General features: G+C 72.3%; 107 protein-coding genes and 1 riboswitch (2 of these 108 only partly in view). Of the genes, 59 read left to right on the top strand and 48 right to left on the bottom strand.

The features are described from left to right. The 6 genes from ABH937_RS03180 to ABH937_RS03155 all read left to right on the top strand — a co-directional run. A protein-coding gene (locus ABH937_RS03180) for an extracellular solute-binding protein (RefSeq protein ID WP_280693917.1) crosses the window boundary here: on the top strand, positions 1-1,091 show its 3' portion. 292 nt of this gene lie to the left of the window's left edge; the window shows 1,091 of its 1,383 coding nt (coding positions 293-1,383); its start codon lies off the left edge, out of view; it ends in the stop codon at positions 1,089-1,091. Between the two features lie 15 nt (positions 1,092-1,106). Further along, entirely contained in the window at positions 1,107-2,057 is a 951-nt protein-coding gene (locus ABH937_RS03175) for a carbohydrate ABC transporter permease (RefSeq protein WP_370217099.1), read from the top strand. Between the two features lie 5 nt (positions 2,058-2,062). Next, positions 2,063-2,956, top strand: a complete 894-nt coding sequence (locus tag ABH937_RS03170) for a carbohydrate ABC transporter permease (RefSeq protein ID WP_280693915.1) — start codon at positions 2,063-2,065, stop codon at positions 2,954-2,956. Positions 2,957-2,977: 21 nt separating this feature from the next. Next, the gene (locus ABH937_RS03165; RefSeq protein WP_370217098.1) at positions 2,978-4,630 is read left to right on the top strand and encodes a glycoside hydrolase family 13 protein; all 1,653 of its coding nucleotides are present in this window, start codon (positions 2,978-2,980) and stop codon (positions 4,628-4,630) included. A 29-nt stretch (positions 4,631-4,659) separates the two neighbouring features. Further along, positions 4,660-7,314 carry a discoidin domain-containing protein gene (locus tag ABH937_RS03160; protein ID WP_370217096.1) on the top strand — a complete coding sequence of 885 codons (2,655 nt, stop codon included), beginning with the start codon at positions 4,660-4,662 and terminating at the stop codon, positions 7,312-7,314. Positions 7,315-7,511: 197 nt separating this feature from the next. Then, the gene (locus ABH937_RS03155; protein WP_370217095.1) at positions 7,512-9,128 is read left to right on the top strand and encodes a glycoside hydrolase family 13 protein; all 1,617 of its coding nucleotides are present in this window, start codon (positions 7,512-7,514) and stop codon (positions 9,126-9,128) included. 79 nt (positions 9,129-9,207) lie between these two features. On the opposite strand, the gene ABH937_RS03150 is transcribed toward ABH937_RS03155, so the two are convergent. Further along, positions 9,208-9,621: an organic hydroperoxide resistance protein gene (locus tag ABH937_RS03150; protein WP_280693911.1), complete on the bottom strand. Its 414-nt coding sequence runs from the start codon at positions 9,619-9,621 to the stop codon at positions 9,208-9,210. A 126-nt stretch (positions 9,622-9,747) separates the two neighbouring features. Here ABH937_RS03150 and ABH937_RS03145 point away from each other — a divergent pair, with 126 nt between their 5' ends. Next, a complete protein-coding gene (locus ABH937_RS03145) occupies positions 9,748-10,251 on the top strand; it encodes a MarR family transcriptional regulator (RefSeq protein WP_280693910.1) in 504 nt (167 codons plus the stop codon). 29 nt (positions 10,252-10,280) lie between these two features. Here ABH937_RS03145 and ABH937_RS03140 read toward each other — a convergent pair whose 3' ends face one another. The 3 genes from ABH937_RS03140 to ABH937_RS03130 form a co-directional block, all read right to left on the bottom strand. Beyond that, the gene (locus ABH937_RS03140) at positions 10,281-10,556 is read right to left on the bottom strand and encodes an SHOCT domain-containing protein (protein ID WP_280693909.1); all 276 of its coding nucleotides are present in this window, start codon (positions 10,554-10,556) and stop codon (positions 10,281-10,283) included. Positions 10,557-10,633: 77 nt separating this feature from the next. Next, the gene (locus ABH937_RS03135; protein ID WP_370217094.1) at positions 10,634-11,077 is read right to left on the bottom strand and encodes a DUF6325 family protein; all 444 of its coding nucleotides are present in this window, start codon (positions 11,075-11,077) and stop codon (positions 10,634-10,636) included. 106 nt (positions 11,078-11,183) lie between these two features. Beyond that, positions 11,184-12,434 carry an aromatic acid exporter family protein gene (locus ABH937_RS03130; protein WP_370217093.1) on the bottom strand — a complete coding sequence of 417 codons (1,251 nt, stop codon included), beginning with the start codon at positions 12,432-12,434 and terminating at the stop codon, positions 11,184-11,186. A gap of 181 nt (positions 12,435-12,615) precedes the next feature. Between ABH937_RS03130 and ABH937_RS03125 the strand changes: the two genes are divergently transcribed. The 6 genes from ABH937_RS03125 to ABH937_RS03100 all read left to right on the top strand — a co-directional run bounded on the left by ABH937_RS03125 (position 12,616) and on the right by ABH937_RS03100 (position 17,992). Continuing rightward, positions 12,616-12,915, top strand: a complete 300-nt coding sequence (locus ABH937_RS03125) for a DUF4193 domain-containing protein (RefSeq protein ID WP_280693906.1) — start codon at positions 12,616-12,618, stop codon at positions 12,913-12,915. Between the two features lie 65 nt (positions 12,916-12,980). Then, entirely contained in the window at positions 12,981-13,853 is an 873-nt protein-coding gene (locus ABH937_RS03120; RefSeq protein ID WP_370217092.1) for a hypothetical protein, read from the top strand. Then, positions 13,832-15,241, top strand: a complete 1,410-nt coding sequence (locus tag ABH937_RS03115) for an FAD-dependent oxidoreductase (RefSeq protein WP_370217091.1) — start codon at positions 13,832-13,834, stop codon at positions 15,239-15,241. Before ABH937_RS03120 ends, ABH937_RS03115 begins: the two co-directional genes overlap by 22 nt. Positions 15,242-15,296: 55 nt before the next feature. Then, positions 15,297-15,797: a helix-turn-helix domain-containing protein gene (locus ABH937_RS03110; protein WP_280693903.1), complete on the top strand. Its 501-nt coding sequence runs from the start codon at positions 15,297-15,299 to the stop codon at positions 15,795-15,797. Positions 15,798-15,808: 11 nt separating this feature from the next. Next, the gene (locus ABH937_RS03105; protein WP_370217090.1) at positions 15,809-17,068 is read left to right on the top strand and encodes an MFS transporter; all 1,260 of its coding nucleotides are present in this window, start codon (positions 15,809-15,811) and stop codon (positions 17,066-17,068) included. A gap of 69 nt (positions 17,069-17,137) precedes the next feature. Further along, on the top strand, positions 17,138-17,992 hold the full coding sequence (locus ABH937_RS03100) for a methionyl-tRNA formyltransferase (RefSeq protein ID WP_370217089.1): 855 nt from the start codon (positions 17,138-17,140) through the stop codon (positions 17,990-17,992). Here ABH937_RS03100 and ABH937_RS03095 read toward each other — a convergent pair. From ABH937_RS03095 to ABH937_RS03085, 3 genes are all read right to left on the bottom strand, one after another. Next, a complete protein-coding gene (locus tag ABH937_RS03095; protein WP_370217088.1) occupies positions 17,989-20,262 on the bottom strand; it encodes a tetratricopeptide repeat protein in 2,274 nt (757 codons plus the stop codon). The two genes, ABH937_RS03100 and ABH937_RS03095, sit on opposite strands and share 4 nt — an antisense overlap. Positions 20,263-20,408: 146 nt before the next feature. Beyond that, on the bottom strand, positions 20,409-21,023 hold the full coding sequence (locus ABH937_RS03090) for a DUF6879 family protein (RefSeq protein ID WP_280693899.1): 615 nt from the start codon (positions 21,021-21,023) through the stop codon (positions 20,409-20,411). Continuing rightward, on the bottom strand, positions 21,016-21,285 hold the full coding sequence (locus ABH937_RS03085) for a hypothetical protein (RefSeq protein ID WP_280693898.1): 270 nt from the start codon (positions 21,283-21,285) through the stop codon (positions 21,016-21,018). Before ABH937_RS03085 ends, ABH937_RS03090 begins: the two co-directional genes overlap by 8 nt. A gap of 263 nt (positions 21,286-21,548) precedes the next feature. Here ABH937_RS03085 and ABH937_RS03080 point away from each other — a divergent pair, with 263 nt between their 5' ends. The 3 genes from ABH937_RS03080 (at position 21,549) to ABH937_RS03070 (ending at position 24,461) form a co-directional block, all read left to right on the top strand. Further along, a complete protein-coding gene (locus ABH937_RS03080; protein ID WP_280693897.1) occupies positions 21,549-21,827 on the top strand; it encodes a hypothetical protein in 279 nt (92 codons plus the stop codon). Continuing rightward, positions 21,824-22,294 carry a hypothetical protein gene (locus ABH937_RS03075; protein WP_370217087.1) on the top strand — a complete coding sequence of 157 codons (471 nt, stop codon included), beginning with the start codon at positions 21,824-21,826 and terminating at the stop codon, positions 22,292-22,294. The genes ABH937_RS03080 and ABH937_RS03075 overlap by 4 nt, the downstream gene beginning before the upstream one ends. A 523-nt stretch (positions 22,295-22,817) precedes the next feature. Continuing rightward, a complete protein-coding gene (locus ABH937_RS03070; RefSeq protein WP_280693895.1) occupies positions 22,818-24,461 on the top strand; it encodes an APC family permease in 1,644 nt (547 codons plus the stop codon). Between the two features lie 79 nt (positions 24,462-24,540). Here the strand turns inward: ABH937_RS03070 and ABH937_RS03065 are convergent, their stop codons facing one another. Further along, positions 24,541-25,701, bottom strand: a complete 1,161-nt coding sequence (locus ABH937_RS03065; protein WP_370217086.1) for a TIGR03364 family FAD-dependent oxidoreductase — start codon at positions 25,699-25,701, stop codon at positions 24,541-24,543. Positions 25,702-25,967: 266 nt separating this feature from the next. Between ABH937_RS03065 and ABH937_RS03060 the strand changes: the two genes are divergently transcribed. After that, a complete protein-coding gene (locus ABH937_RS03060) occupies positions 25,968-26,726 on the top strand; it encodes an AIM24 family protein (protein ID WP_280693893.1) in 759 nt (252 codons plus the stop codon). 104 nt (positions 26,727-26,830) lie between these two features. On the opposite strand, the gene ABH937_RS03055 is transcribed toward ABH937_RS03060, so the two are convergent. The 8 genes from ABH937_RS03055 to ABH937_RS03020 all read right to left on the bottom strand — a co-directional run bounded on the left by ABH937_RS03055 (position 26,831) and on the right by ABH937_RS03020 (position 34,284). Then, complete coding sequence (locus ABH937_RS03055) at positions 26,831-27,061, bottom strand: hypothetical protein (RefSeq protein WP_280693892.1); 231 nt, start codon at positions 27,059-27,061, stop codon at positions 26,831-26,833. A gap of 180 nt (positions 27,062-27,241) precedes the next feature. Next, complete coding sequence (locus tag ABH937_RS03050) at positions 27,242-28,513, bottom strand: MBL fold metallo-hydrolase (RefSeq protein WP_370217084.1); 1,272 nt, start codon at positions 28,511-28,513, stop codon at positions 27,242-27,244. A gap of 9 nt (positions 28,514-28,522) precedes the next feature. Then, entirely contained in the window at positions 28,523-29,242 is a 720-nt protein-coding gene (locus ABH937_RS03045) for an HAD family hydrolase (protein WP_370217083.1), read from the bottom strand. Then, positions 29,235-30,077 (bottom strand): carbohydrate ABC transporter permease, encoded by an 843-nt coding sequence (locus ABH937_RS03040; protein WP_370217081.1) that lies wholly within the window; start codon positions 30,075-30,077, stop codon positions 29,235-29,237. The genes ABH937_RS03045 and ABH937_RS03040 overlap by 8 nt, the downstream gene beginning before the upstream one ends. After that, entirely contained in the window at positions 30,074-31,387 is a 1,314-nt protein-coding gene (locus ABH937_RS03035) for an extracellular solute-binding protein (RefSeq protein WP_370217080.1), read from the bottom strand. The genes ABH937_RS03040 and ABH937_RS03035 overlap by 4 nt, the downstream gene beginning before the upstream one ends. A gap of 102 nt (positions 31,388-31,489) precedes the next feature. Further along, positions 31,490-32,422: a carbohydrate ABC transporter permease gene (locus ABH937_RS03030; RefSeq protein ID WP_370217078.1), complete on the bottom strand. Its 933-nt coding sequence runs from the start codon at positions 32,420-32,422 to the stop codon at positions 31,490-31,492. 144 nt (positions 32,423-32,566) lie between these two features. After that, a complete protein-coding gene (locus ABH937_RS03025) occupies positions 32,567-33,898 on the bottom strand; it encodes an ABC transporter substrate-binding protein (protein WP_370217076.1) in 1,332 nt (443 codons plus the stop codon). Between the two features lie 20 nt (positions 33,899-33,918). After that, positions 33,919-34,284 carry a hypothetical protein gene (locus ABH937_RS03020; protein WP_280693885.1) on the bottom strand — a complete coding sequence of 122 codons (366 nt, stop codon included), beginning with the start codon at positions 34,282-34,284 and terminating at the stop codon, positions 33,919-33,921. Here ABH937_RS03020 and ABH937_RS03015 point away from each other — a divergent pair. The 6 genes from ABH937_RS03015 (at position 34,271) to ABH937_RS02990 (ending at position 40,886) form a co-directional block, all read left to right on the top strand. Continuing rightward, positions 34,271-34,531, top strand: coding sequence for a hypothetical protein (locus tag ABH937_RS03015; protein WP_370217074.1), 261 nt, complete (start codon positions 34,271-34,273; stop codon positions 34,529-34,531). The genes ABH937_RS03020 and ABH937_RS03015 overlap by 14 nt on opposite strands. Positions 34,532-34,749: 218 nt before the next feature. After that, on the top strand, positions 34,750-35,277 hold the full coding sequence (locus ABH937_RS03010) for a hypothetical protein (RefSeq protein WP_370217073.1): 528 nt from the start codon (positions 34,750-34,752) through the stop codon (positions 35,275-35,277). Then, on the top strand, positions 35,277-37,142 hold the full coding sequence (locus ABH937_RS03005; RefSeq protein WP_348533710.1) for an ABC transporter permease: 1,866 nt from the start codon (positions 35,277-35,279) through the stop codon (positions 37,140-37,142). The genes ABH937_RS03010 and ABH937_RS03005 overlap by 1 nt, the downstream gene beginning before the upstream one ends. Continuing rightward, entirely contained in the window at positions 37,139-37,906 is a 768-nt protein-coding gene (locus ABH937_RS03000; protein WP_370217072.1) for an ABC transporter ATP-binding protein, read from the top strand. Before ABH937_RS03005 ends, ABH937_RS03000 begins: the two co-directional genes overlap by 4 nt. Further along, entirely contained in the window at positions 37,903-38,568 is a 666-nt protein-coding gene (locus ABH937_RS02995; protein WP_370217070.1) for an ATP-binding cassette domain-containing protein, read from the top strand. The genes ABH937_RS03000 and ABH937_RS02995 overlap by 4 nt, the downstream gene beginning before the upstream one ends. 92 nt (positions 38,569-38,660) lie before the next feature. Then, positions 38,661-40,886, top strand: a complete 2,226-nt coding sequence (locus ABH937_RS02990) for a HEAT repeat domain-containing protein (protein ID WP_370217068.1) — start codon at positions 38,661-38,663, stop codon at positions 40,884-40,886. Positions 40,887-41,025: 139 nt separating this feature from the next. Here the strand turns inward: ABH937_RS02990 and ABH937_RS02985 are convergent, their stop codons facing one another. Further along, a complete protein-coding gene (locus ABH937_RS02985; RefSeq protein ID WP_280693880.1) occupies positions 41,026-41,301 on the bottom strand; it encodes a helix-turn-helix transcriptional regulator in 276 nt (91 codons plus the stop codon). Between the two features lie 87 nt (positions 41,302-41,388). Here ABH937_RS02985 and map point away from each other — a divergent pair, with 87 nt between their 5' ends. Next, positions 41,389-42,159 (top strand): type I methionyl aminopeptidase, encoded by a 771-nt coding sequence (gene map / locus ABH937_RS02980; protein ID WP_280693879.1) that lies wholly within the window; start codon positions 41,389-41,391, stop codon positions 42,157-42,159. On the opposite strand, the gene ABH937_RS02975 is transcribed toward map, so the two are convergent. Then, complete coding sequence (locus tag ABH937_RS02975) at positions 42,143-42,682, bottom strand: DUF1990 domain-containing protein (RefSeq protein WP_280693878.1); 540 nt, start codon at positions 42,680-42,682, stop codon at positions 42,143-42,145. The two genes, map and ABH937_RS02975, sit on opposite strands and share 17 nt — an antisense overlap. A gap of 122 nt (positions 42,683-42,804) precedes the next feature. Between ABH937_RS02975 and ABH937_RS02970 the strand changes: the two genes are divergently transcribed. Next, positions 42,805-43,593 carry a methyltransferase domain-containing protein gene (locus ABH937_RS02970; RefSeq protein WP_280693877.1) on the top strand — a complete coding sequence of 263 codons (789 nt, stop codon included), beginning with the start codon at positions 42,805-42,807 and terminating at the stop codon, positions 43,591-43,593. A 14-nt stretch (positions 43,594-43,607) separates the two neighbouring features. Here ABH937_RS02970 and ddaH read toward each other — a convergent pair whose 3' ends face one another. The 6 genes from ddaH to ABH937_RS02940 all read right to left on the bottom strand — a co-directional run bounded on the left by ddaH (position 43,608) and on the right by ABH937_RS02940 (position 51,402). Then, positions 43,608-44,426, bottom strand: coding sequence for a dimethylargininase (gene ddaH, locus ABH937_RS02965; RefSeq protein WP_280693876.1), 819 nt, complete (start codon positions 44,424-44,426; stop codon positions 43,608-43,610). Between the two features lie 83 nt (positions 44,427-44,509). Further along, entirely contained in the window at positions 44,510-45,622 is a 1,113-nt protein-coding gene (locus ABH937_RS02960; RefSeq protein WP_370217067.1) for a ParB/RepB/Spo0J family partition protein, read from the bottom strand. A 219-nt stretch (positions 45,623-45,841) separates the two neighbouring features. After that, positions 45,842-47,164 (bottom strand): MFS transporter, encoded by a 1,323-nt coding sequence (locus tag ABH937_RS02955; RefSeq protein ID WP_370217066.1) that lies wholly within the window; start codon positions 47,162-47,164, stop codon positions 45,842-45,844. 47 nt (positions 47,165-47,211) lie between these two features. Beyond that, positions 47,212-48,465: an acetyl-CoA carboxylase biotin carboxylase subunit family protein gene (locus ABH937_RS02950; RefSeq protein WP_370217065.1), complete on the bottom strand. Its 1,254-nt coding sequence runs from the start codon at positions 48,463-48,465 to the stop codon at positions 47,212-47,214. Between the two features lie 426 nt (positions 48,466-48,891). After that, positions 48,892-50,142: an MFS transporter gene (locus ABH937_RS02945; protein ID WP_370217063.1), complete on the bottom strand. Its 1,251-nt coding sequence runs from the start codon at positions 50,140-50,142 to the stop codon at positions 48,892-48,894. A 213-nt stretch (positions 50,143-50,355) separates the two neighbouring features. Continuing rightward, the gene (locus tag ABH937_RS02940) at positions 50,356-51,402 is read right to left on the bottom strand and encodes an NAD(P)-dependent alcohol dehydrogenase (protein WP_370217062.1); all 1,047 of its coding nucleotides are present in this window, start codon (positions 51,400-51,402) and stop codon (positions 50,356-50,358) included. Positions 51,403-51,522: 120 nt separating this feature from the next. Here ABH937_RS02940 and ABH937_RS02935 point away from each other — a divergent pair, with 120 nt between their 5' ends. After that, a complete protein-coding gene (locus ABH937_RS02935) occupies positions 51,523-52,389 on the top strand; it encodes a helix-turn-helix domain-containing protein (protein WP_370217060.1) in 867 nt (288 codons plus the stop codon). 20 nt (positions 52,390-52,409) lie between these two features. Here the strand turns inward: ABH937_RS02935 and ABH937_RS02930 are convergent, their stop codons facing one another. After that, positions 52,410-52,673 carry a dsRBD fold-containing protein gene (locus tag ABH937_RS02930; protein WP_280693869.1) on the bottom strand — a complete coding sequence of 88 codons (264 nt, stop codon included), beginning with the start codon at positions 52,671-52,673 and terminating at the stop codon, positions 52,410-52,412. Positions 52,674-52,849: 176 nt separating this feature from the next. On the opposite strand from ABH937_RS02930, the gene ABH937_RS02925 reads away from it, so the two are divergent. Next, positions 52,850-53,065, top strand: coding sequence for a hypothetical protein (locus ABH937_RS02925; protein WP_370217058.1), 216 nt, complete (start codon positions 52,850-52,852; stop codon positions 53,063-53,065). Between the two features lie 24 nt (positions 53,066-53,089). On the opposite strand, the gene ABH937_RS02920 is transcribed toward ABH937_RS02925, so the two are convergent. From ABH937_RS02920 to ABH937_RS02905, 4 genes are all read right to left on the bottom strand, one after another. After that, the gene (locus ABH937_RS02920) at positions 53,090-53,641 is read right to left on the bottom strand and encodes a DinB family protein (protein WP_370217056.1); all 552 of its coding nucleotides are present in this window, start codon (positions 53,639-53,641) and stop codon (positions 53,090-53,092) included. Between the two features lie 21 nt (positions 53,642-53,662). Beyond that, complete coding sequence (locus tag ABH937_RS02915) at positions 53,663-54,961, bottom strand: MAB_1171c family putative transporter (RefSeq protein ID WP_370217055.1); 1,299 nt, start codon at positions 54,959-54,961, stop codon at positions 53,663-53,665. Continuing rightward, on the bottom strand, positions 54,961-55,419 hold the full coding sequence (locus ABH937_RS02910) for a ParH-like protein (RefSeq protein WP_370217054.1): 459 nt from the start codon (positions 55,417-55,419) through the stop codon (positions 54,961-54,963). The genes ABH937_RS02915 and ABH937_RS02910 overlap by 1 nt, the downstream gene beginning before the upstream one ends. A gap of 100 nt (positions 55,420-55,519) precedes the next feature. Further along, entirely contained in the window at positions 55,520-56,071 is a 552-nt protein-coding gene (locus tag ABH937_RS02905; protein WP_370217053.1) for an XRE family transcriptional regulator, read from the bottom strand. A 264-nt stretch (positions 56,072-56,335) separates the two neighbouring features. Here ABH937_RS02905 and ABH937_RS02900 point away from each other — a divergent pair, with 264 nt between their 5' ends. Further along, the gene (locus ABH937_RS02900; protein ID WP_280693863.1) at positions 56,336-56,590 is read left to right on the top strand and encodes a hypothetical protein; all 255 of its coding nucleotides are present in this window, start codon (positions 56,336-56,338) and stop codon (positions 56,588-56,590) included. A gap of 44 nt (positions 56,591-56,634) precedes the next feature. On the opposite strand, the gene ABH937_RS02895 is transcribed toward ABH937_RS02900, so the two are convergent. After that, positions 56,635-57,720 (bottom strand): hypothetical protein, encoded by a 1,086-nt coding sequence (locus ABH937_RS02895; RefSeq protein ID WP_370217051.1) that lies wholly within the window; start codon positions 57,718-57,720, stop codon positions 56,635-56,637. A 143-nt stretch (positions 57,721-57,863) separates the two neighbouring features. On the opposite strand from ABH937_RS02895, the gene ABH937_RS02890 reads away from it, so the two are divergent. The 12 genes from ABH937_RS02890 to ABH937_RS02835 all read left to right on the top strand — a co-directional run bounded on the left by ABH937_RS02890 (position 57,864) and on the right by ABH937_RS02835 (position 76,174). Further along, complete coding sequence (locus ABH937_RS02890; protein WP_280693861.1) at positions 57,864-60,935, top strand: SpoIIE family protein phosphatase; 3,072 nt, start codon at positions 57,864-57,866, stop codon at positions 60,933-60,935. A 324-nt stretch (positions 60,936-61,259) separates the two neighbouring features. After that, positions 61,260-64,766, top strand: coding sequence for a S8 family serine peptidase (locus tag ABH937_RS02885; protein WP_370217049.1), 3,507 nt, complete (start codon positions 61,260-61,262; stop codon positions 64,764-64,766). A 99-nt stretch (positions 64,767-64,865) separates the two neighbouring features. Then, positions 64,866-65,777, top strand: a complete 912-nt coding sequence (locus ABH937_RS02880; protein WP_370217048.1) for a deoxyribonuclease IV — start codon at positions 64,866-64,868, stop codon at positions 65,775-65,777. A 107-nt stretch (positions 65,778-65,884) separates the two neighbouring features. After that, positions 65,885-66,607: a WXG100 family type VII secretion target gene (locus ABH937_RS02875; RefSeq protein WP_280693858.1), complete on the top strand. Its 723-nt coding sequence runs from the start codon at positions 65,885-65,887 to the stop codon at positions 66,605-66,607. Further along, the gene (locus tag ABH937_RS02870; protein ID WP_370217046.1) at positions 66,604-67,512 is read left to right on the top strand and encodes a nucleic acid/nucleotide deaminase domain-containing protein; all 909 of its coding nucleotides are present in this window, start codon (positions 66,604-66,606) and stop codon (positions 67,510-67,512) included. The genes ABH937_RS02875 and ABH937_RS02870 overlap by 4 nt, the downstream gene beginning before the upstream one ends. A 93-nt stretch (positions 67,513-67,605) precedes the next feature. Then, entirely contained in the window at positions 67,606-68,187 is a 582-nt protein-coding gene (locus ABH937_RS02865) for an SUKH-4 family immunity protein (RefSeq protein WP_370217045.1), read from the top strand. Between the two features lie 56 nt (positions 68,188-68,243). After that, positions 68,244-69,116, top strand: a complete 873-nt coding sequence (locus ABH937_RS02860) for a nucleic acid/nucleotide deaminase domain-containing protein (RefSeq protein ID WP_280693854.1) — start codon at positions 68,244-68,246, stop codon at positions 69,114-69,116. A 3-nt stretch (positions 69,117-69,119) separates the two neighbouring features. Then, complete coding sequence (locus ABH937_RS02855; protein WP_370217043.1) at positions 69,120-70,883, top strand: hypothetical protein; 1,764 nt, start codon at positions 69,120-69,122, stop codon at positions 70,881-70,883. A gap of 141 nt (positions 70,884-71,024) precedes the next feature. After that, positions 71,025-72,344, top strand: coding sequence for an ATP-binding protein (locus ABH937_RS02850; protein WP_280693852.1), 1,320 nt, complete (start codon positions 71,025-71,027; stop codon positions 72,342-72,344). Positions 72,345-72,347: 3 nt separating this feature from the next. Continuing rightward, the gene (locus ABH937_RS02845; protein WP_280693851.1) at positions 72,348-72,971 is read left to right on the top strand and encodes an RloB family protein; all 624 of its coding nucleotides are present in this window, start codon (positions 72,348-72,350) and stop codon (positions 72,969-72,971) included. A 218-nt stretch (positions 72,972-73,189) separates the two neighbouring features. Next, positions 73,190-73,669: a VOC family protein gene (locus ABH937_RS02840; protein WP_370217041.1), complete on the top strand. Its 480-nt coding sequence runs from the start codon at positions 73,190-73,192 to the stop codon at positions 73,667-73,669. A gap of 225 nt (positions 73,670-73,894) precedes the next feature. Beyond that, a complete protein-coding gene (locus tag ABH937_RS02835) occupies positions 73,895-76,174 on the top strand; it encodes an AAA family ATPase (protein WP_280693849.1) in 2,280 nt (759 codons plus the stop codon). Positions 76,175-76,254: 80 nt separating this feature from the next. On the opposite strand, the gene ABH937_RS02830 is transcribed toward ABH937_RS02835, so the two are convergent. Together ABH937_RS02830 and trpS are read right to left on the bottom strand one after the other, a co-directional pair. Beyond that, positions 76,255-77,562 carry a nucleobase:cation symporter-2 family protein gene (locus tag ABH937_RS02830; protein ID WP_280693921.1) on the bottom strand — a complete coding sequence of 436 codons (1,308 nt, stop codon included), beginning with the start codon at positions 77,560-77,562 and terminating at the stop codon, positions 76,255-76,257. Positions 77,563-78,011: 449 nt separating this feature from the next. After that, positions 78,012-79,010 carry a tryptophan--tRNA ligase gene (gene trpS, locus ABH937_RS02825; RefSeq protein WP_280693848.1) on the bottom strand — a complete coding sequence of 333 codons (999 nt, stop codon included), beginning with the start codon at positions 79,008-79,010 and terminating at the stop codon, positions 78,012-78,014. 295 nt (positions 79,011-79,305) lie between these two features. On the opposite strand from trpS, the gene ABH937_RS02820 reads away from it, so the two are divergent. From ABH937_RS02820 to ABH937_RS02800, 5 genes are all read left to right on the top strand, one after another. After that, a complete protein-coding gene (locus ABH937_RS02820) occupies positions 79,306-80,952 on the top strand; it encodes a metallophosphoesterase family protein (protein ID WP_280693847.1) in 1,647 nt (548 codons plus the stop codon). A gap of 127 nt (positions 80,953-81,079) precedes the next feature. Beyond that, positions 81,080-82,078, top strand: coding sequence for a phosphotransferase family protein (locus ABH937_RS02815; RefSeq protein WP_370217040.1), 999 nt, complete (start codon positions 81,080-81,082; stop codon positions 82,076-82,078). 5 nt (positions 82,079-82,083) lie between these two features. Next, on the top strand, positions 82,084-83,262 hold the full coding sequence (locus ABH937_RS02810) for an acyl-CoA dehydrogenase family protein (protein ID WP_280693845.1): 1,179 nt from the start codon (positions 82,084-82,086) through the stop codon (positions 83,260-83,262). After that, a complete protein-coding gene (locus ABH937_RS02805) occupies positions 83,259-84,437 on the top strand; it encodes an acyl-CoA dehydrogenase family protein (RefSeq protein WP_370217038.1) in 1,179 nt (392 codons plus the stop codon). Before ABH937_RS02810 ends, ABH937_RS02805 begins: the two co-directional genes overlap by 4 nt. Continuing rightward, on the top strand, positions 84,434-85,426 hold the full coding sequence (locus ABH937_RS02800) for an acyl-CoA dehydrogenase family protein (RefSeq protein WP_370217037.1): 993 nt from the start codon (positions 84,434-84,436) through the stop codon (positions 85,424-85,426). The genes ABH937_RS02805 and ABH937_RS02800 overlap by 4 nt, the downstream gene beginning before the upstream one ends. A 240-nt stretch (positions 85,427-85,666) precedes the next feature. Here ABH937_RS02800 and ABH937_RS02795 read toward each other — a convergent pair whose 3' ends face one another. The 3 genes from ABH937_RS02795 to ABH937_RS02785 all read right to left on the bottom strand — a co-directional run bounded on the left by ABH937_RS02795 (position 85,667) and on the right by ABH937_RS02785 (position 87,830). Further along, positions 85,667-86,152: an SRPBCC family protein gene (locus tag ABH937_RS02795; protein WP_280687271.1), complete on the bottom strand. Its 486-nt coding sequence runs from the start codon at positions 86,150-86,152 to the stop codon at positions 85,667-85,669. After that, positions 86,149-86,547: a metalloregulator ArsR/SmtB family transcription factor gene (locus ABH937_RS02790; protein ID WP_280687270.1), complete on the bottom strand. Its 399-nt coding sequence runs from the start codon at positions 86,545-86,547 to the stop codon at positions 86,149-86,151. Before ABH937_RS02790 ends, ABH937_RS02795 begins: the two co-directional genes overlap by 4 nt. 125 nt (positions 86,548-86,672) lie before the next feature. Further along, positions 86,673-87,830 (bottom strand): cobalt-precorrin-5B (C(1))-methyltransferase, encoded by a 1,158-nt coding sequence (locus ABH937_RS02785; RefSeq protein ID WP_280687269.1) that lies wholly within the window; start codon positions 87,828-87,830, stop codon positions 86,673-86,675. A gap of 23 nt (positions 87,831-87,853) precedes the next feature. Between ABH937_RS02785 and ABH937_RS02780 the strand changes: the two genes are divergently transcribed. Together ABH937_RS02780 and ABH937_RS02775 are read left to right on the top strand one after the other, a co-directional pair. Next, complete coding sequence (locus ABH937_RS02780) at positions 87,854-88,627, top strand: cobalt-precorrin-6A reductase (RefSeq protein ID WP_280687268.1); 774 nt, start codon at positions 87,854-87,856, stop codon at positions 88,625-88,627. 54 nt (positions 88,628-88,681) lie between these two features. Beyond that, positions 88,682-89,677, top strand: a complete 996-nt coding sequence (locus ABH937_RS02775; protein WP_370217034.1) for an SDR family oxidoreductase — start codon at positions 88,682-88,684, stop codon at positions 89,675-89,677. A gap of 56 nt (positions 89,678-89,733) precedes the next feature. Here ABH937_RS02775 and ABH937_RS02770 read toward each other — a convergent pair whose 3' ends face one another. From ABH937_RS02770 to ABH937_RS02760, 3 genes are read right to left on the bottom strand one after another with little or no spacing between them, the layout of a single operon-like run. Then, positions 89,734-91,221 carry a precorrin-2 C(20)-methyltransferase gene (locus ABH937_RS02770; RefSeq protein ID WP_280687266.1) on the bottom strand — a complete coding sequence of 496 codons (1,488 nt, stop codon included), beginning with the start codon at positions 91,219-91,221 and terminating at the stop codon, positions 89,734-89,736. Further along, on the bottom strand, positions 91,218-91,844 hold the full coding sequence (locus tag ABH937_RS02765) for a precorrin-8X methylmutase (protein WP_280687265.1): 627 nt from the start codon (positions 91,842-91,844) through the stop codon (positions 91,218-91,220). Before ABH937_RS02765 ends, ABH937_RS02770 begins: the two co-directional genes overlap by 4 nt. Continuing rightward, a complete protein-coding gene (locus tag ABH937_RS02760) occupies positions 91,841-93,085 on the bottom strand; it encodes a cobalamin biosynthesis protein CobG (protein ID WP_280687264.1) in 1,245 nt (414 codons plus the stop codon). The genes ABH937_RS02765 and ABH937_RS02760 overlap by 4 nt, the downstream gene beginning before the upstream one ends. A 147-nt stretch (positions 93,086-93,232) precedes the next feature. Here ABH937_RS02760 and ABH937_RS02755 point away from each other — a divergent pair, with 147 nt between their 5' ends. The 4 genes from ABH937_RS02755 to cobN all read left to right on the top strand — a co-directional run bounded on the left by ABH937_RS02755 (position 93,233) and on the right by cobN (position 99,006). Further along, a complete protein-coding gene (locus ABH937_RS02755) occupies positions 93,233-93,673 on the top strand; it encodes an AraC family transcriptional regulator (protein ID WP_280687263.1) in 441 nt (146 codons plus the stop codon). Between the two features lie 77 nt (positions 93,674-93,750). Then, the gene (locus tag ABH937_RS02750) at positions 93,751-94,170 is read left to right on the top strand and encodes a VOC family protein (protein ID WP_280687262.1); all 420 of its coding nucleotides are present in this window, start codon (positions 93,751-93,753) and stop codon (positions 94,168-94,170) included. Positions 94,171-94,403: 233 nt separating this feature from the next. Next, entirely contained in the window at positions 94,404-95,102 is a 699-nt protein-coding gene (locus ABH937_RS02745) for a hypothetical protein (protein ID WP_370217032.1), read from the top strand. Between the two features lie 160 nt (positions 95,103-95,262). Then, a riboswitch (cobalamin riboswitch) is annotated at positions 95,263-95,337 on the top strand. A gap of 51 nt (positions 95,338-95,388) precedes the next feature. Continuing rightward, the gene (gene cobN, locus ABH937_RS02740) at positions 95,389-99,006 is read left to right on the top strand and encodes a cobaltochelatase subunit CobN (protein WP_370217030.1); all 3,618 of its coding nucleotides are present in this window, start codon (positions 95,389-95,391) and stop codon (positions 99,004-99,006) included. Positions 99,007-99,038: 32 nt separating this feature from the next. On the opposite strand, the gene ABH937_RS02735 is transcribed toward cobN, so the two are convergent. From ABH937_RS02735 to ABH937_RS02725, 3 genes are all read right to left on the bottom strand, one after another. Further along, positions 99,039-99,824 (bottom strand): anti-sigma factor, encoded by a 786-nt coding sequence (locus ABH937_RS02735; RefSeq protein ID WP_370217029.1) that lies wholly within the window; start codon positions 99,822-99,824, stop codon positions 99,039-99,041. Further along, on the bottom strand, positions 99,821-100,399 hold the full coding sequence (locus tag ABH937_RS02730; RefSeq protein ID WP_370217028.1) for a sigma-70 family RNA polymerase sigma factor: 579 nt from the start codon (positions 100,397-100,399) through the stop codon (positions 99,821-99,823). Before ABH937_RS02730 ends, ABH937_RS02735 begins: the two co-directional genes overlap by 4 nt. A gap of 63 nt (positions 100,400-100,462) precedes the next feature. Then, positions 100,463-100,960 (bottom strand): MarR family transcriptional regulator, encoded by a 498-nt coding sequence (locus ABH937_RS02725; RefSeq protein WP_280687257.1) that lies wholly within the window; start codon positions 100,958-100,960, stop codon positions 100,463-100,465. Positions 100,961-101,005: 45 nt separating this feature from the next. Here ABH937_RS02725 and ABH937_RS02720 point away from each other — a divergent pair, with 45 nt between their 5' ends. Then, positions 101,006-101,965, top strand: a complete 960-nt coding sequence (locus ABH937_RS02720) for an EamA family transporter (RefSeq protein WP_280687256.1) — start codon at positions 101,006-101,008, stop codon at positions 101,963-101,965. Positions 101,966-102,031: 66 nt separating this feature from the next. On the opposite strand, the gene ABH937_RS02715 is transcribed toward ABH937_RS02720, so the two are convergent. The 5 genes from ABH937_RS02715 to ABH937_RS02695 form a co-directional block, all read right to left on the bottom strand. Continuing rightward, entirely contained in the window at positions 102,032-102,754 is a 723-nt protein-coding gene (locus tag ABH937_RS02715) for a DUF4232 domain-containing protein (protein ID WP_280687255.1), read from the bottom strand. Between the two features lie 151 nt (positions 102,755-102,905). Beyond that, a complete protein-coding gene (locus ABH937_RS02710; protein ID WP_280687254.1) occupies positions 102,906-103,523 on the bottom strand; it encodes a vitamin K epoxide reductase family protein in 618 nt (205 codons plus the stop codon). Further along, a complete protein-coding gene (locus tag ABH937_RS02705) occupies positions 103,520-104,344 on the bottom strand; it encodes a thioredoxin domain-containing protein (RefSeq protein WP_280687253.1) in 825 nt (274 codons plus the stop codon). The genes ABH937_RS02710 and ABH937_RS02705 overlap by 4 nt, the downstream gene beginning before the upstream one ends. A 126-nt stretch (positions 104,345-104,470) precedes the next feature. Next, entirely contained in the window at positions 104,471-105,118 is a 648-nt protein-coding gene (locus ABH937_RS02700; RefSeq protein WP_280687252.1) for a hypothetical protein, read from the bottom strand. A 222-nt stretch (positions 105,119-105,340) separates the two neighbouring features. After that, a complete protein-coding gene (locus ABH937_RS02695; RefSeq protein WP_280687251.1) occupies positions 105,341-106,249 on the bottom strand; it encodes a LysR family transcriptional regulator in 909 nt (302 codons plus the stop codon). A gap of 95 nt (positions 106,250-106,344) precedes the next feature. Between ABH937_RS02695 and ABH937_RS02690 the strand changes: the two genes are divergently transcribed. Continuing rightward, a complete protein-coding gene (locus ABH937_RS02690) occupies positions 106,345-107,229 on the top strand; it encodes a PhzF family phenazine biosynthesis isomerase (protein WP_370217027.1) in 885 nt (294 codons plus the stop codon). 11 nt (positions 107,230-107,240) lie between these two features. Here ABH937_RS02690 and ABH937_RS02685 read toward each other — a convergent pair whose 3' ends face one another. Beyond that, complete coding sequence (locus ABH937_RS02685; RefSeq protein ID WP_370217026.1) at positions 107,241-108,068, bottom strand: MerR family transcriptional regulator; 828 nt, start codon at positions 108,066-108,068, stop codon at positions 107,241-107,243. A 137-nt stretch (positions 108,069-108,205) separates the two neighbouring features. Here ABH937_RS02685 and ABH937_RS02680 point away from each other — a divergent pair, with 137 nt between their 5' ends. Together ABH937_RS02680 and ABH937_RS02675 are read left to right on the top strand one after the other, a co-directional pair. Further along, complete coding sequence (locus tag ABH937_RS02680; RefSeq protein ID WP_280687248.1) at positions 108,206-108,619, top strand: VOC family protein; 414 nt, start codon at positions 108,206-108,208, stop codon at positions 108,617-108,619. Positions 108,620-108,678: 59 nt separating this feature from the next. Beyond that, positions 108,679-109,794 (top strand): DNA alkylation repair protein, encoded by a 1,116-nt coding sequence (locus ABH937_RS02675; protein ID WP_370217024.1) that lies wholly within the window; start codon positions 108,679-108,681, stop codon positions 109,792-109,794. Positions 109,795-109,846: 52 nt separating this feature from the next. Here the strand turns inward: ABH937_RS02675 and ABH937_RS02670 are convergent, their stop codons facing one another. After that, entirely contained in the window at positions 109,847-110,665 is an 819-nt protein-coding gene (locus tag ABH937_RS02670; RefSeq protein WP_370217023.1) for a MerR family transcriptional regulator, read from the bottom strand. Between the two features lie 128 nt (positions 110,666-110,793). Between ABH937_RS02670 and ABH937_RS02665 the strand changes: the two genes are divergently transcribed. The 4 genes from ABH937_RS02665 to trxA all read left to right on the top strand — a co-directional run. Continuing rightward, positions 110,794-111,168, top strand: coding sequence for a nuclear transport factor 2 family protein (locus ABH937_RS02665; RefSeq protein WP_280687245.1), 375 nt, complete (start codon positions 110,794-110,796; stop codon positions 111,166-111,168). 97 nt (positions 111,169-111,265) lie between these two features. Then, positions 111,266-112,246 carry a YbhN family protein gene (locus tag ABH937_RS02660; protein ID WP_370217021.1) on the top strand — a complete coding sequence of 327 codons (981 nt, stop codon included), beginning with the start codon at positions 111,266-111,268 and terminating at the stop codon, positions 112,244-112,246. Positions 112,247-112,349: 103 nt separating this feature from the next. Beyond that, complete coding sequence (locus ABH937_RS02655; protein WP_370217137.1) at positions 112,350-113,801, top strand: NAD(P)/FAD-dependent oxidoreductase; 1,452 nt, start codon at positions 112,350-112,352, stop codon at positions 113,799-113,801. A 28-nt stretch (positions 113,802-113,829) separates the two neighbouring features. Then, positions 113,830-114,129, top strand: partial view of a thioredoxin gene (trxA, locus tag ABH937_RS02650; RefSeq protein ID WP_280687242.1) — the 5' portion only. Its footprint extends 72 nt past the window's final position; the window shows 300 of its 372 coding nt (coding positions 1-300); the start codon lies at positions 113,830-113,832; the stop codon falls past the right edge of the window.

Below are 114,129 nucleotides of genomic sequence, written 5' to 3'. Positions count from 1 at the left end.
TGGCCAGCGGCAAGACCGACAACGTCTTCTACACCTACTTCACCGACGGTGCCAACGTGGTGAGTTCGGGGCAGGCCGCCGACATCCAGAAGTACGCCGGCCAGATCGCCGGACTGTCCGACATCCAGTCCTCGCTCCTGAACATCTACCGCAAGGACGGCTCCGGCGACCTCTACGGCATCCCCAAGGGCAACTACAGCCTCGGTCTGGTCTACAACAAGACGCTCTTCCAGCAGGCCGGGCTCGACCCCAACTCACCACCCACCAGCTGGGACCAGGTCGAGGCCGACGCCGTCGCGATCGCCAAGCTGGGCGGCGGCACCGTCGGCTACGCCGACTACAGCGCCGCCAACACCGGCGGCTGGCACTTCGCCGCCGAGCTCTACTCGCGCGGCGGCACCATGGTCACCCCCGACGGCAAGTCCGCCGCCTTCGACGACGCGAACGGCCTGGCCGTGCTGCAGTTCCTGCACAAGCTGCGCTTCACCGACAACGCGATGGGCACCAAGCAGGGCCTGCAGTACAACGACCTGCTGCAGATGATGGCCGGCGGCAAGCTGGGCATGTACGTCGGCGACCCGGTCACCCTGACCACCATGCACGACCAGTACGGCACCGCCTACGACGGCCTGGGGGTGGGCCCGATGCCCGGCAGGACGGCGACCCTGGTCGGCGGCGACGGCTACATGTTCAACAAGAAGGACACGCCCGCCCAGATCCAGGCCGGCATCAAGTTCCTCAACTACGAGTTCCTGACCTCGGGAACCGGCCAGTTCGACTACGCGCGCAAGGCCGGCGAGAAGGAGCCGGTCGGCCTGCCCGAGCCGGACCTGTGGAGCGGCGCCACGGCCACCGCCGACGCGGCCAACGTGGCCAAGTACGCCAACCTGCCCACCCAGAACTTCGCCACCTACGTGGCCGCGCTGCCCTCGATGAAGCTGCTGGTCGAGCCGCCGCAGGCGCAGGCCATCTACGCGCAGGGCGACAAGGCGATGAACACCGCGCTGACCGACCCGAACGCCAACCTCCAGCAGCTGCTGGACACCTTCAAGGCACAGACCAACTCGATCCTGAGCAACGCCCAGCAGTAGGGACCGGACTCCACCATGGCGACGCTCAACCTGACCCGCGCCCTGGCCGCGGACGCCGCGCGGGCCGCCCGAACGGGGCGGCCGCGCGGCTCCCTGGGTCGCGAACTGCGCCGCAACACCACGGCCTACCTGTTCCTGGCCGGAGCGATCATCTGCTTCGCGCTCTTCTCCTGGTACCCGATGATCCGCGAAGTGATCATGAGCTTCCAGAAGAGCAACTTCGCGGGCGAGACCTCCTGGGTGGGGCTGCGCAACTACCGGCACATCCTGGCCGACCCCGACTTCTGGAGCGCCTGGCGGACCACCGGGCTGTTCACGCTCTTCGCCCTCGTCCTCGGCTATGCGGTGCCCTTCTTCACCGCGATCGTCATCAACGAACTGCGGCACGCGCGCTCCTACTTCCGGCTGCTGGTCTACCTGCCGGTGATGATGCCGCCGGTCGCGGCGGCCTTCCTCTGGCGCTGGTTCTACACCCCGGACAGCAGCGGCCTGTTCAACGCGCTGCTGCACGTGCTGCACCTGCCCGGTGTGCAGTGGCTGCAGTCCTCGCACGCCCTGGCGGTGCTCTGCCTGGTGATGTTCTCCACCTGGATCAACATGGGCGGCACGGTGCTGATCTACCTCGCCGCACTGCAGGGCATCCCCGGCGAGCTGTACGAGGCGGCCGAGATCGACGGCGCCGGCCTGCTGCGCCGGATCTGGCACGTGACGGTGCCGCAGACCCGCCTGGTCCTGTCGCTGATGCTGCTGCTGCAGATCATCGGCACCGCGCAGGTCTTCATGGAGCCCTACGTGATCACCGGCGCCGCGAACAACACCACCTCGGTGGTCTACCTGATCTACCAGTACGCCTTCGCCTACAACAACTACGGCAGCGCCAGCGCGCTGGGCGTGCTGCTCCTGCTGGTCCTGTCCGGATTCGCCGGCGGCTACCTCTGGCTCAGCCGCCGCACGGGTGAGGAGTGAGAGCCGTGGCACGAACGCCGGACACCGTGACCCGCACCCTGGTCTCGCCCGCACAACTGGCCCGCCCGCTCGGGCGCACCGCGTACTGGAGCGTCTTCTGGATCCTGGCCGTGCTCTTCGCGCTGGTCTTCCTCTTCCCGCTCTACTGGATGATCAGCGGCGGGCTGAAGTCCCCGCAGGAGATCATCCGCACCCCACCGACACTGGTGCCGGCGGCGCCCGCCGCGCACAACTACCTGACCGCCTGGCAGGACGGCGACCTGGGCCGGCTGATCGGCAACACGGCCCTCTACGCGCTCGGCGCCCTCGGGTTCCAGCTGGTGTTCGACGTCGCCGCGGCGTACGCCTTCTCCAAGCTGCGCCCGGTCTTCGGCAACCTGGTGCTCTTCGCGATGCTGGCGACGCTGATGATCCCCACCACCGTGATCGCGCTGCCCGAGTACCTGACCGCGAACAACCTCCCCTTCCTGCACATCAGTCTGCTCAACACCCCGTGGGCGATCTGGCTGCCGTCGGTCACCAACGCCTTCAACATCTTCCTGTTGAAGCGGTTCTTCGACTCGATCCCCACCGACCTGCTGGCCGCCGCCGCCATCGACGGCGCGGGGCCGCTGCGCACGCTCTGGTCGGTGGTGCTGCCGATCTCCCGGCCGATCCTCGGGGTGGTCTCGATCTTCGCCGTGGTCGGGGTCTGGAAGGACTTCCTGTGGCCGCTGCTGGTGCTCACCGACACCTCCGCGCAGACGGTCAACATCGGCCTGCGCCAGCTCAGTTCGGGGCTTCCGCAGAACGTGCTGATCGCCGCCCTGGCGATCGCCTCGGTCCCGACGATCGTCTTCTTCCTGATCTTCCAGCGCAACATCATGTCCGGACTGACCGCCGGCGCCACCAAGGGCTGAGCAGATTCGAGGAGACCCACGATGCACCGCACCGACTCGGCCGGCCTGCCGGCGGCCGCGCCCGCAGCGCCCGCATGGTGGCGCGGTGCCGCGATCTACCAGGTGTACGTCCGCAGCTTCGCCGACGGCAACGGCGACGGCATCGGCGACCTGGCGGGGGTCCGCGCCCACCTGCCCTATCTCGCCGAACTGGGCGTGGACGCGCTGTGGTTCAACCCCTGGTACGCCTCGCCGATGGCCGACGGAGGCTACGACGTGGCCGACTACCGGCGGATCGACCCCGCCTTCGGCACCCTGGCGGAGGCCGAGAAGCTCATCGCCGAGGCGCTGGACCTGGGCATCCGCACCATCGTCGACATCGTGCCCAACCACGTCTCGCAGGCCCACGCCTGGTTCGTCCAGGCGCTGGCCGCCGGCCCGGGCTCGGCGGCGCGAGCCCGGTTCTGGTTCCGCGACGGCCGCGGCGAGCACGGTGAACTGCCGCCCAACGCCTGGCCGTCCCAGTTCGGCGGCGCCGCCTGGACCCGGGTGACCGAGCCGGACGGCACGCCCGGCCAGTGGTACCTGCACCGCTTCGCCCCCGAGCAGCCCGACCTGAACTGGGAGAACCCCCAGGTGCGGCAGGAGCACGAGGAGGTGCTGCGGTTCTGGTTCGACCGCGGCGCGGCCGGCGTGCGGATCGACTCGGCGGCCGAAGTGGTCAAGGACCCGGCGCTGCCCGACTTCACCCCGGACCGCGACCCGCACCCCTACCTGGACCGGGACGGGGTGCACGACATCTACCGCTCCTGGCGCCGGCTCGCCGACTCCTACCCGCAGCCGCGCGCGCTGATCGGCGAGGTCTGGCTGCCCGACCCGGCCCGCTTCGCCCGCTACCTGCGCCCGGACGAACTGCACACCGCGTTCAACTTCGGCTTCCTGGCCTGCCCGTGGGACGCCGAGCGGCTGCGGGAGGCGATCGGCACCACGCTGGCGGCGCACGCCCCGGTCGGCGCGCCGGCCACCTGGGTGCTGGCCAACCACGACATCACCCGCACCGTCACCCGCTACGGCCGCGCCGACACCGCCTTCGACTTCGCGACCAAGCGCTTCGGGATCGCCACCGACCTGGCGCTCGGCACCCGCCGCGCCCGCGCCGCCGCGCTGCTGACCCTCGCCCTGCCCGGATCCGTCTACCTCTACCAGGGCGAGGAGTTGGGGCTTCCCGAGGTCGAGGACATCCCGGCCGACCGGATCGAGGATCCGATGCACCACCGCACCGGCGGCCGCGACCCCGGGCGCGACGGGTGCCGGGTGCCGCTGCCCTGGTCCGGCAGCACCGCCCCGTACGGCTTCAGCCCCACCGAGATCGAACCCTGGCTGCCCCAACCCACCGACTGGGCACGGTACTCCGTCGCCGCCCAGGACCAGGCCTCCGACTCGATGCTCACCCTCTACCGCACCGCCCTGCACCTGCGCCGCACCGAACCAGCCCTCGGCGACGGCCCGATGAACTGGCTGAAGAGCGACCCTCAGGTGCTGGCCTTCACCCGCGGCACCGAATTCAGCTGCCTCGTGAACCTCTCGGACACGCCCGCACCACTGCCCGCCGACAGCGTCGTGCTGCTCACCAGCGCACCCCTCGACGAGGACCTGCTGCCGCCGGACACAGCGGTCTGGCTCCGGACCGTCTGACCCCTCGAACCTCCCCAAGGAGCCGCCTCGTGCCTCTCCCCGCCTCTCCACGCGGGCGCCGCAGACGGGTTCGCGCGGTCGCCGCCGTGGCGGCGTTCCTGCTGCCCGCCGCGCTCGCCCTGGCCCTCCCGTCCGGCGCGTCCGCCGCCTCGGCCTCGCCCGCGCCCTCGGCCGCCCTCGCCGCCGAGGGCCTGGCCGGCGCGCCCGTGCCGTTCACCGAGCAGAATGCGGCGACCAGCCCGTCCGCGCACACCAACGGCACGGTGCTCGGCCCCGACTACCACTACGGCAGCCTCGCCGCCGAGGCCACCGGGCGGCAGGCCGTCCAACTCGCCGGCCAGGGACAGTACGTCTCCTTCCGGCTGACCCGGGCCGCCAACGCCGTCGACTTCCACTACGCGCTGCCCGACTCGCTGCACGGCGGCGGCATCGCCGCCCCGCTCAGCCTCTACGTCGACGACCGGCCCACCGCCGCCCTCTCGCTGACCTCGCAGTTCAGCTGGCTCTACGGCCAGTACCCGTTCCGCAACACCCCGATGGTCGGCCAGCCCAACGGCGAGGTGCCGCACGACTTCTACAACGACGTCAGATACCGGTTCGCGAGCACGCTGCCGGCCGGCACCGTGGTCAAACTCCAGGTCGACGCGGGCGACGACGCGCCCTGGTACGTCATCAACACCGCCGACTTCGAGCAGGTGGCCGCCCCGAAGGCCGCGCCGGCCGGCTACGCCGACGTCACCCAGGCGCCGTACCACGTCGACAACACCGGGGCGAGCGACGTCACCGCCGCCCTGCAGAGCGCCGTCGACACCGCCTCGGCGGCCGGACAGGGGCTCTACCTGCCACCCGGCACCTACACCGTCAGCAGCCCGCTGAACGTCGACCACATCGCCATCGCCGGCGCCGGCCAGTGGTACACCGTGCTGACCGGCAAGAACGTCGAGTTCAACGGCAAGCAGAACCCGGCCAGCAGTCATGTCGAGATCTCCGATCTCGCGCTGTACGGCAACGTCGACGTCCGCGACGACAGCAACAGCGAGGACACCGGCTTCAACGGCGGGTTCAGCGACTCCACCATCGCCGACGTGTGGATCCAGAACGAGAAGGTCGGCGCCTGGATCGTCGGCCCCAGCAGCAATCTGACGATCCGTCAGCTACGGATCCAGGACACCACCGCCGACGGCATCAACCTGGACGCCGCCGACGGTCCGGTCACCGGCGCCCGGATCACCGGCAACTTCCTGCGCAACACCCAGGACGACGGCCTGGCCCTCTGGTCGCAGAACTACGGCGACACCGGCGACACCCTGACCCACAACACCGTCGACTCGCCCGGGCTCGCCAACAACATCGGCGTCTACGGCGCCGGGGCGGGCGACGTGATCAGCGGCAACCTGCTGCAGGACACCGTCACCCGGGGCGGCGGCATCGGCATCGGGCAGCGGTTCGGCTCGGTCCCGATGTCCGGCCCGCTCGACATCACCGGCAACCTGCTGGTGCGCACCGGCCAGTGGGACCCGGGCTGGGACTACGGCGTCGGCGCGATCTGGTTCGACCCGCAGCAGGGCGACATGACCGCACCGGTGCGGATCACCGGCAACGCGATCCTGGACAGCCCCTACGAGGCGTTCATGTTCCAGAACTCGAACGCCTACGTCGGCTCGGCCGTGACCACCCCGCCCACTGCCGGCTACCGGGTGACGAACGTGGCGATCCGGGACAACCTGGTGGCCCGCGTGGGCAGTTACGTCTTCCAGGACCAGGCACCGGGCGCCGTCAGCGTCGCCGGGACCATCGCCACCGGCGTCGGCGGGGTCGGTGTGTTCAGCTGCGGCCCCGGCTTCACCATCAACCGCGGCCCCGGCGACTTCGGTTGGGACAGCACCGGCTGTGGCATGCCGGCCGGCAGCCCGCTCTGGGCCTACCCGTCCACCACCACCTTCGAGGCCGCCGCCGTCGGCCAGGCCACCCCGGTGCAGCGGGTCGCGATCATGAACACCGGCACCGCCCCGACCACCCTCGGCCCGATCACCGCCGGCGGCGGCTTCACCGTCTCCCCCGACCCGACCCACCCCTGCCCCGGCAGCCTGACCGCCACCTCGCCGACCGACAACGCCAACTGGTGCCTGGTCGACGTCTCCTACACCGCGGCGGCCACCGGCATCGCCCAGGGCACCCTGACCATCCCCGGCGGTCAGGGCCACGCCCCCACCACCGTGCGGCTGGTCGGGGACACCGACGGCATCGGCGGCAGCGGCGGGGTCGCGCCCACCAACCTGGCGCTGGGCGCGACCATGACGGCAAGCAGCGCGCTGCCCGGCTTCCCGGCCGCCAACGCCAACGACGACAACAGCGGCTCCTACTGGGAGAGTCAGGACGGCCAGGGCTTCCCGCAGACCCTCACCGCCGACCTCGGCACGGCGCAGCCGGAGAGCAGCGTCGTGCTGACCCTGCCGTCGAACTGGGGCTCCCGGGTGCAGACCCTCTCGGTGCTCGGCTCCCCGGACGGGACGGCCTTCACCACCCTGGTCCCGCCGGCCGCCTACACCTTCGACCCGGCGACCCAGAACACCGTGACGATCCCGCTCCCGGCCGGGACCAGCGAGCGAGCGCTGCGGCTGGTCGTCACCGGCAACACCGGCTGGCCGGCCGCGCAGCTCTCCGAGTTCGAGATCTTCGGGTAGGGGGTGTCTCATGATTCCCGCCGGGCGCGCGACGCCGGGCATCCCGCCTGGACGCACCGGCGAAACGTCCAAGTACGACCCAGTACGAGGACGCTTCGCCGGCACGCCCAGCCGGGCGCCCAACGCCGCGCGCTGATCCGACGCGAATCATGAGACACCCCCAGCCCGCCCCAGCCCAGCAGAAAGGAGTCCTCCGCATGGCCGCTCCGTGGTGGCGCGACGCCGTCATCTACCAGGTGTACGTACGGTCGTTCGCCGACGCGAACGGGGACGGGATCGGCGACCTGGCCGGCGTCCGCGCCAAGCTGCCGTACCTGGCCGAACTCGGCGTCGACGCGCTGTGGTTCACCCCCTGGTACGCCTCCCCGCTGGCCGACGGCGGGTACGACGTGGCGGACTACCGCCGGATCGACCCCGCCTTCGGCACCCTCGCGGAGGCCGAGGCGCTGATCGCCGAGGCACATCGGACGGGCCTGCGGATCATCGTCGACATCGTCCCCAACCACGTCTCCGACCAGCACGTCTGGTTCCAGGAGGCGCTCGCCGCCGCGCCCGGTTCGGAGGCCCGCAACCTCTTCTGGTTCCGCCCCGGGCGCGGCAGTGGCGGCGAACTGCCGCCCAACGACTGGACATCCGAGTTCGGCGGCCCCGCCTGGACCCGGGTTCCCGACCCCGACGGCAAGCCCGGCGAGTGGTACCTGCACCTCTTCGCCGCCGAGCAGCCCGACCTGAACTGGGACAACCCCAAGGTCGCCGAGGAGCACGAGTCGGTGCTCCGCTTCTGGTTCGACCGGGGCGTGGACGGCGTGCGGATCGACTCCGCCACCATGCCGGCCAAGGACCCCCGGCTGCCCGACTTCGACCGCCGCCACCCGCCGACGCCGCACCCGTACGTGGACCGCGACGCCGTCCACGCCATCTACCGCGGCTGGCGGGCGGTGGCCGACGGCTACCCCGAGCCGCGCGCCCTGATCGGCGAGGTCTGGCTGGACCGGCCCGACCGGCTGGCCGCCTACCTGCGGCCCGACGAGATGCACACCGCGTTCAACTTCGACTACCTGAACTGCCCGTGGGACGCGGCGCGGCTGCGCGCCGTCATCGACGGGACCCTCGACAGCCACCGCCCGGTCGGCGCGGCCGCCACCTGGGTGCTGTCCAACCACGACGTCACCCGGCACGCCACCCGCTACGGCCGGGCCGACACCGCCATGGGCCGCAGTCCCGCCCAGCACGGCGCACCGGTCGACCTGGCGCTCGGCACCCGCCGGGCCCGGGCCGCGATCCTGCTCAGCCTGGCGCTGCCCGGCTCGACCTACCTCTACCAGGGCGAGGAGCTCGGCCTGCCGGAGGTCCGGGACATCCCCGACGCGTTCCGCCAGGACCCCTACTTCTTCCGGACCCACGGCGCCGACATCGGGCGCGACGGGTGCCGGGTGCCGCTGCCCTGGTCCGGCAGCACCGCCCCGTACGGCTTCAGCCCCACCGAGATCGAACCCTGGCTACCCCAACCCGCCGACTGGGCACAGTACTCCGTCGCCGCCCAGGACCAGGCCCCCGACTCGATGCTCACCCTCTACCGCACCGCCCTGCACCTGCGCCGCACCCAACCGGCCCTCGGCGACGGGCCGATGAACTGGCTGAAGAGCGACCCCCACGTACTGGCCTTCACCCGCGGCACCGAGTTCAGCTGCCTCGTGAACCTCTCGGACACGCCCGCACCACTGCCCGCCGACAGCGCCGTGCTGCTCACCAGCGCGCCCCTCGACGAGGACCTGCTGCCGCCGGACACAGCGGTCTGGCTGCACGGCACCTGACGTCGGGCACGTCGAACGCCCCGCTCCGCCGCCCGAGGGGGACGGCGGAACGGGGCGTCGCCCGTTGCCATGAGCGGTGTTACTCGATGACGAGCTCGACCGGGATGTTGCCGCGGGTGGCCTTGGAGTACGGGCAGACCTGGTGGGCCTGCTCGACCAGCTTGCGGCCGGTCTCGGCGTCCAGGCCGTCCGGCAGCTCGATCCGCAGCACCACGGAGAGGCCGAAGCTGGTCTCGTCCTTGCCGATGCTCACCTCGCCGGTGACGGCCACCTCGCTGGTGTCGACCTTGGCGGCGCGGCCAACCAGGCCCAGCGCGCTGGCGAAGCAGGCCGCGTAGCCGGCCGCGAAGAGCTGCTCGGGGTTGGTGCCCTGGCCGTTGCCGCCCATGACCTGCGGCATGGCCAGCTGGAGGTCGAGCTGGCCGTCGGTGCTGATGGCCCGGCCCTCGCGGCCGTGGGTGGCAGTGGCGACGGCGGTGTACAGCGCGTCCATGGGAGTAGCCCCTCTGTGTCGATCCGATGCGGGTCAGGCGACCGAGCGGCACCGTACCGAGCCGCTCCGACAGGACAATGGAATCACACAATTAGATTGCGCACAACTAGATGTTACGCTGGCTACATGAGCGCCCGCCTTCCCGAGGACGAGTTCCTTCGCCTGGACAACCAGATCTGCTTCGCGCTGAACGCGACTTCGCGCGCTTTCAACGGCCTCTACCGGGAGGTCCTCAAGGACCTGGGGCTGACCTACCCGCAGTACCTGGTCATGCTCGTGCTCTGGGAGTTCGGCGAGCTGCCGGTCAAGCGGATCGGCGAGCGGCTGCGGCTCGACTCCGGCACCCTCTCCCCCCTGCTGAAGCGGCTCGAAGCCCAGGGCCTGGTGCAGCGCGAGCGCAGCGCCGAGGACGAGCGCTCGGTCACCGTCCGCCCCACCGCGGCCGGGGAGGCGCTGCGCGTCCAGGCCCGACTGGTCCCCCGACGGATCGCCGCCGCCACCGGCCTGGCGACCGAGGAGGTCATCGACCTGCGCCGGCGCCTGCACGAACTCACCCTCACCATCGACGCCGCCCTCCTCGACGGCGGCCTCGACGATGGCCTGGACAGCGGATCGCCCAACTGCGCCTGACGCTCGGTCAGGCGCAGCTGGGCACCCGTTCACGAGTTGAGGATCTGGCTCTTCTGTGCCTCGAACTCGGCATCGGTGAGCAGGCCCTGTGCCTTCAGGTCACCGAGCTGCTTGATCTGGGCGATCTTGTCGTCCATCGTGTCCGCGAGCGGAGCGGTCGCGGCCGGCGGCGCTGCCGCGGGCTGCGCCGTGGCGTCCTGCTCCGCCCAGCGGCCCGCCTGTCGCCGTGACACGCGGTTGGAGACGGTGGTCGCCGTCCCGGCGATGACAGCGGTGCGGGCGACCCCGCGAAGAAGGCCTGGCATCTGCTTCTCCTTTCAGCCCCCCAGCCCCCGACTGCTGCTCCCTTCGACCCCCGACCCCCGACGTCGGGCCCCCTACGTCACCCGCGCAACTCGGCCGCGTCCAGCGCCGCGACGACATCGGTGTACGGGATCCGCCCGCTGGCCACCAGCCGGGCGCCGCCCCGGCGCAGCGCCGCGGCGAGGGGTGCGGCCCAGAGGTTCTCGTAGACCACGATGCCCGCGGAGTTCCCCGGTTCCAGCGCCTTGCTCGCCTCGTTGATGTCGCCCTCGTCGAGCAGGCCCGAGGAGGAGCCCTCGAAGACTGCGAGATCGAGCGCGCCGTCCCCGTCGAAATCAGCGATCTCCAGACCGATGACGGTGCCGTCCAGGTCCTTCCTCACGAACGTGAGGTCCAGGATGCGGATCACCCCCCGGTCCACCAGGTCGATGAGCAGCGGCATGCCCTCACCGGTCATCCGGTTGCCGGGAAACTCGACGATGAGGTAGTCGATGGGGCCCAACTCGTCGTATTCCTCGCTCACGGCCACTCCTCTCCTCCTCTCCGGTTTACCACCGTTGCCATGCCGGTGCCCGAGTTGGCCGGCACGCCCGAGGAGGTGCCGGCAGGCCGCACCAGCTGACAGCTCATCAGGCCGATGCTCCCCGGCGGCGCCGGCGGCGGCCCGCGCTCTCGCCGCGGACGAAGCGGCGGAACCGGCCGAAGCGGGAGAAGCGGTCGCGGTCGGCGGCGGAGGCGCGGTCCAGCTCCTCCATCAGGCGGCGGGAGCGGTGGTCCAGGTCCAGCTCGTCCAGGATCCGGTCGATCTCGGCCAGCAGGGAGCCGTGCAGCTGCCACGCCTTGGGGTGCTCCTGGACGCGGCGCAGCAACAGGTGGGCGACCTTGTCCCGGCTGGCCCAGGCCGCGCCGAGCTCCGAGGCCAGCCGGCTCTCGGCCTCCGCGGCGTTGCTGCTGACCTGGGTGCTCACCAGGACGGCGAAGCTCACCAGCGCGCCCCCGACGTGCCCCAGCAGCTCCTCCAGCTCCAGCGCCACGTCCGGCGGGAAGAGCGGTTCGTCCGTCTCCCGCCGCTTGGCCAGGTCGGTCAGCGAACGGGCCAGCACCCGCACCACGACCACGCAGATCTCCAGGGTGTCCAGCCCGGTCCGCAGCACCAGCCGGGAGAGCAGCCCCTCGCTGATCCGCGGGTTCAGCCGCAGGCTGTCCTCGGCCTGGCGGAGCGCGGCGTCCACGTCCGCGATCGCCTGGTCGAGGCGGCGGGCCTCGTGCAGCCGCTCGGCGGCGCGTTCCACCCGGGTCGGCACGCCCAGCTCCTCCCCGATCCGCAGCAGCAGGTGGCGAGCCCGCCGGGCCAGGTCCTCGATCGACTCGCCGGCCGTGTCCAGCCAGACCGGCGGGGCGAACACCAGGTTGAAGAGCAGCCCGACCACCGCCCCGACCAGCGTCTCCAGCACCCGGTCCCAGGCCTGCGAGGCCAGCCGGGTCACCCCGAGCACCAGCATCGCGCTGATCGCGACCTCGTTGACGAACTCGTCGACCCGCACGAAGCGCCCGATCGTCAGCGCGGCCAGGATGATCAGTCCCAGGCTCCACCAGCTCAGCCCCATCACCGAGCTGAAGCCGATCGCGATCACCACCCCGACGACGACCGAGTTCACCCGGCGGATGCCGGTGGTGAGCGTGGAGTACAGGGTGACCTGGACGACGAGCAGCGCGGTGAGCGGTGCGGTCAGCGGCGCCGGCTGGTTGCTCACCTGCAGCGCCACGACGTAGGCGAGGGTCGCCGCGACGGTCGCGCGCACCGTCTGCACGACGGCCGGATCGCGCAGCCCGCGCCGCACGACGTCCATCACTGGCTCGGTCACCCGCACATCTGGCATCCCCTCCTTCTTCCCGCGCTGCCGCAGTGGCGACACCAGGGACGTCGAATCAGCCACACTTGCACCTGAACGCCATCCTGGTGGCTGATCCACGACGCCGGGAACCCGTGTTCCGGGGGCAGACATGGCGGCGACCGGGCAAGCTGACTGCGATCCGCCATCCGACGAGAAGGTAACTGCCTTGGCAACCGACTACGACGCACCGCGCAACACCAACGACGAATCGAGCGACGACAGTATCGAGGAACTGAAGGGCCGCCGCGACGACAAGGCCGGGTCGACGATCGACGTCGACACCGAGGCCGTCGAAGGCATCGAACTCCCCGGCGCCGACCTGTCGGGCGAGGAACTCACCGTCCGGGTGGTGCCGATCCAGCAGGACGAGTTCACCTGCATGACCTGCTTCCTGGTGCACCACCGCACCCAGCTCGCCGGTGAGGACAAGAACGGCCAGCCGATCTGCGTCGACTGCGCCTCCTGACCTCACCCGCTGCCGCCTGCCGGACACCCGCGTGTCCGGCAGGCGGCAGCGGGTAGGGGCACTCCATGGCACTCATTCGTGGACGTCGCGGTGGCACCGGCCGCCGAGCCGCCGACCGGGACGCCGTGGAGACCGCCGACGATCTCAGCTCACTCGCCGCCGGCATGGAGCACTGGGACCTGGGCCCGCCCGCTGAGGAAGCCGCCCGCGAGGTCCGCGGCCGCCGCCGGATGACGGCGCTGGTCACCGACCTGGCGCGCGGCACCGGCCACCGATCCACCGAACTCGGCGCGGCGGGGCGCCGCACGGCCCGCCGCGCCGGAGTCGGCGTCCGAGGGCTCACCGATCGACTGCTGGCCCTCGCGCCGCGCATCCCGGTCCGCGACCTCGCGACGCTGCGCGCCCAGCATCCGCACGCCACCGGCCGCGAGGAGCTGGCCGACCGGCTGGTGACCGGCGCCGCCCGGGCCTCCAGCGCGGTCGGCGCGGGCGTGGGCGCGGCGGCCATGGCACCCACACCGCCAGCCATGACCGTGGAACTCGCCGCCGAGACGCTCGCCGTCGCCGCCGTGGAGATCAAGCTGATCGCCGAACTCCACGAGGTCTACGGGCAGCGCCCGCCGGGCAGCGGCGCGCAGCGCGCCACCGCCTACCTGGCCTCCTGGGCCAACCGGCGCGGCATCGACCGGGTCAGCCTGACCACGCCGGGCGGCCTGCTCGCGCTCAGCGCCGGCCCCCGGGTCCGCCGCCAGGTCACCAAACGGCTCGCCCGCAGCTCGCTGCGCAAGCTGCCGACGCTGACCCCCTTCCTGCTCGGCGCGGTGGCCGGCGCCCGGCTCAACCGGCACGACACCCGCCGCCTCGCCGCCCGGATCCGTGCCGACCTGCGGCGCACGGTCCCGGCGGAGCCCGACCGGTGGACCCCGCAGCCGCGATGAACCCGCTTCGGGTCGCCGTGGTCGGCGCGGGACCGGCGGGCCTCTACACGGCCGAGGCGGTGCTGAAGCAGACGGCGGCGGCGGGCGCGGACACGGACGTCGAGGTGGACATCCTGGAGCGGCTGCCCACCCCGTACGGCCTGGTGCGTTACGGCGTGGCACCCGACCACCCGTCGATCAGGTCGATCGCCGACTACCTGCGCCGGGTGCTGGAACACCCGCGGGTCCGCTTCCTCGGCGGCCTCTGCTTCGGCACCGACGTGAGCCGCGAACTGCTGCTCCAGTGCTACGACGCCGTGGTCTACGCGACCGGCGCGACCCGGGACCGGCTGCTGCGGGTGCCCGGCGAGGAGTTGCCGGGCAGCGCGGCCGCCGCCGAGTTCGTCCGCTGGTACTGCGGGCACCCGGACGTGGACCCCGCTCGCTTCGACCTCCAGGCCGACTCGGTGGCGGTGATCGGCGCCGGCAACGTCGCGGTCGACGTGACCCGCATCCTCGCCAGACCGGCCACCGACTTCCCCGCCACCGACGTGCCGGAACCGGTACTCGCCGCCCTGGCCGCCAGCCGGGTCAGGCAGATCCACCTGATCAGCCGCCGCGGCCCCGCGCAGGCGAAGTTCACCACCCGGGAGCTGCGCGCCCTCGGCGAGCTGCCGGGCAGCGACATCGCGGTGGACCCGGCCGAGCTCGAGCTCGGCGCCGCCGTCGCCCCCGACGTACTCGACAGCGAGCCACCCCGGTCCGATCGTCGGATCCGCGACAACCTGGCGGTCCTGACGGAGTGGGCGCACCGTCCGCCGCAGGACCGTCCCAGGCGGGTCTCGCTCAGGTTCTGGCTGCGACCGGTGGAACTCACCGGCCCCGGCCGGGTCACCGCCCTGCGGGTGGAGCGGACCGCACTCGACGGGTCGGGCCGGCTCACCGGCACCGGCCGGTACGCGACCCTCCCGGTGCAACTGGTGCTCCGTTCGGTCGGCTACCGCTCGGTCCCGCTGCCCGGCGTGCCGTTCGACGAGCAGCACGCCGTCGTCCCCAACGCCGAGGGCCGGGTCCTGGCGGCCGACGGCACCCCGCGCCCGGGCGAGTACGTCGCCGGCTGGCTGAAGCGCGGCCCCACCGGCGTGATCGGCACCAACAAGTCCGACGCGGCCCAGACCGTCCGAGCCCTGCTCGCCGACCACGCGGCCGCCACCGCCCCGACCCACCGCCCCCGGCTGACCGACCTGCTGGCCGCCCGCGGCGTGCGCCCGGTGAGCTACGCCGCCTGGCTCGGCATCGACCGCCGCGAGCGCGAACTCGCCGCCGAACTGGGCCGCGCCACCCGGGTGAAGCTCTCCGGCTGGGACGAGCTGAACCGAGCCACGGGGCCGCGCCCGACCGAGGGTTGACGCGAGGTCAGGATATTTCCAACAGCCCTTATATAAGTGCTGTTACGATGTGCCCATGGCCGAGAACAGTGCACCCGATCCGACCGAACAGAGCCGCTGGCGTCCACTACGACTGCTCCAGGCGGCCATGGACGCCGACATCGCGCGGATCTACGCAGAAGCGGAGATCGACGGAGTTCGGCCGAGCTTCGTCATGGAGCTGATCCGGCTGCACGCCCGAGGGCCGATGACCATCACCGAACTGGCCGAGTCCGTGCAGCGCACGCACTCGGCGCTCAGCCAGAAGGTCGCCGCGATGCGCGCGGCCGGCCTGGTGCGGACAGTGCCCGGCGCTGACGCCCGCAGCAAGAAGGTCGCCCTGACGCCCAAGGCCCGCCGCATCGTGATCCGGCTGACCGCGGAGTGGCGGGCCACCGAGGCCGCGATCGCCGAGATCGAGGCGGAGATCCCCTACCCCCTCAGCCAAGTGGTCGGCGACATCGAGCAGGCCCTGCAGCGCAAGAGCTTTCACGACCGGATCGCCGAGAAGCTCGCGGAGGACCCGGAGTGGACCTGAGACATGTGCTGATGGACACCTCGCCCCTGCGGACGTCGCCGGCGTTCCGGCGGCTGTGGATCGGCCGGACCTGCTCGGGCCTCGGCAGCCAGCTGACCGTCGTCGCCGTGATGTTCCAGGTCTGGCAGACCACCGGTAGCACCGTCTGGACCGGCGCGGTCGGCCTGGCCCAGGCCCTGCCACTGATCGGGTTCGGACTCTTCGCCGGGTCGCTCGTCGACCGGGCGGACCGGCGCAGGCTCTACCTGGTCACCACCACCGGCCAGGCCGCCTGCGCGGTCCTGCTGGCGTTACAGGGCCTGCTCGGCCACCTGCCGGTGGCCGGGGTGCTGCTGCTGGTCGCGGCGCAGTCCTGCTTCACCGCCTGCGGCGGGCCCGCGTCCCGCACGTTCATCCCGCAGTTGCTGCCGAGGAACCAACTCGCGGCCGGGCTGGCACTCCAGCGGATCTCGTTCCAGGGGGCGATGCTGCTCGGACCGGCGCTCGGCGGGCTGGTCCTCGGCCGGTTCGGCGTCGGCGGTTGCCACCTGATCGACGCGGTGACCTTCGGGGCGTCGTTCTTCGGCGCGTTCGGGCTGCCCCCGATGCGACCCGAAGGGAAGCCGGCCCGACCGGGCCTGGCCGGCGTGCTGGACGGCCTCGCCTTCATGGCACGCAACCCCGCGGTGCGCGGCGCGCTGCTCACCGATCTGGCCGCCACCGTCCTGTCGATGCCGATCAGCCTCTTCCCGCTGATCAACGCCGAGCGGTTCCACGACGACCCGCGCACCCTCGGGCTCTTCCTGACCGCCATCGCGGCCGGCGGGGTCGCCGCGTCCGTTCTCTCCGGGGCGATCACCCGGCTGTCCCGCCCCGGCCTGCTGATGCTCGGCGGCTCGGCCGCGTGGGGAGCGGCGCTGGCGCTCTTCGGCCTGTCGGACAACCCGTGGGTCGGGCTGGGCTTCCTGGTGCTGGCGGGCGCGGCCGACACGGTCTCCGTCGTGTCCCGGAGCACCATCGTGCAACTGCACACCCCGAACGCCATGCTCGGCCGGGTCAGCGCCGCCGAGCAGGTCGTCGGCCAGGCCGGCCCCGACCTCGGCAACCTGCGCGCCGGCCTGGTGGCGGGCGCGACCTCGGGCGCCGCCGCGGTGGTCGGCGGCGGTCTGCTGTGCCTCGCGGCGGTTGCGGCGATCGGCGCGGCCACGCCCGGCCTGCGCTCGTTCGCCGCAGCCGGCTCCGAGCAGGAGTCGCAGGCGCCGGCCGAAACGGCACAGCCGATGTCGGGGTAACCGGTCGGCCGGGCCGACTGAATCGATTTGACCGACAGTCAGCCCCACGCCGCTGCTAGGGTCTCACCCGTGGCGAACCCGATGCGCATCGGCATTGCGTCTTTTGGGACGCGTGAGTTTCTGGCCCTGCATTCCGTCTGCCAGCGGGAGGGACACGAACCGGTCGTCCACGTCTACTGCCGTTCGATGAAACCGAACACACCCACGGACACCTACGCCACGGCGACGGTCGGCCAGCTCCTCCAGGAAATCCCCGCCGGAATCGACCTGCTGGTTCCCGGGAGTTCCGAGGGCCTGGCGAAGTCGCTGGCCGGATACGACCTGGACCTCCTCGTGGTCTACGGGTTCTCCTGGCGACTTCCCCCGTCCGTCCTGCGGATTCCCCGGTTCGGCGTGGTCAACGTCCACTGCTCGCTGCTGCCCCAGTACCGCGGCCCGGCCCCGGTCCTGTGGGCGATCCGCAATGGCGACACCCACCTCGGCGTCACGGTCCACCGCATGGACGAGAACTTCGACACCGGTCCGATCCTCGCCCGGCAAGGCGGCATCCCGATCGAGGACGACGTCACCCCTGAGCGACTCTGGTCCGGACTCGGGCCGGTCATCAGCGACCTGCTCGCCGACACTCTGCGCCTGCTGCCGAGCGGATTTCCCGGCGAGCCCCAGGACGGGAGTCGCGCCAGCTATGCGGGCCTGCTGGAACCGGAGTTCTCGATCCTCGACACGTCGAAGACCGCACGCGAAGTACACAACCAGGTGCGGACCTTCCGTTTCATCGGCCCCGGTCTCGGACCCGTCGCCGACATCGGAGGGCGTTTCCTCAAGGTCCTGCGCACCCGCTTGACTCCGGCGGACGGGATCCGCCTGGAATGCGCCGACGGTCCGATCTGGATCACCGAGTCCGCACCCGCGGATTCTCGCTAGAGATCCGCGAGCCGCAGCGCGATCCGGCGGCTCAGCGCGAGCGCCTGCGGATCGGCGAAGTCCGACAGCAGGGCCAGCGCCTCGGCCCAGTGCCCCCGCGCCTCATCGACAGCACCATCGTGCCGGAGGCACCGGGCGAGGTTGTCCAGGGCACCGGCCAACTGCCATCGGTCGCCGAACTCCCGATGCGTTTCGACGGCCTGCCGATGCAGGTCCGCCGCCTCACCGAACCTGCCGAGATCGCGGCACGCCTCCCCGGCGCGGTCCAGCGCCGTGGCCGCACGGCTTCGATCGCCGAGTCGCCGCTGGATGTCCGCAGCCAGCCGACTCGACCGCAGGGCATCCTCGGGCCGCCCCGCCGCGCGCTCGACGTTCGCCAACTCGACCAGCCAGTGCGCCTGCCACACGCTGTTGCCCGCCTCGGCGGCGATCGCCAGCGCGGCGTCGACCGACGCGCGGGCCTCGCCGGTCCGGCCCAACTCGCGCTGGGCTCGGCTGAGGAAGAACAGCGCGTTGCCCTCACCGCTTCGGTCACCGAGTTCGCGGAAGACGGCCAGCGCCTCGCACAGCGTCTCCGCCGCCTCCTGGAAGCGGCCGAGTTCGCACAGCGATTCGGCGAGGTTCCCCTGGAGGAGCGCGGTCCACCGGAGGTCACCGAGTTGGCGGAAGATCGCCGCGCTGGCCTCGAAGTGGGAACGTGCCGCGTCGAGTTCTCGCCGGCGCAGGCCGAGCAGGCCCAGGGCGTTGATCGACACGGCCTCGCCGAACCGGTCGCCGATGTCACGTCGAACGGCGAGCGCCGCGCGGTGACACTCCTCGGACTCCGCCAGCCGCCGCGACTGGAAGTACGCCTTCCCCAGACTCTCCAGGGCCTCGGCCTCACCCGCGCGTTCCCCGGCCTGGGCGGCGGAGCTGATGCCGATCCTGGCGGTCGACTCCCAGTCCTCGAAAGCGTTCTGATGCATGTAGACGGCACGCAACACCACCGCCAGACGCCAGGCGATCCGATGGAAGCCGAACTCCGCGGCAGCCCGGGTGGTGGCGACGAGGTTGTCGGCCTCTGCCGAGTACCACTGGAACGCCGGCTGGTAGCCGTCGAAGACCAGCGGCGCGGCATCCTGAGGCACCTGTTGGTCGAGCTCGTACCGGTCGAACGGTGCGATGGCCGACTGGGCGTTGCCTGCCGTGTACAGGTACCAGGCGAGAATCCGTCGTCTGCTCTCGGCCCGAACCTGCTCGGATTCGACGTCCCGGACCCGATCGGCGGCGTAGGCCCGTAGCAGGTCGTGCAACTGGTACCGGGCCGAGGCGATCTCCTCGACCAGGTGGGCCCCGACCAGCGCATCCAGATTGCGGCGCGCCTCGGCCGCAGTGGTACCCGCCAGCACGGCGGCCGCCGGCAGACCGAACTGGTCGCCCGGGTGCAGGGCGAGCAGCCTGAACTGCCGGGCCGCACCCTCGGGCAGTGCCTGGTACGACCAGGTGAACACACTGCTCATCGCGTCCGCCTCCGCCTCGCCCTCCGCCGTGAGCACGTCCCAACGCGCCGACTCGTCCCGTAGGTCGGCGATCAACTCCGCCAGCAGCATCCGTGGTCGGCCGGCCGCCCGTTCGGCCGCGATCCGCAGCGCCAGCGGCAACCTCGCACACAGGCGGGCCAGTTCCGTCAGCTCGCCGGGGTCGTCCTGCGTCCGGTAGGAGGCCGTCACCGCGCGCAGCAGCGTGACGGCGTCCGCCTCGGGGAAGCGACCCAGGTCCACCCGGTACGCACCCTCCCGGGCGACCAGGCCGGCGAGGCTGTTCCGGCTGGTCACCAGGACCAGGCAGCCGGGTGTGGCCGGTAACAACGGGCGCACCTGCGCGGCCGCCGCGGCGTTGTCCAGCATCACCAGCATCCGGCGGTCGGCCATGATCGACCGGTACAACGACGCCCGGTCCTCGGGATGGACCGGAATCGCCACCGTCGGAACACCCAGATCCCGCAGAAAGCGATCCAGTACCTGCTCTGGTGCGACCGGAGCGGCGGCGTCATGCCCACGGAGGTTGACGTACAGGGCGCCGTCCGGGAATCGCCGGCGGATCCGGTGGGCCCAGTGCACGGCCAACGAGGTCTTGCCGACTCCCGCTGTACCGGTGATGACCGCCACAACGAGGGTCGCCGACTGATCGTCGCTTCCAGGAGCTTCGGTGGCGATGGTGTCCAGGCGGCCCATCTCACCACGACGGTTGACGAAGTGCCGACCCGCCCCCGGGAGCTGACGTGGCGTCACCGAGAAGGATGCGACCGGCTGATGGAAATGCACGCCACCATGCACATCACGTGCCTGTACAACATCGCCGGCCGTCGCCGCCCCGTCGATTCGATTGGCCTGCCAGGAGCCGCCGGCGGGTGCCGCCGACCCGGTCTCGTCCTGGCTCACGGCTGACCGGCCGGCGGTGGCAACACCGCCACGCAGCGCTGGAAGTAGCTCTCCAGGGGCTCGCCCACCGCGTACAGGTCGGCGATGAACTGTCGGCAGCTGCGGATAAGTTCGCGGTCGGTGAACCGCCGGACGGATTCGAGGACGCCATCGTCGTCGTAGACGGCCTGGTACATGACCGTCGAGTCGAGCGTGTAGATCTCGGGGAGCGGACCGCTGGCCTCGAACGCCGCCACCTGGGCAGGGCCGACGATCCGGATGGGGCCGCCGCTCTGGTCGCGCACCCGCAGCGCGTGGAGTTCCCACTGGAGATAGGCGCTGATGGGCTCTTCCACGACCCGGACGCGGCGGGCGGAGAAACCGTGCTCGTGGATTCTCCGGTGGTAGTCCTCCATATCCTTTCGACCGGCCTCCAGAATGCCGAGAGACCGATCCCATTCGCCCTTGGCGAAGGCCGCCCAGCTGTCGTATCCGGGCTCCCGGAAGGTCTGCTGGCGCTCGAGTTTCCAGAAACCGAGGTCGGTGATATTCCAGAAAATGCTCTCGAAATCAGCGTAGTACGCGGCCAATTCCATGCGCTCGCTGGTCGAGCCGGCAAGCAGCTCACTCATTCGGGATGTCCGCCTTCGCAGCGATGATGGTCGCACGCGGGATGACGACCAGCCGCTCACCTGGGTCGACGCTCACGCCCGCCGGCAGCCTGCCCTCGTACGATGAGGTGAGTTCGCGTCCGATGACGGCGACGTCGCCATTGTCCAGCTCCCAGATATCCGGGCAGCTGGTGTTTCCGGACGTCTGTCCGAGCTCGTGCGAGGACTTGCCCAGGCGTCGTGCGAAGGACGCGGATGGGTCGGGCTCCCACTGAGCGGCCATACTTCCCCCTGGATATGATGAAAAATTCGGCCATAAAGCTACCGTAGGAGCAGAAGCGGAGTCAAGGACGCGGCCGATATGGCTCGATTTCAACGGCTACCATCTAATGCACTTAATCGGAATTATGTGGTCCACATCATGGACGAGCAGGCAGTGCCTTCCCGCGAGCGCGAGCCACTGGCCGAGCCGTACGCGCAGTCGCGCTGGACTCACTCCAGGGCGGCGGTACGCCCGCCGGGCATCGCCGGGTGCGAGCGAAGTCCATGGCCCTGATGCCGGCAGAGGTTCGGGACCAGATCAGGGACCATGCCGCAGCCGTCGGGCTCGACGTCTCCACTCTCCTCACCATCGCCGCGCAGGCGCAGATGGATCAGCAGGACCGGGTCGAGATGCTCTTCGAACCGTTCGAACGGGCTCGGGCCGAAGCCGAGGAGCAGGCCGGAAGCGACACCTGGACCGACGACATCACGCTGACCGCAGAGGAACAGGCCGAGATCAATGCGATCCTGGGCCGTCCATCCCGGACTGAGGGCGCAGCGTGACCGTCATCGTCTACGACACCGGGGTGCTGATCGCTCTGGTCAACCAGGACCGTCGGGCAAGGACCCTGCACAAGGGCTTCGTCACCTCCGGCGGACATGCGCCGATCGTCCCGGGTCCGGCCCTCTCCCAGGCGTGGCGCACCAGCACGAAAATCGCCTATTCCTGGAAGAGACTCCTGGACGAGGTGTTCGTCCACCCTGGGGCCCGTACGGTGTACCCCGGTGCGCTTCCGCCCCGCTGTCTCCCGTGCGCGGCGGGCCTGGACACCGGAGACTGGAAAACCATCGGGGACATGATCGGCGCGGCGGTGCTACCCGCGAAGAAGCGGCCGGACCCAGTGGATGCCTTGGCGGTCTTCATTGCCATCACTCACGGAGGCGGCACTGTGCTGACCACCGACCGGGAGGACATCGAAGCGTACGCCGCCACGCTGCCCGGCTGTGGAGTCGATGCCGTCACCGTCTGAGGTGTGGCATGGAACAACTTGCCTCGCGCTGTGCGGTGGTTGCAGTAGACGACAGGCAACTCGCCAGCCCGCACGGCGGCCACGAGCGCGCCAGGCATGTACCGGGTCCCCTTTCGATGTTCCACGCACATGACATCGGAGAACGCCGGATTGGGGAACGCGAAGAGTACGAAGGCCCCGAACAGTCCCGCGTGAGCGCCCCGCCCTGACCCGCGGGCCCCGCCCCAGACCGCGAGCCGGCGCCACCCCCATTCCCACCAACAGCGCAAAGGCCCTACTCGCGCGCCCGTCTCACGCTGCCGCACGCCGGCGCGCCCTGGTGAGCAACACCACGCTCGGCGGCGGCAGGGTAGCGCCAGTGTGGCTATTACCGGATACGGAATGACAACGATCGAACAATCTGAGGTTCACCTGAGGTTTACGTCCGCTTTTGTGGCTTAGTCTCCCCGGGTTGCCCGGCCTGGACGGCGCCCACCTCGTGTCGGCGTTTACGGGCTCGAGACGAAACGGAAGGACTCAGACGTTGAGCGCGCCCGAGCCGACAACGGCGTCCCAAAACAACTACCGCCGGTCGCTCGGCACGATCGCCCTGACGGCCGTCGGCCTCGGCTCGATCATCGGCTCCGGCTGGCTGTTCGGCGCCGAGCGGGCTGCCAAGCTGGCCGGGCCGGCCGCGATCCTGGCCTGGGTGATCGGTGCCGCGGTGGCCCTGGTGATCGCCCTCACCTACAGCGAGCTCGGCTCGATGTTCCCCAAGGCCGGCGGCATGGTCCGGTACGGGCAGTACTCGCACGGCTCGCTGGCCGGGTACCTGGCGGCGTGGGCCAACTGGATCGCCATCGTGTCGGTGATCCCCGGTGAGGCGACCGCCTCCGTGCAGTACATGAGCTCGTGGCACTTCGGCTGGGCGCACCAGCTGTTCGACGGCGAGAAGCTCACCACCAGCGGAGTGGCGCTGGCCAGCGTGCTGCTGGTCGGGTACTTCGCGCTGAACTGGTTCGCCATCACGCTGTTCGCCAAGACGAACACCGCGATCACCGTCTTCAAGGTGGTCGTCCCGGTGCTCACCGCGAGCAGCCTGCTGCTGGCGCACTTCGACAGCCACAACCTGACCGGCCACGGCGGCTTCGCCCCGAACGGTTGGAACTCGGTCTTCACCGCTGTCGCGACCTCTGGCATCGTCTGGGCCTACAACGGCTTCCAGTCGCCGCTGAACCTGGCCGGCGAGGCCCGCAACCCGGGCAAGTCGCTGCCGAAGGCGGTGATCGGCTCGATCGTGATCGCGCTGGTGATCTACATCGCGCTGCAGGTCGCCTTCATCGGCGCGCTGCCGCACTCGGTGGTGGAGCACGGCTGGTCGACCATCGGGTACAAGTCCCCGCTGGCGGACCTGTCGCTCGCCTGGGGCCTGAACTGGCTGGCGCTGCTGCTCTACTCGGACGCCTTCATCTCCCCCAGCGGCACCGGCATGATCTACGCGGCGACCACCTCGCGGATGATCCACGGCGTGCAGGAGAACGGCCAGCTGCCCTCGATCTTCGGCCGGGTCGACCCCAAGACCGGCGTGCCGCGCCCGGCGCTGCTGCTGAACCTCTTCATCGCCTTCCTCTTCCTGGCCGTCTTCCGTGGCTGGGGGTCGCTGGCCTCGATCGTCTCGGTCGCCACGGTGATCTCGTACATCACCGGCCCGGTCGCCGTGATGGCACTGCGCCGGCTGGCTCCCGACCTGGCGCGCCCGGTGCGGCTGCGCGCGATGCCGGTGATCGCCCCGGTCGCGATGGTCTTCGGCTCGCTGGTCCTCTACTGGGCCCGCTGGCCGCTGACCGGCAAGGTGATCGTGCTGATGGCCGCCGGCCTGCCGATCTGGGCCTGGTACGAGCTGCGCAAGCCGTGGGACGTGCTGAAGCCGCACCTGAAGGCGGGCGTCTGGATGATCGCCTACCTGGTCGTGATGGCCGGCGTCTCCTGGGCCGGCAGCACCCAGTACGGCGGGCAGGGTTACATCCCCGAGGGCGTGGACCTGGCGCTGGTCGCCGTGCTCGCGCTGGCCTTCTACTACTGGGGCGTCCGCAGCGCCTGGGCCAACCCTTCGCTGGCGCAGGTCCGCGAGGAGCTGGCGGCGGCCGCCGTCGAGCAGCCCGAGACCGCGGAGGCGGTCAACGCCTGAAGCGGCGCGAAGTACTGACGGGTGGGGCCCGCCGCGAGTGCGGCGGGCCCCACCCGTCGGTACGTCACCCGCAGAGGGGTCACCCGCAGAGGGCCGCCAGTTCGGCCGGCTGCTGCACCGTGCCGCCGAGCAGGCCGTCCAACACGGCCGGTGCCAGGCCGAGCGCGGTGGTCATGCCGATGCCCGAGGTCACCGAGACCGCCCGGACGCCCTCGGCGGGGGCGGCGACCAGGTACGGGCGCACGCCGGAGGCGTAGACGCCGCGCCAGCGCTCACGGACCGTCAGCCGCTGCACGCCGAGCAGTTGGGCGGTCTCGCGCAGCACGGCGGCGTCCAGCTCCTCCGGGTCGAAGGGGGCGGGGCTGACGTCGTAGGTGTGGGTGTCACCGATGGTCAGGGTGCCGTCGGGGCGCTGGGTGAACATCAGGTTGAGGCCGATCCCGATCAACTCGGGGTACTCGCGGGTGAGCCGCTCGCGCACCTCCGGCAGGCTCGGGCAGGCGGCGAAGCCGTCGTAGCGCAGCAGCGAGAAGCCGGTCTGCACGGCGGGCTCGATGGGCCGCGGGTGCGGGTTGTCCACCCGCAGCATCCGCAGTACGCAGCGCCGCACGCCGGACTCGGCCGCCAGCTCGGGGTAGTGCCGGTCGAGGTCGTGCCCGGCGGCCAGCACGATCGCACCGGCGCGCAGCTCACCGCGGCTGGTGCGGACCAGGCCCGGCTCGATCGCGTGGGCGGTGGTGGCCCAGTGGAACCGGACGCCGCGCTCGGCGAGGTGGCGGGCGATCGCCGGCACGCACTCGCGCGGGTCGACCCGCACGTCGTCCGGCAGCCAGGCCCCGCCGACCACGCCCGGACCGACCGGCACCCGCTCGGCCACCTGCGCCGCGCCGAGCAGTCGCACCTCGTCGTCGCCGCGCAGCTGCTGGAACTCGGTCAGCACGGCGAGCTCGTCCTCGGCCCGGGCGACCATCACGGTGCCGCTGCGGCGCAGCCAGAAACCGGCCTGCTCGGCCAGCTTGATCCAGCGCGCGCGGGCCTCAAGACCGTAGCCCAGCGCGACACCGTCCTGCGCGGTGGCGCAGGCGTGGCCGAAGTTGCGCACCGAGGCGCCGGTGGCCCGCTCGTCACGCTCCACGATCGCCACCGACAGCCCGCGCTCCAGCGCCTCGTACGCGTGGGCCAGACCGACGATCCCGGCTCCGACGACCACCACATCCGCCGAGCCCAGCGTGTCGTTCACGGTTCTCCATTCCGATGCGCCCGTGCGGTGGGCGCATCCACAGCAGTGCCAAGTTGTATGAACAACTTCCTTCGTGCTGAAACCTACGGTCACCCCCGTACCACGCCGGGGGACTGCGGGTGAATCCCCGGTGAATACCCGGCCATCAAACGCCCCCCGTGCCACCGGCGATGCGGCCGCCCGCCCTGGTCGGCAGCACGGTCGGGCGATACCGTGCGCGATGGGTGGGCGGCACGGGGCTGCTACCGGTCGGGGAGGGAATCCGGATGCAGGACGTGATCAAGGGCAGCACGATGCCGGTGCTGGAGATGCAGTTGGGGGCCGGCGAGTCGATCATCTCGATGCACGGCGAGCTGTCCTGGATGTCGGCGAACATCCAGATGTCGCAGACCACCAACTCCGGTGGCCCGGGCGGCGGCGGGCTGCTGGGCACGCTCAAGCGGGCGGTCAGCGGTGGCGGGATATTCCTGACCAGGTACCAGGCGCACGGCGCCCCGGGGCTGGTGGCCTTCGCCTCGAAGGTGCCGGGGCACATCGTGCCGGTGGACATCGCCCAGGGCCGCGGCGTGCTGGTGCACCGGCACGGCTGGCTCTGCGGGACGCCGGGGATCACCCCGAGCATCGCCCTGCAGCAGTCCTTCCGCGGCGGGCTGTGGGGCGGCGAGGGCTTCGTGCTGCAGCGGCTGCACGGGCAGGGCCGGGCCTGGATCGAACTGTCCGGCGAGCTCTGCCAGTACACCCTGGCGCCCGGTCAGACCATGCTGGTGCACCCCGGGCACGTGGGGATGTTCGACGAGACGGTGCAGTTCAGCATCACCCGGGTGCCGGGCATCGCCAACAAGATCTTCGGCGGCGACGGCTACCACCTGGTGGCACTGACCGGGCCCGGCCAGATCTGGCTGCAGAGCATGCCGCTCTCCAGCCTGGCGCACGCCCTGGAGCCGTACCTGGCCCGGGACGGCGCGGTGGCCGGGGCCGAGGGCGCGGGGCTGGGCGGGATCGTCGGCGGGATGCTGCGCAGCTGACCGCCCCCGAGAGCGCGCACCTGCCGCTCGACGCGCACGTAACGGTCGACGCGCGAGTGCTGGTTGAGGCCTACGCCGCAACCAGCACTCGGACCGACCGGACTCTAGAAGAAGTCCCGGTCGATGATCTCCTCACGCTCGACGATCTCCTCACGGCCACCGCCGAAGAGGCCGTCGAACAGACCCGGCCGCTCGATGATCTCCTCGCGCTCGATGATCCGCTCACGACCGAAGCGGTCGCGCTCGACGATCTGCTCGCGCTCGATGATCTCCTCACCGCCGAAGAAGCCGCGGTCGCGCTCGATGAACTCCTCGCGCTCGTAGAACTCGCGCACGATGTCTCCCCTGTTCAGGCCAGTCCTGCTGGTGCTTGCTGACGTTCCGACAGGCGTGACGATAACGCACCTCTCCGGCCCCGATCGCAACGCCCGGGTAACACCCGCGTGCGGATGCCGTCACAGCGGCGGAACGGGCTCCCGCACCGCACCTGAGCCCGAACCAGGGCCGACCTAGCGTCAGATCGCGTCGCCACCGAAGGTGTAGCGGGCACCGTAGGCGGCCAGCACCCGCCGCATGCCCTGCGGCGGGTGCAGCCGGGTGGGCGAGGTGGTGTGGATCGGGAAGACGGTGGCGGGGCGCAGCCGCTCCAGCATGTGGTGCAGGTCGTCCTGCGAGGCGTGGCCCGAACAGCCGATCTGGCGCAGCGGGATGCCCAGCGCGGCCAGCCAGTCGGTGAACGGCGCCCAGCGCGGCTCGAAGGGGCCGAGCGGCTCGCCGTTGGCGTGCACCAGGGTGGCGCCGGGGTAGCCGTCGCCGACCGGCAGGTCGAGCAGCGAGGGCAGGTCGTCCGGGTCCGGCATCACCACGTACCGGTCCGGCTCGGCGCGCAGTTCGGCGGCCGGCAGCTCGGCCGCCGAGAGCGCCTGCTCGACGCCGACCAGGCGCAGGAAGGCCGCCACCTGCTCGGTCCAGACGATCCGCCGCCCGGCCGCCCCGGCGATCTCCAGGAACGCCCGCACCCGGTCCACGTCGCGCGGGTAGAGCGAGAGCAGCAGCAGGCCCGGGGTCTCCTCCAGCGCGCGGGCGAAGTCGCGGGCCACGTCGCTCTCGTCGCGCCGGCGCCCGCTCGGGTTCTCCCAGCCGAGCGTGGTGCCCTCGGTGACCAGGACGGCGCTGCCCGCCGCCCGGTCGACGAAGTCCCAGGACCGCTGCGGGTGGTGGCCGTGGAAGCGGTAGTCACCGGTGAAGGCCAGGGTGCCGTCGGGCGTGTGCACCAGGTAGCCGCTGGCGCCCGGCACATCGTGGTCGACCGGGACGCACTCCACCTCCAGCGGGCCCACCACTACGCGCTGATGGTCCGTCAGACGCCGCCAGTCGGGCTCGCCGTGGGTCAGTCCCTGGCCGGTGGCGGCGAGCGCGGTCAGCACGTCGACCGCCTCGGTGTGCGCGTGCACGGCCACCTCGGGGCGGACGAAACCGGCCAGGCCCACGTGGTCGATGTGCGGGTGGCTGACGAAGACGGCGGTCTCGCCCGCCTGTTCGGCCAGCGGCGAGCCGGGCTCCAACGCCTCGGGGGCGAACAGCCCCGGCAGCGCGGGCGCGGCGCCCAGGCGCAGCCGGTCGGCCAGTTCCCGGCCCGGGCGCGGGCGCACCGGCAGCCGGAACAGGTCGCCGCCGGACGGGATGTCGATGCCGATGTCCAGCAGCACCCGGTAACCGTCCTGCTGGACCAGGATCTTGCTGCCGCCGATGACGCCGACTCCGCCCCAGAATTCGATGGTGGCCATAGCGGGTGATCAGTTCCTTTCGGTCGGCGCCTGGGCCGTGGCCCAGGTCCGGATGGAGTCGAGCAGCCCCTCCACGGTCGGGGCGATCGCGTCGGCGGGACCGTCGGCCCGGCCGAACCGGTCGATGTAGGCGCTGTGCGCGCCGACCTCGCGACCGGGCTCGATGTCGTTGCGCCAGTGGTCGCCGATCACGCAGAGCCGCCGCCTGCCGCCGGCCGGGTTCTCCGCGCGCAGCAGGTGCCGCAGGCCGTCCGGCTTTCCGGTGCCGGCGACCACCGAGTCCAGCAGCGGCGGCAGTTCGAGCCGCCGCAGCAGCCCGTCCAGGCCGGCCGCCGGGCTGTTGGTGGCCAGCACCACCCGCACGCCTTCGCCGCGCAGTTCGGCGAGCAGTTCGGCGTAGCCGGCCGGGACCTCCAGCGGGCAGCGGGCAGCGTCCAGCATCAGCTCGCGGGTCGCCGCGAACGCCCGGTTCAGCTCGGCGGTGTCCAGGCCGACCGCGCGGCCGAGCACCGCGACGGCCTCCCAGCCGTCGATCGCCTCGCCCAGCGGCGGCCCGGCTGCGGCGCCGAGCGCCAGGAACCGCTCGACACCGTCCAGCAGTTCGGCTCGCGCGGCGGTGGGCAGCGCGGCGGCGGCGTGCTCGGCGTAGCGCCGGATCGGCGCGTCACCGCGGTAGAGGGTGCCGTCGAAATCGGTGATCAGGACCGGAGATGACGTCGTGTCAGCCACGGACACCGCCCGCGGTGGACATCGCGCCGGTGACGAAGTGCCGCTGCAGCACCAGGAAGAAGGCCAGCACCGGCGCGGTGGTGAAGACCACGGCGGCGGCGAGCCCCGGGTAGTCGGTGCCGTCCGCCCCGGCGAAGGCCGCCAGTCCCACCTCGACCGGCTGCACGTTCGGGTCCTGGGTCATGATGAACGGCCAGAGGAAGGAGTTCCAGCTGGCCAGGAAGACCTGCAGGGCGATGATCAGCATCGCCGGACGGACCAGCGGCATGCCGATCGACCAGAGCATCCGGAACCGTCCGGCGCCGTCCAGCTCGGCGGCGTCGAAGAGTTCGGCCGGCAGGCCCAGGAAGAACTGCCGGACCAGGAAGATGCCGAAGACGCTGGCACCCCACGGCACGATCTGGATCCAGTAGGTGTCCAGCCAGTGGATGTCGGTGGCGATGATGTAGTCGGGGATGATCAGCACCGTCCCCGGCACCATCATCACCGCCATCACCAGCGCGAACAGCAGGCCCCGGCCGCGGAACCTCATCACCCCGAAGGCGAATCCGGCCAGCAGCGAGGTGGCCAGCGCGAGCACCACCGTGCAGGCGCCGATCAGCACCGTGTTGAGGAAGAGCCGGGGCCAGGGCGCGGCCGCCCAGGCGCGGGCGTAGTTCTCCCAGTGCCAGTGCGGAAGCAGCAGATCGGCGAGGGTGCTGGACTGCGAGGCCGAGTTCAGCGAGGTGACCAGCACGTAGTAGAACGGGAAGAGGAAGGCCAGCGCGATCAGCACGGCCACGGTGCGGCGCAGCGCGCCGCGCGGCCGACGAGCAGTTGGTCCGGCGAGGGTCACTGGCCCGCCTTCTGGTCCGCCTGGGCGGCCTGCTGGGCGGCGTTCAGCGCGCCGGCCGGGTCGGCGCCCTGCTCCAGCACCTTCTGCAGCGCGACGACCTCCTCGCCCTGGGCCTTGGCGACCCACGGGAAGGCGGGCTGCGCCACGGCGTAGTCGAGGGCCGCGGCGGCGGTCTTCATGTACGGGTTCTTGGCCAGGAAGTCGCTCATCTGGTCGAGCGCCTTCGCGGTGACCGGCAGGTACCCGGTGGTGCTGGACCACTGGGCCTGGCTCTGGGCGGAGGCCAGGAACTGCATGTACTTCCAGGCCGCCGCCTGCTGGGCCTTGCTCGCCGACGCGAACATCGCGATGTTGGTGCCGGAGAGCACGTTGGTCGGCCGGCCGCTCGCGCCCGTCGGCAGCACCTCGGTGCCCAGGGCGAACTTGCCGCCCACCGCCTGGTTCTCGAAGTAGTAGCCCGCGGCGCTCGACATGTCGAAGGCGCCCTTCTTGGCCCCGAGCGCCGTCTCGCCCGGGAAGTTGGAGCCGACCGCCAGCGCGCCGGCCTTCTTCAGGTCGGCCAGGTAGCTCAGCGCCTGGACCGCGGCCGGGCTGTTGAGCTGCGGGGTGCCGTCGGCGGCGATGTCCGGGGTGCCGTCGGCGGCGCAGAGCGCGTCGAAGAGCACGGTGCCGCCGGCCGGCGAGGCGGTGGTGCCCGGGTCGATGCTGATCGCGGTGACGCCGTCCCCGGAGACCGCCTTGGCCGCCGTCGCGAACTGGTCCCAACTGGTCGGCGCGCCCTGCCCCTTGGCCTGGAGCAGGTCCTGGTTGTAGAAGAGCACCTGGACGCTCTTGTTGAACGGCCACATCCACAGCTTGCCGTCGGGCAGCCGCAGGTCCTTCTGCACGCCCTGGTAGAAGTCCGAGAGCCCGGCCGGGCTGTCGCTGCCCGCGTACTGGCCGACCGGCAGGATCACCTGACTCTTGGCGTAGTCGGCGGCCCAACTCTCGTAGACCTGACCGATGGTGGGCGGGTTGTGGGCCGCGACCCCGGCGGTCTCCTTGGCGTGCAGGGTGCCGTAGTCCGGCTGGTACTCCAGGTTGACCTTGATGTTCGGGTTCGCCTGCTGGAAGGCGTCGGTCAGCGCGACCAGGGTGCTCTTCTGGGTGCCGCTGATCATGATCTGCATGAACGAGATCGTGGTGGTGCCGCCCGAACCCGCGTCGGCGCTGGACTTGCTCGACGAGGAACAGGCGCTCAGCGCACCGAGCACGGTGGCCGCGGCCAGCACGGTGGCGGCGGTACGACGCAGCGTGGGGTTGGAGGACATCGGGGTTCCTTTTCGCGTGTGGGGATACCGGCAGGGGCAGGCGAACAGTGCGGAACGGCGGTGCTGTGGAAGGGTGTTGCTGTGGAATGACATTGCTGCGGGTCAGAGGTCGGCGGCGATCCGGTCGCCGAGGCGGCGCTGGAGCAGCGTGAAGGCGGCGGTGACCACGAAGAGCACCACGGCCAGCGCGGCGCCGTACCCGGTGTCGAAGAGGACGAACGCCTCCTGGTAGAGCAGGTAGCTCAGGGTGGTGGTCGCGTAGGCCGGGCCGCCCCGGCTCATCTCGTAGAACTGGGTGAAGGCCTGCAGCGAGGTGATGCTGGTGATCACCACCGCGAAGAGCGTCACCGGACGCAGCTGCGGCCAGGTGATGTGCCAGAACTCCTGCCAGGGGCTCGCCCCGTCGACCCGGGCCGCTTCGCTGAGTTCGCCGGAGGTGACGGCCAGACCGCCGAGGAAGAGCACCACGGTGAAGCCGACCTCGTGCCAGAGGCTGTAGACGATCACCGAGGGCATCGCCCAGCTGCTGGAGAAGAGGAACTGCGGGGTGGGCAGGTGCAGGTGCTTCAACACCAGGTCGATCAGCCCGAACTGCGGGTTGAAGAGCCAGACCCAGGCGAGCGAGGTGGCCACGATCGGGGTCGCGTGCGGCGCGAAGATCGCCACCCGGCCGGCGCTCAGCAGTCGCCCGCCACGCTGCAGCAGCAGCGCCAGGGCGAGCGAGAGCGCGGTGCCGCCGATCACCATGGCCGCGCAGTAGTAGAGCGAATTCCCCGCGCTGGTCAGGAAGTCGGGCGTGGTGGACTGGAACAGCTGGCGGTAGTTGTCGGTTCCGATGAAGCTGGACATCGACGGATTGAGCGTGTTCCAGTGGAAGGTGCTGATGTAGAGCGTGTACGCGGTCGGTCCGATGATGAAGACCGAGAAGATCAACAGCGCCGGCGCCGTGTACAGCCACCCGGCCCATCCCTCACGCGGCCGACTTCGCCGCCGGACCCGCTCGCTCAACTGCACCATGGCACCGTCTCTTCGCACTCGCGCTTCCTCGACGGCTCAGAGTGAAACGCGCGTAGATAGCGTACCGATGGCCACCCGATGAACAGTTGGACAATCAGTATCGGATGATCAGCCACCTGTGAAATCCTGAAAGGCTGGCCACTTTCTGCCTCGGAGCTGGCCTCAGGGCTGGTACGGCAGCTGCGGCACGTCGAAGCAGTTGGTGTCCATGTCGGGCACCTGGGTCACCCAACCAGGCCCGCCCGCTGGGGTGTTGTCCTGCCAGCGGGCCACGTCCAGGCAGGCGCGGGTGAGACCGCTGGGGCGCGGCAGGCGGACGAAGTCGGCGGGGATCAGCAGCCCGTGCGCGTCATAGGGCTGGGCTCGGTTCAGGAACCGCTCCACGCAGGCCCGGGTCAGCGCCGCCCCGCACGAGTCCATCGCGTCGGTCAGCCACTGCGCGCCCGCCCAGCCCTCCAACTCCCAGGCCGACAGCAGCGGTTCGCGATCCGGGTAGTAGCGGCTCACGGCGCTGCGGAACTGCTGGACGGCGGGGTACCGGGTGTCCGCGTAGTTGCGGCTGGACGAGGTGGCCCACAGGACGCCGCGGCAACCGGGCGCGGCCGCGTAGTCGCGGCCCACCGTCTGCGCCCAGTTCTGCACGTTGGTCACCTTGGCGACGAGTTTCACCCCCGCCGCGTCCAGCGCCTGGCAGAGCCCGGTGTTGCCCCGGGTGTCCATCGCGTCGAAGACGATCTGGGTGCCGTCGGAGGCCATCGCGGTGGCCACCGCGGGGAACGCGGGCAGCGCCAGGTCCACCGTCTTCATCAGCACGTGGTAGCCCTCGGCCGTCAGGCCCTGCTCGATCTGGTGCGCGTAACTCAGCGACTCGGCCTGGTTGTAGGCGACCACCGCGGCCCGCCGCACGCCGAGGCGCTGCTGGAAGTACCGGTAGACCTCGGTGCTCAGGAAGAGCGTCCCGTCCCAGCCGACCGAGCGGCCGTCGCGCGGGGCGTTGCTGCCGTAGATGCCGTACAGATGCGGATACCGGTCGTACGCGGTGCCCAGCGGCTGGCTGCCCACGTCCGGCACCGCCTTGCCGTTGACGTACGGGGCTCCCGCGTAGTCGAGCACGCTGCCCGCGGCGAAGGCGAAGACCTGGTCCTGGTCGATCAGCTTGTGCACGCACTCCTGGTTGCCGAAGCCGCTGCCGGAGTCATCGCAGGTCACCACCTGCACGGTCCGCCCGTGCAGGCCACCGGCCGCGTTCAACGCCTGGAAGAACGCCAGCGCGCCGTACCGGGGCCCGGAGAGCACCTCGGTGCCGAGCGGGCTGGTCAGCGAGGTGACGATGCCGATCTTGATCTGCCCCGACGTCACACCGGTGTCGCTGGCCGGGTTGCCCCCGGCGGCCGTCGGACCCGGCGCGGCGAAGTCGCTCTCCGGCAGCCGGGTGCCGCAGCCGGCCAGCGAGCCGGACAACACCAGCAGGGTGGCCGCCAGCGCGGCGGCCACCCTGCTAGGGCGTGTCTCAATCAGCTGCTGCACCCGGGCACCACGCCGGCCGCGGTGTTGCCGCTCTGTGCGACCAGCCCGCAGAGCGTGGCCTGTGAGACCTTCCAGGTGCCGTTCTCCAGCACCGCCTGCCCGGCCGCGTTCGGCTGCACCACCTGGCCCTGCAGCAGCAGGTTGTAGGTGACGGTCGCGGTGCTGGCGGAGCTGAACTGGACGTTCGTCACCTGCGCGCTGATCTGCGAGATCCGCGGGTCGGCGGCGAAGGCCTGGAGCAGCGGCTGGAGTTGGTCGCCGTTCTGCAGCAGCCCGGCCTTGGCGCTGATCGGCGTGGCCGGGGAGAAGAAGCTCTGCCAGTTCTGGGTGACCTGCGCCGTGGCGGCGGCCACGTCGGCCGGCGCGGTGCCGGTCGGGGTCGGCGAGGCCGCGCCGGTGGCGGAGGGCGAGGCCGCGGCGGAGGAGACGGACGCGGACGCGGACGGCGCCGCCGACCCGCTGCTCGCCGCCGGGGTCGGGGTCGGGGTCGGGGTGGCACTGGAGCTGCTCTTCGTGCTGCTCGAGCAGGAGGCCACCAGCAGCAGGGCCCCGAGCACGGCGGCCGCCGTCCGAAGGACCGTCAGGCGGCCGGACGGGTGAGATCGCGGCTCTGCGGACGGGCGACGCGCCGGGTCGGCCGGCCGGTCGTTGGGCATGGTGCGCATGGGTTTCTCCGCCTGGTGTCGCGCTGCGACCGAGTGTGACGCAGGTGACACTATGTAGGCCGATCGACCACCCACCCGCAACACGGCGGCGGGCGAGCCGGCCGGCGCGGCTGACGGGTCGCCGGCCCCTGGCGGGCGGCGGAAAGGATCGCGATGGACAGCTCCGGGCGCCCGGTCCTCACCCGCCTCCTCGCCGGCGCACCCTTCGGCTGGCTGCTGGCCCTGCTGGGTGGGGCGATGTGCGTGCTCGGCTGGTACGCCGTCTCGGGCGAGCGGCTGACCGCCCGCCAGCTCCCCTACCTCGCCTCCGCCACCGCGCCGGGCGCCGCGCTGATCGTGGCGGGCGTGGTCTGGGCAGCGCTGCGCACCCCGGGCGCGGGCACTGCCGCCCTGGGCGCCCCGACGGGCACCCAGGGCACGGCCACCCCGACCGACGCCGCTCCCCCGGTCGAGCCGGCCGCCGCCGACTGGCAGCTGCCCGAGACCGGCGGCGAGCCGGCGGCGCCGAGCGGCAGCCTGGTGGCGGTGCCCGGCGGCACCCTCTGCCACCGCCCCGACTGCCCGCTGGTGGCGGGCAAGCCGCAGGCCGTCCCGGTCGACGGCGCGGCGGTCCGGGCCCGCGGGCTGGCGCCGTGCCCGGTCTGCGAGCCGGACGTGCTGCCCGCGGACGGCCCGGTCTGATGGCCGACCCCGGGCTGGCGATCGACTTCGCGCTGGCGGGCGTGGCCGTCGGCAGCGCGGCCGCGCTCAGCGGAGTCGGGCTGGTGGTCTGCTACCGGCTGACCGGGGTGCTCAACCTGGCGCAGGGCGGCATCGCGGTCTTCATCGCCTATCTGCTGCGCGAGCTGGTGGTGGTGCGCGGCTGGCCGGTGGGCTGGGGCGCGGTGCTCTGCCTGCTGGTGGTGGCGCCCGGGCTCGGCGTGCTGCTCCAGCTGGCCGTCTTCGGACCGCTCCAGCGGCGCCAGGCGGCGATCGGTGAGGTGGTGGTCGCCTGCGTCGGCGTCCTGGTGCTGCTGATCGGCGCGGTCGCGGCGATCTGGGGCACCACGCCGCTGACGGACGTGCCGTCGCTGGTCCCGGCGCGGACCGTCACGCTGCCCGGTGGCCACCTGCTGCGGGTGGACGCGGTGGCCCAGCTCGGCACCGTGCTGGTGATCGCGGTGGCGCTCTGGGCGATCGGGCGGTGGACCGGCTTCGGGGTGCGGGCCAGAGCGGTCTCCGCCGACCCGACCCTGGCCGAGCTGGCCGGGGTGAACGCCGGGCGGGTGGCGGCGGCCGGCTGGGCGTTCGGCTCCTTCACGGCCGGGCTGGTGGGCGTGCTGCTGGCGCCGTTGGTGCTGCTCGACCCGTACGGGCTGCCGCTGCTGGTGATGGAGACCCTCGCGGTCGCGGTGGCGGCCCGGCTGCAGAGCCTGCCGATCGCGGTGGCCGTCGGGCTCGCGCTGGGCATCGGCCAGTCCGAGCTGACCTGGCTGCACCCGGGCGGCACGCTGGGGCCGCTGCTGGACGCCGTGCAGTCCAACCTCTTCGCGGTGGCGCTGCTGGTGGCCGCCCTGGTGCCGTGGGGCTTCGTCGAAGGCTTCACCGAGCAGGGGCTGCTGGGCGGCGGCGGCGTGCCGCAGCTCGGGCGGCGGCGCGGCGGTGACGCTGGCTGGGGCTCGAGCTGGGGCTGGGGCTGGGCGACCGCCGTCTGCGCGCTCGCGCTGCTCACCCCGCTGGCGCTGCGGGCGGGCGGCGTGCGGGCCGTGCTCACGGTGCCCGCACTGGCGCTGATCCTGCTCTCGGTGGTGCTGGTGACCGGCGGCGGCGGGCTGGTCTCGCTGGGCCAGGGCGCGTTCGCGGGCCTGGGTGCGCTGGCCGCCGCGCTGCTCGCCTCCGGCCGGGTGCCGGTGGGCGCGGCGCTGGTGGTCACCGTCCTCGGGCTGGCGACGGCCGGGCTGCTGATCGGCCGCCCGGTGGTGCACCGGCGCGGCCTGGTGCTGGCCCTGGTGACCTTCGCGCTGGCGGTCGGGCTGAGCCGCTTCGTCTTCGAGCAGCCCTACGCGACAGCCGGCCTGACGGTGCTGCGGCCCGTCTTCCTCCGTGGCGACCACGCCTTCTACGCCGCCGAGTTGGCGGTGCTCGCGGTGGGCGCGCTGCTGGTGGCGGCGGTGCGGCGGGGGCGGCTGGGCCGGGCACTGGTGGCGATGCGCGACCACGAGGCGGGCGCCTGGGCGGCGGGGGTGGCGGTGCCCCGGGTCAAGCTGCTGGTCTTCGGGCTGGGCGCGGGCCTGGCGGGCGCGGGCGGAGTGCTGCTCGCGCTGGGCGGCGAGGCCTTCGACGCCTCGGTCTTCGACCCGGTGCAGGGGCTGCTCTGGTTCGCGGCCGTGGTGGTGGCCGGGGTGGACAGCGCGGTCGGCGCGGTGCTGGCCGCGTTCGCGCTGGTGGGGCTGGACGCGGCGACCGTGCCGGGGATGTCGGCCGTGGTGGTGGGCGCCCTCGCGGCGGGGGCGGGCCGACTGCCCGGCGGGCTCGCGGGCCGGGTCCGGCGGGCGGTGCCGGGGTGAGCGGCGAGCGGACCGGCGCCGGGCTGCTGGCCGGACGCGGGGTGCTGCGGCGGCTCGGCGGCGTGCCGGTGGTGGACGGGGTGGACCTGGCCGTGCGCGCCGGGCGGGTCACCGCGCTGGTCGGCCCGAACGGCGCGGGCAAGAGCGTGCTGCTCGACTGCCTCAGCGGACTGGCCCGGCCCGACGGCGGGCGGATCCTGCTCGACGACCGCGACATCACCCGGGCGCCCTGCCACCGGCGGGCCCGGCTCGGCGTGGCGCGGACCTTCCAGCAGGTGGCCGTCTTCCCCGAGTTGACGGTCGCGGAGAACGTCCAGGTCGGCGCCGAGCAGCAGCGGCCGAGCAGGCCCGGCGGCGCCGCTCTCCGGGCGCGCCTCGCGGCCCCGCCGGCGGTGGCGGTCCGGCAGCGGGTGGCCGGCGCGCTGCGACTGCTGGGCCTGACCCCGCTCGCCGACCGCCCGGCGGGCGACCTGCCGCTCGGGGTGCTCCGGCTGGTCGAGTTGGCCCGAGCGCTGGCCGGAGCGCCGCGGGTGCTGCTGGTGGACGAGGTCTCGGTCGGCCTCGACGCGGGCCAAGTCGCCTGGGTCGCCCGGGTGCTGGCCCTGGTGGCCCGCGAGGGGGCGGGCGTGCTGCTGGTCGAGCACGACCTCGGGTTGGTCTCCCGGCTCGCCGAGACCGCCTACGTGCTGGACGGCGGCCGGGTGGTGGCCACCGGTCCGATCGAGCGGGTGCTCGCCGACCAGCGGGTCCGGCGGCTCTGGTGAGCACCTCGACGGGCGGCCTGGCCGCCGAACTGCACGGCGTCCGGGTCCGCTACGGACGGGTCGAGCGGCTGCACGGGGTGGACGTGCGCTGCCCGAACGGGCGGGTCGGCTTCCTGGTCGGCCGCAACGGTTCCGGGCGCTCCACCGTGCTGGCGACCCTGGCCGGCCTGGCCCACCCGTACCAGGGCCGGGTCACCGTGGCCGGACGGGACGTCACCACGCTGGCCGCCCACCGCCGGGCCGCGCTCGGCGTGGTGCTGGTCCCGGACCGCCGGGCGGTCTTCTCGACCCTGACGGTGGCCGAGACGCTCGGCCTGTCCGGCCCGCCCGAGCGCGCGGCGGCCCGATTCCCGGAACTGACCGCGCTGTTCGGCCGGCTGTGCACCGATCTCTCCGGCGGCCAGCAGCAGTTGGTCGCCCTCGCCCGGGCGCTGCTGGCCGAGCCCGCGTTGCTGCTGCTCGACGAACCCGAACGCGGCCTGGCCCCCGCCGTGGTGGCCCGGCTGCGCCGGCTGCTCACCGACCGGGCGCTGGCAGGGCGCGCGGTGCTGCTGACCGCCCGCACCCTGCCGGCCTGGGCACCGGACGACGCCCTGGTGCACGTGCTGGAGCGCGGCCGGCTGGTCTGGCTCGGCGAGGCGGGCGAACTGCGCCAAGGGTGAACTGTGGCAGGGGTGAGCCCCCGTCGTCCGACTGTCGGCGCGCTGCGCGAGACTGACGCGACAACACCTCGCGCACGACAGGGAGTCGCCGCATGCCCGACCCACTGCACGGACTGGACGCCGTCGACTGGGCCTCGCTCACCCACGCCTACGGCGACGCGGGCGATGTGCCCGTTCTCCTGCGCGCACTGGCCGGCGATGACCCCCGCGAACGCGCGAACGCGCTGGACGCCCTCTACGGCGGCGTCCATCACCAGGGTGATGTCTACAACTCGACACTGGCCTGCCTGCCGTTCCTCCTCTCCCTGGCCGGCGACCCCGCGGTGGCCGACCGGGCGAGTGTGCTGTACCTGCTGGCCAGCATCGGCGAGTCTGCCGACGCCGCGATCGAGCACGCCTGGGACGGCATGCCGGACCCGCACACGGTGATCGCCGCGCATGACGGCGAGGACGACTGGTGGGAGGAGCTCGCGGTGGCCTACGGCCTGCTCGCGGGCGACGTCCTGCGCGAGCGAGTACCGCTACTGGCCCGGCTGTTCGACGACCCGGACCCGGCCGTCCGGGCGGCGGCGATCGGGCTGCTGGCCCGGCGGCACCCGCAGCCGCCGGCCGTCCTGGACCCGCTGATCGCCCGCGCCGCCGTCGAGCAGGACGGCGCGGTCCGGCACGCGCTGGCCGGCGCGTTCGGTGAACTGCTGGGCCGGTCACCCGAGTCCGGCCGAGCCACCGAGGGCCTGCTGCGACTGGCCGCGCCCGGTGGCGACCCCGGCACGGTGCTCACGGCGCTCGCCGAACTGGCCCGCCACACGCCGGAGCAGCTGCCCGCCGGCCTCGTCGAGCGGGCCACGGCCGCGCTGGACGACGCACAGCAGCGGGGCAGCTCCCCCGCCGCTCCGCCGCTCCCCGACGACGGCACGCTCAGCTCCCACCTGCGGCGGCTGCGCGCCACCGAGTTCGAGGACGCCACCGACGAGCGCGCGGCCGAGGCCCTCGCCGACCTGCACCTGGCCCTCGGCGACCGGGTGACGGACCGTCACCGCCTGGTCCTGCACGCCCTGCGGCACGGCGACCCGCAGAGCCGGGCGGACGCCGTGGAGCGGGCCGGCGACCTGCACAGCGGCTGGCGGGTGCCCGGCGCCGAGGCGACCGCCGAGCTGCTGGCCGCCCTGGTCACCGCCACCGACCCGGCGGTCAGCGCCGCCGAGACCGCTACCGCCGCCGCTCGCGAACTGCGCCTCTGCGCCCTGCCGTTGACCCCCGCACTGCTGGACGCCGCGGCCGCCGTGGCCGAGGCCGGGGAGTACCGCACGAGCTGGGGCTGGGAGCGGGGGCTGCCCGGGCAGTGCCTCCAACTCCTGGTGGCGGCAGGCGATCGGCGCGCCGCCACGCTGCTCGCCCGGCTGCTGCCGGGTCGCGAGGGCCCCGAGGAGCTGCCCGCGTGGTGCGCCCGGCTCGCCGCGCACGCGGCCGACCTGATACCCACCCTGGTCCCCCATCTGAGCTGGACGAACGCGAAGTCCGACACCACACCGGGGGTGTTCGACCACGCCGGGGTGACGGCCTCCTGCCGCGTCCTGGCCGCCCTGCAAGCCTGCCTCCCGGGGTCCGGGGCCCTGATCGCCCCGGTACTCGAGGAGTTCCGCAAGGAGCTGCCGAAGACCGGCGGCACCCTGCACCCGGCGGCCCTGCTGCTGCTCGCCCACCCGGACGATCTGGGGCGCGAGGCGGAGGAAGCAGAGGAAGCAGCTGAGGTGGTGCCGGTGCTGCGCCGACTGCTCCCCGATCCGAAGCCGGCGACCCGGGCGGTGATCGCCCGCGCGCTCTGGCACGCCGGCCTGGACCCGGCGGAGTTGTGGCCGGTGCTGGCCGAGCTGCTGGCGGACCAGCAGGCCTGGTACGCCCGGCAGTTGGCGCTGGACCTGCTGGCCGCCATGGGCCCGGCCGCCGCGCCGCTGGCCGAGCCACTGCGCGCCTGCCTGACCGACGACTCGGACCAGATCACCGCCCGGGCCGCCCTCGCGCTGCGCGCGGCCGGCCTGGCGGACGAGCCGCAGTCCGCTCAGCTGCTCGACCGGACGCTCGCCACGGCGTGGACCGACACCAGGGCCGTGCGACCCGTGATCGCCGCCGGCCTGCGTCGGGCGGCCGCGGCCGGGCAGCCGCTGCCCGACGGGCTGCGCGAGCTGCTCGCGATGGAGGCGGCCGAGGTCCGCCGGTTGGGCAACGACGGCGCCCCCAGGCCCGGGATGCGGTACGACTGCGCGGCGGACGAGGCACTGCGAGCCGACTGCGCGGAGCTGCTCGCGCTGCTGGGGTAAGGCGGGGCTCGCGCTCGGCGCCGTCGCCTATGGTGTCCGAGCGCGGGCCCGCACCTGACGGCCCGTCGGCGCGGCGTTCATCGCGCCCCCGACCTGATCCGCAGCGGCCGGCCGGGCGATCCCGCCCCGCCGACCTCCGTCACGCCGAGAGCAGCTCGGTGTCCCCCGGCGCGACCGGCGCGCAGAGCTCCGCGATCTCGTCCAGCGACAGGCCCAGCGCCCCGGCGAGCGCGACCACCGTGAAGAAGGCCGGGGTCGGCGCCCGACCGGTCTCGATCTTGCGCAGCGTCTCGGCCGACAGGCCGGCCTGCGCCGCGACCTCGACCATGCTGCGCCCGCCCCGGGCCTGCCGGAGGAGCGTGCCGAGCTGTTCGCCGCGTTGGCGTTCCAGCGCTGTGAGAGGAGTGCGCACCATGCCGTGATTCTAGCTCCCGCACCCACCGCGACCGTGATACAAATACCGGTATAAGAATTGGAGCAGGGCTCAGGGAGGCTGTCAGCCATGGTGGAGATCAAGACGGACGCGGCGCTGGACGCCATGCGAGAGGCCGGGCGCGTCGTCGGCGACGCGCTCGACGCCGTCCGGCGGGCGGCGGCGGTGGGGGTCTCGCTCAGGGAGCTGGACGAGGTGGCGCGTGGCGTGCTGCGGGCCGCGGGAGCCGACTCGCCGTTCCTCGGCTACCGTCCCAGCTTCGCCGACACACCGTTCCCCGGGGTGATCTGCAGCTCGGTCAACGAGGCCGTGGTGCACGGCATCCCGACCGACTACCGGCTGCGCGACGGCGACCTGGTCGGCATCGACTGCGGGGCCAAGGTGGGCGGCTGGACCGGCGACGCGGCGATCAGCTTCACCGTCGGCACACCGCGCCCGGCCGACCTCGCGCTGATCGAGACCACCGAGCGCGCGCTGGCGGCGGGCATCGCCGCCGCCGTGGTGGGCGCCCGGATCGGCGACATCTCGCACGCGGTCGGCAGCGTGGGCCGCGCCGCGGGCTACGGCATCCTCGCCGGCTACGGCGGCCACGGCGTGGGCCGCAGCATGCACGAGGACCCCCACGTGGCGAACGACGGCCGCCCCGGGCGCGGGATGCGACTGCGGCACGGCATGGTGCTGGCCATCGAGCCGATGTTCCTGGCGGGCGGCCGGGACACCTACCTGACCGCCCCGGACGGCTGGTCCCTGCTCACCGACGACGGCAGCCGCGGCGCCCACGCCGAACACACGGTCGCCATCACCGAGGACGGCCCGCGCATCCTCACCCTGCCGTCCTGAGACCCGCCCCATCCACCGCCCGGACCGCGCCGATCCGCAGCACCCGGGCGCAGCGGCGGGCGTAGAGCTCCTGGAACAGCACCGCGAACGGGTAGCCGAGGCGGGTGTACCAGGCGGCCGGGCGACTGAAGGCGGTGACGCTGAACCAGACCTGCTGATCCGCCGTCAGCTCGACCAGGAACGCCTCCTCCCCGCACTCCGGATGCCCGGGCAGCGAGCCGTAGGCGAAGCCGCGGCGGGTCGGCCCGTCCGCCACCCAGACGACCTCGCACGGCGCGGCCACCCCCAGCCGCCCGCGCCCGACCAGCACCCGCACCCGGGCACCGGGTGCGGCCCGCGCCGCGGTGGCCGTCACCCGCACCCCGACATCCCGATGCATCCGCCAGCTCAACACCCGCTCGCCGGCCGCCGCGAACAGCTCGCGACCCTGCCCCAGCCGGGCGCGGTAGCGCAGGTGCCGGTAGCCGGCGGGCAACGGTCCCGGGCGGCCGGTCGCCCCGACCTCGGGGTAGCTGAACGTCATGCGCCCATGATGCCGCGCCGCGCCGGGCACGCCCAGGAGCCGAGTTCTCTTGACATCAAGATATATCGGCGGCAAGCTCTCTCCAGAAGGTATCTTGATATCGAGATAACTGGGAGCACGCCATGACCAGCCCCGTCTGGGACCCAGCACAGTACCTGCGTTTCGCCGACGAGCGCACCCGCCCATTGCGCGAACTGCTCGCCCGGGTACCCGAGTTGCCCGCCGCGCCCACCGTGCTCGACATCGGCTGCGGACCGGGCAACTCGACCGCCGAGCTCCGCCGCCGCTGGCCCGACGCGGCGATCACCGGGATCGACAGCTCCGCCGAGATGCTCGCCATCGCGCGCGGCGAGCAGGGCGAGCCGACCGCGGACTACCTGCTGGCCGACGCCGCGAGCTACGACCCGGCACCGGCCGCGCCCGACCTGATCGCCTCCAACGCGACGCTGCAGTGGGTCGACGGGCACCTGGGGCTGCTGCCGCGCTGGGCGGCGGCGCTGCGGCCGGGCGGCGTGATCGCCTTCCAGGTGCCGGGCAACTTCGAGGCGCCCAGCCACCTGCTGCTCGGCGAGCTGCGCCGCAGCGCCCGCTGGCGCGAGCGGCTCGGCGAGGACACGGCCCGGGCCGGCGTGCACCGGCCCGAGGTGTACCTGGACGCGCTGCTCGCCGCCGGCTGCACGGCGGACGTCTGGGAGACCACCTACAGCACGCTGCTCACCGGCCCCGACCCGGTCCTCGAATGGACCAAGGGGACGGCGCTGCGCCCGGTGCTCACCCGGCTCGGCGACGACGCCGAGCGCGCGGCGTTCACGGCCGAGTACGCCGCGCTACTGCGCGAGGCCTACCCGGCCGGGCCGCACGGCACGGTGTTCCCGTTCCGCCGGATCTTCGCGGTCGGCGTGCGGCTCTAGCACCGCTCATCACCTCAGGGCCTCAGCTCCAGGGTGCAGCACTTCACGCCGCCGCCGGCCTTGAGCAGTTCCGACAGATCGACCCCGATCGGCTCGAAGCCGCGCTCCTCGAGCTGGGCGATCAGCCCCCGGGCGGCCTGCGGCAGCAGGACGTTGCGGCCGTCGGAGAACGCGTTCAACCCGAAGGCGGCCGCGTCCGAGGCGGTCGCCAGGATCGCGTCGGGGTAGAGCTCGCGCAGCACGCCCTGGGTGCCGGGGGTGAACGCCTCGGGCCAGTACATGATCTCGGTGTCGGAGAGCACCGCGAGGGCGGTGTCCAGGTGGTAGTGGTTCGGGTTGACCAGGGTCAGCGAGGTGACCGGCAGGCCGAAGTACTCCTGGGCCTCGGCGTGTGCCCGCAGGTCGGTGCGGAAGCCGGTGCCCGCCAGGATCCGCCGTCCGACGCAGAGCAGGTCGCCCTCCCCCTCGTTGATGAACTCCGGCCACCGCACCTGCTGGTAGCCGTTGCGGACGAACCAGGAGAGGTACGCGGGCCCCTCGGCGGTCCGCTCGGCGTGGCGGAAGCGCGCGCCCAGCACCTTGCCGTCCAGCACGGTGGCACCGTTGGCGGCGAACACCATGTCGGGCAGGCCGGGCAGCGGCTCCAGCACCTCCACGGCGTGCCCGAGCGAGACATAGCGCTCCCGCAGCCGCTCCCACTGGAGTTGGGCCAGGTTGCGGTCCGCCGGCTTCTCGGGATGCATCCAGGGATTGATCGAGTAGCAGACGTCGAAGTGCCGCGGTCGGCACATCAGCAGGCGGCGCGGCCGGGCGGTGCGCTCGGTCTCAGGCATCGTCGAGTCCTCGGTGGGTGCGGGTGGACTGGAGCACGTCGAAGCAGCCATGGCCGATCAGCGAGCGGACCGGCGCCACCGGGTCAGCCGATCTGGCGGGCACGGTACTGCAGTTCGATCGACAGCTCGCGCCAGCTGTCCGAGCACTCCCGCGCCAGATCGGCTACCACCGGCAGCAAGTGCGTGGGGATGTTGCGCAGTTCGGTCTCCGCCTCGCCGACCACCACCAGCCGTCGGTGCAGCCAGATCAGCAGCGCGCGGCCTTGGTCGGTGAAGCGCAGCGAGGGGTCGCGGCGCAGCGTCTCCAGGCCGGCGAACGGCTCGGGCCGCTCGGGCCGCGCCGAGCGCTCGGAGCGCTCCGACCGGCCCCTCTGGTCGGCCCGGTCCGGTCGCTCGGCCGCCTCCCCCCGGCCGCCCTGGCGGGGCACCCCGATCGGGCGCATCGCCGCCAGGACGGCCGCCACCGGCGCCAGTTCGGCTGCTACGTCCGGCACGGGTGCCATGTCCGCCTCACCCGTCACCCCGTCCGCCGCCGTGCTCGCCGTCAACTCCCGGGCGCCGCGCGCCGACTCGCGCCGCATCGGGTCCTCGCCCCGGTCCAGCCGGGCCTTGATGTCGTGCGCCGTCCCCAGCGACACCCCGGCCGCTTGGGCGATCTCGCGCAGTGAGGCGTCCGGGTACTCGCGGATCACCTCCACCGCTCGCCGCCGGCCCTCGTCGGCGTTGACCGGGCGCAGCCGCCCGTCCCGCCCCACTCGACTGCCGCGCTGGGCCGCCTCGGCCCCCGCGAGCTTGCGGATCGTGCCGACCGTGCCGGCCGCCAGCCCGGTCAGCTGGGCCACCGCCCGATCGGCCAACTCCGGTTGCAGTCCGACGATCCGGCGGGCCGCCTCCTTGCGCTCGGCCAGCGAGAGCGGCAGTCCGTGCGCCACGTTGGCCTGCACGCCCAGGATGTAGGCGGCGGCTTCGGTGCCGTCGAAGTACTCGACGACGATGGTCGGTTCACCCTTGAGCCGGGCCGCCCCCAGCCGGTGCATGCCGTCGATCACCCGCATGGTGCTGCGGTGCACCAGGATGGGCGGTAATTCGGCGTCGGTCTGCGCCAGCCGCCGGATGTGCTCCTCGTCCTCCGCGCCGAAGCGCGGCGACTCCCCGGGCCGGATCGACTCGACGGGAATCCGATCCCTCGTTCTCATAGCGCCCCCAGGCACGTGTGTCGCCAGAACCAGTTCGGCTCCATGTGGCGGAGCCGCGATGTGTGCGGTACGCGTTGGCGCGGACCCGCCGACAGCCGCCCGGCGCGGGGTCACCGCCGGCTGTGCTGCCAAGGGTCGCGAAATGCTCGACTGCTCACGGTCGGTGGACCGCCTACTCGCCGTCGGTGAACCGCCGGCGCCTCGGACACCCTCGTTGACTCATACGCCCTCACTGACCGGCTCGGGGTCCGGCTGCCGGCTCGCCGTGGGTGGCTGGACCGACCGGACGCCGACCACCCCGAAGACGGTCGACACGATCCCGAAGACCGCGACCACCGGCCAGACGCCGTGGCCCAGTTGCTGGAACAGCAGGCCGCCGATCACCGGCCCGATCGCGGTGCCTGCGGTGAACATCAGCTGGAAGCTGCCGATGTAACGGGCCTTGAGCCGTGGTGGGGCGGCCAGACCAGGGTAGGCGAAGAAGGCCGGTCCGCCGATGACCTCGCCGAGCGTCCAGACCAGCGTGCCGATCATGATCACCGCGGCGCCCAGCGGCAGGCCGTAACCCGCCTCACCGAGGCCGATCAGGGCGAAGCCGGCGCCCACCGTGAGCTTGACCGGCAGGCGCTGGGTGAACCTGGTCAACGGCAGCTCGACGACGATCACCACGATGCTGTTGATCGAGACCGCCAGGCTGTACCAGAAGACGCCGACATGGGCACGGGTGATGTCCAGTGGCAGCGTCGACAGGTACTGCGCGTAGATGATGCCGTTCGCCAGCGCGCCCACCAGGAAGAGGGTGAACCTGGTGTCCCGCAGGACGGTCAGGTAGCTCTCCTTCGGCGCGGGTGGCCCCGTGCCGGCCTCGACCGGCTCGGCCGACGGCGCGTCCTCGGCCATCGGCACGTCCTCGGCCGGGGGGATGCCCTCGGCCGCCGCCTTGCCCGGCAGGGTGAGGAAGGCCAGCACCGCGTACCCGACCGCGACCGCCGCCTCGCCCCAGAAGAGCATGCCGTACCCGTGGCCGCCCAGCCGGTACAGCCCGAAACCGAGCTGCGGGCAGAGCGTGGTGCCGATGTTCAGCCCCAGTCGCCAGATACCGAAGATCATCACCTGCCGGTCGTCCGAGGTCAGTTCGGAGAGCAGCGCGGCCGAGGCGGGCCGGTAGATGGTCTGGAACAGGCCGACCAGCACGACCGAGCCGATGATCAGCGGGTAGCTGTGCACGTAGTAGACCAGCACCAGCAGGAACGCCGAGCCGGTCATGCTCAGCACGGTGGCGTTGCGCGCGCCCAGCCGGTTGGCCAACGCGCCGCCGACCACCACCCCGGCCACCCCGCCGAAGCCGTAGGCGCCGAGCGCGAACGCGGCGTGGCCGGCCGAGTAGCCCCGGGCGGTCAGGTAGAGCACCAGGAAGATGCCGAGGAAGGCACCGAGACGGTTGATCACCACGCCGGCCAGGATCGCCTTCACCGCGAGCGGCGACTCGACGAAGGTGGCCCACGGGCCCGGGCCACCCTGCTGTTCCGCCCTCGCGCTCATCTACCGTGCTCCGTAGGGAAGCTGACGGATCATCACCAACACGGCGGTCACCGGGGGACGACGACGAGCGCCGCCTCGGCCGCGTCCAGCACCAGGCCGCAGGCCGCCCGGGAGTCGGCGACCGCAGTGGCGTAGGCGATCCGGCCCCAGACCGTGCCCTTGGGCGGCGGCGAGACCACCGCGCCCGGCTGCGCCACGGCCACCGCGCGGTCGACCTCGACCGGCAACCGCTCCTGGTCGAAGCCGACCGAGTCGATCGTGGTGTCCTCCGCGGCCACGTAGAAGAACCGCACGCCGGCGGTCCGGCCCGCCGTCGCGGCGAGGTGCGGCGGCAGGCCGCAGGCCACCCGGGCGGCGGCCAGGCCGGGGTCGATCCCGGTGGCGAGCCGCCCGAGGTAGGGGATCAGGTCGCCGCCCAGCCGTCCGTTGACCTCGATCAGCCGGGGCCCGTCGGCGGTGAGCATGAACTCGCTGTGCGTCCAGCCGTCGGTGAACCCGAGCGCCGCATGGGTCTCGGCGAGCACCCGGGCGAACCCGGGGTCGGCGAGCAAGGGATCGTCGGCCGAGACGAAGTGGCCGATCTCCTCGGCGTAGGGCGGGTAGCCGACCAGCTTGCGGCCGACGAAGAGCGCGGTCACCACGCCGCCGTGGACCACCGAGTCGACGCTGATCTCCTCGCCCGTCACGCACTCCTCCACCAGGTACGGCTCGGCGGAGTCGAAGACGACCGGGTCGGGCAGCGTGGTGGTGCGGGTGAAGGTGAACCCGTTGCGCAACTCCTCGCGTCCGGCCACCTTGATCACGCCGATGCTCGCGCCGTAGCCACGCGGCTTGACGATCACCGGATAGCCGATCCGCTCGGCCGCGGCCAGCGCCTCCTGCTCGGTGCCCACCGGGATCGACACCGGCTGCGGCACCTCGGCCGCCGCCAGCGCCCGCCGGGTCTGCGCCTTGTCGCGCAGCCGCCAGATCACCGCCGGATCACCGTTCGGCAGCTTGAGCGCCTCGGCGATGTGCGAGGCCGCGTGGATCCGGCCCTCGTCCCAGCACAGCACGCCGTCGAACGGTTCGACGCGGTGCAGTTCGGCGGCGGTGGCGGCCAGCGCCGGGCCGTGGTAGGTGTCGGGCACCACCGTCCAGCCGGTCAAGTACTCGCGCTCCCAGGTCGGTTCGACCGTGTGGAAGAGGTGCACGCTGAACTCGGTGCTGATCGGCCCGAGCAGGTACTCGCGGTAGGACCGCATGCCCGTCGCGACCAGGAGTAGACGTGGCCGCTCTGCCACTTCACTGCCGGTGATCATCCTCTGACGTCCTTCCCGGGCTCCCGCTCCCGTCCGGCCGGTCAATGGATCGGGTCGCCACCCTGGAGCCGTGCCGAATCGGAACCACAACGTACAAGCGGTTCTGACAGGCTGTCGACAGATTCGACACGAGTTCGTTGACGCCGTATCCAGCCTGACAGGGACTCGACAGATTCAATCTGACCGAGCGTCATTAAATGGTGACGGAAGCGAGGCCGTTCAACCGGCAAGGCCGAACGGTTGAACGGCAGTTGCCGAGTCGGGTTCGATAGGCTGGACGGCGGCCAATCACGTCTGGCATTCTCCGTGCCGTCGAAATCCGGCGAATTCCGCAATTCGACATGGCGGGCATATGCCCACGAATTCCCGGGGCAGTTCGGCCGGCCGAGCGGTCCTGGATCCGGGCCCCGATAGCGGCGGAGCGGGTCACCCCACCGAGCCGCGCACCACCACGGCCCCCGGCCTGGTCCGCTCCGCCCAGGCGGCCAGCGGCGGCCCGAGCAACCCGAGCCCCGCGAAGAAGGCGCCGAGCAGCAGCCACCCGAGCTGCCCCAGCCCCAGGCAGAGCGTGGTCAGCACGGCCGGCGCCACCGCCTGCCCGGTGTCGAAGCCGAGCCCGAGCAGCCCCTGGTACTGCCCCTGGGCGTGCTCGGGCGCCAGCCCGAAGCCGAGCGCGAAGCTGCCCGAGGACTGCCACACCTCCCCCAGGCTGTGCGCGGCCATCGCCGGCAGCACCAGCAACACCGCGGCCCAGGAGGGCAGGTCGGCGGTCAGCGCCATCAGCGGGCAGCTGACCAGGAAGAGCAGCCCGGCCCAGCGCAGCGCCCGCCCGCCCTCGCCCGGGGTTTCCACCCGCGAGCCGATCGGGATCTGGAAGAGCACGCAGCAGAGCGAGTTGAGCGCGCAGACGGCCGGGACCGTCCAGCGCGGGGCGTGCGTGTGCTGGGCCAGCCAGAGCGGCAGCAGCAGCGAGGCCACCGGGTACTGCAGGCCCATCGCCCCGTCGACGGCCGCGAGCAGCGCGAACGGCCGGTCCCGCAGCACCGCCCAGCGACCGGCCCGGGCCGGCCTGGCGACGGCGGGGTAGGCCGGCACCCGGAGCAGCAGCAGGCCGCAGCCCAGGTAGCTGGCGGCGTTCAGCAGGATCAGCGCGGTGTACGCGGCCCGGGTGTCGATCTGCACGGCGGCGGCCGCGCCCAGCGTGCCGAGCACCACGCCGAGGTTGACGAAGGTGCGCAGCCTGGCCCGGAACTCCGCCGGGCGCTCGCCGCCGATCCGGGCGACCAGCGCTCCGCGCGCGGCGTTGCTCGCCGAGAGCGCGAGCAGGTCCAGGGTGGCGATCGCGGTGAAGGCGGCCCAGCCGTGGACGAAGAGGAAGGCCGCCATGGTCGCGGTCTGCACGGCCAGGGTCAGCAGCAGCACGGCGCGCGGCCCGCGCCGGTCGGCCAACTCCCCGGCCGGCACCCCGGCGAGCAGGCCGATCAGCCCGGCGATGGTCAGCCCGAGCCCGAGCCGCCCGGGCGACAGGTGCACGACCCGGGTGAAGTAGAGCACCGAGGCGGTGTTGAACAACCCGTTGCCGACCCGGTTGACGAAGCTGGAGAGAATCATGGCGCGCTGCGGACCGCGCTCCGGCGGCACCGGGGCACGCTGCGGAGCGGAGGTCTGTTCGAGCATGACGGTCAGCGTACTGACCACCGGTCGGCGCCCAACCGGCGGGGCGAGCCGTCCCGGCCGGCACTCGCGCCGACGCCCCGTCAGACGAGCAGCACCTAGGCGGCCGGGGGAGCTGCGCGGCGGCTCATGGGTGATCAGCGGAGAGAAACCGATCAACGGACGATACCCCCGTCCACTGCTCGAACGGGGGTATCAAGTCACGTTGCCGGACCGTCAGATCGTCGCGACGTCGATCACGAAGCGGTAGCGCACGTCGCTCTTCAGCACCCGGGCGTAGGCCTCGTTGATCGCGGTCGCCTCGATCACCTCGATGTCGGCACCGATGCCGTGCTCGGCGCAGAAGTCCAGCATCTCCTGGGTCTCCCGGATGCCGCCGATCATCGAGCCGGCCAGCGACTTGCGCTGCCCGATCAGCGCGAACGGCGAGACCGGCATCGGCTGCTCGGGAGCGCCGACCTGCACCAGGGTGCCGTCGGTGCGCAGCAGACCCAGGTAGGCGTTCAGGTCGAGGTCGGCCGAGACCGTGTTGACGATCAGGTCGAAGGTGCCGGCCAGCTGCTCGAAGGTGGCCGGGTCGCTGGTCGCGAAGTAGTGGTCCGCACCGAGCCGCAGGCCGTCCTCGCGCTTGTTCAGCGTCTGGCTCAGCACGGTGACCTCGGCGCCGAGCGCGTGCGCGATCTTGACGCCCATGTGACCGAGCCCGCCGAGGCCGACGATGGCCACCTTCTTGCCCGGGCCCGCCTGCCAGTGCGCGAGCGGGGAGTAGGTGGTGATGCCCGCGCAGAGCAGCGGCGCGGCGACGTCCAGGCCCAGGCCCTCGGGGATCCGCAGTGCGTAGTTCTCGTCCACCACGATGTGGGTGGAGTAGCCGCCGTAGGTCGGCCGGCCGTCCTTGCCCTGGCTGTTGTAGGTGCCGATCATGCCACTGGTGCAGTACTGCTCCTGGCCCGCGCGGCAGTTGTCGCACTCGCGGCAGGAGTCGACGAAGCAGCCGACACCGACTCGGTCACCGACCGCGTACTTGGTGACCCCCGTGCCGATCTCGGCGACCACGCCCGCGATCTCGTGGCCCGGGACCATCGGGTAGGTGCCGACGCCCCAGTCGGCGTTGACCTGGTGGATGTCGGAGTGGCAGATGCCGGCGAACTTGATGTCGATCAGGATGTCGTGCTCGCCCAGCGCGCGACGGGGGATGGTGGTCCGCTCCAGCGGGGCGCTCGGGGCGGGGGAGGCGTAAGCGGCGACAGTGGTCTGCGTCATGAGACCAGCTTGCCGCCTGCCACTACCTGGTACCAGCGCGAACTCTGCGTAGGACCACGGTTCGTACCACTGGCAGTGACACCCTGCGAAGGCGGCCGCCACCACGGGCATACTGGACGGATGGACCAGCGCACCGAACTGAGCGAGTTCCTCCGGTCCCGCCGGGCCCGGCTGCAGCCGCAGGAGGTGGGCCTGATCTACTACGGCGGCCGCCGACGGGTCCCCGGGCTGCGCCGCGAGGAGCTGGCCCAGCTGGCCGGTGTCAGCGTCGCCTACTACACCCGGCTCGAACAGGGCCACGCCGAGAACGTCTCCAGCACCGTCCTGGAGGCGATCGCCGCCGCGCTGCGGCTCAGCCCGGCCGAGCGTGAGCACCTGTCCCGCCTGGTGCGCCCCGTGCACCGCCGCTCGCGGGCGGCCGTCCGCCCGCAGCGGGTCCGACCCGAACTGCAGCAGTTGCTGGACGTGATGCACTCGGTCCCGGCCTGCGTGCTGGGCCGGCGGATGGACGTGCTGAGCTGGAATCCGCTGTACTGCGCGCTGTTCGGCGACTACGCGGCGCTGCCGGCCGAGCAGCGCAACCTGGCCTGGCAGATCTTCCGCGACCCGGCGGCCCGCGAACTCTTCGTCGACTGGCAGGGCAAGGCCACCGATGTGGTCGCCATACTGCGGCTGGAGGCCGGCCGCGACCCCGAGGACCCGCGCCTGTGCGCGCTGGTCGGCGAACTCTCGGTGCAGAGCGAGGACTTCCGGCGACTGTGGGCGACCCACAACGTGGCCGACAAGGGGTACGGCACGAAGAACCTGCACCACCCGGTGGTCGGCCCCCTGGCGCTGCGCTACGAGACCTTCGCGCTGCCCGCCGACCCGGACCAGACGCTGCTCACCTACCACGCCGAGCCCGCGTCGAACTCGGCCGAGTCGCTGCGGCTGCTGGCCAGCTGGTGGGCCAGCCGCGAACAGCACGAGGACTCGACCGCCCGCTGAGACCCTCGTCGCCCGGCCGGTCAGTAGATCAGGTACGCCGGCCGGTGCCCCTCGTCGTCGATCTCGCCGGCCGCCTGCGCCCGGAGTTTGTGCGCCAGGTCGTCCAGCGCCCGCCAGGCGGCCACCTCCTCGCCGATCCTGGCCAGTGGGCGGTCGTCCATGCTGCGCAGCGCCTCGCCGTGGCCGGCCAGCCCCGGGGCCCGGGCACCCAGCAGCCGGGCGTCACAGAACGTGTGCACGCCGTCTTCCTCGAAACTCAGCTCGACATCCCAGTGATTTCGCATGGCCTGCCTCCTGCTCCCCTCCAGCGTGAACCCGGCGGCGGGGGGTCGGCAAACGCCCGGCTCGGTCCCGGCGGCCGTGATCGATTTCGGCCACGCCCCTTGTCGGCGCCCGAGCGACCTGAGGATGATCTGACGGTACGTCCGCCATGGATGCCGCACTCTCCGCTGGAGTCGCCATGCCGATCCTCCCCGAGCCGCCCGAGCTCCCCGAACCGCCCGAGCTGCCGCAGCCGCCGGACCTGCCCGAGCTCGGGGAGCTGCCCGACATCCCGCAGCTGCCGTTCAGTCACCTGCCCGAGCCCGCTCGGCTGCCCGAGCCGCCCGAGCTTCCCGAGCCGCCCGAGTTGCCGCAGCCGCCAAACCTGCCCGAGGCGCCGGAGCTGCCCGAGTAGCCCGCCTGACGGGACGTCATCCGCTCACAGTCCGACGGCCCCGTCGATCCGCTCCCGGAGCAGGTCGGCGTGCCCGCCGTGCCGGGCGTACTCCCGGATCACGTGCAGCAGCACCCAGCGCAGCGACACCGTCCCGCGCCACACGTCCTCGCCGACCACGTCGAAGTCGGGCGCGGCGGCGATGAAGTCGTCGGCGAACGCCCGCTCGGCGTCCCAGGCCTGCCAGGCCTCGGCGATCACCGCCGGATCGGGCACCGCGCCGTCGAAGTCCTGGTCGGGCCGGGCGGCCGAGACGAAGAGCGGCGGCGCCTCCTGGCCGGCCAGCACGCGGCGGAACCAGCGCCGTTCCACCTCCGCGAGATGGCGGATCAGGCCCAGCAGCGAGAGCGTCGACGGTTCCACCGAGCGAAGCGCCAACTCGGCTGCCAGGCCCGCACACTTGAGCCGCACGGTGGCCCGCCCGGCCACCAGGAAGTCGACCAGCATGGCCCGCTCGTCCCCGGTGGCGGGTCCGGTGTAGGTCCGGTCCTGCGCGGGGTCGATGAAGAACTCAGCACGTCTGCGTGGGCTGCTCATGCCCGCCATGATGCTCCATCGCTACCCGCCCGCCCCCGCCCCGCTCCCCTCCAGGGCCGCCAACGCCTCAACAGCCCGGCGGCGGACCGCCGCGACCGCCGCGCACCCGTCGAAGGCCGCCGCGACCCGGATCAGCCACTGCGCCTCGGCGTCCACCGTGCCCGGGCCGGGGACCGGCTGCGGCACCCCGGTCACCGTCGCGTCGCGGCAGCGCTGCCCGGCCCGGGCGGCCTCCAGGGCGGCGGCCAGCGTCGCCGCCTCCACCGCCGCGCCGTCCACCGCACCGTCCGGGCCGCGCAGGCCGCCCGCCCGCTGCTCCTCGGCGACCCAGACCGCCACCTGCTCCCCGACGTAGGGGCGCAGCGCCAACTGCCCGTCCCGGATCTCGATGACCCGCCGGTACAGCGCGAACTCCGCGTCCCGCAGGGCGAGTCGCCGCCCCTCGCCACCCTCTCCCAGCGCGATCTCCGGCATCGCGCGGTGCAGCGCCTCCCACAGCGGCCCGAGCACCGCGTAGCTGCGCCGGGCCCGCCACCAGCGCACGGGGGCGGTGATCCGCGCTCCCCACCGGGTGCCGCCCCACACCGTCGCCGTCGCCCCGCTGACCGTCAGGCCCGCGCAGACCACCCCGACCAGGTTGGAGACGGTGTCCTCGCCGCCCTTCTGCTGCGCGTGCAGCAGCACATCGCGCACGTCGTCCAGCGTCCAGGCGCACCACAGCACGCCCACGCCCGCCGCCAGCGTCATCAGCCGCAGGCCGGTGCGCAGCAGGTTCCCGGTCGCCAGCCGGGTCTGCCGGGCCAGCACCGAGCCCAGCACCACCAGGCAGGCGGCTCCGTAGCCGCCGAACAGCAGGTCGTAGCCGGCCAGCGGCCAGCGCCGCCAGCCGTGCACCATGAACTCCTGCCCCCGGTCGGTGATGTGGGCGCTGCGGTAGAGCAGCACCAGGGCGAGCGGCACCACCAGCAGGGCCACCAGCCACCGGCGCAGCCGGGCCCGGGCGGCCGCCGGATCGTCCCGCGGGCCCTGCAGCAGCAGGGCGATCAGCGCCAGCAGGCCGACCGCGCCGGTCTTCAGCAGGTCCCCGAAGAGCAGCGTCAGTTCGCGGTTCGAGCCGATGCTCACCGCCGCCAGCGTGCTGGGGGCCAGCGCCACCAGGCCGCCGGCCATGCAGAGCGCGAAACCGCCCGCGTACAGGCTCACCCGGTCACCGCGGTTGCCGCGATGACCACGCAGCGCGGCGAACCGCTGGACGGCGAAGGCCAGGAAGAGCGTGGCGGACCCGTAGGCCGCCAGGTCAGCCGGTCCGGGCGCGACCACTACGCACCCCCCGGACTCCCGAACACCGACTCCGTCCACGACGCCCCGCCGCTGCCGCCGCCCCCGCGCCCGCCGTCCAGCACCGCGCGGTGCAGGATCATCGAGGCGACCAGCTCCGCCTCGCGCTCCTGCGGCTCGGTGTACACGGTGCGCCCGAGCACCCGCTGCACCAGCTCCGAACCCAGGTGCGGCAGCAGCACCTTGGCGGCCGGCGCGGTCTCGTCGTGCCGGCAGATCAGGTGCGCGGCCTCGTGCAGCAGGATGTGCTGCTGGTGCAGCGGGGTGGTGTCGGCGGAGTAGAGGATGCAGTCGGCCTGGTCGGTGGTGACCAGCAGGCCGCACGGGAGGTTGGGGCGCCCGCTGACCGGGATCAGCTCGATCGGCCGACCGCGCCGCTCGGCCAGCCCGGCGACGAACCGCACGGCGTCGAACGGGTCGGGTAACTCCAGTGCCGCCACGGTCCGTTGACACCGTTGCCAGGTCCGCCCACGCCGCGCCCGCCGCCCGAACACCCGTGCATCCCTCCCCTTGACGAGGCCGACGGGCCCACCCGCCCGCTCAGCCCTTCGCGCTGCCGCCCTCGCGCCGCGCGATCACGTCGATCAGGTCGCTGATCGTCCCCACGCCCTCCGGCGAGAGGTTGACCGCGCGCAGTGCGACGCTGCGCACCCCAGCGTCCCGTAGGGCGCCGAGCAGTTCCAGCTCCTGGGCGATCACCGCGCCCTGCTCGTCATCGAAGAAGTACGCCACCGGGACCTGGAAGAACTGGGCCAGCGCCTCCAGGTGCCGCTTGGTCGGATTGTCGCGCCGGCCGGTGCGCAGCTGCCAGAGGTAGGTCGCGGAGAAGGTCTCGCCGGTCGCCCCCCGGCAAGCCTTGGCGACCTCCTCGTGGCTGTACTGCTCGCGGTTGGGCCGCCGGACGACCCGGAACAGACCGTCGATCTTCTCGGCCAGCGTGCTGGCGGCGCCCGTCCTGCCGGCGCTCGCCGTCGACTCCCGCACGGTCGGCTCCCCCACCGTCTCCGGGCCAGTTCTCGGCAGTTCGGTCGTCGAAGCCCCGGTCCCGGCGTCGGCCGCCGTTCCCCGTACCGCGTCCTCGGCTTCCGTCATCGCACACCTCCCGGCCCGCCTGGCATGCACGGGTCCGCCAATTGGATGGCGTTCATCCTAGTTCACGCCGTGACCCGCTGTCAGCGCAGTCGTTCCGGTACTGCCGAACGGCTCCGGCCACGGGCGCGGGCCCGCCGCGAGGAGCGGCAACCGACCTCCGACACCCCTTGCCAGCGGCCCGCGAACGGAGTTGGATTGACCGTTACGGGAGGAAATGCGCCGATTGGCCCGACCGGCGCCCGCTCCACACCGAGGAGTGTCGCCATGATCACCGAACTGGCTGTGGAACACGTCGAGTTCACCTGCGGGCAGTGCTGGCACCGGTGGACCGCGAACTACGACGTCCAGCACTACCGTGACGAGGACGGGGCCGACTGGGAGGCCTTCTCGCACTCCGGCTTCCCGACCCCGTCCCCGTACTCGACGGACGGCGCCCCCGCCTGCCCCCGGTGCCACCGCCACTGGGTCGGCCACCTGACCGAACGCCATCTGCTCCCGCTGCCGACCGCCACCCGGTAGGCAGCCACTGACAGTTCGGCCACCGAGCCGCCGGCCCCGCCGGTTCAGACCCCGACCGCCGCCTGCTCCTCTTCCTCTTCCACCTCGACCCGCACCGCCTCCGGCAGCGCCACCGCCCCTGGAGCCGCCACCGCGGGCTGCCGCCGCTCGTACCAGGCCGCGCCCAGCAGCGTCAGCAGCCCGGCCACCAGCCAGAGCGCCAGCGCGAGCACCCGGCCGCCCAGCCCCGCGCCGCCGCCGAAGTAGAGGAGATCCCGCGCGCCCTCCACGAAGCCGGCGCCGTTCCAGAAGTGGTGCAGCGCGCCGAAGAAGCCGGGCTGCAGGTCGGGGCGGAAGACGCCGCCGGAGCTGGTGAAGTTGAGCATCACGAAGAGCACCATCAAGGTCAGCGTGGTCCACCGCTTGAGGAAGCTGTGCAGCCCGATGCCGATCAGCACGATGCCTGCCGAGTAGAGCCAGGACAGCGCCCACACCGCGGCGTAGTCGTGGTCCACCACGTGGAAGACCGGGCCCGCCGTCACTAGGCCGATCACGCTGACCACCAGCGCGGTGGCCACGCCCACCACCGCCCGCAGCCGCAGGCTCAGCGCGGCACCCGCCGTCCCGATCACCGCGACGCTGCCGTAGGAGCCGATGCTGAGCGCCACCAGCAGGAAGAACAGGCCCTGCCCGGTCGGGTCGCCGGGCGCGGTCGGCGCCAGGTCGGTGACCTGCAGCGGCGTCCCCTGCACCGCCGCGACCTGCCGGAACACCTGCTCGGCCGCAGTGGCCGAGGTGCCCGAGTTCGCCGAGGCGACCAGCAGCTGCGGGCTCCCGGCGTCCGGCAGGAAGGCGCCCACCAGCTCGCGGTCCCGCAGCTGCTGCTCGGCCGCCGCCCGACTGGGCAGCGTGCCGACGTCCAGCGCCTGGCCCGCCTTGGTCTGGATGCCCTGGGCCAGCCCGAGCGCCTGCGGCGACTGGCCGACCACCGCGACCTTCAGGTGGTGCGGGGTGGGCTGGTGGAACGCGCCCTGGTAGGCGAGCGCCATGCCCAGGCACATCAGCAGCGGCGTCAGCAGGTGGGTGAGCAGGTGGCCCAGCGTGTGCCGCAGGTCCGGCGAGGCGGTGGTCGAGGCGGTGGTCGGGTTCACAGCGGGTCAGCCTCCTGGAAAGTAGATGGCAAATGCAACCAGCTAGGTGCACTTTACAACTAAGTGGTCCGGGCGCCTATTCCGACCCCTCAGTGGGAAAATGACCAAGCGGGGGCGGGGCCTGGCGAACGGAGGGCCCAGGCATGGGCGAAGTCCAGCAGGACAGGCAGGGGAGCGGCGCCGCAAGCCGCCCCGAGGGGCTGCTCATGGTCCCGATCGCCACCGCCCTGATCCAGCACAACGGCCGCATCCTGCACTGGAGCGGGGACGCCGAGGCACTGCTCGGCTACACCGCGGAACAGGCCGTCGGCGCCCCCGCCGCCCAGCTGCTGGCCGGCCCCGAGCACCGCGCCGAGGTGCTCGAGCTGTTCGAGCGGATCCTGGCCGGCAACCCCTGGTCAGGGGTCTTTCCGGTGCGCCACCGCGAAGGCCACTACGTCAACCTGGAGTTCCGCACCCACCCGGTCACCGGCCCGGACGGCCTACCGCTGGTGCTCGCGGTCGCCTCGGACGTCACCGCGCTGCGCCGGATCCAGGCCGACCTCGCGGTCCTGGACGGCTTTTTCACCCAGGCCCCGGTCGGCATGGCCGTCTACGACGACCAGCTGCGCTTCGTGCGGCTCAACGAGGCGCTGGCCAGGATCAACGGCGTGTCGGTGGCCGGGCACCTCGGCCACCGGCTCACCGAGCTGCTGCCCGGGATCAACGCCGCCGAGATCGAGCAGGTGATGCGCGACGTGCTGGCCACCGGGCAGCCGGTGCTGGACGCCCGCTCGCACGGGCGCACCCCGGGCGATCCGGGGCAGGACCACGCCTGGTCGGCCTCCTACTTCCGGCTGGAGGACCCGCCGGGACACGTCCTCGGGGTCAGCTCGACCATCGTGGACGTGACCGGGCGCTACCAGGCCGAGTCGCGGGCCGCGCGGGCCCAGGAGCGGCTGGCGCTGCTGGTCGACGCGACCGCCTCGATCGGCACCACCCTCGACCTGCGCCGCACCGCGCGGGAGCTGGCGGACGCGATGGTCCCCCGGGTGGCCGACCTGAGCGGGGTCTTCGCGCTGGAGCGGCTGGTCACCGGCGACGACGAGGAGGACACCAGCGTCACCCGGGTCCGCCGGCTGGCGCTGGCCAGCACCGACCCCAGCTACCCCACCGGCTCCCTGCCGGTGGACGAGGTCTACGACATCGACCCCGACTCCCCCTACGCGCGAGCCATGAGCAGCGGACGCACGGTGGTGGTGCCGTCCTGGGACCTGCCGCCGCTGACCGACGACATGCGGGCCGAGTCGCTGAAGGCCTACTGGGGTGGGCGCTCGCGCTCGGTGCGGATCACTCCGCTGCTCGCCCGCGGCTCGGTGCTGGGCATGGTGGTCTACTCCCGGCGCGGTGAGCGGGAGTCCTTCGCCGCGGCCGACATCACCCTCGGCGACGAGCTGGCCTCCCGGGCGGCGGTGGCGATCGACAACGCCCGGCTCTACACCCGCGAGCGCGAGGCGGCCGAGGACCGGCGCCGGGCGCTGGACGAGGTCCAGACGGCCACCCAGCGGCTGGCCCTGCTGAACGAGGCGAGTTCGCGGATCGGCACCACGCTGGACCTGCACCGCACCGCCGAGGAACTGGTCGAGGTGGTGATACCGCGGTTCGCCGACTTCGTCACGGTGGACCTGCTGGATTCGGTGCTCCAGGGCGACGAGGTGCCGGTGGTGCCGGCCTCGGGCTCGGCGACGATGCGGGCGGTGGCGGTCGGCGAGCTCAGCGAGGACGGCAGGTTGACGGGCGCGGCCGATCCGGTCGGCGGCACCTCGCAGTCGGCCAAGCTGTACGCGCAGAGCCTGCGCAGCGGCCGCTCGATCCTGGTGGCCGAGGTGGACCGGGAGGCGCTGGTCCGGATCGTGGCCTCCCCCGACCGGGTCCAGCCCGCGCTCGACTCCGGCATGCACTCCTATCTGATGGTGCCGCTGGTGGCCCGCGGCCGGGTGCTCGGCGGGGCGGAGTTCATGCGGCTGGGCAATCCGGAGCCGTTCACCGCGGCGGATGTCGCGCTGGCCGAGGAGCTGGCGGCGCGAGCGGCGGTCTGCATCGACAACGCGCGGCTCTACCGGCGCGAGCGGGACACCGCGCTGACCCTGCAACGCAGCCTGCTGCCGCAGAAGGTGCACAACCCGCCGGGTCTGGAGATCGCCCACCGCTACCTGCCGGCCAGCGCGCTCAGCGAGGTGGGCGGCGACTGGTTCGACGTCGTGCCGCTCTCCTGCGGGCGGGTCGCCCTGGTGGTCGGCGACGTGACCGGGCACGGGCTGCGGGCCGCCGCGATGATGGGCCAACTGCGCACCGTGGCGCGCACGTTGATCACCCTGGACATGGATCCGGCCCGGGTGATGCGGCGGCTGGACGAGGCGGCGGCCTTCGCCGGGGAGGGCGCGGGCGAGGGGCAGTACGCGACCTGCGTCTGCGTGGTGCTCGACCCCGTGGACCGGGCCTGCACGGCGGCCTGCGCGGGGCACGTGCCGCCGGTGGTGTCGCTGCCCGACGGCTCGGTACAGGTGCTCGACCTGCCGCCGGGCGCGCCGCTGGGCGTGGGCGGAGTGCCCTTCGAGAGCGTGGAGTTCACGCTTCCGATGGGCGGGCTGCTGGTGCTCTGCACCGACGGGCTGATCGAGCGGCGGGACCGTGATCTGGACGAGGGGCTCGAACTGCTGCGCCGCACGGTGGCGGAGGAGAGCGACACCAGCCTGGAGCGGACCTGCGACGCGGTGCTGGCCACGCTGGTCACCGGCACCCGGGAGGACGACATCGCGGTGATCATGGCCCGTACCCGCCCGATCGGCCCGGACCGGATCGCCACCCTCTCGCTCACCGGCGACCGCGCGATGGTCGGCCACGCCCGGCGCTTCACCCGCCGCACGCTGACCGCCTGGGGCCTGGCCGGCCTGATCGACCAGACCGAGCTGCTGACCAGCGAGCTGATCACCAACGCGCTGGTGCACGCCGGCGCCCCCACCCAGCTGCGGCTCTTCCGCAACCAGGTGCTCACCGTGGAGGTCGCCGACGTGGACAGCCGCGCGCCCAGGCTGCGCCGCGCGCTGGAGGACGACGAGGGCGGGCGCGGGATGCACCTGGTGAACGAGCTGGCGCACCGCTGGGGCAGCCGGGCCACCCGGCTCGGCAAGGTGGTCTGGTTCGAGCTGGAGCTCCCGCTGAGCACGGCGAGCTGATACAGCGCCAGTCCTGCCGGGCCGCCTCGTAGCCTGGGATTCCGTCAGCGTATACCCCTCCGCCGCCATGACTATGTTGCGATCTTCATAAAAAGATCACGGCGCGTCGGGCAACGACACTGCCTCTGATCTGCGATTGTCCGTCTATCGGACGGTCAGATCCGCTCTACCTATTCCCGTGTGCCCGTCAACCCCTTGTCGTGGCGGGCATCGACACGATGGAATACGCGAGCTTGTCGGGACGGGCGTTCCAGAAGCACGCGTGCGTCCGACCCCGGTACGCGCGATCTGGCTACGCCCCCTGACGTCTTATCAGACGAAGGGATGTTCATGATCGGCTGGCGCAAATCGCAGCTCGCAGCCGTCACGCTCACCGCCTCCGCCGTCGTGCTGGCCTTCGGGACCAGTGCGAGCGGCGTGCCCACCACCTCGACCCCGAACGCCCAGGCGGCTTCGGAGAGCGGTGCGCCGGCCCCGGTGATCGTGATTATGAAGGACCAGCTCTCCAGTACCCCGGCGGACGCCGGCCACCTGGACGCGCGCAAGAAGCAGGCAGGCCAGGCCCAGGCCCCACTGCTGGCCAAGGTCAAGGCCAACGGCGGCACCGACGTCAAGAGCTTCGTCGTCGGCAACGCCTTCTCGGCCACGGTCAGCCCCGCGCTGCGGGCGCAGCTCACCGCCGACCCCTCCGTCGCCTCGGTCATCGACGACCAGACGATCACGGTCACCCCGCCGGCACCGACCAAGCCCGGCACGGACAACGGCACCAACGCCGGCACCGCGCCGACCACCGGTGCCAAGTCCACCGCCAAGGCCGCGGCCGCGCCCGACACCAAGGGCAGCGCCTACGACCCGAACGCGGTCTGCCCGACGGACCCCAGCCAGCCGCTGCTGGAACCCGAGGCGCTCTACTCCACCCACACGGAGAGCACCCCCGGCCAGCCGGGTGCGCACGAGATCGCCGACGGCAAGGGCGTCAAGGTCGCCTACATCGCGGACGGCCTGGACCCCAACAACCCGGACTTCATCCGCGCCGACGGCTCGCACGCCGTGGTGGACTACAAGGACTTCTCCGGTGACGGCTTCTTCGCCCCCTCGGGTGCGGCGGAGGCCTTCGGCGACGCCTCGGCGATGATCGCCCAGGGCCGCCAGAGCTACGACCTGTCGAAGTTCGTCAACCCGAGCCACCCGCTGCCGGCCGGCTGCAACATCCGGGTCGAGGGCATCTCGCCGGGCGCCTCGCTGGTCGCGCTCAAGGCCGGTGGCAACCTGTTCCCGAACTCCGCGATCCTGCAGTCGATCGACTACGCGGTCACGGTCGCCCACGTCGACGTGCTGAACGAGTCCTTCGGCAGCAACGTCACCCCGGACAGCGGCGCGCACGACACCATCTCGCTCTTCAACGACATGGCGGCCGCGGCCGGCGTCACGGTCACCGTCTCCTCCGGTGACGCGGGCGTCAACGGCACCATCGGCACCCCGTCCACCGACCCCAACGTGATCAGCGCCGGGGCCTCCACGGACAACCAGAACTACGCCCAGACCGGCTACGGCGCCTTCCAGTTCTCCAACGGGACCTGGGCCAACGACCGGATCTCGGCGCTCTCCTCCGGTGGCGTCACCCAGGCCGGCCGGACCGTCGACCTGGTCGCCCCCGGTGAGTCGGACTGGGCGCTCTGCTCGCCCGACATCACCATCTACACCGAGTGCACCAACTTCAACGGCCAGGGCACCGGCATCCAGCCCTTCGGCGGCACCAGCCAGGCCGCCCCGATGACCGCCGGCGCCGCCGCCGACGTCATCCAGGCCTACCGGGACAGCCACAACGGCGCCTCCCCCTCGCCCGCCCTGGTGAAGAAGTTCATCACCGGCACCGCGGCCGACCTCGGCCTGCCGGCCCAGGAGCAGGGCGCCGGTCTGCTGAACGTGCGCGCCGCCGTCGAGGCCGCCCGCGGCTACCAGAGCCCGGCCGGTGCCAAGGACAGCAGCACCGTCGCGGTGACCACCGGTCAGATCGACCTGACCGGCCAGGCCGGCTCGAACCACACCACCGACGTCACCGTGGTGAACACGAGCTCCAAGCCGCAGACGGTCAGCGCCTCGACCCGCGCCTTCGCCCCGCTGGGCGACGCGCAGCAGACGGTGCAGCTCAACTCCTCGACCGACCCGCAGTTCCCCTACGCCACCAACGGCGCTCCGTGGGTCTCGCACAAGGTCACCTTCAACGTCCCGGCCGGCGCCGACCGACTCGCCGCGTCAATAGCGTGGCAGGGCGCGCCGCAGGCCTCCGGCAACAACACCGTGACCCCGGTGGTGCGGCTCACGCTGCTCGACCCGTCCGGCCGTTACGAGACCAACACCCGTCCGCAGGGCGGCGCCACCTCGCCGAACTTCGGCCTGGTGGACGTCCCGCACCCGACCGCGGGCACCTGGACCGGCATCCTCTACACCCCGGCCGGCACCGCGGGCTTCACCGGCCCGGTGCTGCTGGACACCGCCACCCAGCGCGCGGTCCCGGCCGGCGCGGTCAGCCCGCAGGTCACCGACCTGAAGCCGGGTCAGACCAAGACCCTGCACGTGCAGGTGACCACCCCGGCCGCCGGCGGTGACGCCACCGAGTCGGTCGTGGTGGCCAGTTCCAACGGCACCACCACCAGCGTCCCGGTCGTACTGCGCAGCCTGGTCCCGCTGAACGGCGACACCGGCACCTTCACCGGCACCGTCACCGGCGGCAACGGCCGCGCCTCCTCCCCGGCGCAGTCCTTCGCCTGGGCCTTCGACGTGCCGAAGGGCAAGAAGGACTTGCGGGTCGGCGTGACCGTCGCGCAGGACCCGAAGCTGGTCATGCAGGGCGTGCTGATCAGCCCCAACGGCACCCCGATCGACGCCGAGAGCAACGCGACCACCGACGCCTCCGGCACCATCGTGTCCACCGGCGCGGGCGTCTCGGCAACCACCGTCGCCCCGGCCGCGGGCCGCTGGCGCTTCGTGCTCAACGTGCTCAACCCGGTCAGCGGCGCCGAGCTCGGCCAGTCCTTCAACGGCGTGATCGGTCTCGACCAGGACCAGGCCACCGCGCCCGGCCTGCCGAACAGCACCGGCACCAAGCTCGCGGCCGGCAAGCCGGTCACGGTCGACGTGCAGTACACCAACAACACCGCTGCCGCCCAGCAGCTCCAGGCCGACGGCCGGCTCACCAGCAAGGTGAACCTGCCGCTGGTCCCGATCGGCGCCTCCGCGACGGTCAGCCTGCCGCTGAGCACCAGCACCCCGGTGCCGAGCTTCCTGGTGCCCCCGGGCACCGACGCGCTGACCGGTGTGGCGGCCTCCACCACCCCGGGCCAGTTCGAGCTGAGCAGCGCCACCGGCTCGCCCGACGTCTTCGGCGACCTCAAGAAGGCGCAGGACGGCTCGACCATCTCCACGGTGACCGACAACGGCAGCTCCGCGCAGCCGATCGTGCCGGGCTTCTGGGGCACCTACCTCCAGCAGATCGGCCCGTTCCCGGCCACCGGCGCCCCGAAGGGCAGCGCCACGCTGACCGCCTCGGCGCACACCCTGGCGTTCGACCCGGCGCTGGCCTCCAGCACCGGTGACCCGTTCGCCGCCGCGTACAACGCCACCGCGCCGGCCGTCACCCCGGTGACCGTCGCGCCCGGTGCCACCGGCACCCTGCAGGTCACCCTGACGCCCAAGGGCGCCAAGGGCAGCGTGGTGCACGGCGTGCTCTACCTGGTCTCCGGCCCGGGTGGCGGCGTGCTCTCGAACAACCAGTACTCCACCACCGGGTCCGTCCTGGCGCAGATCCCGTACAGCTACACCGTGAACTGACGCGTCTGTCGGTGCCACGCTCGACGCCGAGGCCGTCCCCGCTGCTGCGGGGGCGGCCTCGGCCGTTGTGCCCGCTTGCGCCTGTGGCACCCTCGTGGGGTGAATCCCGCAGCTCAGAGGCTCCGCAACCCGATCGGCGCGCACGTCCCGGTGGCCGGGCGCGGCCTGGTCGGCACCGGGCTCGCCTACAACGAGAAGATCGGCGGCGAGGCGGTCCAGGTCTTCGTGGCCAACCCGCGCGGCTGGGCCACCCCGACCGGCGACCGGGCCCAGGACGAGGCCTTCCGGGCCGCCTGCGCCGAGGCCTCGATCCCGGCCTACGTGCACGCCCCGTACCTGATCAACTTCGGCTCCGACAGCCCCGCCACCCGCGAGCGCTCCACCGCCTCGCTGCGCCACTCCCTGGTCCGCGGCCACGCGATCGGCGCGCTGGGCGTCGTGGTGCACACCGGTTCCGCGGTCGGCACCGGGCGCCGGGCCCAGGCGATGGCCCAGGTGCGCGCCGACGTGCGCCCGCTGCTCGCCGAACTGGACGACCTCGGCGAGGACGCGCCCTGGCTGCTGCTGGAACCCACCGCCGGCCAGGGACAGTCGCTCTGCTCCCGCCTGGAACAACTGGCCGAGTACGCCGAGGCCTTGGACCACCACCCGCGGCTCGGCGTCTGCCTGGACACCTGCCACGCCTTCGCCGCCGGCCACGACCTGGCCGCGCCGGGCGGCATGGCGGCCGCCCTGGATGTCCTCGAAGCGGCGATCGGCCCCGGCCGGCTGCGCCTGATCCACGCCAACGACTCCAAGGACATCGCCGGTGCCCGCAAGGACCGCCACGCCAACATCGGCGACGGCCACATCGGCGCCGACGCCTTCGGCGAACTCCTCGCCCACCCGGCCACCGCCGGCGTGCCGCTGATCCTGGAGACCCCCGATCGCAGCGCCGCCCCGGGGTTCGGGCACGCGGCGGACGTGGCGATGCTGAAGGCGCTGCGGTCCCGGGCGGTCGGGGCCGGCTGACCCGGGCGGCCCACTTCCCCCTACTGGTGGAACGTTTCGGACGATGTGAGATGTCGTCAGGTCGTACTACTATCGTCTCGCATTCGACGGCTGGGTAAGGGGGAATCATGGCCATCGAGCTTCCGAGTGAGGTCGCGTCCTTCCTGCAGTTCATCGGGATCAACTGGCCGCAGGTCAACGAGGACAAGGTCCGCGAGTTCGGCGCGCACATCAAGGAGTTCGCCGACAATCTGGACCAGACCCACCAGAACGCGACCTCGACGGTCCAGCAACTCGGCGAGGCCTACCAGGGGGCGGGATACGAAGCCCTGCTCGGCAGGTGGGGCGAGATGTCGAGCAGCCACATGCACGAACTCATCGACGCCTGCCACGCGGTGGCCACGGCACTGGACGCGGCGGCCGACGCCATCGTCGGGATGAAGCTCGAGGCGATCGGTGAACTGGTCGGCCTGGCGGCCACCTTCGTCGCTGACCAGGCGGCCGCGGTGGCGACCTTCGGTCTGGCCGAGGCCGGGCTGGTGCTGATCGATGAGGCGGCCGAGAAGCTGGTCGACTTCCTGGCCCAGCAGTTGGAGCAGTACATCATCGGCCAGGTGATCGAGGCCGCCGTCAGCCCGCTGATCGAGGTGGTCGGCCGCGCCGTCGGCGGGCTGGTGTACCAGGCGGCGGAATCGGCCCTGGGCGGCGGCGGCAAGTCGGCCGGCAACAGCTTCGAGATACACCCCGACGTGGTGGCCCTCCACGCGCAGACCATGCGCGACCACGCGGACGCCGTGACGGGGCACGCGCAGGCTCTCAGGTCCAAGATCGCAGGGGTGAGCTTCGAATGAAATCAGGAGTCACCAAAGCGCTGGAAGACTCGGCGGAGAAGCTGGACAAGACCCTGGTCGACGACGCCGGCAAGGCGGTGTCCGGGCTCTACGGCAAGACCCATGAGGGTCTGACGACGACCCTGGAGAACCACGCCAAGAACGAGGCCGAGCGCGAGGCCGAACTCAAGGCGATCAAGGACGCCGCCAAGACCAAGGAGGCGCTGCGCGAGGACCTGGGTCCGACGCCGGTCTACCGCATCCGCGACGACGGCACGGTCGAGAAGCTCACCAAGACCGGCCCGAAGAAGCTCGAACAGGAGGACCTCGACCGGCTGCCGCTGAAGCTGGACTCGGAGCACAAGATTCTCGAGCCCGAGGGTGCGGACGACGCCTACAAGCTCCCGCCGACAGCCGAGGGACAGACCCATCCCAAGTCCGCTTCGCAACAGGTCCCCTTCGGACATGACGAGTTGAGCAGGGCGACCCAGCTCGCCCGCCACGAGGCCAAGAGCTACGGCGGGTACCGGGAGATCAAGAAGGCCGGCAAGAAGACCGGCGACTACAAGTTCAGCAGCAACAACTATGCAGCCCTGCGGTACGGCGAGGAGGGCGACAAGAACGGGTTCATTCTGGTCGCCCGAAGTCAGTACCTGGGAGCACACTCCGAACCGGCGCTTGGCATTCCCCTACTCGAGTCCAAGTCGGCGCAGGGCATAACCGCGCTCTACACCGAGCGTGAGCCGTGTTCCGTCTACCCGAACTGCAGCGCATGGATGCACCACTACCTGCCGGACCACGTCAAGATCAGTCATTCCGTCGAATACGGCGAGACACCGGATTCACGCAAGGCCGGAAACCAGTTGATGGAGCACTACCTCAACGCACTGCGGATGCCGAAACCCTTTAAGCGCTACACCGGGTAGCCGCCGCCGATCCCACGCACCGGCCAGAATGGCCGACAGTAGACTGGCTCACACCTGACGCTGCGGACACAGCTCGACTGGCAGGAGAAACTGATGACTCACCGGGTTGATAGGACCAAGCTGGAGTCGGTGTTCCCACCCGGTGACCTGGTCACCCTCACGGGCGCCGCACTCGATGCCGTCCCGCATCAGCCGACCCGTGAGTTCCTGCGCGACGTCGGCCTGCCCGACAAGAGCTGGCTCAAGGTCAGCCGCACGTTCCGCAGGGGCGAGCCGCAGATCGGATTCCAGCAGACCGCCGCGGACTACCCGGGGCTGAACTTCGCCTTCGAGCGCTGGCTCTCCCTCGGCCACATCCTCGCTGACACGATCGGCGTCGACGTGGCAAGCGGAAAGATCTATGTGCGGCCCGTTGACAAAGAGCCGCATCTACTCAATAGCAGCATCGACACTTTTGTATACGCCCTCTACCTACTGGAGGTGGAACGTCCCAACTACGATTTCGAGAAGTTCGGTCACGACGAGGACGACCCCGAGGCCGAGGAGGACGCGGGCTACGACCCCGATGCAGCTGACCGGCTGCGGGAGCAACTGCTGGAGGCTGACCCGGTGGCCTTCCAAACTCCCGACTCCACCTGGGACATGGTCCTGCACCGTGTGACCGACGACTACTAGCAGCTCCGCCGGCCGGGCCTGAGTCCAATTCCACGTCTTGATCCGAGGAGAGACCCGTGACGTCCCCCCACGACCCGTTCACCGCGAGGTTCGGAGCCGACGGCCTCCGGCGCTTCGCCGCCGCCTCGTCCGACGCCGGACTTCCGGACGTCAACGCGCCGGCCCGGGTCGATGGGTTGGTGCTCCCGCACCAGGTCGGACCGTACTTCCACACGCTCGACGACGAGCCCGCCACGCTGAGCGCCTATGCCGACTCCATCGGCGCCGAGCTGTCCACGGCTGAGCAGCGGTCCTGGGCCCGCCTGGGTTCGGACCGGGCCTACGACCTGGTGGCGGACCCGAACGGACAGGTCCACGCACTGCTGATCCGCTACGCCGACGAGCCGCTGCGGTACGTCAGTTCCTCCCCCGAGGCGTTCGCCGAGAGCCTGCTCCGGCTCGACGAACTGCTCGACGTGCTCGGGTCGACGGACGATCCCGACCAGGCCGCCGCCGCCTTCGGGCGCTGCGAGGAACGCCTGAAGTCCCTGGACCCGCAAGCGTTCGCGGACGTCGAGAGCTGGTGGCCGCTGGTCCTGGAGGACGTCCGTACCACCGCCAGTGTCGAGAGCCGCGCCGCCTTCGAGATCGTCGACGACAGCGGCGAGAAGAAGATCTTCACCTCCGCGGGCGCGATCTGCCTGCACCCCGAGGAGCGGCTCTGGCGCAGCCTGGCGGGGGCCGGAATCCAGCCGGAGCAGGTGATCAGGGTCTACACCGAGTTGGAGGCCTGCGCCATGCCCGGCCACTACTGCTCGATGTGGCTCGCACTGTCCTTCCCCAACGCCGCCGTCACGCACAGTTTCCCGTACGGGGAGACGGCGGCCTCCCGCGCGGACGGCATCCGGCAGTGGCGTGTCGCGACCGCCGACCGCGCCCAGGGGGAGTGAACCGTGGCGTCTCCTGCTCCGGCCGTTCCCACTCTCGCCGGCTGGCCGCCGCTGGTCGGGCCGGCTGCCGCCCTGGTGCCCGCGCTGCTCGACTGGGCTGCCCGTCAGGACGGTGCCGCACCTCGGTTGTGCCTGATCACCGGTGGTCCCGGGGCCGGCAAGAGCCATCTGCTGGCCTGGCTGCTGGCCGGCTCGGACAGCGATCCGCGCACCACCGTTCACGCGACCGTCCCGGCCGGCGGGCAGATCGCGCAGACCGTCGCCTGGGAACTCGGCCACCAGCTCGGCTACGGCCCGCTGTCCCCCGAGGACTTGATCGCTCGGGTCGCCGCCGACCCTCGTCCGCTGCGCCTGCTGCTGCCGGACCTGCACCACGCGGGCCGTGGCCCGGCGGATCTGCCGACGGCTCGACCGCAGGATGTCGTCGAGCGGCTCGTCGCCCCGTTGCTCGCGCTGCCGCACGTGCGGGCGGCGGTGGAGGTCGGGCAGCTCGACCTGTTGCCGGCGCAGGGCGCGCTGACCCTCGATCTCGGCCCAACGGCCTACGATCCCACAGCACCTGAGGCTCCGGGAGCGCCCGGCACGGCGGATCCGTTCGGCACCCGGACGGACAACACACCGCTGGCCGACTGGCGGACCGCGCCTGCCGCGCTCCGGGAACGGGCACTCGACCGCGCCCTGGCCGCCGGAACCGCCGTGACTCTCCTCAAGGATCCGGGATTCCTGGTGCACGGGTCGCTGGCGGCGATCACCGCGACCCTCGGCGACGAGCGGCTGCCCCTGCCGGCCCGGCTGCGGACGGTATGGGAGTGCGCGGCACCCGCGCTGTCCACCCCGGCGGTGACCGATCCGGAGCGGGCGGCGATCCTGCACGCCGCGGCGCTCGGTGCGGACCCGAGGCTCGCCGAGTTCCTCCGTCCGCTGGCCGGCTCCAACCGCTGGAACGCGAGTTGGGCACAGCCGACCTTCCGAGCGTCCTCGGCGGCACTGCTGCCCGCGGCGACGCCGGCGGCGGAGCGCCTGGTGACGGTGGATCCGCTGGGGCGAGTGCGCCTCCACCGGGCCGACGACGGGGCACTCATCCGCCGGGTCACCGTCGACCCGAAGCTGCGGCCGACGGTCGTGGCGGCGGCCGCAGCGGACCGGCTGCTCGCCCTCGATGCCGACGGCATCCTGCACCCGCTGATGGTGGGAGAGGCCGGGTCCGGCGGCGCCGACACCCACTACCTGGCGCTGCACCACAACGCGATCACGGTCGAGTCGGCGTCGAACCGTCCGACCGCGATCGGGAGCAGCGCCGGGCGGTTCGTCGTCGGCGATGACGACGGCCGCGTACACCTGTGGTCGCTGACGACCCTTCAGTCCGGCCCGCGCACCAACCGGCTGCACCGGACCGCGATCACGGCAGTGGACTGCGCGGTCCTGCCCGACACCGGCGTCACCCTGCTGGTGTCGGCCGGCCTCGACGGCACTGTCCGCCTCTGGGACTCGGCCAGCGGTGCCGCGATGCCGGAACCGGTGGAACGCCGGACCACGGCAGTCCCGACCGCGCTCGCGCTGGCCGAAACCGCCGCCGGACCGGTCCTCGCCGTCGCCTGGTCCGATCAGCGGCTGCATCTCTGGCAGTTGTTCGAAGGCCGGCTGACACCGCTGCCGCTGCTCCACCCGGCCACCGCGCTCGCCCTGCGCGGTGACGCCACGCTGATCGTCGCGGGCGAGCGGGGGGCGACCGCGCTGCGGCTCGATCTCGACACGCTCTGGAGCTGATGTGGCCCGGTACGGGACCTCGGCGCGGCCCGGTAGGCCCGTGGTGCTGCCGAGGAGTACGCGTGGAGAGTACAGTTTCAGTCCTGTGCAAGGCTGGTTTCGTCCCACAGGGTTGTGAAACTGCTACCAAGATGAGGACCCATGCTGCTGAGGTTCCGAGTCACCAACCATCGTTCGATCCGCGACACGGCCGAGCTCTCCATGACGTCCAGCGGGTTCTCCGCAACCCGGCCCGCCGACGGCGACTGGGGCGTGGTGACCAACCGGGTGGCTGGCATCTTTGGTTCGAACGCGTCAGGCAAGACCACTGTCCTGGATGCCTTGGAATTCGCACGAACGGCCGTTCGGGATTCAGCGCACTGGACCGACCGGGAATTCTTTCCGCACGAGCCGTTCCTGCTCGACAACTCGTCGCGCGGTGAGACGTCCGCCTATGAGATCGATTTCACGGCGCAGCATGTCAGGTACACCTACGGATTCGAGTCGGACCGCTCCGGGGTTCAGTCGGAGTGGCTGCACAGCTTTCCGTCCGGCCGGAAGCGGGTGCTCTTCGAGCGGGAGCCGTCCGGGGACATGGAGTTCGGCCGGAGCCTGAAGGGCGAGAATCAGCGCATCGCCCGCCTGATGGGGCCGCACAACCTCTTCCTCTCCGTCGCATCCCAGGCGAATCACCAGGAACTGCGAGCGGTTCGCCACTGTCTGGTCCGGGACTTCAGCTACATTCCGTTCTCCGACGACAAACGGAGCAGCCGCATCCGATCGATCCGGAAGTGGATCGAGGACGACAAGGCGCGGCGCAGCGCGGAGAGCTTGCTGCGTTTCGCCGATCTCGGCATTCTGCGGATCACGGCGGAACACCGGAAGCTTCCGGAGGGGACGGTCAGCACCATGCGCGGGATTGTCGAAGCCGCCTTCGGCTCCGATGAGGCGAAGCCCTCCTTCCTCACCGACGACGGTGAGTGGCGCGACCTGCTCGAGGAGCAGCAGAAGGAGATCGGGTTCTGGCACTCGGCCGATGACGGCGGGGAGTTCCGCTTGGACATCGCGCAGGAGAGCTCCGGCACCGTCTCCTGGCTCTCGGTCGCCGTCCCGGCCCTGCAAGCCATCGAGTCCGGCGGTGTGTTCGCGGTGGACGAGCTGGATGCGAGCCTGCATCCGCACCTGGTCGCCGCCCTGATCGAGCTCTTCAAATCCCCCGACTTCAATCGCTCGGGTGCCCAACTCCTCTTTGCCTCCCACGACACGTCGCTCCTGGGACACCTGGCCGGCGGTGCGCTCGACCGGGAGGATGTGTGGTTCACCGAGAAGGACAGGCAAGGGGTGACCGCGCTCTATCCGCTGACCGACTTCCCGGTGAAGCGCGACCACAACATCGAGCGCCGCTACCTCAGCGGGCGTTACGGCTCAGTGCCGCAGATCTCCTGGAGTGATCTGCGCACCGCGCTCGAAGTAGGGAGCTAAGGAGTGGCGGGGCGTTCCATCCGTGGCGGCCAGGATCTGCGCAAGGCTCGGAACAAGCGTGCGGTCGGCCGAAAGATTCTCATTGTGACCGAGGGACTGAAAACCGAGCCGCAATACTTCGAGGGGTTATCCAAGCTCCTCAACGCGCGGGCGGTGCAAGTCATCTCCGTCAGGCCGGTCGGGCTGGGCAAGGATCCACTGTCGGTCGTGCGCGAGGCGGTCGCTCGTCGAGCCCGCGAACAGCGTGGCGGCGATCCGTACGACGAAACCTGGTGCGCGGTGGACGTCGACAGCCATCAGTCCCTCGAGGCGGCCTGCAACCTGGCACGGCAGGAAGGGATTTCGCTGGCGATCAGCAGTCCGTGCTTCGAGATCTGGCTCCTGTGGCACTATGCGAATCACGCAGCGTGGATCTCCGGCAGCGAGGCGCTGGAGTTGCTCAAGTCACGGCACGGCTTCGCCGGGAAGAACCTTCCGGCGGACTTCCCATTCCCACAGTACGAGGCAGCCGCGCTACGGGCCGCGGCGTGCCCGCCGAACCCGGTGGCACATCGGCCGCCGAACCCCCACAGCTCAGTGGCGCTGCTGGTGGGGGTTCTGCGAGCGGCCAGCATGCGGATCGAGTGATCCACGGGGATCGGCGCGACGGCTCCCTCACCCTGTCGTTCGGCCTGCCGGACGGTCCGCACCTGCTGCGCGTCCGGTGGGCCCACGTCGAGGTGTCCCCGTGGTGATCCCCGCCGCCCAGGCGAGCCGGCTCGGCTGGCTCCAGCGTGTCGGACGGGCCCGCGCAGTGCCCCGGCGCCAACCTGGAGGAAACGGACGGCGTGATGCGAGGAGGCGCGATGACCAGCAAGGGCTTCACCACCTGCCTGTGGTTCGACGGGCAGGCCGAGGAGGCGGCGAACCACTACCTGTCGATCTTCAAGGACTCGAAGCTCGGCCGGATCACCCGCTACACCGAGGCCGGCCCCGGTCCGGCCGGTGGCGTGCTGGTGGTCGAGTTCGAGCTCAACGGCCAGAAGTTCATCGGGCTCAACGGCGGCCCGCAGTACAAGTTCAACCCGGCGATCTCGTTCCAGATCATGTGCGCCGACCAGGCCGAGGTGGACCACTACTGGGACCGGCTGCTCGACGGCGGCGAGCCGATGGCCTGCGGCTGGGTGACCGACCGCTACGGGGTGTCCTGGCAGGTGGTGCCGGAGGTGCTGCCCGGCCTGATCAGCGACCCGGATCCGGAGAAGGCGACGCGCACGACCGCCGCGATGATGTCGATGGTCAAGCTCGACATCGCCGCACTGCTGCGGGCACACGCGGGCGACTGACCCGCGGGAAGGCACGTGGAGCGGCTCGCACCATCGCCCCGGGAGCCGGTGCGAGCCGCTCCGCGCAGTGCGCCGCCGACGGAAACAGCGCCGACGGAAACAGAAAAGCGCCGGAACCCCTGGTACGGAGTTCGGCGCTTCGTTTAACATTGTTCTTTCGGGCTGCCTTTTGGCGAATCATCAAAAGTAGCTCCCGAAAGTCACTATAGCGTCCAGGGGGTCGAATTGTCAATCAGCGAAATCAGCATCGAACAGACCGGCGTCGACCGGCTCTACGCCCGCCTCGACGACCTGCGGGTCCAGCTCGGCGACCGGCTCGGCCAGGCGTTGTCGCAGCTCAGCAGCGGTCACCAGGCATTGGTCGAGCGCGACACGGCGGCAGCCGAGTACGGCGAACAGCTGGCACGGCTCGACGCGGTGGAACACGGCCTCTGTTTCGGACGGCTCGACCTGACGGACGGCCGGATCCACCGAATCGGACGGCTCGGACTGCGGGCGGAGAATTCCGACGAGCCCCTGCTGATCGACTGGCGGGCGCCGGCCGCGCGGCCGTTCTACGTGGCCACCGGAATCGTGCCGGAGGGCGTACGGCGGCGCCGGCACCTGCGCACGGACGGACGGCGGGTGGTCGACCTGCAGGACGAGCTGCTGGACCGGGCGAGCCGGACCGACGACGAGGAGCTGAGCGGCGAGGAGCTGAGCGGCGAGGCCGCGCTCTTCGCGGCGCTCGACGCGAGCCGGACCGGGCGGATGAGCGACATCGTGGCGACCATCCAGGGCGAGCAGGACCGGATCATCCGCGCCGACCACCGCGGCGCCCTGGTGGTGCAGGGCGGCCCGGGCACCGGCAAGACCGCCGTGGCGCTGCACCGGGCCGCCTACCTGCTCTACACCCGGCGCGAGCAGCTGGCCAAGCGGGCGGTGCTGATCGTCGGCCCGAACGTCGCCTTCCTGCGGTACATCGGCCAGGTGCTGCCCTCGCTCGGCGAGACCGGCGTGCGGCTGGCGACGATCGGTGAACTGTTCCCCGGGGTCTGCGCCGAGCGGGCGGAGCCGGCGGCGGCCACCGAGGCCAAGGGCCGGGCGGCGATGGCGGAGGTGATCGCCGCCGCCGTCCGCGACCGGCAGTGGGTGCCGGGCTGGGAGCCCGAGGAGGCGATCGAGGTCGAGTACGAGCGCGAGGTGCTGCGGCTGACCCGGCCGGTCTGCGCGGGCGCGCGGGAGGCGGCCCGGGCCAGCGGCCTGACGCATCATCAGGCCCGGCCGATCGTCGAGCGGCGGATCGTGGCCGCGCTGGCCGAGCAGTACGCCGAGCGGATCGGGACCGACCCGCTCGGCGGCGAGAACCTGCTGGACCCGGGCAGCCTGGCGGCGATCCGGCGGGAGCTGCACGCGAGCCCCGAGGTGGACGCGGCGCTCGAACGGCTCTGGCCGCGACTCACCCCGCAGCGGCTGCTGACCGAGCTGTTCGCCTCCCCCGACCGCCTGGCCGCCGCGGCGCCGCAGCTGTCGGCCGTCGAGCGGCAGGCCCTGCTGCGCGCGCCCGGCGGGGGCTGGAGCCCGGCGGACGTCCCGCTGCTCGACGAGGCCGCCGAGTTGCTCGGGCCCGACGAGGAGCTGCGGCAGGCACGGCGGGCGGGCGCCGAGCGTGAGCACCGGCGGCGGCTGGCGTACGCGCAGGAGGTGCTCGATGTGGCCTACGGCTCGCGCTCGGTGGACCTGGAGGACGGCGAGGAGGGCGAACTGCTCGCCGCCTACGACCTGGTGGACGCCGACCGGCTGGCCGAACGGCACCAGGAGCGGGACCGGCGCACGGCCGCCGAGCGGGCGGCGGCCGACCGCAGCTGGGTGTACGGCCACCTGATCGTGGACGAGGCGCAGGAACTGTCCGCGATGGACTGGCGGATGCTGATGCGCCGCTGCCCGAGCCGCTCGATGACGCTGGTCGGGGATGTCGCGCAGACCGGCGCACCGGGTGGCACCGGCTCCTGGGCGCAGGCGCTCGACCCGTACCTGGCGGGCCGCTGGCGGCTGGCCCGGCTGGACGTCAACTACCGCACTCCCGGCGAGATCGCGGCCGTGGCAGCGGATGTGCTGGCGGCCCTCGGCCCCGGGGTCGCGGCGCCCCGCGCGGTGCGGGAGACCGGGGTGCGGCCGTGGCTGGCCCCCGAGGAGGCGTTGCCCGAGTTGCTCGCGCGGGAGGCGGCGGCGGTCGGCGACGGCCTGCTGGCCGTCATCGCGCCGACGGCGGACGCCGCCGCCCTGGCGCAGCTCGGGCTGCCGGCGCTCACCGTCCAGCAGGCCAAGGGGCTGGAGTTCGACTCGGTGATCGTGCTCGACCCGGCCGGCATCCTCACCGAGTCGCCGCGCGGGCTGAACGATCTCTACGTCGCGCTGACCCGGGCCACCCAGCGCCTCGGGGTGGTGCACACAGGCGAGTTGCCCGCGCCGCTGCGGGCGGAGCGGTTCGATCCGGTCCTGCCGGTGGCGGCGGGCGGGCGGTAGCGGGCGGCGCCACGAGCGCCACCCGGCGCTGCCGCGCGCCGGGTTGGCGCTCCGCCGGCGGGTGTTCCGCTGCCGGCCGGCTACTCGCCGGCCGCCGGCACCGCCACCGCGTCGGCCACAGCTCCCCGACGCCCCCACCCGAGGTGGTTGAAGAGCAGGTTGAGCGTGATCGCCGCCAGGCAGCCCGCCGCGATGCCCGAGCTCAGGATGGTCGCGAGCTGCTGCGGGAGGGCGTGGTAGAAGCCCGGGTAGGCGATCGGGAAGATGCCGAAGGCCAGGCTCACCGCCACGATCAGCGCGTTCGAGCCCACCGACAGGTCGGCCTTGCTCAGCGTCCGCACGCCGGCCACCGCGACCGAGCCGAAGAGCACCACCCCGGCCCCGCCCAGCACCGGCTGCGGCACCAGCGAGGCCAGGCCGCCGACCACCGGCAGCAGGCCCATCAGGATCAGGAAACCGCCGCCCATCGCCACCACGAAGCGGCTGCGGATCTTCGTCAGCGCGACCAGGCCGATGTTCTGCGCGAAGGCGGAGCAGAAGAAGCCGTTGAACACCCCGCCGAACGCGCTGGCCAGGCCGTCCGCACGCAGCCCGGCGGCGATGGTGCGCTCGTCGACCGGCCGCTCGACCACCTCGCCGAGCGCGATCATGTCGGCGGTGGACTCGGTCATCGAGACCACCATCACCACCAGCATCGAGATGATCGACGCCAGCTCGAAGCGCGGCGCACCGAAGGCGAACGGGTGCGGCAGCTCGAAGACCGGCAGCGAGGTGAGCGCGTGCAGGTCGACCTTGCCGAACGGGATCGCCGCCAGGGTGCCCGCCAGCAGCCCGAAGAGGATCGCGATCCGCTGCGCGAAACCGCGCAGGAAGCGGTTGAAGAGCAGCACCGCGAGCAGCGTGAACGCCGCCAGCCCCAGGTTGCTCACCGAGCCGTAGCCGTGTGCCTGCGCGTTGCCGCCCTGCGCCCAGTTGCCCGCCACCGGCAGCAGCGAGACGCCGATCAGGGTGATCACCGTCCCACTGACCACCGGTGGGAAGAATCTGACCAGGCGACAGAAGAGCGGCGCCGCCAGGAAGCAGACCAGGCCCGCCACGATGGTGGAGCCGAAGATCAGCGGCAGCGTGGCGCCCTTCTTCGCCGCCACCACGGCCAGCACCGGCGAGACGGTGGCGAACGAGACCCCGTTGACGAACGGCAGCCGGGAGCCGATCCGCCAGACGCCAAGGGTCTGCAACAAGGTGGCGATGCCGGCGATGAAGAGGGCGGCCGCCAGCAGCGTGGTCAGCTGCGCGGCGTTCAGGCCGACCGCACCGCCGATGATCAGCGGCGGGGCGGCGACCCCGGCGTACATGCTGGCCACGTGCTGCAGCGCGACCGCCGACATCCGGCCCAGCGGCAGCACCTCGTCCACCGGGTGGACGGCAGCGGGGTCAGCGCGATCGGCGTCAGGGCTGTCGGGGTCAGCGAGATCGGCCTCGGGGCGATCGGAGTCCGGTTGAAGCGCAAGGTCCTGACTGGCCACGGCTGTTGTCCCTCCACATCTGACGGTGGCTTCGGGCCCGGGAACGACGACCGGAGTGCGGGACGGAGCACGGTGACGCTGGGACGACCCTGGCGGACGGCGCTGCCGTCGCCCACCGCCGGCTCCTGCGGCGAACAGGAGACCGACCCAAGTGAACAGAACATCCACGATGCGGAAACTGACTTCCGCGTTGGAGTGAATCTAGGAAGCCCGCCATCGCCCGTCAATAGCTCCTGTCGGATCACCGGCCACACCCGCCGACTCTTGGACGAATCTCCAAGGATCAACAAGGTGTCAGTGTCGATATGGCATCAATACCGCATCCCCATGACCTCCAACACCTCCGCCAGCGTCCGGCGCGCCACCTCGTCGGCTCGCGCGTTCCCCCGGGCCAGCACCTCCCGCAGGTGGCCGGGATCCTGCGCCAACTCGGCCCGGCGCTCGCGGATCGGCCGCAGGTGCTCGTTCACCGCCTCGGTGACCAGCGTCTTGAGCGCGCTGGCCCCGCCGTCGCCGAGTTCCTCGGCCACCGAGTGCGGGTCCCGGCCCAGACAGAGCGCGGCCAGGGTGAGCAGGCTCGACACCTCGGGCCGGCGTTCGGGGTCGTAGCCGATCCGGCGCTCGACGTCGGTCCTGGCACTGCGGATCAGCCGGGCCGTCTCGTCCTCGCTCGCGCCCAGCGCGATCGCGTTGCCCCGGCTCTTGCTCATCTTGCCGCCGTCGGTGCCCAGCAGCTGCGGCATCGCCGACAGCAGCGCCTCCGGTTCCGGGAAGAACGGCGAAGTCCCTGACGCATAGCGGGCGTTGAAGCGTCGGGCGATGGTCCGGGTGGCCTCCAGGTGCGGCAGCTGGTCCTGGCCGACCGGCACCAGGTGCGCCTTGCAGAACAGGATGTCGGCGGCCTGGTGCACCGGGTAGGTCAGCATCAGACCGCTGACCTGGGCCTGCCGGGAGTGCGCGATCTCGTCCTTCACCGTGGGGTTGCGCTGCAGTTCGGCGGTGCTGACCAGGGAGAGGAACGGCAGCAGCAGCTGGTTGAGGGCCGGCACCGCGCTGTGCGTGAAGATCACCGAGCGCGCCGGATCGATCCCGACCGCGAGATAGTCCAGCACCAACTCCCGGACGTGGTCGCCGAGTCGGTCGGCCACATCGCGGTCGGTGAGCACCTGGTAGTCGGCGATCACCACGAACAGCTCGGCGCCCTCGGCCTGCAGGCGTACCCGGTTCTGCAAGGAGCCGAAGTAGTGGCCGAGATGGAGCGGGCCGGTCGGGCGGTCGCCGGTCAGCACGCGGGGACGGAAGGCGGTCATCCTGCTTCTCCTCTGCACGGGGCGGGTGTCGGTGCCGTCCGGCGGGGCCCGTGCGGGGAGCAAGCGAAAGGGCCGTCCGTCCGGACGGCCCAGGGCATGTCGAATGCGCGGCCGTCCTAGGACGGCCACCAGCTCAACGGAAGCAGTGGTGCGCGCATGGCATCACTGTAGCCCGTCCGAGCATTCAGTGGGGCCGCCCAAGGGTTCAGAGGGGAGCCGGTTCCCGTTCACCCGGCACCGGGTACGCCGCCGCTAGCGTGGACGCCCTTCAACGACCTTCAGGCGAGGAGTTCCTGTGGACCAGCCCTTCGACGCCCCCGAGCCGAGCAGCGACGGCGAGACCGGCGGCACCGTCAGCCGCCGCACCGCACTGCGGCTCAGCGCCACCGTGGGCGGTGCCGCACTGGCCGCGGGCCCGCTGCTCGCCGCCACCCCCGCTGCGGCTGACAGCGGTTCAGCTGACGCCCCGTCGGCCCAGAGCTCTCCGCTGCTGCTCACCCGGCCCGAGTCGCTCGGCGCCCCGGCGGTCGAGGGACTGCACCTGACCTTCGGCGCCGACCCGAGCCGGCAGATGACCGCCTCCTGGACCACCGACGGCCCGGTCCGCAATCCCCGGGTCCAGCTCGGCACCCTGGAGGGCGGCTTCGGCCGCACCGTGCAGGCCGACACCCGTACCTACACCGACGGCGTGAGCAACCGGGTGGTCCACACCCACCACGCCCGGATGGAGAACCTGCGGCCGGGCACCTACTACACCTACGCCGCGCTGCACGACGGCGGCCGCCCCGACGCCGGCAGCTTCCGGACCGCCCAGCGCGGCCGGCAGGCCTTCACCTTCACCAGCTTCGGCGACCAGGCGGTGCCCAGCACCACCTGGCAGCCGGACGGCAAGGGCGGCTACACGGTGGTCCCCAGCGGCATCGCCTCCCCTGCCTCGGCGGACATCGTGGCCGGCATCGAGCAGGTCGACCCGCTCTTCCACCTGCTCAACGGCGACCTCTGCTACGCCAACATCTCGCCGGACCGGCTGCGCACCTGGCAGGGCTTCTTCGCCAACAACACCCGCTCGGCCCGGTTCCGCCCGTGGATGCCGGCGGCCGGCAACCACGAGAACGAGAAGGCCAACGGTCCGATCGGCTTCACCTCCTTCCAGACCCGCTTCGACCTGCCGGACAACGGTGGCGACGCCGAGACCAAGGGTCTCTGGTACTCCTTCTCGGTCGGCTCGGTGCACGTGGTGGTGCTGCAGAACGACGACGTGGCCTACCAGGACGCCGGCGACGCCTACGTGCACGGCTACAGCGGCGGCGCCCAGCGCGCCTGGCTGGAGCAGGACCTGGCCAAGGCGCGCGCGGACCGCTCGATCGACTGGGTGGTGGTCTGCATGCACCAGGTGGTGATCAGCTCCTCCGACGCCAACGGCGCCGACCGGGGTGTCCGCGAGCAGTGGGGCCCGCTCTTCGACCGCTACCAGGTGGACCTGGTGGTCTGCGGGCACGAGCACGACTACGAGCGCTCGCTGCCGGTGCGCGGCACGGTCTCCGGCTCGGAGACGCTGACCCCGAACCCGGTCTCCACCGCGACCGACGTGATGGACACCTCGCAGGGCACCGTGCACATGGTGCTCGGCGGTGGCGGCACCTCCTCGCCGACCAACAGCGCGTTCTTCAAGCCCGCCAAGGCGAAGGTGATCACCGGCGTCGGCGCGGTGGGCGCGAACGGCAAGCGCACGCCGGTCTACGTCCACGAGGACGCGCCGTGGGTGGGCGTGCGGGACCTGGACCACTCGTACGGCTTCGCCGCGTTCACCGTGGACCCGGGCCACCAGCCGGGCGGCACCACCAGCATCCACGTCACCTACTACCGGGTGGCCCAGCCGGACGGGGCGATCAGCCCGATGGAGAGCTTCGTGCTGCACCGCAAGCGCTCCGACCACCACTGACCCTCCGCGCAACGGCCGCGTCCACCACCGGTGGGCGCGGCCGTTCCGTTTCCTCCACCGTTGACATCCCCGGCGTCGGGCGAGAGGCTAAGCAAGCGCTTAGTCAGTCTCACTCCCGAAGGATGCCATGACCGACAATCCCCCCGGACTCGACCTCGCCGCGCTCCAGGAGCACCTGGGCACCGGACCGCTGAGCGCGGAGCTGATCGAGGGCGGCCGCTCCAACCTGACCTACCGGCTGACCGACGGCGAGCACCGCTGGGTGCTGCGCCGCCCTCCGCTGGGGCACGTGCTGGCCACCGCGCACGACATGGCCCGCGAGTACCGGGTGATCGGCGCGCTGCACGACTCGCCGGTCCCGGTGCCGCGCACCGTGCGGCTGACCGAGGACCCGGCGGTGATCGGCGCGCCGTTCTACCTGATGGAGTTCGTGGACGGCACCGCTCACCGGGACAGCGTGGCGCTGGCCGCGCTGGGGCCCGAGCGGGTGCGGGCACTGGCGGACCACCTGGTCGACACCCTGGTCGCGCTGCACGCGATCGACCCGCAGGAAGTCGGGCTGGCCGACTTCGGGCGCCCCGAGGGCTTCCTGACCCGCCAGGTGCAGCGCTGGGGCAAGCAGTTGGCCGCCTCCCGCAGCCGCGAGGTGGCCGGGATCGACGCGCTGGCCGAGCGGCTCGCCGGCTACCTGCCGCACTCCCCCGCGCCCACGCTGGTGCACGGCGACTACCGGCTGGACAACGTGCTGGTCGGGCCGGACGACCGGATCACCGCCGTCCTCGACTGGGAGATGTCCACCCTCGGCGACCCGCTGACCGACCTCGGCCTGCTGGTGATGTACACCGAACTGGCCGCGCAGTTCGCCGGGGTGATCCCGGGCGTCGCGCTGGCGCCCGGGTTCCCGAGCGGGGGCGAGCTGATCGAGCGCTACGCGGCCGAGTCGGGCCGGGACGTCGGCCGGGTCGACTGGTACGTCGCCTTCGCCTCGTTCAAGCTCGCCGTGGTGCTGGAGGGCATCCACTTCCGCTACAGCCAGGGACGCACCGTCGGGGCCGGCTTCGACCGGGTCGGCGCGCTGGTCCCGCTCTTCGTCGAACACGGCCTGACCGCACTCAAGGAGCGCTGAGCAGTATGGACTTCGCCTTCGACGCCCGCACCGAGGAGCTGCGCGAGCAGCTGACCGCCTTCCTGGAGGAGTGCGTCTACCCGGCCGAGCGGCGGCTGGTCACCAGCGAGGACTGGTCGACCCCGGCCGTGATCCGCGAGCTGCAGGTCGAGGCCAGGGCGCGCGGCCTGTGGAACCTCTTCTGCGAGCTGCCCAACCTGCAGTACGCCCCGCTCGCCGAACTCACCGGGCGCAGCATCCTGTTGGCCCCGGCCGCGGTCAACTGCGCGGCCCCCGACACCGGGAACATGGAACTGCTCGCCCAGTTCGGCGACGAGGCACAGCGCAAGCAGTGGCTGGAGCCGCTGCTGAACGCCGAGATCCGCTCGGCCTTCGCGATGACCGAACCGGAGGTGGCCTCCTCCGACGCGAGCAACATCGAGACCCGGATCGAGCGGGACGGCGAGGACTACGTCGTCAACGGCCGCAAGTGGTACATCACCGGGGCGATGAACCCCGACTGCAAGATCTTCATCGTGATGGGCAAGACCGATCCGACGGCCGACGTGCGCCGCCAGCAGTCGATGATCCTGGTGCCGCGCGACACCCCGGGCGTCACGGTGAAGCGCGCGATGACGGTCTTCGGCTACGAGGACCGCGACCACGGCGGCCACGCCGAGGTGCTCTTCGAGAACGTCCGGGTCCCGGCCGCCAACCTGATCGGCGAGCCCGGCTCCGGCTTCGCGATCGCCCAGGCCCGGCTCGGCCCCGGACGGATCCACCACTGCATGCGGGCCATCGGAATCGCCGAGCGGGCGCTGGAGTTGATGTGCCGTCGGGTCACCGAGCGGGTGGCCTTCGGCAAGCCGCTGGCGGCCCAGGGCGTGGTGCAGGACTGGATCGCGGAGTCCCGGGTGCGGATCGAGCAGGCCAGGCTGCTGGTGCTGAAGACCGCCTGGCTGATGGACACCGTGGGCAACAAGGGCGCGCACACCGAGATCCAGGCGATCAAGATCGTGGTCCCGCAGACCGTCGAGTGGATCCTGGACAAGGCGGTGCAGGCGCACGGCGCGGCGGGCGTCAGCCAGGACACCCCGCTGGCCCAACTCTGGGCCGGCAACCGCACCCTGCGGCTGGCCGACGGTCCGGACGAGGTGCACCGGCGCTCGCTGGCGCGCCGCGAGCTGAAGAGGTACCAGGCATGAGCTCAGCGATCCGGGAGCGAGTGAGGGAGTTCCTGGCGGCCCACCCGCCCGCGGAAGTCGACCGGCTCGACTTCCTGCGCGCCCAGTTCGACGCCGGCCTGGCCTGGGTGCACTTCCCGGTCGGACTCGGCGGCCTGGGCGCCCCGCGTGCCCTGCAAGCCGTGGTGGACGCCGAGTTGGCCGCCGCCGGGGCGCCGGACAACGATCCGCGCCGGATCGGCATCGGCCTGGGGATGGCCGCGCCGACCATCCTGCGCTACGGCACCGCCGAGCAGCAGCACCGCTGGCTGCGCCCGCTGTGGACCGGCGAGGAGGTCTGGTGCCAGCTGTTCAGCGAGCCCGGCGCCGGCTCCGACCTGGCCGCGCTGGCCACCCGCGCGGTGCTCGACGAGGACGGCGTCTGGACGGTGGACGGCCAGAAGGTGTGGACCTCCAGCGCCCACACCGCCCGCTGGGCGATCCTGATCGCCCGCACCGACCCGAGCGTGCCCAAGCACCAGGGCATCAGCTACTTCGTCTGCGACATGACCGACCCCGGGGTGGAGGTCCGCCCGCTGCGGCAGATCACCGGCGAGGCCGAGTTCAACGAGGTCTTCCTGACCGGCGTGCGGATCCCCGACACCGACCGGCTCGGCGCCGTCGGCGAAGGCTGGCGGGTCGCCCAGACCACGCTGAACAACGAGCGGGTGGCGATCGGCGGCCAAGCCACGCCCCGCGAGGGCGGGTTGATCGGCATCGTCGCCGAAACCTGGCGCGCCCGACCCGAGTTGCGCACCGCCGAGCTGCACCAGCGGCTGCTCCAGCACTGGGTGGACGCCGAGGTCCTGCGGCTGACCGGCGAGCGGCTGCGCCAGCAGCTGGCGGCCGGCCAGCCGGGCCCCGAGGGAGCCGGCGGAAAGCTCGGATTCGCCCGGCTGGCCCAGCAGTTGACCGGCTTCGAGGTCGAGCTGCTGGCCGAGGAGGGGCTGGGCTACGACGACTGGACGCTGCGCCGCCCCGAGCTGGTCGACTTCAACGGCCGCGAGGCCGGCTACCGCTACCTGCGGGCCAAGGGCAACTCGATCGAGGGCGGCACCAGCGAGATCCTGCGCAACATCATCGCCGAACGGGTGCTGGGACTGCCGCCCGAGCCGCGCACGGACAAGGACGTCCCGTGGAAGGAGCTGTCCCGATGAACCTGCTGTACTCCGAGATCGAGGAGGAGTTGCGGGCCAGCGTGCGCGACCTGCTGCACGACCGCAGCCCGCTGGACGCGGTGCTGGCCCGGATCTCGGCCGGCCAGGGCTACGACCCGGCGCTGTGGCGGGCGTTGACCCAGATCGGGGTCACCGAGCTGACGCAGGCCGGCGGCACGCTGCGTGAAGTAGCGGTGGTGATGGAGGAGTTGGGCTACTCGCTGGCGCCGACACCGTTCCTGGGCAGTGTGCTGCTGGCCGGCACGGGTGAGCGGATCGGGACGCTCGCGGTGCCGTTCTCCTTCTCCGGTGGCGCGGCGACCGTGCAGGAGACGGACGGACGGCTGACCGGCACCGTCACCTCGGTCGCCGACGCGCTGAGCGCCGAGCTGCTCGTGGTGCCGGTGGACGGCGGCGCGCTGTGGCAGGTGGAGAGCGGCTTCACGGTCACGCCGCGCACCTCGCTGGACCTGACCCGGCCGCTGGCCGACGTCGTGCTGCACGATGCGCCCGGGCGGCTGGTCACCGAGGACCCGGCGGCGCTGGCACACATCCTGCTGACCGGTGCCGGGCTGCTCGCCTCCGAGCAACTCGGCGTCGCACAGTGGTGCCTGGATACGACGGTCGCCTACTTGAAGGAGCGCCGGCAGTTCAACCGTCCGGTGGGCTCCTTCCAGGCGCTCAAGCACCGGCTGGCCGACCTGTGGCTGGAGGTGGTCGGCGCCCGCGCCGCCGCCCGCGCGGCCGCCGACGCCCTGGCGAGCGAGGCGGCGGACGCCGAGCTGCTGGTCGCGGTGGCCGCCTCGCACTGCGGCACGGTCGCGGTGCGGGCGGCCGAGGAGTGCGTGCAGCTGCACGGCGGCATCGGCATGACCTGGGAGCACCCGGCCCACCTCTACCTCAAGCGCGCCAAGGCGGACCAGCTGGCCCTCGGCACCCCGGGGCGCCACCGGGCCCGGCTGGCGCAGCTGGTGGACCTGCCGGCCTGACATAGTGGTGGGGCCCCCGCGGGGCCCCCCCCCCCCCCGGGGCCCCCCCCCCCGCCCCCCCCCGCCCCCCCGCCGCGCGGGGGGGCCCCCCCCCCCCCCCCCCGGGGGGCCCCCCCCCCGCCGCTGCATCATTACCCGCTGACTGCGCGCTGGCACACCCTGATGCGCTTGGGCAGGCATACCCCTCCGGGCCTGAAGTCGGCCGCAGGACCGCCGTGGTGCAGCAGGCCGCGCGCGGGCTCAGATCCGCTCGCGCACCAGCTCCTCCAGCAGGGTCAGCGCGTCCTGCAGGCCGTCCTCCATGCCGGATTCCAGGTGCCCGTCCCGGTTCGCCTTGGTCTGGTGCTCGACCAGGATCTCCAAGTGGGTCCCGCCATCCTTCTCCACGAACGTCGTGGTGTTGACCGCCTGGGCGTCCGGGACGCCGGAGAAGGTCTCCGTGCTGACCAGGCGCTCGTCCGGGACGACCTCGCGGTACTCGCCGTAGAAGGCGAACTCGTAGCCGTTGAACGCCTTCGCCTCCCAGCGCCACCTGCCGCCGACGCGTACGTCCATCTCGATGCCGAGCACCTCGCAGCGGTTCGCATGCCACCAGCGGCGCAGCAGTTCCGGGGTGGTGAAGGCCCGGTACAGCAGGTTCCGGGGCGCGTCGAACTCGCGCGTGATCAGGATCTGGGTGTCGGTGGGGGTGGTGACGGTCGCCCGCCGGTCGTTCGTCGCAGTCATGATTCGCGCTCCTTGTCCGTCGTTTCCGCGTCAGCTGGTTGCGATCCGTGGCGGTCGGGCTCCGCCTGCTGCGCCTTGAGGTCCTCGAGCACCGCGTCCAGGAGATCGAAGCGCTCGGTCCAGAGTCGCTCGTAGTCCTTGACCCACTCGTACACCTCGCGCAGCGGCGCCGGTTCGAGCCGGTATATCCGCTGCCGGCCCTCGTCGCGGACCTGGACGAGCCCGACCTCGCGCAGCACCCGCAGGTGTTTGGACACCACCGGCTGCGCCACGGCGAGTTGCTCGACCAAGTCGGTGACGGACCGCTCGCCACCCGCCAGGGCGTCGAGGATCTCGCGCCGCCGGGGTTCGGCGACGGCGTTGAACGCGTCTGTCGTGGTCGCAGCTCTCGCCATGACTTCATCGTATGCCGATATCGGCATACGTCAAGCGGCGCGCCGCCCGACCTGTGGAGGCAGTGTTTTCGCAGGTCGGGCGCAGGACCGGGCCTGCCAGGGCGGCTGGGTGAGCCGCCACCGAATTACAAGCGGCTGGCCAGCGGTTCACAGCGCCCCACGATCGCCCCCGCCCGGTCGATGCAGATCACGTCCACCGCCACCGGCGCCTCGCGCAGCACCCCCAGCGCCGTGGCACGGGCGGCCTCCGCCACCAGGTCGCCGAGCGGGACGCCCGCCGCGCCGCAGCGCTGCACTGCTTCCAGGCCGGTGTTGGCGGCGGCCACCGCTGTGACCAGCTCGGGGTCGGCACCGCCGGTTCGGGCCAGGTCGGCGAGGAAGGCCTTGTCGACCTGGGAGCGGGCGGAGTGCAGGTCGAGGTGGCCGGCGGCCAGCTTGGAGAGCTTGGCGAAGCCGCCCGCGATGGTCAGGCGCGGGACCGGGTGGCGGCGCAGGTACTTGAGGACGGCGCCGGCGAAGTCGCCCATGTCGAGCAGGGCGTCCTCGGGCAGGCCGTACTCGGCCATCGCGACCCGCTCGGAGGTGGAGCCGGTGCAGCCCGCGACGTGGGTGTGGCCGGCCGCGCGGGCCACGTCGATGCCGCGGCGGATCGAGTCGATCCAGGCCGAGCAGGAGTACGGGACCACGATGCCGGTGGTGCCGAGGACGGAGAGGCCGCCGAGGATGCCCAGCCGCGGGTTCCAGGTGCTGCGGGCGATCTCGGCGCCGTTGTCGATGGAGATCTCGATCTCGACGTCGGGAGCGTCACCGCCGCCCCCGTGCGCGGCGGCCACCCCCGCCACCGCGTCGCGCATCAGCTGCCGGGGCACCGGGTTGATCGCGGGCTCCCCCACCGGCAGCGGCAGGCCCGGCTTGGTCACCGTGCCGACCCCCGGGCCGGCCCGGAAGACCACGCCGGTGCCGGGCACGCCGTGCCGCACGGTGGCCCGGATCACGGCGCCGTGGGTGACGTCCGGGTCGTCGCCGGCGTCCTTGACGACGGCCGCCATGGCGACCTGACCCTCCGTCAACTCCTCGCCGGCCAGAGCGAAGGCGGGCTGCTGACCCTTGGGTAGGGTGATCGTCACGGGGTCGGGGAACTCGCCGGTGAGCAGCGCCGTGTAGGCGGCCGTGGTGGCGGCGGTGGCGCAGGCGCCGGTGGTCCAGCCGGGGCGCAGGCCGCTGCTGGAGAGTTGGCCGGCCCGACCGCCGGTCACCGCCCGACCGCCGGTAGCCTCAGACACCCGTCCTCCCGGAAGGAACGCGCGTGCGGCACATCCTGATCCTCGGCGGCACCACCGAGGCCCGGCAACTGGCGGCGGCGCTGGTGCCGCTGCCCGGGCTGCGGGTGACCAGCTCGCTGGCCGGGCGGGTGAGCAATCCGCGGCTGCCGCCGGGCGAGGTGCGGGTGGGCGGCTTCGGTGGCCCGGCCGGCCTGGCCGACTGGCTGCGCGAGCAGCAGGTGCACACCCTCATCGACGCCACGCATCCCTTCGCCCAGGTGATCAGCCGCAACGCGGCCGAGGCGGCCGCCGCCGTCCATGTTCCCCTGCTCGCGCTGCGTCGGCCCAGCTGGGTGCCGGTTCCGGGCGATCGGTGGCACCGGGTCGACTCGCTGGAGCAGGCCGCCACCGTACTGCCGACGCTGGGACGGCGGGCGCTGCTGACCACCGGGCGCCTGGGTCTGGCCGCCTTCGCCCAGGTCACCGGGGTGCACCTGGTGGCCCGCTCGGTGGAGCCGCCGGACCCGCCGCTGCCGCCGGAGCTGACCGTGCTGCTGGAGCGCGGCCCGTTCCGTGCGGAGCAGGAGCGGGCCCTCTTCCGGGAGCACCGGATCGACCTGCTGGTGACCAAGGACAGCGGCGGCGCGGCCACCGCCCCGAAGCTGGCGGTGGCGCGCGAGTTGGGGCTGCCGGTGCTGATCGTGCGGCGGCCCGCGCTGCCGTCCGGGGTCCGCGAAGTTCCTGATGTGGCCGGAGTGCTGGGCGAGTTGGGGGTCGCCTCCGGTACCGTCGGGGGGTCCTGGCCGGAACGCGGCTGAGCGGGTACCGAAGGGGGACGTGCCAGTGGTGCGAAGAGTCGAGAGGAACCGTTGATGGCTCGTCACATCAGGGACATCACGGTGCCCGACCAGTGCGGCCGGCTGGCCGTGGTGACGGGGGCGAACAGCGGGATCGGGTTCGAGACCGCCAGGCGCCTGGCGCTGGCGGGCGCGGAGGTGGTGCTGGCGGTCCGGGACGGGGCCAAGGGGGAGGCGGCCGCCGAGCGGATCCGGGCGGAGGGCGGCAAGAAGGTCGGCACGGCGGTGCTGGACCTGGCCAGCCTGGACTCGGTGGTCTCGTTCTCCGACGTGCTGCACGAGCGCGGCCGCCCGGTCGACCTGCTGGTCAACAACGCCGGGGTGATGGCCGTGCCGACCCAGCAGACCACCAAGGACGGCTTCGAGCTGCAGTTCGGCACCAACCACCTGGGCCACTTCGCGCTCACCGGCCGGCTGCTGCCGCTGCTGCGCGCGGCCGCCGCGCCCCGGGTGGTCACCGTCTCCAGCCTCATCAGCCGGCTGGCCCGGCTCGACCTGTCGGACCTCAACAGCGAGCGCCGCTACCGCCCGATGGACTGCTACGCCCGGTCCAAGCTGGCCAACCTGATGTTCGCCCTGGAGCTGGACCGGCTCAGCGCCCGGCAGCGCTGGGGCGTGCGCAGCCTCGCCGCGCACCCGGGGCTGGCCCGGACCAACCTGGCGCACGGCGGCCCGCTGCTCGGGCGGGCGCCGGGGCCGTTCAAGCCGGGGCCGTTCAAGCTGGGCACGTTCAAGCCGGGCACGTTCAAGCCGGGGACGTTCAATCCGGCGGCGCTGTTCCTGAGCCTGCCCGGGCTGACCCAGGACCCGGTGCGCGGGGCGCTGCCGCTGCTGGTGGCGGCGACCAGTGCGTCGGTGGTCGGCGGCGGGTACTACGGGCCGGACGGGATCGGCGGGTTGACCGGACTGCCGGCCGCCGCCCGGGTGCCCAGGCGCGCGACGGCGCTGGACACGGCGGCCGGGCTGTGGCGGTGCTCGGAACAGCTGACCGGCGTGGCGTTCCCGGCCTGACTCGGGAACGCCACGCCGAGCGCGCGCCCGGCTCAGGGCCCGGCTCAGCGCCCGGCTCAGCGCTCGGGATAGCGGCGCGGGGTCCAGACCACCTCGGTGCCGTCGCCCCGGTCCACCGCCTGGGTCTGCGAGGAGCCGATCAGCAGGATCGTCCGCATGTCCACCTCGGCCGGGTCCAGTTCGCCCAGCCGCACGGTGCGCACCCGCTCGGTCGGGCCGCCGACGTCACGGGCCAGCACCACGGGGGTGTCCGGCGCGCGGTGTTCCAGCAGCAGGTCGCGGGCCAGGCCGACCTGGGTGGTGCGGCTGCGCGAGCCGGGGTTGTAGAGCGCCAGCACCAGGTCCGCGGCGGCCGCGGCGCGCAGCCGCTCGGCGACCACCGGCCAGGGCTTGAGCCGGTCGGAGAGCGAGACCACCGCGTAGTCGTGGCCCAGCGGCGCGCCGGCCCGGGAGGCGGCGGCGTGCGCGGCGGTCATCCCGGGCAGCACGCGCACCGGGACCTCGCGGTACGGATCGGCGCAGGCGGCCTCCAGCACGGCGGTGGCCATCGCGAAGACGCCGGGGTCGCCGGAGGAGACCACCGCGACCCGGTGGCCGCGCCTGGCCAGGTCCAGGGCGAACTCGGCACGCTCGGCCTCGACCTTGTTGTCCGAGCCGTGCCGGCGCTGGCCGGGGCGGACCGGGACCCGGTCGAGGTACGTGGTGTAGCCGACCAGGTCGGTGGCGCCGGCGAGCGCACCGCGCGCCTCGGGGGTGAGCCAGAGCGGACCGGCCGGGCCGGTCCCGACCACCACCACCTCACCGTGCTCGGGTTCGGGCTTGGGGTTGTTGAGCCGGCTCGGCAGCACCGCGACCGAGAAGTACGGCACCGTCTGCGGGTCCACCTCCGCCAGCGGCGCGGTCCGCTCGCCCGGCATGGTGGCGCGCTCGACGTAGTGCGCCTCGTCCAGCCGGCCCGAGCGCTCCAGCGCGGCGCGCACGGTCGGGAAGGTCCGGCCCAGCTTCATGATCACGGCCGAGTCGGTGGCGGCCAGCCGAGCGGTCAACTCCTCCTCGGGCAGCGTGCCCGGGATGATGGTGAGCACCTCCTCCGCCTCCACCAGCGGGGTGCCGAGCCGGGCGGCGGCGGCGCTGATCGAAGTGACACCGGGCACCACCTCGGTCTGGTAGCGGTGCGCCAGACGCTTGTGCATGTGCTGGTAGGAGCCGTAGAAGAACGGGTCGCCCTCGGCGAGCACCGCCACGTCCAGGCCGGCGTCCAGGTGGGCGGCCAGCCGGGCGGCGGCCTCCTCGTAGAAGTCCTCCAGCGCGCCCCGGTAGCCGCCGGGGTGGTCGGTGGTCTCCACGGTGATCGGGTAGACCAGCTTCTCCTCGATCTGACTACCCGTCAGATACCTTTCGGCGATGGACCGGGCGATCGAACGCCCGTGCCGGGCGCTGTGGTAGGCGATCACGTCGGCCTTGCCGATCAGCTCGGCGGCGCGGACGGTGAGCAGCGAGGGATCGCCGGGGCCGAGCCCGATCCCGTAGAGCCGGCCGGTCATTCGACCTCACTCGCGATCGCGTTGAGCGCGGCGGCGGCGATCGCGCTGCCCCCGCGCCGGCCGCGCACCACCAGGTGCTCCAGGCCCGCGGGGTGCTCGGCCAGCGCCTGCTTGGACTCGGCGGCGCCGACGAAGCCCACCGGCACGCCGATCACCGCGGCCGGGCGCGGCGCGCCCGCCTCGATCATCTCCAGCAGCCGGAACAGCGAGGTCGGCGCGTTGCCGACGGCCACCACCGAGCCCGCCAGCTTGTCCCGCCACAGCTCCATCGCCGCCGCGCTGCGGGTGGTCCCCAGCTCGGCCGCCAGCCCCGGCACCCGGGGGTCGGAGAGCGTGCAGACGACCTCGTTGTCGGCCGGCAGCCGCTTGCGGGTGACACCGCTGGCCACCATCGAGACGTCGCACAGGATCGGCGCGCCGGCCCGCAGCGCGGCCCGGGCGTCGGCCACCACGCCGGGGGTCCAGAGCAGGTCGGCGACCAGGTCGGTCATCCCGCAGGCGTGGATCATCCGCACCGCGACCTGGGCGATGTCGGCCGGCAGGCCCGCCAGGTCCGACTCGGCGCGGATGGTGGCAAAGGACTCGCGGTAGATCGCCGCGCCGTCCTTCTCGTACTCGATCACGTGGTCCTCCGGGCCGCAGCGACCGCTGCCGCCATCTGTTGGTTCGTCACTTCATCCGCACGGCCGGCGTGGCCGACGCGATAGCCGTCGCCGGTGGCCAGCACGTCCACGAACGCGCCGGCCGGGTGGCCGCAGCGCCGTTCACATCCTGACCAGTGCACCGGGAGCAGCCGGCCGGGAGCATCCGCGTCCAGCGCCGCCGCCGCGTCCAGTGCGACCGACGCGTCCAGCGCCGCCGCCGCGTGCGACCGGACGTCCGCCAGCGACTTGGCGCAGCCGGGCGAGCCGGTGCAGGCGGTGGCGCCCGCCCAGGCCGAGGCGGCCTCGGTGCGCAGGCCGGCCGCCGCGAGCGCGGGCAGCGCCTCGGCGCCGGCGCCGGGCAGCACCACCGCCCGCCACGGGGTGACCCGCAGCTCGGTGGGCGCGTGCGCCGCGAGCAGCCGCCACTGCGCGGCGGTGGCGCGGCCGAACCGCAGACCCACGCAGCACCCGTAGCCGAACGCGCCGACCGCCGGGCGGGTGCCCGGCAGGGCGGGCAGCGGTCGCGGGGCCAGGCCGAGCCGGGCGGTGAGCAGCGAGCCGTCCGGGTCGGCCTCGCGGATCCGCCAGGAACCGCTGCGCAGCCGGACGAACTCCTCGGCCGCCCGCAGCACCGTCCCCGGGCCGTCCGCCGCCAGCGCGGCCCCGGCCCGCCCGAGCCGCAGCAACGCGCCGTCGGGGTGGGCGATCAGCGTGAGGTCGGCGTCCAGCGCGGCCACGTCACCGCGTCCGTCGTCGAGCGCGAAGAGGAAGCGCCCGGAGAGCTCCCGGGCCGCCTCGCTCGCCAGCAGCAGCGTGTCCAGTTCGCGCAGCCACGGCCACAGGTCCGCGCCGCCGTCCAGCCCCGCGAGCGGCGAGGCGACGATGTTGCGCACCCGCTCGTGCGAGTCCGAGGGCAGCAGCCCGACCGCACGCAGCCGCTGCGCCAACTCCCCGCCGGCGTCCGCGCGCAGGCCGCGCAGCTGGACGTTCCCGCGCGAGGTGGCCTCCAGCGCGCCGTCGCCCAACTCCTCGGCGGCCAGCGCCAAGGCGAGTGTCTGAGTCACCGACAGCAGCCCGCCGGGCACCCGGATCCGGGCCAACGCCCCGTCATCGGCGGCGTGCAGCCGCAGCGCGCCCGGGCAGGCGTCGTCACGCCCCCGGTCCCGGCCCAGGCCGACCCGCGCGGGGGCAGGCTCGATGGCGTCGGGTGAGGGTGACATGGCCGCGAGCATACCGATGATCTGACCGCAGGTATGCCCCGCTCCAGGCGTGAGCTGTGTCTCCGACGCACCGGCCGCACCCTGCCGTGCGACCGGCGCACCTCCGCCGAGGCCCACCTGTCAGTCCCGCTCACTACCCTGGATCCCGTGGCCCACCTTCCCCCCGCCCGCCATCTGCTGCGCGCCAAGGACCTGGTCGACGCCCGGTACGCGGAGCCCCTCACCGTCGCCGAACTGGCGGCGGCCGCCGGGCTCTCCCGGGCGCACTTCAGCCGGGAGTTCCGCCGCGCGTTCGGCGAGTCACCGCACGTGTACCTGCTCACGCGGCGGCTGGAGCGGGCCGCCGCGCTGCTGCGCAACACCGACCGCCCGGTCGCCGGCATCTGCTTCGACGTGGGGCTGAACAGCCTGGGCTCGTTCACCACCAGCTTCACCCGGATGTACGGGCTGGCTCCCGCCGCCTACCGGGCCGCCTTCCCGCCGGCCGCCGCGCACGCCATCGTGCCGGGCTGCGTCCGCCGGGCCTACGGGCGTCCGCAACACCGCACGTTTCGAGAAGACGGCGCCGACGGCCCCGGCATAGCGTGACGTTATCGCCGCAAAGCACACGTAAGCGCTGGTAAGCGCTGGTAAGCACACGTAAGCATGGATAGCAGGAGGAACCGATGATCAAGATCGCCACCGCGCAGCTCTGGGTCCTGGACCAGGACGAGGCGCTCGCGTTCTACACCCAGAAGGTCGGCATGGAGGTCCGGATGGACGTCACGGTCGCCGAGATGGGCAACTTCCGGTGGCTCGCGGTCGGCCCGGTCGGCCAGCCGGACGTCTCCATCGTGCTGATGGCGATCCCCGGCCAGCCGGTCTTCGACGACACCACCCAGGCGCAGGTCCGCGAGCTGACCGCCAAGGGCGCCTCCGGTGCGGTCTTCCTGACCACCGACGACGTCGACGCCGCCTACGCGGAGCTGTCGGCGCGCGGCGTGGAGTTCAACGAGAAGCCGACCGACCAGCCCTACGGGCGCGACTGCGGCTTCCGCGACCCCTCCGGCAACAACATCCGGCTCACCCAGCTCAAGGAGATGTGACCGCGCGAGGGAAGAGGGAAGGGTGATCACTCCCGGCCGACCCGCTCTCGGGTCGGCCGGGAGTGGTGTCTGTGCGGGGGTTCCGTGACGGATTGGCGCGTGCGGCCACCGGGACAGTGGCCTGCGTCACGTACCGGGCCGCCAAGTGGAGTTCGAAGGTCCTGGTGCGCTATCAACTATGCCTACACGGCCGTGCGCTGACGGCCAGCGGCAACCAAACGGGGAATAACTTCATGAGCACCAGCATCACCAGCAAGGCCGTCCGGAACATGATCGGACTGGCCACCGTCGGGATGTTCGCGCTGACCGCCTGCGGTCCGGACGACACCACGACGACCACGACGACGGCCACCACGCCGCCCGCCACCACTGCGGCGACGACCGGTGGTTCCCAGAGCACCGCGCCCAAGCCGAGCTCGCCGGCGACCGGCGGTGCGGCCAAGTCCAGCGCGCCGACCTCCACCGGCGGCGGCGGGGCGATGGCGACGGCCGGGCAGACCTTCAAGATCGGCGAGACCGCCCAGCTCCCGTTCTCCTCCGGGGACACCAAGGGCACCATCGCGCTGACCGTCACCGCGATCGAGGCGGGCACCCCCGCCGACCTGGTCCCGCTCAAGCTCGGCGACCAGGCGTCCGGCAAGATCCCGTACTACATCCGTTACACGGTCAAGAACGTCGGGACCACCGACCTCTCCTTCACCACGGTGGACCACATGACGGGCCTGCTGCCGGACGGCACCCAGGGCCAGGACGTGATGCTGATCGGCACGTTCGACAAGTGCAAGAACGACTCGCTGCCCAGCGGCTTCACCAACGGCCAGACCGCCCAGGGTTGCGCCCTGGTGCTCTCGCCGTCGTCCTCGACGAAGATCACCGGCGCCCAGTACTGGGGCGACCCCTTCACCCTGGACAAGGGCCTCGTCTGGAAGTGATCCAGAGCTGAGGGGTTCACCGCCGAGGGGCGGTGCGGGACGGCGCGTGAGCGCACCCCGCACCGCCCCTTCGGCGTCCGCCCCGCCGCGCTGGGCCTGCCCGTTAGGATGTCCGCCGGGTGGGCCGCCTGGCCCGCTCACGCCCGAGACGGCGTCAGGGGAGGAAACCGGTGCGACACCGGTGCGGTCCCGCCACTGTGACCATGGCTCAACGGCCATCGGGAGCCAGGAACTCCTGCCGTCTCCCCCACCGCCCGGGGCGCGGACCCCGAGGAAGGCCAGCCGCGTGATCCTGCTGCTCTCCACCTCCGACACCGACCTGCTCTCGGCCCGCGCCAGCGCCGGGCCGGTCCCCTACCGCCTGGGCAACCCGGCCCGGCTGCGGGCTGGGGACCTTCCGGAACTGCTGGACGGCACCGACCTGGTGGTGGTCCGGCTGCTCGGCGGCCGGCGCGCCTGGGAGGAGGGCCTGGAGGCGCTGCTCGCCGGGCCGCGCCCGGTGATCGTGCTCAGCGGCGAGCAGGCGCCGGACGCGCAGCTGATGGAACTGTCCACCGTCCCGGCCGGCCTGGCGGCCGAGGCGCACGCCTACCTCGCACACGGCGGCGCCGCCAACCTGACCGAGCTGGCCGCCTTCCTCTCCGACACCGTGTTGCTCACCGGGCACGGCTTCGCACCGCCCGCCTCCGCCCCCGACTGGGGTCCACTGGAGCGCGAGGCGCGGCGCGGTGAAGGCCCGCTGGTGGCCGTCCTCTACTACCGCGCGCACCACATGAGCGGCAACACCGCCTTCGTCGACTCGCTCTGCGCGGCGATCGAGGACGCCGGCGGGCGAGCCAAGCCGCTGTACTGCTCCTCGCTGCGCGGCGCGGCCGCCGAGCTGCTGGCCGAACTCGGCGAGGCCGACGCCATCGTGACCACCGTGCTGGCGGCCGGCGGCACCCGGCCCGCCGACGCGCAGGCGGGCGGCGACGAGGAGGCCTGGGACGCGGGCGCGCTGGCCGCGCTGGACCGCCCGATCCTCCAGGCGCTCTGCCTGACCTGGTCGCGGGAGGCCTGGGAGTCCAGCGACGACGGCCTCTCGCCGCTGGACACCGCCACCCAGGTCGCGGTGCCGGAGTTCGACGGGCGGCTGATCACCGTGCCGTTCTCCTTCAAGGAGCTGGACGAGGACGGCCTGACCGTCTACCTCGCCGACCCCGAGCGCTGCGCCCGGGTGGCCGGGATCGCGGTCCGGCACGCGCGGCTGCGCCACATCCCCGCCGCCGAGCGGCGGTTGGCCCTGGTGCTCTCCGCCTACCCGACCAAGCACGCCCGGGTCGGCAACGCGGTCGGCCTGGACACCCCGGCCAGCGGGGCCCGGCTGCTGCGCCGCCTGCGCGACGAGGGCTGGGAGTTGGGGGAGGGCTTCCCCGGGATGGAGCCCGAAGAAGGCCAGCATGAGGGTGACGCCCTGATCAAGGCGCTGATCGACGCCGGCGGTTACGACCAGGACTGGCTCACCGAGGACCAGTTGGCCCGCAACCCGGTCCGGATCCCGGCCGCCGACTACCGCCGCTGGTACGCCGCCCTGCCCGCCGCGCTGCGCGAGCGGGTCGAGGAGCACTGGGGTCCGGCCCCCGGCGAGCTGTACGTGGACCGCAGCCGGAACCCGGACGGCGACATCGTGCTGGCGGGTCTGCGAGCCGGCAACCTGCTGGTGCTGGTGCAGCCGCCGCGCGGCTTCGGCGCCAACCCGGTGGCCATCTACCACGACCCCGACCTGCCGCCGAGCCACCACTACCTGGCCGCCTACCGCTGGATCGCCGCCGCGCAGGCAGACGGCGGGTTCGGCGCGGACGCGGTGGTGCACCTGGGCAAGCACGGCAACCTGGAGTGGCTGCCCGGCAAGACCGCCGCGCTCAGCGCCGAGTGCGGCCCGGACGCGGCGCTCGGCGATCTGCCGCTGATCTACCCGTTCCTGGTGAACGACCCGGGCGAGGGCACCCAGGCCAAGCGTCGCGCGCACGCCACCCTGGTCGACCACCTGGTGCCGCCGATGGCCCGCGCCGAGTCCTACGGTGACATCGCCCGCCTGGAGCAACTGCTGGACGAGCACGCCAACATCGCCGCGATGGACCCGGCCAAGCTGCCCGCGATCCGGGCGCAGATCTGGACCCTGATCCAGGCCGCCCGCCTCGACCACGACCTCGGTCTGGACGAGCGGCCCGAGGACGACGGGTTCGACGACTTCCTGCTCCATGTCGACGGCTGGCTCTGCGAAGTGAAGGACGCGCAGATCCGCGACGGCCTGCACGTGCTGGGCGAGGCCCCGGTCGGCGAGGCCCGGGTCAACCTGGTCCTGTCGATCCTGAGGGCTCGTCAGATCTGGGGCGGTGTCAGCGCGTTGCCGGGTCTGCGGGAGGCGCTCGGGCTGGACGAGGCGGCGCTGACGCTGGGTGCCACCGACGCCGCCGAGGCGAAGGCGCGCGAGCTGGTCGAGGCGATGGAGGCGGCCGGCTGGGCGCCGGAGGCCGTCGAGAAGGTCGCCGCCGGGCAGCCGGCCGCCGTCGCCGAGGTGCTGGACTTCGCCGCCCGCCAGGTGGTCCCGCGACTGGCCGCCACCACCGACGAGTTGGACGCGGTGATCCACGCACTGAAGGGCGGCTTCGTGCCGGCCGGGCCGTCCGGCTCGCCGCTGCGCGGGCTGGTCAACGTGCTGCCGACCGGGCGCAACTTCTACTCGGTGGACCCGAAGGCGGTGCCCAGCCGGCTCGCCTGGGAGACCGGGCAGGCACTGGCCGAATCGCTGGTCGCCCGCTACCGGGCCGACAACGACGGCGCGGTGCCGCCCTCGGTGGGCCTCTCGCTCTGGGGCACCAGCGCGATGCGCACCGCCGGCGACGACATCGCCGAGGCCTTCGCGCTGCTCGGCATCCGCCCGGTCTGGGACGACGCCTCGCGCCGGGTCACCGGCCTGGAGCCGATCCCGCTGGCCGAACTCGGCCGCCCGCGCGTGGACGTGACGCTGCGCATCTCCGGCTTCTTCCGCGACGCCTTCCCGCACGTGGTCGCCCTGCTGGACGACGCGGTGCGGCTCGCGGCGGCCCAGCCGGAGGCCGACGAGGAGAACTTCGTCCGGGCCCACGTGCAGGCCGACCTGGCCGAGCACGGGGACGAACGCCGGGCCACCGTCCGGGTGTTCGGCTCCCGCCCGGGCACCTACGGGGCCGGCCTGCTGCAGCTGATCGACAGCCGGGACTGGCGCACCGACGCCGACCTCGCGGAGGTCTACACGGTCTGGGGCGGCTACGCCTACGGCCGGGGACTGGACGGACGCCCGGCCCGCGAGGAGATGGAGACCGCGTACAAGCGGATCACCGTCGCGGCCAAGAACACCGACACCCGCGAGCACGACATCGCCGACTCGGACGACTACTTCCAGTACCACGGCGGCATGGTGGCCACCGTCCGCGCGCTGACCGGCTCGGCGCCGGCCGCCTACATCGGTGACTCGACCCGCCCGGAGACGGTGAAGACCCGCACCCTGACCGAGGAGGCGGCCCGGGTCTTCCGGGCCCGGGTGGTCAACCCGCGCTGGCTGGAGGCGATGCGCCGGCACGGCTACAAGGGCGCCTTCGAGATGGCCGCCACGGTGGACTACCTGTTCGGCTACGACGCCACCACGGGCGTGGTCGCGGACTGGATGTACGAGCGGCTGACCCAGGAGTACGTGCTGGACCCGGTCAACCGCGAGTTCCTCACCGCCGCCAACCCCTGGGCGCTGCACGGGATCAGCGAGCGGCTGCTGGAGGCGGCCGAGCGCGGGCTGTGGGCCGCGCCGGACCCGGCACTGCTGGCCGAGCTGCAGGCCGCCTTCCTGGAGGCGGAGGGCGACCTGGAGGAAGGCGCCGACCAGGGCTGACCCGGTTTGGCCTGAGGAGAGTTGACGTCGCGTCAGATGGCCGGGATCGAGAGCAGCAGCTGGTCACCGGCCAGGTCGCGGATCTCGAAGTGGCCGATCTGGGCGGGCTGGAAGCCGGTGCCGCCCGTGGTGGTCAGCTGCGAGGCAGCGGCCCACCCGGGCCCGTAGCCGCCCGCCGGGAGGGTCCAGCTGGTGACCGTCTGGCGGGCGCCCTGGGTCGAGACGGCCACCAGGTCGCAGGTGCGCGGTCCGGCGAGACCGGTGAGCCGCAGCGTGATCACGCTGCCCCAGCTCGCCGGGGTGACCCCGACCGTCGCGCTGGCCCCGGTGGCCGCGGTCGCGCTGTGGCTGGCCGCGGCGGCGACCGGCACGCCGGCCACCGGGGCGCTCTGCAGCACCGCGGCCGTGGCGGCCGGACCGCCGACCACCAGCACCGCCGCGACCGCGACCAGCCAGCGGCGGCGCACCCGGGTCCGCCGGCGGCTGGCGGCGGCCTCGGCGAGCAGCCCGTCGAGCAGCCGCGGGCCCGGGCCGGCCAAGCTCGCGCCGGCCAGCTCCGCGGAGCAGACCGGCCCCGCGGGGCCGCGCCGGTCGGCGCCCGGGCCTGCGAGCACCGCACTGTCGGCCTTGAACTCGGCCAGCAGCGGCTCCAGTTCGCCGAGCGCGGCGACCTCGGCCTGGCACTGCGGGCAGCTCGCCAGGTGCTCCTCGAAGCGCACCCGGTCCGCCGTGTCGAGCACGCCGAGGACATAGGCGCCGGCGTCCAGATGCCGGTCCCGCCCTGCCTGCGGGTCCCAGGGACCCTCGGGCGCTGTCACGACGTCACTCCCCGTTCTTCCAAAGCGATCTTCAGCGAGCGCAGCGCGTAGAAGACCCGCGACTTCACCGTACCGTCCGGAATGCCCAGTTCGGCCGCCACCTCGGCGACCGTGCGGCCCTTCAGGTAGGTCTCCACGATCACTTCCCGGTGGGCCTCGGTGAGTGCGCCGAGCGCGTCGGTGATCGCCATCATCCGTAGCGCCCGGTCCAGTTCGTCCTCGGCCGGGAGCAGCTCCAGCGGCGCCGCGTCGATCTCCGGCGGCCGGGCGACGGCCCGGCGGTGTCCGTCGATGACGATCCGCCTGGCCACCGTGACGAGCCAGGGGCGCACCGATCCGGCACCCACGTCCAGCCGGTCGGCATGCTGCCAGGCGCGCACCAGGGTCTCCTGGACCACGTCCTCGGCGCGCTGGCGGTCACCACCGACCAGGTGCAGCACGAAACCGAAGAGGGGGCCCGCGTGGTCGCGGTAGAGCGCTCGGATCAGCTCCTCGCCCGTGCCCGCCGAGCCGCCACCGCGGAGTTCATCGGTCACAGTGCCATCCTGGCGCACCCCTACCTCCAGGTCGAGCATCGCGTGTCGACCAGGGGTACGCGGCAGCGCGCCCAACAGTTCAACGCATCACCGACCGGCCTCTTATGCGTCCCCCAGCGCGAGCAGCAGCGCGCGCAGGGTGTCCGCGAGCGCGCCGCGCTCGGGCCCACCGAGGGCGGCGAGCAGGCGCCGCTCGGTGGCCAGGTGGTCCGGCAGCACCCGATCGACCAGCTCCCGCCCCGCCTCGGTCAGCTCGACGTGCACCACCCGGCCGTCGGTCGCGCTCGGCCGGCGGGAGACCAGGCCGCGCTCCTCCAGCTTCTCCAGGCGCTGGCTGACCGCGCCGGAGGTGACCATCGCCGCCCGCATCAGCTCGGCCGGGGTGAGCCGGTGCGGCGGGTCGCTGCGCCGCAGGGTGGCGAGCACGTCGAAGGCGGCCGGGTCCAGGCCGTGGGCCGCGAAGGTGCGCTTCAGCTCGGCGTCGACCAGGCGGCCGAGCCGCTTGAGCCGCCCCATCACCGCCATCGGGGAGACATCGAGGTCGGGGCGCTGCCGGGCCCACTCGGCGAGCACCAGGTCCACGTGATCCGTATCCGTCATAGCAGGAGACTAGCCAATCTCTTAGCGCTGAGATACTTTATCTTAGTGCTAAGAGACCGTGCAGGGATCGTCCTGCTGACCGCGCTCGCCCCCGCTGTCTGGGGCACCACCTACTACGTGACCACCCAGTTCCTGCCACCCGACCGCCCGTTGCTCGCCGCCACCGTCCGCGCCCTGCCGGCCGGACTGCTGCTGGTCGCGGTCACCCGGCGACTGCCGCACGGCGCCTGGTGGTGGCGCGCGTCAGTGCTCGGCGCGCTCAACATAGGCGCCTTCTTCGCGCTGCTCTTCGTCGCCGCCTACCGGCTGCCCGGCGGGGTGGCCGCGACCATCGGCGCGCTGCAGCCGCTGCTGGTCGCCGCCCTGTCGGCCGGGTTGCTGGGCGAGCGGCTCAAGCCCCGAACGCTGCTCACCGGACTGGCCGGAGTGGTCGGCGTGAGCCTGCTGGTACTGCGGGCGGACGCCCGGCTGGACTGGCTGGGCGTCCTGGCGGCGGTCGGCAGCGCGGTGGTGATGGCGACCGGCGTGGTGCTCAGCAAGCGCTGGCCCTCCCCCGCGCCGCTGCTGGCCACCACCGGCTGGCAACTGGTCGCCGGCGGACTGCTGCTGCTCCCGCTCTCGCTGCTGGTCGAGGGCCCGCCGCCGCACGCGCTCTCCGGCCGCAACCTGCTCGGCTACGGCTACCTGACGCTGATCGGCGCCGCCGTCGCCTACGCACTCTGGTTCCGCGGCCTGCGCGCCCTGGCACCGACCCAGGTGACCTTCCTCGGCCTGCTCTCCCCGCTGGTCGCGACCGTGGTCGGCTGGCTCGCCCTCGGCCAGCACCTCTCGCTCACCCAACTGCTGGGCGCCCTGGTCATCCTGAGCGCCCTGGTGGTCGCCCAACTGCGCCCCGGACTGCGCCCCGGACAGAAGACGCGAACGGCCGAGCCCGCGGCCGCCGGGCCACCGGAAGCCGAGCAGCCGGTCCCCCGCAGCCCGAACCCGACGGCGGCGGCCGGCTGAACTCCGGCCACCGGCAAGCAGGGTCGGCCCGCACCGGGTGGCGCGGGCCGACCCTGGCTGTTCAGTTCAGGAGGTGAGCGGGCCGATGGTCAGCGAATGGATGCTCGGGCCCGCGCAGTGCTGGGTCTGCCAGGGCAGGAAGAGCGCGGCCTTCTCGCCGGGCGGGTAGATCCGCAGGCCCTGGGCGGGGCTGAGCTGGCACTGGGTCGGGTCGTAGCCGCCGATGCCGTTGGCGTCGTGCAGGGTGGCCTTGGCGGTGCCGTGCGGGGCGAGGGTCACGGTGGCGTACGACTCGCCGGTGCGGGTGGCGGGGTTGCCGGACTGCTGGCCCCCGGTGGCCACGTAGGAGACGCCCGGGTAGCCGGTGAGGGTGCAGCTGCGGCTGGAGGTGTTGGTGAAGACCAGGGTGGCGTAGTACTGGCCGGCACCGACGCCCGGGTCGCTCTGCGCGACGCTCAACTCCGCCGAGGTGCAGGCGCCGGGCCCGGCGGGCGTGTCGGGGGCCGAGACGGGCGCGGGCGCCGCGGTCGGCACCGAGCCGCCCGAGCCGCCCGAGCCGGGCGTTCCGGATGCCGCGCCGGTCGGTGCCGAGGTCCCGGGGGCGGGCGCCACCGGGGCGGTCCCCGCCGCCGAGCCCGCCGGGGTGGGAGCACTGCTCGCCGCGCCGGCCGGCGGCGGTGTGGGCGCGGCCTTCGTCGCCGACGAGGAGCACCCGGCCAGGGTGAGCGTCACCGCCGCGGCGACCAGGGTGGCGGCGGCTATCGGGGTCCGGGTGAGCCTGCGGTACATGGTGCTACTCCTTCGCCGGGCAGACAGGCTGTCATGGCTCAGTCTTGCCCCTTCCAGCCTCGGCCACCCTCCTTGGTACAAGGCTGTGGCAGAACCCGGGCAGCGCCGTGACGGCGCCGCCCGGGCCGTTGGTCACTCGCCAACTCACCTGTCAGAGAAGGGTTTTCCAGTAGTACCAGAACCGTCCCAGCACCATCAGTGCGATCACGGCGTACCAGAGCACCGGAACCACCCAGTGGTACCGGTTCAACTCCCGCACCACCGGCCGCAGCCGCTCCCCCACCGGGATCACCCCGGTGCGCAGGTTGGCCAGCGTGGTGTACCAGAAGAGCGCGATGGTCACCGCCCAGACCGCCATGCAGTACGGGCAGAGCGCGCCGATCGAGTAGAGCGACTGGCTGATCAGCCAGTGGATCAGGACCAGCGCGAACACCGTCCCGAGCTGCAGGCCCAGCCAGTACCACCGGCGGAACCGGGCACCGGCCAGCACACCGGTGGCGATGGCCAGCACCACCGCGAACCCGACCAGGCCCAGCAGCGAGTTCGGGAACCCGAAGGCGGAGGCCTGGTGGCTGGTCATCACCGAGCCGCAGGCGATGATCGGGTTGATGTTGCAGTTGAGCACCGCGTGCGGGTTCTGCAACAGGTGGATCTTGTCGATGGTCAGCACGGCCGAGGCGGCCAGGCCGACCGCACCGGCGATCAGCAGCAGCCAGGCGAACGCGCGGCCCGGGTCGGGCCGCGCCTCGATCTCCTCGGCGGTGGTCACTTGGTGCCGGCGCTCTGCTGGATCAGCGCGGTGTACTGGTCGGCGGTGACCGGGGTGCCCTGGCTGTCGAAGATGGCCAGCTGCTTGCCGTCCAGCTTCATGGTCGGGGTGCCGGTCACGCCGCTGCTGTTGAAGGCGGTGGCCACCTGCTGCGCCCACGGCAGGTAGGTGCCGGCCTTCACCGCGTTGACGAAGGCGTCGGTCTTCAGGCCCGGCACCTGGCCGGCCACGTTCAGGATGGTGTTGACGTCGCCGTAGCCGTCGGTCTGCTCGCTCGGCTGGTTCGCGTAGAGCGCGTCGTGGAACTTCTTGAAGTCGTCCACGCTCTGGTTCAGCGCCGCACCCGCGGCCGCCAGCGCCTGGATCGAGCCCTTGCCGCCCAGGTTGTCGTCCAGGAACGCGGCCATGTGGTACTGGATCTTGTACGTTCCGTTGTCAGCCAGCTGCTGCACGGTCTGGCCGTCGGAGGTCTCGAACTTCTTGCAGATCGGGCAGCGGAAGTCCTCGTAGACGTCCAGCGTGTGCGCGGCGTCGGCCTTGCCGTAGGTGACCACGGTGCCGTTCGGGCCGCCCGCGTTGGCCGGGACCACCACCGGGGCGCTCGCGGCGGCACTGCCGCCGCTGTGGCCGCCACCGCTGTTCACCGCGATCGCCACGCCGCCGCAGAGGGCCAGCACCACGACGGCGGAGGCGCCGATGACGATCCGGCGGCGCACCGTCGCGGCCCGCTGCTCGCGCTGCCGGGCCTCGTGCAGCTTCGCCCGGCGGTCGGCGCTCTTCTGCTCGTAGGACTGCTGGGACTTGTTCGACTTGTTGCTCATGGGAGTGTCCTGACCGCGTCGCACGGCACGCGGACACGCGGGCCGGCCGGACGCTGGAAGCTGGGAGTGGGCGTCAGCAGCGCACGCCACCGGCCCGGCTCCCCGCCTCACAACGGCGGGAGGGGCTCAGCAGGCGAGCGCGAAGGACGCCGGCGGACCGCGGCGGCGCGACGGCGCGAGCGGCAGGTCCTCCGTGGGCGCGTGCTCGGGCCGGGGCTCGGGCAGCGGTGCCCCGGGCGCGGGACGGGCCGGCACCGGCGCGAGCAGCAGCAGCGCCCGCAGCGCCCCGGGCGCCAGCCGGGCCAGCGCGCCGACCAGCTCGGGCAACGTCACCAGGGCCGCGTCAGCCAGCCGCAGGCAGAACGCCGCGAGCACGGTGACGGCCACCTGCACGGCCAGCAGGACGATTTCCAGCAGTGCCGGGGCGAGCGAGAGCCCGCCGTCCGCGCCGCCCACCTGGCCACCGCCACAGACCATCAGGTCCAGGCCGCGCCCGCTCTGGTGGACCGGCCGGGCACAGGTCTGCTGCCCCAGGTTGAAGGTGGTGTTGAGCAGCAGCTCCACCGGCAGCAGCAGCGCGACGATCTGGACGAACCCGCGATCGGCGCCGGCCAGCACCGCGGCCGTCAGGAAGACGACCACACCGGCGGCCGCGACCACGGTCAGCGGCAACGGCTGCCCGGTGACCACCACATGACCGGCCGCGGACAGCGGAACGGCCAGCGCGGCGAAGAGCGTCGCGCGCAGCGTCCGGGTCAGGCGGCAGGTGGTCACGGTTTCGGAGTATGCCATGCGGCAGCGAGCAAGCACGAGGGTGCGGAACGTGAGGAATCCCTTAGGTCCTGTCCAGCCGATCTCGCCGGGCGCGCGACGCCGGGCATCCTGCCCGGACGCACGCCCGAATCGCCCGAGTACGTCCAGTACGAGGACGACTCGGGCGCGCGGCTGGGCCGCTGTCCGCTGTCCGCTGTCCGCTGTCCGCTGTCGCAACTGCGCTCAGCGCGGGAGGTGGTGCGGCAGCTCCGCGGTGAGCGCGGCCGCTGCGGGAGAGAGCCAGCGCCGGCGGTGGCGGGCCAGTTGGACGGTGACGTCGGGGAACTGCGGGCCGGGCACCTGTGTCAGGCGGCCCGCCGCGAGCGCGTCCGCGACATTGGCGCGGGCCAGCAGGCTGAGGCCGAGACCTGCGGCCACGCAGGACCTGGCGGCCTCCAGACTGCCGAAGCGGGTGATCCGGGGCGGCGCGTCCTTGGCGGCGGCGCGCAGCCGCTCGATGAAGCGGTCGCTGTACGAGCAGCCCTGCTCATGCAGGAAGTAGTCCTCGCGGGCCAGCTCCGCCCAGTCGGTGGACGAGTTGGTGGCTCTGCGGGCGGCGGGGTGCTCCGGGGAGCAGACGAGCACCAGCGGCTCGCGGGCCAGCGGCGTGCACTCGATGTCGCGGAATTCCGCCTCGTCCTCCAGCAGCAGGGCCAGGTCCAGTTCGCCGGAACGGAGCGCGGCGACGGCGGTTGCGGTACCCATCGTGCGCAGGTCCACCTCGACCCCGGGGTGACTGCGCCTCAGCGCTGCGACGACTCCCGGCAGTCGCGCGGACACCAGCGTCTCGCCGGCCGAGAGCATCACGCGTCCGGTCGCCCGACCGTCCGCGCAACCGGTCGAGGCGGCGACTGCCCGCAGCCGGGACTCGGCCTCGAGCACTGCCTCCGCGTGCGCCAGCACCTCGCGTCCGGCGCCGGTGAGCACCACTCCGCGCGGCAACCGGTCGAACAGGCGCAGATCGAGTTCCTTCTCCAGCGCCTGCACCTGGGCGGTCACGGTGGACTGGACGAGGTGCAGGCGTTCTGCGGCGGCGGTGAGGTTCTCGGTGCGGGCGACGGTGGCGAAGGTGCGCAGCAGTCGGGTGTCCATGCCGTCGACGGTAATGCTTGTCCATCGTGGATGCCGATGGGAAGGATCGAGATCCATCGTTTGTCCGGATGCCTGTGCGGTGCCACGGTAGGGGCATGAGCCTGAAGACACGCCCCGAGATCCTGCGTTACACCGCCTTCAGCACCGACCCCGCCGGCGGCAACCCGGCCGGTGTCGTGCTCGACGCGAGCGCACTGGACGATGCCGCGATGCTCGCGACCGCCGCTGATGTCGGCTACTCGGAGACTGCGTTCGTCACCGCCTCGGACCGGGCGGCACGCCGGTTCCGGCTGCGCTACTTCAGCCCGCTCGCGGAGGTCGCCTTCTGCGGTCACGCGACCGTTGCCACCGCAGTGGCCCTGGCCGAGCGGATCGGCGCCGGCCCGCTCGTCTTCGACACGCCGGTGGGTGAGATCGCCCTGGACACCTCGGTAGCGCCCGGAGGCTCCGTGACGGCGACGCTCACCAGCGTCCCCACCCGCTCCCGGCCAGCGAGCGAAGCGGAGGTGCACGCCTCACTCGCGGCGCTGCACTGGTCCCCGGAGGACCTTGACCCCGCACTGCCGCCGCACGTCGCCTTCGGCGGAAACGAGCACCTGGTCCTGGCCGTGGCCACCCGCGAGCGTCTCGCTGCCCTCGACTACGACTTCGATGCGCTGGCCGAGGTGATGCACCATCACGGCTGGACCACGCTCCAGTTGGTCTGGCGTGAGGCCCCGGAGCTCTTCCATGCCCGCGACCCCTTCCCGATCGGCGGTGTCGTCGAGGATCCGGCCACCGGTGCCGCAGCCGCCGCCTTCGGCGGCTATCTGCTCGCCCTCGGCGCCCTCCCACCCTCCGGTGCCCTCACCATCCGCCAGGGGGAGGATCTCGGCCGGCCCAGCCTGCTCCGGGTCGAGGCCTCCCCCGCGGACCCGCGCGTGCGAGTGAGCGGGCAGGCGGTGGCGATCGTGGGCGCAAGTGGACCGACCACGGTGTGATCGTCCGCGTGCTAAGGCCTGGGCCGGGTTCGGAAGATCGGCCATCCGATTTCGGTCTGCCACAACGACTCATCCGGGGTATCGGAGGGGCCGACGAGGTAGTACTCGCGAATCGGTCCGTCGACCGCCAGGGCGTGTCGGGTCACGTAGTCGGCGAGGGCACCATACGTTCGGTCGACTTCGGTGCTGGAACCGAGATGGACGATCGTGGCGAGCTCTGCCGGCGGGATCACGGTGGTGCTGACGCGTCCGACCTGCTGTGGCAGGGGGTCGGACGGAAGGAAGATCGTGACCCGCCCCCGGCCCTCGGTGAACAACTCCGTGTCGTAGACGCCCCCCAGGGGGCCGGCCGGGTTGATGCCCTGGGCGGACAGGGTGGCAGCCACTTCGCCCATGGCTCCCCGGTACCAGGCCACGACGTCGGCCTGGTCAACGGTGTCGGTGATGGCAGCGGCGGGCGCGGCGGGGACATGGCGGTGATCGATCGCGACGGTGCTGTCCTGGGGGCGGTCCAGCAGACCCCGCAGGGATGCGACCGTCTCCTGGGTTCGGGCCAGGCTGGACTCGAGACGCGTCAGGTGGTTGGCGATCACCCGGTTGCGGGTCTCGACGTCAGGAGCCTGAAGCACGATCTGGATGTCATCGAGCGGCATCTCCAGATCGCGGAAACGGCGGATGATCTGTGCCTTGACGATCTGCTCTGCGGCATAGCGCCGGTACCCGCTGTCCACGTCCACCTCGACCGGCTCCAACAGGCCGACCTCGTGATAGTGGCGAAGCATCTTCACGCTCAAGTGCGTGGCCCGGGAGAAGTCGCCGATGGGCATCGTCGAGTCCACCAGCCCAGCCTGACTCTCCCCCCGTAGGAGAGTCAAACAGAAACTCCGCTCTTGACCCTCCCCCAGCGGGAGCACGAACGCTGGCATCAGATCGTGACGCACAGAAAACAGCAAGAGAACAAGGAGGATTGAGGGCCATGAAGCTCCTCGGGTTGGATCACATCGGAATCGTCGTGCGCGATATGGACGGAACCATCGCGCGGGCGGGCGAGACCGTTGATGGCAGCGCTCTCGGCGAGCGCATTCTCACCGACGACCTCGACCTGCAGTTCCTGCTCTTCGGTGAAACGCGCCTGGAACTGATCGAGCTCCGCGCCGCCGGCTTCGGCATGCCGATGCTCGAGGACGGCGAGACTGCGGTCATCGGCCATCTCGGATATGAAGTCGACGACCTCGAAGACACCAAGGCCGAACTCGCACACCGAGGGGTCGCGTTCCAAGGCGAGTTCAAGACCGACGAGGTCCACTCCATCTTCACGGTGCCGGAGACGACGTTCGGGCTGACCCTGCAGTTCACGCAGTACCTCGGCCGCTCTGACTCCCTCCCGTAGGGGGACACACCCTACGGTGAGCGTGCCGCACTGCCAGCGACGAAGGAGATGAGGACGGCATGCCGTTCGCCGATCAGTTGATCAGCGTGGACTGTGTCGAAGCGCTGGCCGAGGTCTTGAGCAGCGTCGCGCCGCGGCGTCCGTGGAGGGCCACCCGAGCGGTCGCCGCGAGCCTGCCGGGCATGGCGCTGTCCGAGCGCGCCCGGGCGGTGCGTGACGCGCTGATCAACGACCTGCCGGGCACGTGGTCGGCCAGTGAGAAGATCATCTCCCGGGCGCTGGACGATCCGGCCTTTACCGGCTGGATGATCTGGCCGGTGACGGAGGCCGTGGCCAGCCTCGCGACCGGTGACGGCTCGGCGGTCGCCTTCGACGCGGGCCTGGTGCTGCTGGCACGGTTGACGCCCCGCCTGACCGGCGAGTTCGCTTTGCGCACCTTCCTCGATACCGACCTGGATCGCACCCTCGTGATGGCACAGATCTGGACGCAGGACGATGACGCGCATGTGCGCCGACTGGCCAGTGAGGGCACTCGACCCCGCCTGCCCTGGGCCAAACGGGTACCCGCGCTTCTGGCTCGACCCGCCGCCACCGAGGCGATCCTGGACGCGCTGCACGCCGACCCGTCGGACTACGTCCGGCGTTCCGTGGCCAACCACCTCAACGACCTCAGCCGCTCCGCCCCCGCCCTGGCCGTCACCACCGCCCGCCGCTGGACCGAGACCGCGACACCGGGCACGGCCGGCACGGTGGCCGGTGTGGTGCGCCACGGGCTGCGCACCCTGATCAAGCAGGCGGATCCGGGTGCCCTCGCACTGCTGGGCTACGGCACGGCGGACGACCTGAGCGTGGACGGACCCCACCTGCACAGCGACTCGGTCACGGTCGGCGAGACCCTGACCTTCGACGTGACGATCACGAACACCGGGGCCGAGCCGGTCAAGACCGCCGTTGACTACGTGGTGCACTACCGCAAGGCCAACGGCGCGCTGGCGCCCAGGGTGTACAAGCTCAGCACGCGCGTTCTCGCTCCCGGCCAGAAGCTGGCTCTGACCCGCGGCCAGAAGTTCGTGCCGTTGACCACGCGCCGGTTCCATCCGGGCGGCCAGGCCCTGGAGTTGCAGGTCAACGGCGCCCGCTACGGCTACGTCCCCTTCCTCCTGCGCGAGACGTAACCCGTACCTGCGGAACGGCGTTGTTCGGCGCGGCCCGGTCGCTAGTGCCGCACTAGCCGTCCGCGCGGAAGATGGGCCAGCAGACCTCGGTGACCCACTGGTCATCCTCGGCCACATCGAGGGGGCTGCGCAGGTAGAACTCGCGCAGCGGGCCGTCGACGCCGATCTCGTGCCGTGCGGCGTAGCTGCCCAGGTCACCGTAGGTGAGGTCGATGGTCTGCAGGGACCCGCGGTGGACCGCGACCGCGAGTTCCGCGCCGGGCACCACCAGCGTGTCGATCCGGCCGACCGGGCGAACCTCGCCGTCGACCGGGACGAACACGAGTGCCTCACCGCGTTCGTCCTGGAGAAGTTCATTCGCGAACAGGCCGCCGATCGGGCCGGTCGTGCGCAGTCCGCGGGCTGTGGTGAAGCCGTGCAGCTCGCCAAGAGCGCCCTGCCACCAGCCCGCCAGGTCCTGCTGGTCGACGACAGCGCGGATCCCGATCGCCGCCTGCTCACGGACTGTGCGGTACTCGATGGCCGACCTGCGCGCGGGCCGGACCAACAGGTCGCGCAGCGATTCGACGGCGCTCTGCGCCTGCGCGAGCCGGTCCTCCAGGCGGGCGAGATGCGCGGCGATCAGCTCGTTGCGGGTGCTCACGTCCTCGGCGGCCAGCACCGCCTTCACGTCCGCCACCGGCATGTCCAGGTTCCGCAGGCGCACGATCACCTGAGCGGTGGGCACCTGGTCCAGGGAGTAGTACCGGTAGCCGGTGCCCTGGTCGACCTCAGCCGGCGCGAGCAGCCCCACGTCGTGGTAGTGCCGCAACGTCTTGATGCTCAGATGGGTCACGCAGGAGAACTCGCCGACCGTCAGGCCTGTGTGCATGGCACCAGTGTCAACCCTCCCCCTGCCGGAGGGTCCAGGGCAGGACCGGCGGTTGACTCTCCCACACGGGCAGGGCCCACCGTTTGAACAGGCACCGCACAGTGCCGGGACCAACGAAGGAGCTCGCCATGAACACCGACACCCAGGCCGCGGTTCTGCCCGACGTCGTCGCCGCCTACATCGAGGCGGTCAACGCCTTCGACGTGGACGCCGTCATGGCGACCTTCGCCGATGACGCCGTGGTCAACGACGTGCGCCGCGAGTTCGCCGACCCCACCTCGATCCGCGCCTGGGTACGCCGCGAGATCGTCGGCGACAAGGTCACCATGGAGGTGGCCGAGGTCGTGAACCACCGCGCCCTGACGATCGTGCGGGCGCGCTACGACGGCGAGTACGACAAGACGGACCTGCCCGAAGAGCTGGTGCTCACCAGCTACCTCACGGTCGCGGACGGCAAGATCACGTCCCTGGTCATCGTCCACAACCAGCCCTCTCCCTACTGACCGCGAGCAAGGTCGAGCAGACCGGCGCACCCGTCACCCGGTGGAGGTCGAGGAAACAGCCGGGCGTCGCTCGAGCGCCCCGTGGGAGCATGCGACGGTGACGACGGGGATATCGCAGACGCAACAGGCGCGCAGGCCGGGGTGGATCAGGCCGCGCACGGCGATCATGGTGGCGGGCGCGCTGATGTTCGGTGCGCTGCTCTATCTCCAGGGCACCGGCTCGCACGTCGATCCGGTGCGGCTGGTGCTGGCCGCGGACCCGGCCTGGGCGCTGCTCGCGGTGCTGGCGATGGCGGCCAGCTACCCGACGGCGACCATGGGGTTCCTGGGCTTCGTGCCGGAGCGGATCGGATTCGCCCGCGCCGCGGCGGCGCAACTGGCCGGCGCCTTCGTCAAGCTGGTCGCACCCGGCGGCTTCGGCGGGATGGCGCTGAACACCCGACTGCTGCTGCGGGCCGGGATAGCGCCGGGCCCGGCGGCCTCCAGCGTGGGGGCCGGGCAACTGCTCGGGCTGGTGCTGCACATGGCGCAACTGGCCTTCTTCCTCTGGCTGACCGGCTTCCAGCCCGACCACCACGCGGACGGCACCGCCGAGTTGGTCGTGCTGATCGGCGCCGGACTGCTGGCCGTGCTGGCGCTCGCGCTGCTCATCGTCCCCCGTCCCCGGCGCTGGGTGCTGGCCCGGCTGCGGCCGCTGACCGAGGGCTCGCTGACCCGGCTGCGGGATCTGACGCGCCACCCGGGCCGGCTGGCCGTCGGCGTGCTCGGGCAGTTGGTGATCTCGATGACCATGGTGAGCTGCCTCTACTGCTGCGTGCGGGCCACCGGCCTGGCCGCGAGCTTCGCCGCCGTGGCGGTGGCCTTCCTGCTCGGCAACGCGCTGGGCTCGGCGACGCCGACCCCGGGCGGGGTGGTCGGGGTGGAGGTCACCACCGCGGCCCTGCTGTCGGCCACCACGGGGATCGGCAACGCGCAGGCGTACGCGCCGGTGGTGCTGTTCCGGCTGATCACGCTGCTGCTGCCGGTGTTGCCGGGCTGGGCCGCCTTCGGGCTGCTGCAGCGCCGCAAGGCACTCTGAGCACACCACACGGCGCTGCGGGGATGCCCCGTTCCGGCCCGCGGTGCTCCAGGATGGCTGACGGAACATCAGCCATCCCGAGGGAGACCGCATGACCACCGAGATGACCGCACAGATGACCGCCGCGACGACCGAGTACGACGTCATCGTGCTGGGTGCCGGCCCGACCGGCGAGAACCTGGCCGACCGGACCCGGGCCGCCGGGCTGAGCACCGCGCTGGTGGAGAGCGAACTGGTCGGCGGCGAGTGCTCGTACTGGGCCTGCATGCCGAGCAAGGCGCTGCTGCGCCCGTCGGCCGCGCTCGCCGCCGCCCGCGCGGTGGCCGGCTCGCGCGAGGCCGTCACCGGGAAGCTGGACACGGCGGCCGTGCTGGCCCGCCGCGACTCCTTCACCGCCAACTGGAAGGACGACGGGCAGGCCGCCTGGGTGGCCGGGATCGGCGCGGACCTGGTGCGCGGCGAGGGCCGGCTGGACGGCGTGCGCCGGGTGGTGGTGCGCACCCCGGAGGGCGGCGAGCGGGTGCTGACCGCCCGGCACGCGGTGGCGGTGTGCACCGGCACCCGGGCGGTGCTGCCCGCCGGGGTGCCCGGGCTGGCCGAGGCACGGCCCTGGACCAGCCGGGAGGCGACCAGCGCCAAGGAGGCCCCCGCCCGGCTGCTGGTGGTGGGCGGCGGGGTGGTCGGGGTGGAGATGGCGGCCGCCTGGCAGGCGCTCGGCTCGCAGGTCACGCTGCTGGTCCGCGGTAGCGGGCTGCTGCCGCGCCTGGAGCCGTTCGCCGGCGAGCTGGTGGCGGCCGGGCTGCGCGCTTCGGGCGTCACGGTGCGGTTCGACGCCGAGGTGGCGTCGGTCGCGCGGGACGGCGCGGTGGTGACCGTCCGGCTCGACGACGGCACCGAACTGGCCGCCGAGGAGCTGCTCTACGCCACCGGCCGGGCGCCGCACACGGACGGTCTCGGCCTGGCGAGCGTCGGCCTGAACGACGGCGACTGGCTGTCGGTGGACGACCACTGCGCGGTGCGCGGCGTCGAGGGCGGCTGGCTGTACGCGGCCGGCGACGTCAACCACCGGGCGCTGCTCACCCACCAGGGCAAGTACCAGGCCCGGATGGCGGGCGCCGCGATCGCCGCCCGGGCGCTGGGGCGGACCGTCGACCCGGCCCCCTGGGGCCCGCACGTTGCCACCGCCGACCTGACCGCCGTGCCCCAGGTGATCTTCACCGAACCGGAGGTGGCGGCGGTCGGCCTCTCGGCCGACGAGGCCCGGCGGGCCGGGCACCGGGTCAAGGCGGTCGACTACGAGATCGGCCAGGTGGCGGGCGCCTCGCTGGCCGCCGACAACTACCAGGGTCGGGCCCGGATGGTGGTGGACCTGGACCGCGAGGTGCTGCTCGGAGTCACCTTCGTCGGGCCGGGGGTGGGCGACCTGCTGCACTCGGCGACGGTGGCGGTGGTCGGTGAGGTGCCGATCGACCGGCTCTGGCACGCGGTTCCGGCGTATCCGACGGTCAGCGAGATCTGGCTGCGGCTGCTGGAGACCTACCGGGACGCGGAATAGCCGTGCGGCGAGGGCGGTTGACTGCGGCATGACTACCGTGGAACTCACCAAGGACAACTTCGACGAGGTCGTCAACGCGGACTCGTTCGTTCTGATCGACTTCTGGGCGTCCTGGTGCGGTCCGTGCCGCAGCTTCGCGCCGGTCTACGACAAGGCCGCCGAGGCCCATCCCGACCTGGTCTTCGGCAAGGTCGACACCGAGGCGCAGCAGGAGCTCGCGGCAGCCTTCGACATCACCTCGATCCCGACGCTGGCGATCATCCGGGAGAACGTGATGATCTTCGCCCAGGCGGGCGCGCTGCCGCCGGCCGCGCTGGAGGACCTGATC

Source organism: Kitasatospora sp. GAS1066B (assembly GCF_041262605.1).
Classification (GTDB): Bacteria; Actinomycetota; Actinomycetes; order Streptomycetales; family Streptomycetaceae; genus Kitasatospora.
The sequence above is the reverse complement of the archived record's forward strand: the minus strand, read 5'-3'. Positions and strand labels throughout refer to the sequence as shown.

Bases quoted from the DNA above. Each gene is read 5' to 3' on its own strand.
- ABH937_RS02775 (WP_370217034.1), top strand. From the start codon at position 88,682: ATGGCTCGTCACATCAGGGACATCACGGTGCCCGACCAGTGCGGCCGG.
- ABH937_RS02890 (WP_280693861.1), top strand. From the start codon at position 57,864: ATGGGCGAAGTCCAGCAGGACAGGCAGGGGAGCGGCGCCGCAAGCCGC.
- ABH937_RS02960 (WP_370217067.1), bottom strand. From the start codon at position 45,622: ATGAGAACGAGGGATCGGATTCCCGTCGAGTCGATCCGGCCCGGGGAG.
- ABH937_RS03060 (WP_280693893.1), top strand. From the start codon at position 25,968: ATGCAGGACGTGATCAAGGGCAGCACGATGCCGGTGCTGGAGATGCAG.
- ABH937_RS02925 (WP_370217058.1), top strand. From the start codon at position 52,850: ATGCCGATCCTCCCCGAGCCGCCCGAGCTCCCCGAACCGCCCGAGCTG.
- ABH937_RS02805 (WP_370217038.1), top strand. From the start codon at position 83,259: ATGAGCTCAGCGATCCGGGAGCGAGTGAGGGAGTTCCTGGCGGCCCAC.
- ABH937_RS03005 (WP_348533710.1), top strand. From the start codon at position 35,277: ATGGCCGACCCCGGGCTGGCGATCGACTTCGCGCTGGCGGGCGTGGCC.
- ABH937_RS02875 (WP_280693858.1), top strand. From the start codon at position 65,885: ATGGCCATCGAGCTTCCGAGTGAGGTCGCGTCCTTCCTGCAGTTCATC.
- ABH937_RS02970 (WP_280693877.1), top strand. From the start codon at position 42,805: ATGACCAGCCCCGTCTGGGACCCAGCACAGTACCTGCGTTTCGCCGAC.
- ABH937_RS03155 (WP_370217095.1), top strand. From the start codon at position 7,512: ATGGCCGCTCCGTGGTGGCGCGACGCCGTCATCTACCAGGTGTACGTA.
- ABH937_RS02665 (WP_280687245.1), top strand. From the start codon at position 110,794: ATGAACACCGACACCCAGGCCGCGGTTCTGCCCGACGTCGTCGCCGCC.
- ABH937_RS02975 (WP_280693878.1), bottom strand. From the start codon at position 42,682: ATGACGTTCAGCTACCCCGAGGTCGGGGCGACCGGCCGCCCGGGACCG.
- ABH937_RS03035 (WP_370217080.1), bottom strand. From the start codon at position 31,387: ATGTCCTCCAACCCCACGCTGCGTCGTACCGCCGCCACCGTGCTGGCC.
- ABH937_RS03110 (WP_280693903.1), top strand. From the start codon at position 15,297: ATGGCCGAGAACAGTGCACCCGATCCGACCGAACAGAGCCGCTGGCGT.
- ABH937_RS02790 (WP_280687270.1), bottom strand. From the start codon at position 86,547: ATGGCGAGAGCTGCGACCACGACAGACGCGTTCAACGCCGTCGCCGAA.
- ABH937_RS02885 (WP_370217049.1), top strand. From the start codon at position 61,260: ATGTTCATGATCGGCTGGCGCAAATCGCAGCTCGCAGCCGTCACGCTC.
- ABH937_RS02920 (WP_370217056.1), bottom strand. From the start codon at position 53,641: ATGAGCAGCCCACGCAGACGTGCTGAGTTCTTCATCGACCCCGCGCAG.
- ABH937_RS02850 (WP_280693852.1), top strand. From the start codon at position 71,025: ATGCTGCTGAGGTTCCGAGTCACCAACCATCGTTCGATCCGCGACACG.
- ABH937_RS02670 (WP_370217023.1), bottom strand. From the start codon at position 110,665: ATGCACACAGGCCTGACGGTCGGCGAGTTCTCCTGCGTGACCCATCTG.
- ABH937_RS02900 (WP_280693863.1), top strand. From the start codon at position 56,336: ATGATCACCGAACTGGCTGTGGAACACGTCGAGTTCACCTGCGGGCAG.
- ABH937_RS02830 (WP_280693921.1), bottom strand. From the start codon at position 77,562: ATGTCGGCGGTCGCGCTGCAGCACGTGGCCAGCATGTACGCCGGGGTC.
- ABH937_RS03050 (WP_370217084.1), bottom strand. From the start codon at position 28,513: ATGGCCACCATCGAATTCTGGGGCGGAGTCGGCGTCATCGGCGGCAGC.
- ABH937_RS02695 (WP_280687251.1), bottom strand. From the start codon at position 106,249: ATGGACACCCGACTGCTGCGCACCTTCGCCACCGTCGCCCGCACCGAG.
- ABH937_RS02810 (WP_280693845.1), top strand. From the start codon at position 82,084: ATGGACTTCGCCTTCGACGCCCGCACCGAGGAGCTGCGCGAGCAGCTG.
- ABH937_RS03080 (WP_280693897.1), top strand. From the start codon at position 21,549: ATGGCCCTGATGCCGGCAGAGGTTCGGGACCAGATCAGGGACCATGCC.
- ABH937_RS02715 (WP_280687255.1), bottom strand. From the start codon at position 102,754: ATGTACCGCAGGCTCACCCGGACCCCGATAGCCGCCGCCACCCTGGTC.
- ABH937_RS02950 (WP_370217065.1), bottom strand. From the start codon at position 48,465: ATGATCACCGGCAGTGAAGTGGCAGAGCGGCCACGTCTACTCCTGGTC.
- ABH937_RS02905 (WP_370217053.1), bottom strand. From the start codon at position 56,071: ATGACGGAAGCCGAGGACGCGGTACGGGGAACGGCGGCCGACGCCGGG.
- ABH937_RS02800 (WP_370217037.1), top strand. From the start codon at position 84,434: ATGAACCTGCTGTACTCCGAGATCGAGGAGGAGTTGCGGGCCAGCGTG.
- ABH937_RS02675 (WP_370217024.1), top strand. From the start codon at position 108,679: ATGCCGTTCGCCGATCAGTTGATCAGCGTGGACTGTGTCGAAGCGCTG.
- ABH937_RS02940 (WP_370217062.1), bottom strand. From the start codon at position 51,402: ATGACGCAGACCACTGTCGCCGCTTACGCCTCCCCCGCCCCGAGCGCC.
- ABH937_RS02865 (WP_370217045.1), top strand. From the start codon at position 67,606: ATGACTCACCGGGTTGATAGGACCAAGCTGGAGTCGGTGTTCCCACCC.
- ABH937_RS02655 (WP_370217137.1), top strand. From the start codon at position 112,350: ATGACCGCACAGATGACCGCCGCGACGACCGAGTACGACGTCATCGTG.
- trpS (WP_280693848.1), bottom strand. From the start codon at position 79,010: ATGACCGCCTTCCGTCCCCGCGTGCTGACCGGCGACCGCCCGACCGGC.
- ABH937_RS02745 (WP_370217032.1), top strand. From the start codon at position 94,404: ATGAGCACCAGCATCACCAGCAAGGCCGTCCGGAACATGATCGGACTG.
- ABH937_RS03175 (WP_370217099.1), top strand. From the start codon at position 1,107: ATGGCGACGCTCAACCTGACCCGCGCCCTGGCCGCGGACGCCGCGCGG.
- ABH937_RS02870 (WP_370217046.1), top strand. From the start codon at position 66,604: ATGAAATCAGGAGTCACCAAAGCGCTGGAAGACTCGGCGGAGAAGCTG.
- ABH937_RS02795 (WP_280687271.1), bottom strand. From the start codon at position 86,152: ATGACTGCGACGAACGACCGGCGGGCGACCGTCACCACCCCCACCGAC.
- ABH937_RS03085 (WP_280693898.1), bottom strand. From the start codon at position 21,285: ATGGCCGCTCAGTGGGAGCCCGACCCATCCGCGTCCTTCGCACGACGC.
- ABH937_RS02730 (WP_370217028.1), bottom strand. From the start codon at position 100,399: ATGCTCGACCTGGAGGTAGGGGTGCGCCAGGATGGCACTGTGACCGAT.
- ABH937_RS02680 (WP_280687248.1), top strand. From the start codon at position 108,206: ATGAAGCTCCTCGGGTTGGATCACATCGGAATCGTCGTGCGCGATATG.
- ABH937_RS03165 (WP_370217098.1), top strand. From the start codon at position 2,978: ATGCACCGCACCGACTCGGCCGGCCTGCCGGCGGCCGCGCCCGCAGCG.
- ABH937_RS02760 (WP_280687264.1), bottom strand. From the start codon at position 93,085: ATGTCACCCTCACCCGACGCCATCGAGCCTGCCCCCGCGCGGGTCGGC.
- ABH937_RS02770 (WP_280687266.1), bottom strand. From the start codon at position 91,221: ATGACCGGCCGGCTCTACGGGATCGGGCTCGGCCCCGGCGATCCCTCG.
- ABH937_RS02945 (WP_370217063.1), bottom strand. From the start codon at position 50,142: ATGCTCGAACAGACCTCCGCTCCGCAGCGTGCCCCGGTGCCGCCGGAG.
- ABH937_RS03130 (WP_370217093.1), bottom strand. From the start codon at position 12,434: ATGCCAGATGTGCGGGTGACCGAGCCAGTGATGGACGTCGTGCGGCGC.
- map (WP_280693879.1), top strand. From the start codon at position 41,389: ATGGTGGAGATCAAGACGGACGCGGCGCTGGACGCCATGCGAGAGGCC.
- ABH937_RS03105 (WP_370217090.1), top strand. From the start codon at position 15,809: ATGGACACCTCGCCCCTGCGGACGTCGCCGGCGTTCCGGCGGCTGTGG.
- ABH937_RS03120 (WP_370217092.1), top strand. From the start codon at position 12,981: ATGGCACTCATTCGTGGACGTCGCGGTGGCACCGGCCGCCGAGCCGCC.
- ABH937_RS02930 (WP_280693869.1), bottom strand. From the start codon at position 52,673: ATGCGAAATCACTGGGATGTCGAGCTGAGTTTCGAGGAAGACGGCGTG.
- ABH937_RS02990 (WP_370217068.1), top strand. From the start codon at position 38,661: ATGCCCGACCCACTGCACGGACTGGACGCCGTCGACTGGGCCTCGCTC.
- ABH937_RS03150 (WP_280693911.1), bottom strand. From the start codon at position 9,621: ATGGACGCGCTGTACACCGCCGTCGCCACTGCCACCCACGGCCGCGAG.
- ABH937_RS02725 (WP_280687257.1), bottom strand. From the start codon at position 100,960: ATGACGGATACGGATCACGTGGACCTGGTGCTCGCCGAGTGGGCCCGG.
- ABH937_RS03145 (WP_280693910.1), top strand. From the start codon at position 9,748: ATGAGCGCCCGCCTTCCCGAGGACGAGTTCCTTCGCCTGGACAACCAG.
- ABH937_RS02705 (WP_280687253.1), bottom strand. From the start codon at position 104,344: ATGAGCAACAAGTCGAACAAGTCCCAGCAGTCCTACGAGCAGAAGAGC.
- ABH937_RS02690 (WP_370217027.1), top strand. From the start codon at position 106,345: ATGAGCCTGAAGACACGCCCCGAGATCCTGCGTTACACCGCCTTCAGC.
- ddaH (WP_280693876.1), bottom strand. From the start codon at position 44,426: ATGCCTGAGACCGAGCGCACCGCCCGGCCGCGCCGCCTGCTGATGTGC.
- ABH937_RS02815 (WP_370217040.1), top strand. From the start codon at position 81,080: ATGACCGACAATCCCCCCGGACTCGACCTCGCCGCGCTCCAGGAGCAC.
- ABH937_RS02985 (WP_280693880.1), bottom strand. From the start codon at position 41,301: ATGGTGCGCACTCCTCTCACAGCGCTGGAACGCCAACGCGGCGAACAG.
- ABH937_RS02750 (WP_280687262.1), top strand. From the start codon at position 93,751: ATGATCAAGATCGCCACCGCGCAGCTCTGGGTCCTGGACCAGGACGAG.
- ABH937_RS02935 (WP_370217060.1), top strand. From the start codon at position 51,523: ATGGACCAGCGCACCGAACTGAGCGAGTTCCTCCGGTCCCGCCGGGCC.
- ABH937_RS02840 (WP_370217041.1), top strand. From the start codon at position 73,190: ATGACCAGCAAGGGCTTCACCACCTGCCTGTGGTTCGACGGGCAGGCC.
- ABH937_RS02955 (WP_370217066.1), bottom strand. From the start codon at position 47,164: ATGAGCGCGAGGGCGGAACAGCAGGGTGGCCCGGGCCCGTGGGCCACC.
- ABH937_RS03140 (WP_280693909.1), bottom strand. From the start codon at position 10,556: ATGCCAGGCCTTCTTCGCGGGGTCGCCCGCACCGCTGTCATCGCCGGG.
- ABH937_RS03090 (WP_280693899.1), bottom strand. From the start codon at position 21,023: ATGAGTGAGCTGCTTGCCGGCTCGACCAGCGAGCGCATGGAATTGGCC.
- ABH937_RS03010 (WP_370217073.1), top strand. From the start codon at position 34,750: ATGGACAGCTCCGGGCGCCCGGTCCTCACCCGCCTCCTCGCCGGCGCA.